Source organism: Pseudarthrobacter sp. LMD1-1-1.1 (assembly GCF_040676255.1).
Lineage (GTDB): Bacteria > Actinomycetota > Actinomycetes > Actinomycetales > Micrococcaceae > Arthrobacter.
On record NZ_JBEGHP010000023.1, the window covers coordinates 112,040 to 225,253 of the forward strand.

Below are 113,214 nucleotides of genomic sequence, written 5' to 3' on the forward strand. Positions count from 1 at the left end.
GTTCAGGCCGTACACCAGCAGGAGCCCCATGAACGAGGCCGCAGCAATGGCCAAGGCCACCAGTGGGTACGGCTTCTTCGCCAGGTCGCGGACACTGCCCTGCTCCTGCTTCTTGGCCTCCCGTTCTGCCGGCAGGGTCTCGGGGAGCTTGAACCAGAGGAGGGGCACCAAGGCCAGGCCCGCAATGCCGCCCACCACGAACATGGTGCGCCAGTCCGGGATGACCATCAGCGCCAGGAAGGCCGTGGCCACTGCGCCCGCGTGGTAGCCGGTCATGGTCCGGGTGGTCGACTTGCCCGCGGAGCCGGCGGGGGCGTAATCGTTCATGTAGGCCAGGGCAACCGGGAGGCAGGCGCCAAGCCCCAGGCCGGCCAGCAGCCGGAACGTGCTGAACCATGCCACGTTGGGCGCCCAAATCACCGCGATGGTGAAGATGGAGAACCACAGGACACAGGCAACCAGCAGCTTGCGGTGCCCGAATCTGTCCGACAACGGGGCAATGAACAGTGCGCCGAGCCCGACGCCGACGAGGGAGATGGTGGCGGCCAGCGTGGCGCCGACCGCGTCGAAGCCAAGCTCGCCGGTTTTGATGAGTGTGGGAATGACGGTGCCGAGCACCACCAGGTCGAAGCCGTCCAGGACCATGGCCAGCCAGCAAAGCCAGACCGGCCAGCGTGACGCGCGGGTGGAAGGAGACGTAGTCATGTAATCCTCTTTGATCAGGGAAGCGGGAGCGGCACGCCGCGATGCGAGCCCGGTCACCAGGGGGAGTGATCCACGGCATGCTTTCTCATGGGAGGCTACCGCGAAGTTCATTAAACGTACAAATGTTCGATCAGCGAACATGCCGGGCGAAACTCCTCTTGCCAGAGTTGCTTGTGGCCAGGCCTGTTCAGGTGTGGCCTGTGGGGCGCAAGATAAGCCATGAAAAAGATGCTTACCGCAGGCCTGGCTGCGATGGTCCTGGTCCTCGGCGCCGTCACGGCGGCTGCCCCGGGGAACGCCGCCCCGCCGTCCTCGCCCGTACCGGGACAAATCCTGGTCAAATTCCGGGACAACAGCGCCGCTGCCGGGGTCCTGGGCCAGCACGGGCTCACCGACGGGCCGGCGATAGGCAGCACCGGCGCCCACCTCATCACAGTGCCGGCGGGCAGGGGACTGCAGCTCGTGGCGGCGCTGGGCCGCAGCTCCGCTGTTGAGTACGCCGAACCGGACGAACTGGTTACTGCCGCCACGGCAGACCCGTACTTCGACCGGCAGTACGCCCTGCAGAACACGGGCCAATCCTTCACGAACACCGACGGAACGGTAACCGTCGCCGCGGGCACCACGGACGCCGATGTGGACGCCGTCGAGGCGTGGAACGTCACTATGGGAACCGGCGTCCGGGTGGCCATCATCGATTCCGGGGTTGCCGTCAACCACGAGGACATCTCATCCAAAGTGGTGGACCGGGCAAACTTCAGCGACACCCAGATCCTCGCCCCGGAGGATTACGACCAGTACGGCCACGGCACCCACGTGGCCGGCATCGTGGCGGCCACGGCGGACAACTCCCTGGGCGTGGCAGGTGTGTGCCCGGGCTGTTCCATCCTGGACGCCAAGGTCCTCAACAGCAGCGGGTCCGGCTCTTCCTCGGGCATTGCCAAGGGCATCGACTGGGCTGTCGGCAAGGGTGCCAAGGTCATCAACATGAGCCTGGGCCAGCGGGTGTCGTCACGGACCCTCGAAGCTGCCGTGAACAACGCCTGGAACCAGGGAGTGGTGATCGTAGCCGCGGCCGGCAACGCCGGTACCCAGGCCCAGGTCTACCCGGGCGCCTATCTGAACGTCATAGCGGTAGCAGCAACCGATAACAATGACGCCAAGGCGTCCTTCTCCACGTACGGCAAGTGGGTGGACGTCGCTGCCCCGGGGGTCCGGGTCTACTCGACCCTCCCGACCTACACGTCCGTCCTTGGTACGCAGAACAAGCTTTCGCCCGGCTACGACATCCTCAGCGGCACGTCAATGGCCTCACCCATCGTCGCCGCCACTGCCGCGCTTGTGTGGAGCACCCCATCGGGCACGTCAAACGCATCCGTCCGCGCCAAGGTGGAATCCTCAGCTGATCCCATCACCGGCACGGGTTCCTACTGGGCGCACGGCCGGGTGAACGCCTGCAAAGCAGTGGGCGCCGCGGGTTGTTGAGCGTGGCAGGCGGGGGTGCGGGCCCGCCGTCGTCCTCCCGCCGTCCGGTCCTGATTCCCGAAGGAGGCAACGGGATGCAGCCAGCGCTCCCTCGATCCAGGCGCTTTCGGCGTGCAGCAGCAACAGGCGCCGCCCTGCTGGCGCTCTTTGCCACGGGCTGCACCGGCACACCGTCTCCACCGGGCAGCGCGTCACCGGCGCCGGACATCCATATCGCCGCTGTGGGCGACATGAACCCCCCTGCGAACACTGACCCGGACAGCCCATCCGGACGGAACGGCGCCGCCATCACCAAACTGGTCAGGACCAACGATATTGACGCGTTCCTGGGGCTCGGGGACTTCCAGTACAGCACCGGACGCTGCGAGGACTACGTGAACTTCTGGAAACCACTGTGGGGCGGCACCCTGCCCAAGATGTACTGGGTGTCCGGCCCGAACCACGACTGGGAACCCGGCCGCAACGAAGACCTGGACAACTTCATGAACGGCCAATGCCCGGGGTCCCCGGACAAGGCGGCCATCAACGAGGAACGCGGGTTCATCGCGAACGGCCAGCCGTACTCCAGGGATTTCGGAAAATGGCACTTCGCGTTCCTGCCCTCCGCGCTGTGGCGGTACGACACCGCGGAGGCCAAGGCCGCGACCGGCTGGCTGGACAAGGATCTTGCTGCTGCGGAGGCGGCGGGCCAGCACCTGGCAGTCGTGTACCACGAGCCGTACTTCACGTCGGAGACGAGCGAGCACCGGCGGACTGCTGCCCAGAAGCCGTGGATCGATGTGATGTGGAAGCACCGCGTCCGGCTGACCCTGTCCGGTTCACAGCACAACTACGAGCGGTCCTGTCCCGTCAACAAGGCAGACAAGTGCGTCGATGAGGGCATGACCGCGTTCCAGGTTTCGACGGGAGGCATAGACCTGCGTCCTTTCACCAGCAGTCCGCCGTACATCGCAAAGCGGTTCAGCGACACCCACGGGTTCCTCCGGCTGACGCTCCATGCCGACGGTTCATTCGACTGGAACTTCGTGGCAACCACGGGGTCAGGCGAGGATTCGGGAACCCGCTCCGCGCCGTGACCACGCCTGGTGATCCTGCCCGCGGCGCGCGGCGGAGCCCATCTTTGGGGCTTTTACCCCTAGCCTGACTGCCCGGCTCAGGGCAAAGATAGCCCGCATGAGAAAACTCTTCGCCGCCGGTCTCACGGCAGCAGTCATGGTGCTTGGCCCTGTCCCGCTGGCCCTACCCGCGACCGCCGCGCACGGTGCGCCTGCCGTGCCGGGGCACATCATCGTCAAGTTCCGCGACGCCGGTGCTGCCGCCAACGTCCTCCAACGGCACGGCCTCGCTGGTGGGTCCAGCATCGGCGGCACGGGCGCCCAGCTGGTCAGCGTTGCCGCGGGAGGCGAAACGCAGCTCATCGACGCACTAAGCCGGGACCCCGCCGTCGAATACGCCGAACCGGACCAGCCGGTGGGTGCCGCCACCTCTGACCAATATTTCCCCCGCCAGTACGCCCTGCAGAATGACGGCCAGTCGTTCACCAACACCGCCGGCGACATCACGGTTCCTGCCGGCACCAAGGACTCTGATGTGGACGCCGTCGAGGCGTGGAACACCACCACCGGCAACGGCACCAAAGTCGCCGTCCTGGATTCCGGCGTCGCCAGCGACAACCCGGACATTGCCCCCAAGGTGGTGGCCCGCGCCAACTTCAGCAGCTCAGCCACCAAGGCCGGCGACCCCGTCGCGGAGGACTACTACGGCCACGGCACCCATGTGGCCGGCAACGTCGCCGCCACCGTGGACAACACCATCGGGGTGGCCGGCGTCTGCCCGGGCTGCACCATCCTGGCCGGCAAGGTCCTCAACGACAGTGGCGTGGGGTCCAGCTCCAGCCTGGCAAGCGGCATCGACTGGGCGGTCAGCAACGGTGCCAGGGTGATCAACATGAGCCTGGGAGTGCGGGCGTCGCGCACCCTGGAAGCCGCCGTCAACAACGCCTGGAACAAGGGGGTGGTGCTGGTGGCTGCGGCGGGCAACGGCGGCAACCAGACCAAGATCTATCCGGGCGCCTACCCCAACGTCATCGCCGTCGGCGCCACCGACAACAACGACGCCAAGGCCTCGTTCTCCACTTACGGCGCCAGCTGGGTGGACATCGCCGCGCCCGGCGTGAACGTCTACTCCACGTTCCCCAACCACCCGTTCGTCCTGGCAACACAGAACAACCGTTCGCAGGGCTACGACGTGGGCAATGGCAGTTCGATGTCCTCAGCCATCGTGGCCGCTGCCGCCGCCCTCGCCTGGAGCGCACACCCCGGCGCGACGAACGCGTCCATCCGGGCAGACGTGGAATCCACTGCCGACGATGTTCCCGGTACCGGCACCTACTGGGCATACGGCAGGGTCAACGCGGCCGCCGCCGTGAAGTAGCCCGGTGAAGCAGCCCGCGGCCGGAGCCTAGCCCGCGGGCTTCAGGGCGGCCTGCCAGGCGGCAACCGCACGCGCCCCGCCCAGGGTCCAGGTGGCCGTCCCGGCTGAACCTGCCGTGCCCTGGACCTTGTCCGCGAGCTCGGCGATCTGGCCACCGGCGGCCTGCCAGCGCTGGGTCCAGCCGCTGGGCGCGGACGACACTATCGGGGAGGCGCAGTCGCACCCCAAACCGCCGATCAGCATGGCGCCGTTGGTGGCGGTTGTGACGCCTGGGGTGGTGATGCTGGTGGCGGTGTACGTGGCGTCCACGGCCATCGCGACCGGGCTGTCAAGCGGCGCGGTGGTGTTCACGCCCCGGTAGCCGGTGATGCCGCCGCCCCACTTCACGGCGGTGCCGAGGGTCCACGAGTAGCTGGCAGGATCCGAGGCGCCCACCACGTGGTAGTAGACGAAGACCTTGGCGCCGGAGGTGGACGAGCTGTTGATGCCGAGGCCGTTGACCAGCGGAGTCCAGCCCGCCGGGACGGATGCCATGGCCGGGTTCAGGTCCGCCGTGATGGCGGCGACCAGGACGTCGCCGGCCGCAGTACCGGCGGGAGCGCTGATGGCGACGGCGGAGGCAGCTGTTCCGGCGTAGGTGGTCACTGAGCCGACGGCGGTGATGCCGGCGGACGCTGTGGCTGCACTGACAGTGACGGTGGTGCTAGCCGAGCTGGAACCGGCGCTGTTGGTGGCGGTGAGCTTCGCGGTGTAGGTACCGGCTGCCGCGTAGCTGTGGGCGGGATTCTGCGCCGTGGACGTGCCGCCGTCGCCGAACTCCCAGGCCCAGGACGTGGGCGTGCCGGTGGACGTGTCGGTGAAGGCGACGTTCAGCGGCGCGTTCCCGGAGGTGGGGGAGGCCGAGAAGGACGCCACCGGCGCTGTTACGGCCGGCCCCAGCGGACGGTCCGAGTACCAGTAGCGTTTGGCCACGTCGTCGCTGGCCATGACCACGATGCCCGTGGAGCTGTCCACCCCTTGCTTGGTGGTGGTCACATTGTTCATGCTGGACGACGAGGCGCTCTGGATGATGGGAGTCCCGCGGCCGGTGCCGAAGACCGGGTTGTCCATGGACGCCGTCTTCTCGTAGATGCTGCCGGCAACCCCGGAGTACGCGCAGCCGCTGACCGAGGTGGGCGGGGCGGTCTGGAACGCATGGACCAGGTTGTTCTGGGTGTCCAGGACAATCTGCGGCCTGCTGACGCAGTCACCGGTGGTGGAAATGGTCGATTGTGTGAAGGATCCCGTGCCCGGTTTGAAGACGAGCAGCAAAAGCTGCGGAAGGGTGGGATCACTGGAGATGTCGTTCAGGCTGGTTTTCACCGCGGCGAAGACCCGGCCGCTGGTATCCGACTGCAGGGACTTGATGTTCAGGTGGTCATCGGCCTGCCCCTGGCCGCGGATGGCCGGCTGGAAGTTCCAGGACGACGACGCGGTGGGGGAGGTCCCGTCCGTGCGCGAGGCCCACCATACCGAGCCGGTGAGCTGGTCGCTCCACATCACGCCGATCTTGTTCTTGTTGTAGGACACCACGGCGGAGATGTCGTCCGCTGCCGGGTGCGGGTTGGAGACCGGGAGGACGAACGGCGCAGCCCAGCTGGAACCGCCGGGCGCCGAGTTGTTGACGTAGACCGTGTTGGTGAATCCGCTGGTTTTGTTGCCGGCCACCTGCGTCCACGTGGCCCAGATGGCGCCGGTGCTGTCCTCATCGATGGTCATCGATTCGCTGCTGTTGTTGGTGATGACCGTGGGGAACCCGGCGTCCAGCGTGTACTTCCCGCCGGCGTAGCTGTACCGGTAAAGGTAGGCGGGCTGTCCGGCGGCAGAGGGCACCGGGTTGGCGTCGGTGGAGACCGTGACCACGTGCGAGGCGATATAGAGGTGGCTGCCGTCCCACATGGTGTCCGCCAGGGTGCTGCCGCGGGTGTCATTGACCACGCCCGTGTTCACCCAGGTGGCGCTGGGGCGGTCCAGCCGGTAGATGCTCCAGCCGCTGCCGCTGGTCCACATGTCGGCCCACCAGGAGCCGTCATTCCACCAGAGCTTGCTCTGCGGCTTGTCAGAGGTAGGCGGATTGGCGACGCCTGAATAGGTGATGCTGGGGGTGCCGTAGACGGAGTCGGCGGATGCCGGGGGAGACGCGACGAGGGCCATTCCGGCTACCAGTGCCAGGACCACCGCGTGCCGCAACCACCTGGGGGAAACTGCGATCTTCATGGCCGGCTCCTGGGCGCTGATGCTTTAGGCAGATTCTCTTTTCCGCTGAGGTCGTGTTCGCCGGCCCAGCCCGGCGCGGACCCCCTGGGGGAACACGAAGGTACCCCTAGGGGACCAAGAGTAGGCTCCATTAGGTACCCCTACAAGGACAAGTGGTACCTGTTTTTGTTGCCTAGGGCTACGGGTATTCACGTGCTGGACTCTGCCCGCTGCTTGACCCCGCGGAGCACGCCAACCTCCAGGTGACTGTTGGGCTACACCGCCGGCAGCCTCATCGACGCGTTTGCGTCACTCTTGGCTTCGAGAGGAGCAGGAAACCCCGCAAATGAAGGGTGCTGCACCAGCAAGAGGCCCATAAGTCACGCAAACGCGTCCCCGCGGAAGGTCAGGCGCGCGGCTGCAGCCCCGGGACGCCGTCGCGGATCTCGAAGGAGGCCTTCGTGGAAACCGGGGCGCCCGGCGTCGTCACGTGGTCCAGCACCCGGAAGTCCGCGGTCACGGCGTCCCTGGTGATGCGCGTGCTCACGAAGCCGCGGTTGTCGTTATAGAACTTCAGGTGCGGGTTCCAGGCCATGGTGGCGTCCGTGGTGGAGCCGGTGCCGTCGCCGGTGGACGTGATGGAGGTGCAGACGAGCTCCGAACCCACCACCGGGGAGGCAGGATCCTTGTAGTCCACCTTGACGTCGTTGGCCCAGTTGCGGTGCACATCGCCAGTGAGCACGACGGCGTTCCGGACGTTTGCGTCCACCCAGCCCTGGGTGATGCGGCGGCGGGAGGCTGCGTACCCGTCCCAGCCGTCCATGGACACGTCGTCGATCTCCTGTGCCTTGTTGCGGTCCCGCTCGGCGAAGAAGACCTGCTGGCCCAGGATGTCCCACCGCTGGGTGGAATTCCTGAATCCGTCCAGCAGCCACTTTTCCTGCTCGGCGCCGGTGATGGTCCGGTCCTCCGCCAGCCGCTCAGTCACGTTCTTCTTCCAGCCGTCACCGGCGAGCTGATCGTCGCGGTACTGCCGGGTATCCATCATGTGGAAGTTGGCCAGCTGGCCCCACTGGATCCTGCGGTAGATCTTCATGTCTGGGCCGGACGGGAGCGACGACGGGCGGAGCGGCATGTTCTCGTAGTAGGCCTGGAACGCGGCGGCGCGGCGCTGCATGAAGTGCTCGGTGCTGTCGTTGAGCTGGCCGGCGTCGTTGTTTTCCGGCACGTCGTCGGCCCAGTTGTTGTCCACCTCGTGGTCATCCCAGACCACTGCCCAGGGTGCGATGGCGTGCGCGGCCTGCAGATCGGCGTCGGCCTTGTACTGGGCGTGCCGCTGCCGGTAGGTCTCCAGCGTGACGGTCTCGGGGCCCTCGTGGTCCCGCGGGTTGCCACCGCCGATCACGTAGCTGCCCTTCTTGTACTCGTAGAGGTAGTCGCCAAGGTGCAGCACCAGGTCAGGGTGGTCCTCCGCGAGGCGGCGGTATGCGGTGAAGTAGCCGTGCTCGTACTGGGCGCAGCTGGCGAACGCCATGGCCAGGGAGGCGGGGGTCTCGTGCAGCGCGGGGCTGGTCAGGGTTCGGCCCACGGGGCTCACGTGCCGGCCGGCGCGGAACCGGTAGAAGTACTCGCGGCCTGCCTTCAGGCTCCGCAGTTCCACGTGCACTGAGTGCGCGGCCTCAGGACGGGCCTGCTCCACGCCGCGGGCCACCACGTTCCTCATGCCCTGATCCTCGGCCACCTCCCACTGCACCGCCACCGGCCGCGACGGCATGCCGCCCAGCCCGTCCTCCGCCACGGGGTTCAGCGCCAGGCGCGTCCAGAGCACGAAGCCATCCGGCCACGGCTCGCCGGAGGCGATGCCGAGCATAAAGGGATCGGTGCGGAGGCCGGCGTCGTCAGCGGTGGAAACAGCGACGGCGGCATTCGGCAGGGCGGCAACCAGGCCGGCTCCGAGGCCGGCGGAGATGAGGGTTCTGCGGGAGATGTTGTCCATGGCTCCCACGCTATTTCCAGCCGTTGTACAGGTTTTGAGGAGGATATGAATGCGCGGTTAACGGCGTGACAAGCCTTGTTAATCATTTCTTTGGATGCCGCGGTGGACGGGCCTTTGGACTCTGGATTCCGCAGGGCCTGCCGGGCAGAGTTGGGGCCGACCCATCCGGTTAGGGAAAGAAGGCACCACCATGCCCCGCACGTCCGTTATCACCGGTGCCGCGTCCGGCATCGGCAAGGCAACCAAGGACCTGCTCGAGCAGCGGGGCGAACGCGTGATCGGAGTGGATCTCCATGATGCGGAGGTGGTGGCTGACCTCTCCACCGCGGAGGGCCGCGCCGGCCTGGTGGACGCGGTACGAAAAGTCAGCGGCGGCAGGATCGATGCCATCTACGCAGTGGCCGGGCTCGCCATCCCGGCTCCCGCCACGGTGGCCGTGAACTTCTTCGGCACCGTCGCCTCGGTGGACGGGCTCCGGCCGCTGCTGGCTGGGTCGGAGGCACCCCGCGCCGTGGTGGTGTCCTCCATGGCGGCACTCATGGCCAGCGACGATGAGCTGGTAGCGCTGCTCACCGCGGGGGACGAGCCCGGTTCCGTGGCCCGGGCCGGGGTCCTGGCCAAGGAACCAGCCACCACCGGCGGCCTCATTTACTCCTCCACGAAGCTGGCGTTGTCGCGGTGGGTCCGCCGGCAGGCTTCCACTGCAGCCTGGGCGGGGGCCGGGATCCCGCTGAACGCCGTGGCGCCTGGTGTCATCGCCACCCCCATGACAGCCGAGCTGATCGATACCGAAGAGGAGCGGGAGGCGCTGCTGAAACAGGTCCCGATGCCACTGAACGGCATCGCGGACGCCATCGTCGTTGCCCGCCTGCTGGCCTGGCTCAACAGCGCCGAAAACACGCACCTGTGCGGTCAGATTGTCTACGTTGACGGCGGCAGCGACGCTGTCCTGCGAGGTGACTCCGTCTGGTGACGGATGGGACCGGCCCCTAGCTGATGGCAGTCATGACGTTCCAGCCCGGGCCCACGTTGATGCGCCAGCCGAAGAGGCCGTTGCCCTGGCCCGGGTAGGTCCAGAGGGTCCCGTTGGTGTCGCGGGCGACGAGGTCGGGTTTGCCGTCCCCGGTGAGGTCGCCTGCTGCGCTGATGGCGGTCATGACGTTCCAGCCGGGGCCTACGTTGATGCGCCAGCCGAAGAGGCCGTTGCCCTGGCCGGGGTAGGTCCAGAGGGTGCCGTCGGTGTCGCGGGCAATCAGGTCCGGTTTGCCGTCCCCGGTGAGGTCGCCTGCTGCGCTGATGGCGGTCATGACGTTCCAGCCGTCGCCGACCTTGATCCGCCAGCCGAAGAGGCCGTTGCCGAGGCCGGGGTAGGTCCAGAGGGTCCCGTTGGTGTCGCGGGCAATCAGGTCCGGTTTGCCGTCTCCGGTGAGGTCGCCTGCTGCGCTGATGGCGGTCATGACGTTCCAGCCGTCGCCGACCTTGATCCGCCAGCCGAAGAGGCCGTTGCCGAGCCCCGGGTAGGTCCAGAGAGTCCCGTTGGTGTCGCGGGCAATGAGGTCAGGCTGCCCGTCTCCCGTGAGGTCGCCTGCTGCGCTGACCGCCGTCATGACGTTCCAGCCGTCGCCCACCTTGATGCGCCAGCCGAAGAGGCCGTTGCCCTGGCCCGGGTAGGTCCACAGGCTCCCGTTGCCGTCCTGTGCGAGGAGGTCTGCCTTGCCGTCACTGGTGAAGTCCCTCGCCACCGGAGCCGCGGCCGGGCCGGTAAAGAGCAGGCGGTTGGGGGTGCCTGTTGACACGTTGGTGACAGTGCCCTGGGTGGCGGCGGACGTGAGTTCCGCTGCCACCGCAGCCGGCGTCTGCTGCGGGTTCCGCGACAGGGAAAGCGCCGCAGCACCGGCAACGTGCGGAGACGCCATGGACGTGCCGCTCAAGGTCGCTACCGAGGTGGTGGAGGTGTCCCAGTCGGACTGGATGCCCACGCCCGGCGCGTACAGGTCAACGCAGCTCCCGTAGTTCGAGAAGCCTGCCTGCCGGTCCGAGGAATCGGTGGCGGCGACGGTCAGGGCCTCGGCCACCCGTGCCGGGGAGGTGGTGCACGCGTCCACCGCGGCGTTTCCGGCAGCCACCACGGCTGTGACGCCGTCATTGATGATTCCCCTGATGGCGTCATCCAGCGTGGTGCTGGTGGGGCCGCCAATGCTGAGGTTGGCCACCGCGGGCGTGCCGGCGGCATGCTGGGACGCGATCCAGTCGAGCCCCGCGATGACGTCCGAGTCATACCCGGACCCGTCGCAGCCGAGTACCCGCACCGGAACCACGCTGGCTGATTTGGCCACCCCGAAGGTCTTTCCGGCGATGATGCCGGCGACATGCGTTCCGTGGCCGTTGCAGTCGCTGCTGCCCTTGCCGTCGGCGATGGCCGTCCATCCTGCGGCCACCCGGCCGCCAAAGTCCGTATTTTCCGCCAGGACGCCGGTGTCGATGACGTAGGCGCTGACGCCCGCGCCACTGGCAGTGGGCGTGAAGGTGTTCGAGAGCGGGAGCGCCCGCTGGTCGATCCTGTCCAGGCCCCAGGGCGGTGACTGCTGGGTGTCGGAAACCGAAACGGGCGAATCCGGCTCAATCAGGGAGATCCGGGGCGAATGTGCCAGGGCAGCCGCCTGCGCTTTGGTGGCGGTGATGGCCGCTCCCCGGACCGCTGCGGAGAACGTCCTGCCGACGCGCACCCCCTGGGACCGAAGGGACTGCGCCTCCGCTGCCACGTCCGAGCCCTTGGTAAAACTGACCAGGTAGCGGCCCTCGTCACCGGCCAAGGGGCCGGCAGCCTGCGCGCCACCGCTGACTGCGGGCGAGGGCAGGGGAGCGACGGTCGCCGCAGGGGTGAATGCCGTGGCCGGGGGAGCCGTCAGCGTGACGGCAGCCGCGGCTGCCAGCACCGCGCCGGCGGAGCCCCTGAATCGCTTGGAAAATGACATGGGTGGCCTCCTAGTGACCGATCCATCCTGCGGTGAATAAACCTCGAGCGGTTCCGCAGGCCGTTCCGGGCACTGCAAAGGAGGCAGGTGTTGCCCACCGGCAGCGGGTACAACCGCCGGCAGTAAATTCGGTAGCCCCAGACACCCCTTGTGCTCCCCAGCTTTCGGCGGAAACGGAAACCATTCCCTGGTCCACACTGCCCGTCCTGTCCAGGAGCCCCGGCTGAGCCCGGGGTCTGTTCTCCAGCGCAGGAGTAGCGCGTGACGATGTGACCCCGGCCATTTTACAACTCCCCGGTTACGGAAGCGTCGGCCCCACCTTGGCGCGCTCAACCAGCAGGGCAGGACGCCCGGAAGGCCAGGTACCGCGGATCACGGCGGCCCACCAACCGGCCCAGTGCCTCGACCGCCAGTTGGTCAACAGCTCCCATGTCCGTGGAAAGCCACTGAACCAGCAGCGAGGTGTCCCCGCCGGCCCGCACGGCCGATCCCACGGCCAGGTCCAGCTGGTCCCGCAGCAGCTGCACGGCAAGGGCAACCGACCGGCGCAGCAGGGGTGCCCGGTACGCTTCCAGCGCTTCGGCCACATGCCCGTCGCGCAGCAACCGCAGGACCATCCCGGAATCGGAATGTCCCGCAAGGCCAGGGGCCAGGCGGTAGGGGTTGGACTCCACGGCACCGCCCAGCATGGACCGCACCCGGAACATCTCGGTCCGGATGGCCTGCGGGGTTCCGGCCTCCCCATGCAGCTCGTAGGCCAGCTCCTCCGCGGACCAGCCCTGCGACCGCGAATCCAGCAGCGCCAGGATTTCCGCCCGGCGCAGGGTCAACGGCGTGCGGCTCCCGTCAGCGAACACCGCCGCGGGCTTGTCGCCGAGCAGTTCCAGCGACTCCACCGCCACGGACCGGGCTGCAGTAGGCGCAGGCCGCCGCGACGCACGCCCGGAAGACGCACGCCCGGAAGACGCACCCACGGAAGAGGAGGCACCCGGGGAGGTGCCGCCGTCGGACGTTCCCAGCACGGCCTCCGCCACCCGGACGGCGCACCGCACCATCCGCAGCGTGTCCGCGCTGATGGTGTCCAGCGGTCCCGAGACATCCAGCACGCCCAGCACCCGTCCCGTGGCCGGGTCTGTAATGGGTGCCGCCGTGCAGGCCCACTCGTGGTGCGTGCGCACCAGGTGCTCGGCGGAGAACAGCTGCACGGGGCCGCCGGTGACCAGGGCCTCGCTGATGGCGTTGGTGCCGATGCCCGCCTCGGACCAGTCCGCGCCTTCGGAGAACTCCAGCGTGTCGGCCCGCCGGAGCACGGCCGGGCTGCCCACGCGCCACAGGATCTCGCCGCTGGCATCGGTGAGGACCAGCAGGTGGCGGCCGGACCGGGAATCATCGGCCAGGAGGTCGTGGAGCGCCGGCATCACCTGCTGCAGCCGGTGTTCCCGCCGCAGTTCCAGGACCTCGGACACCTCGTGCAGGTGCCGCGGGCTGTGCTGGTCCGGGCTGATGCCCAGGGCCATGGAGCGCCGCCACGACTCCGCCAGCGGCGTGGGGATCTCGGGCCGCGGGACACCGGCGATGACCAGCTCGTGCGCGCGCCGCAGCGTCCGTGCGTACCGCGCCGGGTCCGAAAACCTCTGGCCGTAGTCCACCGTTTCCTCCTCGCAGCCGGCTCCCTTGCCGGATCCGTGTAACGCCGCTGTTACCCCCGCCGCGTTCAACTGGTGATGCAGCTCACGCCCGCCCCAGCATATCGGGCAGGCGGAGCCCATGAAACAGCACAAAGGAGTGGAGATGACCCAAACACCCACGGCTGCCGCCCAGGCCTGGCTTGCCGGGCTGGATGAGGCGCTGCAGCGGCGCGACGTGGACGCCGCGCTGGAGCTCTTCGAGGACGACTGCTACTGGCGGGACTTCGTGGCGTTCACCTGGAACCTCAAGACGCTGGAAGGAAAGGCGGATATCCGCCGGATGCTGGAGGCCACCCTGGACCGCGTGCAGCCGGCCAACTGGGCGCTTGCCGAGGACGCCACCGGGGACCGGGACGCCGTGGAAGCCTGGATCACGTTCGAGACCGGCGCGGCCCGCGGCTACGGCCACCTCCGGCTCCGGGACGGCAAATGCTGGACGCTGCTGACCACCATGCAGGAGCTGAAGGGCTTCGAGGAAAAGAAGGGTCCGCGGCGCGAGCAGGGCGTGGCCCACGAGATCGTCCGCGGCCGCCGGTCCTGGAAGGAACTCAAAGAGGAGCAGGAGGCGCGGCTCGGCTACGAGGAGCAGCCCTACTGCGTGATCATCGGCGGCGGCCAGGGCGGGATTGGCCTGGCCGCCCGGCTCAAGCGGTTGGGCGTGCCCACCATCATCGTCGAGAAGAACCAGAACCCCGGCGACTCCTGGCGCAACCGTTACAAGTCCCTGCACCTGCACGACCCCGTCTGGTACGACCACCTGCCCTACCTGAAGTTCCCGGACGACTGGCCCGTCTTCGCCGCCAAGGACAAGATCGGTGACTGGCTGGAGCACTACACCCGCATCATGGAGCTGAACTACTGGTCCGGCACCGAGTGCGTGGGGGCAGCGTACGACGACGGCACGCAGGAATGGGCGGTCAACGTCCTTCGCAACGGCGAACCGGTGACGCTCCGGCCGAAGCAGCTCATCTTCGCCCTGGGCGTCTCCGGCTACCCGAACATCCCGGTCTTCGACGGCGCCGAGTCCTTCCTGGGCGAGCAGCGCCACTCCTCCCAGCACCCGGGCGGCGGGGACTGGACGGGCAAGAAAGCCGTGGTGATCGGCTCCAACAACTCGGCGCACGATATCTGCGCCGACCTCTGGGAGCACGGCGCCGACGTCACCATGGTGCAGCGGTCCTCCACCCACATTGCCCGCAGCGAATCCCTGATGGACCTGGCGCTGGGGGACCTGTACTCGGAGCGGGCGCTCGCGGCCGGCGTGAGCACGGAAAAGGCCGATTTGCTCTTCGCCTCCCTGCCCATGCGCGTCCTGCCCGGGGCCCAGGTGCCGGTGTACCAGGAGATGGCATCCCGGGATGCCGGGTTCTACTCCCAGCTGGAGGCCGCCGGGTTCGACCTGGACTTTGGTGTGGACGGCTCCGGCCTGTTCGTGAAGTACCTGCGGCGCGGCTCCGGCTACTACATCGACGTAGGCGCCTCCCAGCTGATCATCGACGGCCGGGTGAAACTGAAGAACGGGCAGGTCACCAAGATCACCGGCAACGCCGTGGTGATGGACGACGGCACCGAGCTGGAAGCGGACCTGATCGTCTACGCCACCGGGTACGGGTCCATGAACGGGTGGCTGGCGGACTTGGTCTCGCCCGAAATCGCGGACCGGGTGGGCAAATGCTGGGGATATGGCTCAGACACGCCAAAAGACCCTGGTCCGTGGGAGGGGGAGCTGCGCAATATGTGGAAGCCCACCAACGTGCCCAACCTCTGGATCCATGGCGGCAACCTGCACCAGAGCCGGCACTACTCCGCCTACCTGGCGCTGCAGCTGAAGGCCCGGATGGAAGGACTCGACACACCGGTCTACGAACTGCAGCCCAGCCACCACACCCGCTAGCCGCGTTTACAGCATGGAGGAATCATGAAGGCAGCACGTTTCCACGCCCGCAAGGACATCAGGATCGAGGACATCCCGGAGCCGGAACTCCGCGCGGGGGCGGTGAAGATCGACGTCGCGTGGTGCGGCATCTGCGGCACCGACCTGCACGAGTTCCTGGAGGGGCCAATCTTCTGTCCCGCGCCGGGGCATCCGCACCCGCTGTCCCACGAGGAATCCCCGGTGACCCTGGGGCATGAATTCTCCGGGACCGTGGCTGAAGTCGGCGAAGGCGTGGAGGGGCTGGACGTGGGTGACAACGTCGTCGTCGAACCCTATTTTGTGGACGGGACCTGCGACATGTGCCAGGCGGGCAGCTACCACCTGTGCCGGCAGATGGGGTTCATCGGGCTGTCCGGCGGCGGGGGAGGGCTGAGCGAGAAGATCGTGGTGGACCAGCGCTGGGTGCATCCCATCGGGGACATCCCGCTGGACGAGGCGGCGCTGATCGAGCCGCTGTCCGTGGCGCATCACGCGGTGGCGCGCAGCGGCGTCAAGGCAGGCGACACCGCGCTGGTGGGCGGGTCCGGGCCGATCGGCCTGCTCACCGCGGCGGTCCTCAAAGGCATGGGCGTGACCACGATCATCAGTGAGCTCACCCAGGCCCGCAAGGAGAAGGCCACCTCCAGCGGCGTGGCGGACCACGTCCTTGACCCAAGCAAGGAGGACGTCCCGGCGCGGGTGCGCGAGCTCACCGAGGGCGCCGGGGCGGACGCCGCCTTCGAATGCGCAGGCGTGAACGCCGTGCTGGACACCATGCTCGACGCCGTCCGGCCCGGCGCCGTGGTGGTCAACGTGTCCATCTGGGGCGCGCCGGCCACCGTGGACATGCAGAAGATCGTGCTCAAGGAAATCGACCTGCGCGGCACCATCGCCTACGTCCGCGACCACCCCGCCGTGATCAGGATGGTGCAGGAGGGGAAGGTGGACCTCAAGCCGTTCATCACGGGCAGGATCGCGCTGGAGGACCTGGTGGAGCAAGGCTTCGATACCCTCATCAACCACAAGGACACGGCCGTAAAGGTGCTGGTGCATCCGTAAAGCCGGCGAGGCTGCGGGGTGGGGCGCATCGTTCACGGCCCGCAGCCTTCCTGCTGCCGCAGCCGGCCGGCCCCCGTGCTTCCGCGTCAGGGGTCGGGAAGTTCCGCCGGATCGCATGTCCTTGAATCCACGGGCGCCCCGATGTACAGGTAGGCCGGGCTTTTCGACTCGATACTGACGATTGCTCCGGCCGCATTCGCGCTGCGCGCCACCGTCCAGCCGCCCGGTGTTGGGTCTGTCCCTCCAAACGCAGGAAAGCCGTACTTTGCCAGGACGGGGTCGCCGGCGGAGAAAATATCCGAGAACCGGTGTGAGGGCTCCACTACGTCGGCGCTGCTGACCATCGTCCTCGTCTCGAAGAAGCACCTGCCGTCGGCCAGCTTGTTCACGCTGGCCGGCAGATGCACGGTCCAGCTGATGCCGGGGAGCTGTTGTTCCAGGGCGGCGATCAGCTCCGCACGCAGTCCGTCGTATCTGGCGAAACTTTGCGCCACAGGGGCTGGTGATTCCGTGACCGGCGGTTCACTGCTCTTTTCGGGCACAGGATGTTTGGGACCGGCGCACGCCGCCGAAACCAGCGACCCCAGTACGGCCACAAGTGCCAGCCGGTACTGCCGTGGTGTTGCCCTGCACGCCATCTTTCCCCCAAGTCACCTCCAGGCCCAAGCAGGCCTACTGCATGCTTCCACACGTGGGCGGGAGCCTGCGATGGGGAGACCTGCCCAAGACGCCAAAGGCCGGGCTCGGACTTTAGTCCCTGTTGTGGAGTAATCCCCCAGGCGTACCTTGAGGGTGGGTTCCACAGCCGCGGAACCCGCATTCAAGGGGGCATCATGACCAGGCCCAGGCTTTCGGCATTCAGCGTTCTCGGGCTCAGCGGCCTGATGGTCCTCACCGCCTGCTTCGGGCCGCCGGCGCCGGGCCCCACCACCAGTTCCGCGGCCCCCAGCCCCACGGCGAGCAGCGCCGGCCCCAGCACGACGGCGACCCCCACCATGACGACCGCCCCCACCATGACGACCGCCCCCACCATGACGGCGACCCCGACGACGCCGGGCAGCACCTCAGCCGCGCCCACCACCCCAGGTGCCGCGCCGCCGTCGTCCGCCCCGGCAAGCGCGCCGCCCACACAGGAACCAACGCAGGAACCCGCCCCGACCGGCCTTCCCGAGCAGGTGGGGCCGCTGACCGTCTACTACGTGGCGGTGGGCGACAACGGGGTCTCGGGGCCCAGGATCGGGTGCGGTGACAGCCTGGTGGCCACCACCACGGCACCCGTCCGCTTCACGGACCAGGTGGGCCCCAGCGTGGGGACCCTGCTGGCCAATAAGAGCCGGGATGTGGGCCTGTCCGGGCTGGTCAACGTCCTGTACCAGTCGAACCTGACCTACCTTGGCGGCGAGCTGAACGGCAGCACCATCACCATCTGGCTCTCCGGGCAGTTCATGCTGGGCGGCGTCTGCGACATCCCGCGGGCCAAGGCGCAGCTTGAATACACGGCCATGGCCGCCTCCGGCGCCACGGACGCGCAGGTGTTCGTCAACGGCCGCCCAATTGACGAGGTGCTCAGCCTTAAGTAGTTGTAAAGGGTGGCTTGCAGCGAGCATCCCCGAGGAGGCAACCGCATGGACCGCCTGCAACACCCGCTTTTCGCCCGGGCCTTCGCACGCGCCGTCGCCGGCATGGACCGCCGCGGGGCCGCAGAGCACCGCCGCCGCATCGTGGCCGGGCTACAGGGATCTGTGGTCGAAATCGGCGCAGGGGCGGGATCGTCTTTTCCGCTGTACCCGCCTGCCGTCACCCATGTCCTTGCCCTGGAGCCCGATGACTATCTCAGAAGCGTGGCGGAGAAAGCAGCAGCCTCGGCCAGTGTGCCGGTCACCGTTGCGGCCGGCGCCGCGGAGCACATTCCCGCCACTACCGGAAGCGTGGACGCCGTGGTGGCAAGTTTGGTCCTCTGCAGCGTCTGGGACCAGGCCACCGCCCTCGCGGAGATCCGCCGCGTGCTCAAGCCCGGCGGAACCCTGGCCTACTACGAGCACGTCCGGTCCGCCCATGCGGTCCTGGCCAGGGCCGAAGACGTGCTGACCCCGGTCTGGGGACGGTTCATGGGCGGCTGCCATCTCAACCGGGACACCCTTGCCGCCATCACCGCGGCGGGATTCACAGTCCAGGACAACCAACGCTTCGATTTTGCCGTTGCGCGGTTCAACCCGCCCATGGCCCACATCCTGGGAACCGCCATCAGCCCCGGGGCGCCTGATTGAACCGGCCCCGCCGTCGTACCCTTGCCTTAGGTTAAAACCACGAAGCCCACGCGTTCCGAACGGATCCGGCATGACAGACGTGAACGTCCAGGAGCGCAGCTCCCTCCAGCTGGCCATCACCGACGCCGCGAGCCTGACGGCGGAGCAGACGCTGGCGCGCCTGGGTTCCGGGCCTGGCGGCCTCACCGGGGAGGAAGCGGCCGCCCGCCTCCTGCAGCTCGGCCCCAACGCGGTCCGCACGCACCGCGCCAACGCCTGGGCTGTACTGGGCAGACAGTTTGCCAGCCCCATCCTCATTCTGCTGATCGTCACCGCCGGGTTGTCCCTCTTCCTTGGCGACGCCACCAACTCCATCGTCATCGGTGTGATCCTGCTGGCCAGCGTAGGCCTCGGCTTCACCAACGAGTACCGTGCGGAGCGGGCATCCGAAGCCCTGCACGACCGCGTAACGCACAGGGCCGTGGTGCTCCGCGACGGAACCACCGGTGAAATGGACGTGACCGCCCTGGTGCCGGGCGACGTCGTCCATCTCTCCCTGGGTGCCATCATCCCGGCGGACATCCGGCTCCTGACCACCAACAATCTTCTCTGCGATGAAAGCATCCTCACCGGGGAGTCCCAGCCTGCGGCCAAGGAAGTTGCTCCCGTTTCCGCCGGTTCAGCATTGGGCGACCTCGCCTCCTGCGTGTTCATGGGCACGGTGGTCCAGTCCGGCGGCTGCACCGGGGTGGTGGTGGCCACCGGCGGCCGGGCCGAATTCGGGCGCATCGCACTCGGGCTGGGCGAGAGGCAGCCGCAGACCGAGTTCCAGCTGGGACTCAAGCGGTTCTCCTTCCTGCTGCTGCAGGTAGCCATGGTGCTCACCTCGCTGATCTTCGTGGCCAACCTGCTGCTGCAACGTCCGCTCATTGAATCCCTGCTGTTCTCGCTGGCAATTGCCGTCGGCATCACCCCTCAGTTGCTCCCGGCCGTGGTCAGCACATCCTTGGCCACCGGCACCCGACAGCTGGCCAAGCGCAAGGTGCTGGTCAAACGCCTGGTATGCATCGAGGACCTGGGGGACATGGACATCCTGGTCACGGACAAGACCGGCACCCTGACGGAGGGCAGGATCAGCTTCACCGGTGCGCTGCCAGCCGCCCCGGAGACGTCCGACGACGGCCTGCTCACCTTGGGCCTGCTGGCCACCGAGACCGATTATGCGGAGGCCAAGAATTCCCCGGCCGGGCAGAACCCGCTGGACGCCGCCCTCTGGGACAGCCCCGGGGCGTCCGGTTTCGATCCGGGGCGCTTCGAGCGGGTGGACCTGATCGGCTTTGACCACCAGCGCCGCCGCACCACCGTGCTGGTCCGGGAGCACGCCGGCCCTGCGAAGCTGGTCACCAAGGGCGCCCCGGAGGACATCCTGGCCCTCTGCGGACCCACCCCGGCCGCCGTGCAGGCACTGCTGGACCAACAGTTCGACGCCGGCTCCCGGGTGGTTGCCGTGGCCACCCGCCCGGCCGCGGGGCTGGAAAGGCTGGCGCCGGCGGACGAGCGGAACCTGACCCTGGCCGGTTTCCTCGTCTTCCTGGACCGGCCCAAAGCCAATGCCCGGCAGTCCCTGGACCGCCTTGAGGCACTGGGGATCTCGGTGAAGATCGCCACCGGGGACAACGCTAAAGTGGCGGAGAAGGTCTGCGCGGACCTGGACGTGATTTCCGGCGGCACGCTCACCGGCTCCCAGGTCGAGGCGATGTCCGACGCCGACCTCGCCGCCGCCGTGCGGACGGCCACGATCTTCGCGCGCGTTTCGCCCGAACAAAAGGCGCGCATCATCGGCCTGCTGCGCCTCAGCGGCGGCTCCGTGGGCTTCATGGGCGACGGCGTCAACGACGCCCTGGCACTTCACAAGGCGGACATCGGCATTTCCGTGGACACCGCAACGGACGTGGCCAAAGACGCGGCCGACGTCGTGCTGCTGGACAAGGACCTGGGCGTGCTGGCGGACGGCGTGATGGAGGGCCGGCGGATCTTCGCCAACACCATCAAGTACGTGCTGATGGGCACGTCCAGCAATTTCGGCAACATGTTCAGCGCGGCGGTGGCCTCCGTGGTGCTGAGTTTCCTGCCCATGCTGCCGGGCCAGATCCTGCTGAACAACCTGCTGTACGACTCCGGGCAGCTGGCCATTCCGGGGGACCGGGTGGACAAGGAACAGCTGCGGGCGCCGTCGCACTGGGACATCGCGTTCATCCGGCGGTTCATGCTGCTGTTCGGGCCGATCAGTTCGCTGTTCGACTTCGCGACGTTCGGGCTGATGCTGTTCGTGTTCGCCGCAGCGCCGGGGGAGTTCCGGGCCGGCTGGTTCATCGAATCCATCGCAACCCAGACGCTGATCATCTTCGCCATCCGCACCCGGCGGGTCCCCTTTCTGCGGAGCCGGCCCTCAGCGGGCCTCATCGCCGCCTCGCTGGGAGTTGTGGCCCTCGGCATCTTCCTGCCGCTGTCACCTGCGGCCGCAGTTCTGGGCTTCGACCCCTTGCCGGTGCCGTTCTTCCTGGCCCTGCTGGGCATGGTGGTGGTGTATCTGGTGCTGGTGGAGGCTGCCAAACAATGGTTCTTCGCGCGCGACGCCCAGCAGCTGCCCGCCCTGCCGCCGCCCGTCCGGCGCCGGAAGGATACGCACCACATCTCCCGGCGGGCCTTCCGGTTCAGCATCCCCGTCAAGGTGCCCCCTGTCCCGGTCCCTGCGTCCCGCAGAAACCTGTTGAAGGGCCGAAGGGCACAGCGGGGGACGACTGTCCGTAACCTTTAGGGCGCGCAGTGCCGAGGGTTGTTAGCATGGTGAAAAGAGACGCTGGGGGCTTTCCAAAAACGGATCCGGGGTGATGCAGCCCGCCGTGGATGCGTTCGATTTCGGAGCGTTTTTACATGTGGCGTGAACCAATTAGGCGGCGGACCCGGGAACTCCTACGGGAGTTTGTAGAGCGGGCGGATGATCTTGTCCGGGCACAGGAACATGTCGAGGGGCTGCTCGGCGCAGTGGTCTCCATGACAGAGGACCTGAGCCTGGAAGCAGTACTGGACCGGCTGGTGCAGTCGGCGTGCGAACTGGTGGGGGCACGGTACGGGGCCCTGGGTGTCATCGGCGACGACCAGCAGCTCAGCCACTTCATCACCGTGGGCATCGATGAAGAGGGTGCCCGGGTCATCGGTGACCTGCCCACCGGCCATGGCGTGCTTGGCGAGCTGATCCGGGAACCCAAGCCGTTGCGGCTCCACGATTTGGGCGAGCATCCAATAGCGGTGGGGTTTCCTTCCAACCATCCGCCCATGAGTACCTTCCTGGGCGTCCCGGTCCGGGTCCGGAACGAGGTCTTCGGGAACCTGTACCTGACGGAGAAGATCGGTGACCAGGATTTCACCGGTGAGGACGAGGACCTCGCTGTCGCCCTGGCGGCGGCCGCCGGGGTGGCCATCCAGAACGCGAAGTTGTTTGATGACACCAGGCGGCGCCAGCGCTGGCTGGAAGCGGGCATGGAAGTCAGTGACCGACTCAAGGACCAGCCACGCTCCGACACGGAGAACCTGGACATGATTGCTGAACGCGCCCTAAACGCCTCGGCTTCCGTCCTGGCCCTGATCGCCTCAGTGGGGCCGGACGGAATCATCAGGTGCCGGACCTCGGTGGGTGCCCAGTCGATGCCAGGCGGCCAGGAAATGCCTGCTGCCGCCGTCCTGTCCGAAGTCCTGGAAACGGGGGAGTCCAAGGTCCTGGCCGACCCGCTCCTGTGGTTCGATCCGACGTCTGCCGAGAAGTTGGGGCCGGTCCTGGTGGCTGCCCTGGGCAGCAACAGCGACGGCCACCGCGACAGCGTCCTGGTCCTGGCCAGGGCTGTTGGCGGAGCACGGTATACGGAAGTGGACGTTGAGCAAAGCGCCGTATTTGCGTCCCGGATAGGCCTGACGCTGGACCTGCTCAAGGCGAACCAGTTGCGGGAAGAGCACGCCCTGTTCATTGACCGGGAACGGATTGCGGCGGACCTGCACGACCTGGTGATCCAGCGGCTCTTCGCTGCCGGACTGAGCATCCAGGGCCTGCGCCGCTACACCGCGGATCCGCCTGCCCACGAGCGGCGCATTGCCGGGATCACAGCAGAACTGGACGACTGCATCCATCAGCTCCGGGACACCATCTACTCCCTGCAGGCCCGGGAGCCCGATAAGGAACTACTGAGCGGACGCGTGTTGCGCGCTGTCCAGGAGGCCGCAAACGCTTCCGGTTTCCTCCCCCGGATCCAGTTTTCCGGGCCGGTGGACGATGCGGTAGACGACGACGTCGCCGCACAGTTGCTGCCGGTACTCCACGAAAGCGTCAGCAACGCCGTCAGGCATTCGGGATCAGAGGACATCGCCATCCTGCTCGCCGTCCAGGATGGCGACGTGGTCCTCACAGTCCGGGATACCGGGCGCGGATTCAACGATCCACAACGGGTCAGCGGGTTGACCAACATGAAGAACCGGGCCACCCGTCTGGGCGGGGAATGCATCATCGACAGCGTCCCGGGCAAGGGCACGAGTGTGACATGGAGGGCGCCCGCATCCGGCTGAGCGGGTTACTGGACCGTGACCGGCTCAAGATGGTGCCTGCTCACCATGGTTCCGGGGTGGCGGTCAGGGGGCGGTCAGTGCAGCAGCTCCCACGCTCGGGGGATGGGAGCGGGAATCAGGTGGCCCCGCCGCCGGAAGCCCAGTTTATGGAGCACGGAAGACACGTGGGCGGCCACGGCGGCGTCCGGCAGCACCATCTCCTGCCCGATCTGGAGGTTGGTCAGTCCGCGGGCCATCAGGGCCAGTACATTCCGTTCCGTCCGCGTCATGGCCTTCAGCCAAGGGGCCGAAGCGGTGGCGTACAGGCTCTCGGCCACCCGCTCCCTGACGCCGGCGCCGATGGGGGAAATGCCGGCGGCGGTGCTGCGGATGCAGTTGATCAATGCGTCACTGTCTCCGATCCGCTTGAGCACGTAGCCAGAAGCGCCCGCCAGGACCGCTGCCCGTACGGCGTGCTGTTCGTCCCAGCCGGTAAGGATCAGGCAACGCACCTCAGGAGCGGTGGAGCGCAGGTCGCGGCACACCTCGATGCCCGTGCCGTCCGGGAGCCTGTCATCCAGCACCACGATGTCCGGCTGCAGGACGTGGATCAGGCGCCGGGCTTCTGCAGCGGATCCGCTTTCGCCAACTACATCGAAGCCAAAGTGTTCGAGCAGGTCGCCAAGGCCTTTCCGGACCATTTCATGGTCAGTGAGGATGAAGACCCGGAGGGGCAGGATGGCGGACCAAGACTCGTCGGGGGGTGCTGCAGGTGTATTCATGAAGACGCTCTCATCAACTCGATGCCCTCCCCGGCTGCCCTTTCCCCTGCAGCCGCCCCTCCGGGAGGAACTTCATTAAATTATCGGGCACTTAGGGCCAGCCAATTCCCAGCGCCGTCCCGGACGAAGCCGGAACATCCCGGGGGACGCTGCAGACGGCGCAGATGGTGCTGTGCTCGGGCCCCGCTACCCATTCATGGGACTCCTCCAGCCGGTATTCATACCGCCCCCCGAGCTTCTGGAGCCGGTTCAGGGCCACGCTGGCAGTTTCCCACGAACCCCAGCGGCCCACCACCCCTCCGCTGTCCTTGGAAATGACATTGCATCCGCCGTGTCCGAGCTCGGCGGCGTGGTCCAGGCCGCCTGGCGGTTCGTTGCCGGCGTGTACGGCCTTGTACTCGTCCATGGTTGCCAATGTTCCATACCTCCCTGCCCAGGCTCAGGCGGCCTGCTGCTGCGGCCGGGTGAGGAAAACCTCCAGCGACTGGAGCGTGGCGACTGCGTCCTGGAAGGCGGGGTTGCGGTGCGGATGCAGCCGGTGCAGCAGGCCTCCGTTGTATTGGAGGCGGCGGCGTGCGGTGCTGACGGCGCGGACAGCGTGGTCGGGATCTTCAGGACGGCGCGGCAGGACGCTGTTCAGGCACTGGATCGAAGCAAGGGCGACGGCCAGGACGTTGGCATCCATTTGCTGGCCCGCTGCACGGTGCTGCCGCAGCTGGACGGCGAAACCGTCCCAGATCTCCCGTGCGGCCGCCCGGGCCACCTCGGTCCGGGCCCCGTTAGCGGAGAATCCCCGGTCCAGGAACTCCTTGTACAGGGCGTCGAACCGGCCGGCCTGCTCTTCGGCCTTCTCCGTAGCGTCACGGTCCGGAGCTGATGCCGGGACGAAATTGGACGGGTGGAGGAGCATCGCCCGCCGGCGCGCGGCGTCCGCCTGCGACAGGGGAGCGGGACGGAAGGTGAGGATGTCAGCGGACATGTCGCCCTTTCAAAATCCAGCCAGCTGGGTGCGGCTGCACGCCGGCGGGCATCCTTGACGGTGCCTCCGGCGGAAGGTCACGGGGGTTTCACGGTGGAAAGCCGCTCCGGCCTCGCAATGTGAGGACCCGGACGGTGCCTTTACAAGGATGCCAATCCTCCCGGGCCCGCTATAGGGCTGAAGGTCCCGTCCTGGACGCGGGCCACCGGCGTTCACCGGGGCCGGGGGCTTTGTGCCCTGTTTCAGGCTCCGGGGCCGCCCTAGCCTGAAACAAACAGGGCGGTGTAAGGCCGCCTGCCGGATCCGGGAGGCACACGGTGAAATCGGTAAACGCAAGCATCATCGCAGGCGTGATCCTCATTGCCCTGGGCGGCCTGTTGCTCCTGGACCGGCTGGGCGTCATGGATACTGCTGCGTTCGTGGCGCCGCTGATTTTCGCGGCCGTGGGGGTGTTGTTCCTGTCCCTGTTCATCCGGCGCCGGGAGAGCTGGTGGGCGGCCATCCCCGGGTCCGTGTTCCTGGGCCTGGCAGCTGTTGTCATCGCCACCGAGCTCACCGGAGGCGCCTGGGGCGCGGCCTTCCTGTTCCTCTTCATGGGTGCCGGGTTCGGGGCCGTGTTCGTGCGGGAACCGGGCAATTGGTGGGCGCTGATACCTTCCGGCGTCATGTTTACGCTGGCGGTCATCGTGGCCCTCCCGCAGGAACTGCAGGGTACGCCCACGGCAGCCGTCCTCTTCCTGGGCCTGGCGGCCACCTTCGGCGTGCTTTCCCTGGTCCCGGTCCGCGTTGATGAGGCCGGCAACCGCAGGGAACGGATGAAATGGCCGTTGATTCCGGCGGGCATCCTTGCCGTCATGGGCCTGATCTTCGTGCTGCAGGCCATGGCCGTGCTGATCCCGGTGGATTTCGCCTTCCCTGCAGTAATGATCGTGGCCGGCATCGCCCTCATGGTCTACGCCTACCTTGCCCACCGCGACGGCCGGCAGAGGGCCCACGGTCCCGGCCCGCGGGCAGGCTGACCCGGCACGCTGCGACCGCCAGCCACAGTTCGGCGCGGCCGATGGCTGCCACCAGGGGCAACTGGTCGGCGCGGCCCAGGTAGATCCCGGCTACGGCGTACATGCCGAGGGGGAAGATCACGCTCCACAGGCCCGGCTCGTAGTACAACGGCACGCGGTGGAGCACGTGGCGCCACCAGCCGGCGGCGGGGAGCACCGGGAAGAGCCACGGGGCGAAGGACCAGAACACCACGGAGACGCCCGCCACCAGCCCGCGCGTTGCATCCACCATGGGCGCGCCTGCCATCTCCACGGTCCGTGCGCCAATTCCAGTGTCCACGGTACGACGTAGCCGAGCACCACCCAGGCGAGCACCGCGACCGTAAGCAGCACCGCCGTCGCGCCCTGCCATCCCGCCATGCCAAGGCGCGTCCCCAGCACGTTTGTTCCGGCGATGAACGTGAAGAAGCCGAACGCCCGCCCGGGATCCATGAAGTCGCTGCGCATGGCGGCGGCGAACCTGGCCAGGCGGAACAGGCTGGGGACAAGAATCAGGAGGTAGGAGAGGGCGCACACCACCAGCAGCACCATGGACAGTGCGTGGAAGCCCTCAAGCACGAGCCCCACGGAGATGATGCCGCTGCCCATGGTGAGCGCGAAGTAGCCGGGAGTGAGCGTCCGTCCGCGGGGCTCCGCAGAAACAGAGGAAAAAGTCCCAGCCGCCCGCTACGACGCTGCCTGTGCCCGTGCCCAGTGCGCCCCCAGCAGCGCGGCAACCCGTTCCGGCTCCGCACGGTGCGGCGGGTCGAAATGGTGCCGGCCGGGAAACACCTCCAGCCGGAAATCAGGGAAGACTCGGGACAGGCGCCCAGCGTTGTCCCCCTGCTCATCCGGGCTGCTCATGCCGCCCAGCACAAAGAGCACCGGCTTTTCGAAGGCCGCCAGCCGGCCGCGGTCCAGGCCGTAGGTGTTGAACGCATGCAGGAAGGCGCTGATCCCGGCCGGGCGCTTGGCCATCCACGGCGGCGGGGGACCCGGCGGCGGAGGCGGCAGGACGGCGTCGGGCTTCACCTGCAGCCTCATGAAGGCGGCCATGAATTCCTCCTGCGGCAGGTCGCGCAGTTCTCCGTACCGGTGCCACAGCCGGGTGTGTTCCGGGCTCCAGTCCCAGGTGCCTGCCCAGGCCGGTTCAAGGAGAGCCAGGCTCAGCAGCCGTTCCGGGTGCCGGGCCGTGAGCGCCAGTGCCGCTGCGCCACCACCGGAATACCCCAGCAGGTGGAAGGTATCCCAGCCGCGGGCGTCCGCCTCGCGGAGCACGCCGTCCGCTTCGGTGTCCAGGCTCCAGCCGGGCGGGGGAGCGTCGCCCGCGTAGAGCTCAAGGTCCTTGGCCACGGCATCAACTGTGCCCTCCAGTGCCGCCAGCAACGCGCCATATGCGGGGCCGGCGGGGAGGACGCTGCCGGGCAGGAGGATGACCCGGAACGGTTCCATGGCTGGGGCTCCTTCCGACGGTACGCCAGGGGCGGACACGGTTACTTCGCCGCCGCTCCGCGTGCCCCGGCTTTGGTGGCCCGGGCCTTGGGCTCCTTGGCTTCCTTGGGCGGCAGGGTGGCGACGTAAGCCAGCGCCTTTTCGGCCCATGCCCGCGCCCGGGTGTCGTCGCCGTCGCCCTCTTCATTCCACACTTCCGGCAGTCCGGTGTAGCCACCCATGGGCCTGTCCGCCGGCCCGAACGGGACGGTCCGTTCGGATGACTCCAGCAGCTCCGCGTCCTCCCGGGAGAGCTTCACCCCGATGGTGGACCCGAACAGTCCCGCGAACATGTTGCCGTTGATGAACGCGCCGAGATTGCCGAACATCGGCTTCACCACAACTCCGGGATGGCTGGGGACCACACGGCGGAACCGCTCTTTTTCTTCCTCGGTTGCCTTGGGCATTTCCATGGCGTCACCTCCCGGTGGCAGGGTTTTTCCGCAGGTCTGGATGCAGGATATGCCCGTTGGGTGCCGCCGTCGAGGGCTGGCCGCCACCCCTGCGCAGCAGGCAAGAATTCCGCCCCTGAGCAGGTCAAACTTCCCGCGCCGGTGCTATACCTGACCATAGGCAACTACTTTGTGGCTGCCTTGGGAAGGGCGAATTCCGAGGATCCGGGGGCTTCCCCGGAGGGTTGGAGGCGATGGTGCTGACAACTCCAGGGCCGGGCCCCGCCGGACGCAGCACGCGGACGGGCCGGAAGCACCTGGGCGGACTGGTCCTCGCCGCGCTCGCCCTGCTCACCGGCTGCAGCGGAGGCACCAGCCAGTCGGTGTCCACGGCCCTCAAAGACAGTTCCTCCGCCGTCGCCACCGCCCGCATCGCGCTCCGCCAGGACATGGACGGCAAACTGACCCGTGCCGCAGCCTCCACCACCCTGGACGATGAGCTCAAGGAGATCCAGACCAGCCGGAGCACCGTCCTGAAGCTCTCCCCGGCCACGCAGGAGGAGCGCGACACCCAGAAGCAGGCGCTGGACGTGCTGGACCAGTGCGCCGCCGGCTTTGCCACGGCACGCGCCGCGTTGGCAGCGAACGACGGCGGCACCCCCTCCGTGTCCGACGGGGACAAGGCGCTCGCCGACGCGCAGGACGCCCTCAAACAGCTCGAAGGCAAGGTGGGGTCCCCATGAAGGCTGAACCGTGAAGCGGCTCCTCGGCGTCGCGCTCGGGATCCTCACTGCCATCGGCGGGTTTGTGGACATCGGGGACCTGGTGACCAACGCCGTCGTCGGATCCCGCTTTGGCCTGTCCCTGGTGTGGGTAGTGGCTGTGGGCGTGGTGGGGATCTGCCTGTTCGCCAACATGTCCGGCCGGGTGGCCGCTGCTTCCGGCCGGGCTACCTTTGAGGTGATCCGCGAACGGCTGGGCGCGCGGGCCGGGCTGGCCAACCTCGCGGCCTCCTTCCTCATCAACCTGATGACCGTGACGGCCGAGATCGGAGGCGTTGCCCTGGCCCTGCAGCTGGCCAGCAGCGTGTACTACCTGCTGTGGATTCCCGTGGCGGCACTGGCCGTGTGGCTGGTGGTCTGGCGCGTCAGGTTCACCATCATGGAGAACGTCACGGGCCTGCTGGGGCTGACCCTGATCATCTTTGCGGTGGCACTGTTCCTGCTGAAGCCGGACTGGGGCATGCTGGCCGGGCAGCTGGCGCCCGCCGTGCCGGAACAGGAAACGGTGTGGACGTACAGCTACTACGCCATCGCCCTGTTCGGCGCGGCCATGACCCCGTATGAGGTGTTCTTCTTCTCCTCCGGTGCCGTGGAGGAGGGGTGGACGGTAAAGGACCTGCTCCAGGAGCGGATCAACGTCCTGGTGGGATTCCCGCTGGGCGGCCTGCTGTCCGTCGCCATCGCCGCGTGCGCCGCCGTCGTCCTGCTCCCGGCCGGAATCTCGGTGACCTCGCTGTCCCAGGTGGTCCTGCCCGTCGCGGAGGGCGCCGGGAAGATCGGGTTGGCGCTGGTCCTGGTGGGGATCGTGGCGGCGACGTTCGGTGCGGCGCTGGAAACCACACTCTCCAGCGGCTACACGCTGGCCCAGTTCTTTGGCTGGTCCTGGGGCAAGTTCCGCCGGCCCGCGGAGGCCGCCCGCTTCCACCTGGCCATGATCGTCTGTCTGCTGGTGGGCATCGCGGTCCTGGCTACCGGCGTGGATCCGGTCCTGGTGACCGAATACTCGGTGGTGTTCTCGGCGATCGCCCTGCCCCTGACCTACCTGCCCATCCTCATCGTGGCCAACGACCCCCAGTACATGCGCGAGCATGTCAACGGGAGGGTGGTCAATGTCCTGGGCATGGTCTACCTGGTGATCATCCTGGTGGCCTCCATCGCCGCCATCCCCCTCATGATCGTGACAGGAGCCGGCTCATGACATCCTCGCCCGACCCGCTGCTTCCCGCCCCGCCGGTGGCCGGGCGCGTCCTGGACGCCCAGTTGCACCTGCTGGACCGGCAGGTTCTGGATCACGACGGCGTCCCGGTCACCACCGTCGACGACCTCGAGTTGAGCGGGCCCGCGGTGGACGTGGAGATTGAGCCGGGGACCGCGGCGCCGGTCGTCACTGCATTGCTGACGGGGCCGGTGCTGGGGACGCGCATCTTTGGCGGCAGGCCGCCGTCGTCCCGGCTGATCCGCATCCCATGGAATGGCGTGGCCGAGGTGGGCGTGGTGCTGCGGTTTGGCATCAGCGGGGAGTCGCTGGACGCGGGCTGGGTGGAGCGGTGGGTCCGGGACAAGATCATTGCGCGCATTCCGGGAGGCCGCCATGATCCTCGGTGACCTGCTGGGCACCCCCGTCCATGATGCCGACGGCGGGAGGCTGGGCCGGGTGGCAGACGTCAGGTTCGTCCTGGACGGCACCCCGCAGCAGCTGATGGCGGAGCCGCGCCTGCTGGGGCTGGTCATCGGCCCGCACAGCACGGCCTCCTTCATGGGCTACGACCGGAACGGCCTCACGCGGCCCCGGCTGGTGGCCAGGATCCTCCGCTGGCGGCACCGCGGGTCCTTCCTGGTGCTGTGGGAGGACATCGCCATGGTGGGCCCGCGCTCGGTCCGGCTCCGGCCCGGATTCACCCGCTACAGCGCGGCGCTGCAGAAGGCTGCGAACGGATAGGGCGGAGTTGAAGAGACCCGCAATTAGGCGTGCGGCGGATCTCCTGTAGTGTTGACCCTGTTGTTGTGTTTATGCAGTTGGTAGTTCAGGCAGTACGCACGGTCGAAAGTCCGTGTTCTTCTGAAGTAGCGGTTTTTGAACACCCCACGCCGGAGGGCCCGAAAGTCGGGACGTTCCCTCCACCTTCACGAAGGACAAAAATAATGGCTACTGGTACCGTCAAATGGTTTAACGCTGAAAAGGGCTTCGGCTTCATCTCCCCGGACGACTCCTCGCAGGACGTTTTCGCGCACTACTCCGCGATCAACTCCTCCGGCTTCCGCTCCCTCGAAGAGAACCAGAAGGTTTCCTTCGACACCGAACAGGGCCCCAAGGGTCCCCAGGCCACCAACATCCAGGCTCTCTAATTTCCTAGGGATCCGGGACCGTTAGGTTTCAAAAGCAGGGCTTGCCGTTTCACGGCAAGCCCTGCTTTTTTGTTAACCCGCGCCTTTCGTGGTCCGCTCCCAGGCCCTCGGTTTTTCCTCCTCGACAAAGTTCAGTTGAAGGAGCAATCTATTAGGTGCGTACGTACGCAGCGTGCCAACCCCACGCCCACGGCGGCGTTTGGAAAACTCCAACCAGCGCGGCACCAGTTGGGGTGGTGCATGTCCGGCACGATGCTCGGCCGGCCCGGCTGCCTGCGCTCCCCGGCATCGGCAGCCGGCACTTTCACTCCGATAATCAGTGGCCGGTTCGGCCCCATGAGCAGTGACTTGAATCGGCCATAGCTGTACACCGGCTGATGGCCGGTTGCCGTTCAAGGAAGCATTGCTATGAAGAGTAGTCGGGGAAGCAATTCCAGATTCAAGAAACTGGCGTTTATCGTTGCCTTCGCTGTTTCGCTGCTGGCCTCAATGGCTGCAGCGGGTCCCGCCTCGGCGGGCCAGCCGGGCCACCGGACGTGGGAGGTCCAGGTGGGCTCTGAGTCCCGCAACCAGGCAATCCAGGGCATGCAGTTCCTCCCCTCCGAGATTTTCATCAACGAGCAGGACACCATCACATGGGAGGCCAACTCCGCGGAGATCCACACAGTGACGTTCCTGGCATCGGGACAGCCGCTGCAGCCGTTCAATCCGTTCAACAACGATGAGCTGTTGAAGCGCGGAGGGGATAGCTACGACGGGCATTCGTATTACAACTCGGGCCTCCTGGCCAACGTTGACGTGCCCGGCTTCCCGGACGCCAGGAGTTACAGCCTGTCGTTCCCGCGCGAAGGCGATTTCACCTACTACTGCCTGGTTCACGGCGCCGTGATGAAGGGGACGGTGCACGTCCGCGAGCAGGGGACTGACTATCCGTACAGCCAGGCCGATTACGACAAGTCATCGCGGGCCGAGGAGCGGTCCATCCTGCGCGACGGACGCGAGCTCACCGCTGACCTGGCGGACCAGGCCACCAGCCACAGGGTGATCGCAGGCGGTGACGACGGCGTTGCGATGGTTATGCGCTTCGTCCGGCCCACCGTGACAGTGCATGTGGGCGATACCGTCGTGTTCGCCAATACCGGCATGGACGCTCCCCATACCGTCACGTTTGGTACCGAACCGGCGAACATTTTCGCCCCGTCCGGCGACCCGACGCATTTCACCGGGGGCAACCTCAACTCGGGAATCATGTGGCCCGGCGCTGAGTTCGCGGTGACCTTCCAGGCACAAGGTACGTTCGAGTACATCTGTGCACTCCATGACTACATGGGCATGGTGGGGAAGGTGAAGGTCGTCGACTGACGCCTGATTTTCACGCGGTCCGGTTGGGGCGGTTGCCCCGGCCGGACCGTTTGCGTGTCCCCGGTGTCAGTGCAGCCCCATCGCCTCTCGCACTTCATCGAGGATGTGGTGCATGGCCCGTTCCGCCACGGCAGTGTCTCCGCCGGCCACGGCAGCCGCCACATCCTCGTGTGCCTGCAGCGCCTCGGCCCGCGGCTTGAACGGCATAAGCCCCTGCCGGGTGCGGCTGGTCAGGACCTCCGCCACCATCCCCTCCAGCGCCCGGAACATTTCGTTGCCGCAGCTGCGCAGCAGCAGTTGGTGGAAGGCAATGTCGGCGGCCAGGAAAGCCTGCAGGTCCCCGGCTTCCCCCAGCCGGCGGAGGTCCCCGGCCAGGGACACCAGCTGTGCGCGTTCGGCGGCGCTGGCCCGGCGTGCGGCGCCGGCGGCGGCAATGGGCTCGACGGCGATGCGGAGCTCGGTCAGGCTGCTGTACTGCAATTCCCGCCGATCCGAGGCCAGCCGCCACCGCACCAGCTTCGGGTCAAAGACATTCCACAATGACGGGTCCTGCACCACGATGCCCACCCGGCGCCGGGAATAGACCAAATTCATGGACTCCAGGACTTTCATGGTGTCCCGCGCGACGGTGCGCGAGATCCCGTAGTCCTGCTGCAGCCCTTCAAGGGTCAGCCTGCTTCCCGGCGCGAGGCGCCCGGAGGCGACAGCGACTCCCACCGCCTCAAGCACCCGTTCGTGCATGGCCGGGGAGGACCCGCCGTCGTGCATCTCATCGCCATCCTGGACTGTCGCCGTCGACATTCTCTCCCCGTTCGCTCACGCGCCGCTGCGCCCTCCCAGAATAGCGGGAATTGGGCCAAAGGTATGACTTGTGACACGAATAGATAGCATCTTCCAGAAGGAAAGGTGATACCTTATCGCTTGGCCCGTTGCAGGCGGGTCCACATCGAGCTTCTTCGAAAGCCAAAGACGTCTTCTCCGGAGGTATGACATGCAGTATCCAGCCACGCACCTTGTGGTCATGGGCGTTGCCGGTTCCGGCAAATCAACCCTGGCCGCGGCACTTTCCCGCCAACTGGGCTGGGCATGCGCCGAAGCGGACGAATTCCACCCCGCCGCAAACATCGCCAAGATGAGCCAGGGCATCCCCCTCCAGGACGAAGACCGCTGGCCGTGGCTGGAGGAGATCCGTGACTGGATGACCGCCCAGGCTGCCGCAGGCAAGAGCACGGTCCTGACCTGCTCCGCGCTCAAGCGGGGATACCGGGACCTGCTGTCCGGCGCCCAGGGCCGCGTGGTCTTCCTCCACCTTGACGGCGGGGCGGACCTGATCAGCCAGCGCATGCAGGGCCGGGAAGGGCACTTCATGCCGCCCACGCTGCTGCCCAGCCAGCTGGCCACCCTGGAGCCTCTCACCCCGGAAGAGATCGCCGCCGGCAGCCTCCGCCTCGACATCTCGCGCTCACCCGAAGAGCTGGTCGCCGCCGTCGTACAGGCCCTCAACCTCCCCACCGGCCAGGCGCCCGGCGCGTCCTGACCCCCCAAATCCCCAACCCTGTTTCAAAGGAGAACCATGACCATCGAAGGATGGACCCAGACGATGGGCGCAGGTCCACTGCTGCTCATCGCCGCGGCGGCAATTCTCGTGCTGCTGTTCCTGATCATCCGGCTGCGGATGCACGCCCTGATCGCCCTGATCCTCATCAGCCTCGCCACGGCCTTCGCCACGGGGATCCCCGCCAACAAGGTGGTTCCCGTCCTGGTGGACGGCTTCGGCACCACCCTGGGAACCGTGGCCCTGCTCGTTGGCCTGGGCGCGATGCTCGGCCGGATCGTGGAAACCAGCGGCGGCGCCAAGGTCCTGGCCGATTACCTGATCGGCATCTTCGGTGAAAAACGCGCCCCGTTCGCACTCGGCCTGGCCTCACTGATCTTCGGCTTCCCCATCTTCTTCGACGCCGGCCTGGTGGTCATGCTGCCCGTGGTCTTCGCCGTCGCCCACCGCCTGGGCGGGGGAGTGCTCCGCTACGGCCTGCCCGCCGCCGGCGCCTTCTCGGTGATGCACATCTTCCTGCCGCCGCACCCGGGCCCGGTCTCCGCCGCCGCCTTCTTCGACGCGAACATCGGCCTGGTGCTCATCGCCGGCCTCATCACCGCCATCCCCACCTGGTACGTCACCGCCTACCTCTACGGCCTGTACACGGGCAAGAAGCTGGTCCTCCCCGTCCCCGAAATCCTGGGCCACGCCAGCGCCGAGGCCGAGGCGCACCCGCCCCGGTTCCGCACCATCATCGGGCTGCTGCTCCTGCCGCTGGTGCTGATCTTCCTCAACACCGGCCTGAACACCCTGGCGTCCTCCGGTGCGCTGGATGACTCCGTCAAGAAGGAACAGTGGTTCCAGGTCCTGCGCACCATCGGTGAAACCCCGGTGGCCCTGCTGATCGCAGTGCTCGCGGCGCTGTTCGTGCTGGGCACCCGCCGGGGCCGCGACGCCGGCGCCCTGGAGAAGCTGCTCGAGTCCTCCCTGGGACCGGTCTGCTCCGTCATCCTGATCACCGGTGCCGGCGGCATGTTCGGCGGCGTCCTGCGCACCTCCGGCATCGGCAAGGCGCTGGCGGACGTGCTGGGCAACGTGGGCATCCCGCTGATCCTGGCCGGGTTCCTGATCTCCGCCATCCTGCGCATTGCCCAGGGCTCAGCCACCGTCGCGCTCACCACCACCGCCGGCCTGATTGCTCCCGCCGTGGCGGGTGGCGGCCTGAACGGCATGCAGATCGCCGCCATGGTCATCGCCGTGGCTGCCGGATCCGTGGTGGTATCCCACGTCAACGACTCAGGGTTCTGGCTGGTGGGCCGCTTCTTCGGTATGGACGTCAAGACCACCCTGAAGACCTGGACCGTCATGGAAACCCTCATCGGCGTGATGGGCTTCGCCGTCGCCGCCGTCATCTTCCTGGTGGCCGGCGCGGTGGGCTGACACCCTCCTGTCCGGGAGCACGGCGGGGCGGCTGGTGGGAACACCGGCCGCCCCGCCGTCGTTATGCCCCTTGGTGTGCCATGCCGGTGCGCCACCCGCCGACCAAAGGACACCCCTTGACGACTCCCCGCACGATCGTGATCACCGGCGCCAGCGACGGCATTGGAGCGGCAGCCGCAAGGACGCTGGCCCAGGCAGGGGACCAGGTGGTCGTCGTCGGCCGTTCCGCCGGCAAGACCCGCGCCCTGGCCGGGGACATCGGCGCCGACCACTACCTGGCCGACTTCGCCGACCTCGCACAGGTCCGTGACCTCGCGGAGAAACTGAAGGCAAACTACCCGCGCATCGATGTCCTGGCCAACAACGCCGGCGGGATCATGGGCAAGCGGACGCTTACCGTGGACGGCAACGAGACGACGTTCCAGGTCAACCACCTGGCACCGTTCCTGCTCACCACCCTCCTGATGGACACGCTCACCGCCAGCGGCGCCAAGGTGATCAACACCTCCAGCGCCGCCAACAACTTCGGCAAGCTGGACCTCTTCGACCTCAACGCCGAGTACGGGTACAGCACCAACCGCGCCTACGGCACGGGCAAGCTCGCCAACATCCTGTTCACCTCCGAGCTGCACCGCCGCTTCCATGACCAGGGGATTACGACGGCGGCATTCCACCCGGGCGTGGTCCGCACCAACTTCGCGGCGGAGTCCGGAAGCCCGTGGCGGCATGCCTACACCACCCTGCTGAACCGCTTCATGCTCAGCCCGGACCAGGGCGCCGACACGATGCTTTGGCTCATCAACGGCACCGCGGGCATGGACTGGATTTCCGGGGCCTACTACGCCAAGCGCGCCCTGGCCAAGGCCAACGCCCAGGCCTACGACGCCGGACTGGCGCGCGGGCTGTGGGAGAAGAGCGAAGAGCTGGTCAAGGCCTTTGCCTGACCGCTGTGTCACTCACAGCCGACACCGTCGTGGTCAGCATCGAGTCCGTAGATGTCGCGGCCGATGACCTGGACGGGGCCACGGACGTAGGCCGGCCCGTTGCCGCTTCCACCTGCGCAGTCAACGTCGGAGGCGATGGGAACGCAGCCTGAGTAGTTCGGGTCGCAGCCGGGGTTCGTTCCCGGCACGGGCTGGGGCGCAGGCGCGGGCGCTGGAGGTGCGGCGGCCCTGGCCGCGGCGTCTGCAGCGGCTTTGGCTGCAGCCGCGTCCTGGGCCGCCTTCGCCTCAGCCGCTTGCCGGGCTGCAGCCTCTGCCGCGGCCTTATCGGCGGCGTCCTTGTCCGCCGCGGCTTTGTCTGCGGCCGCCTTTTCAGCAGCAGCCTTCTCAGCTGCAGCTGCCTGTTCGGCTGCGGCCTTGTCGGCGGCCGCTTTGGTGGCAGCGGCCGCAGCCAGTTTGTCGGAGACGCGCTTGGACACTGCGGCCTCCAGCCACACCAGCCTGCCTGACTCGTCCTTGGTGCACACATAGCTGCTTCCGCCAGAGACCTGCCGGGCGTCGATGGCCGTGCACGGGGTGTCCGCGATGGGCTTCGCGGCAGGCGTGGCCGTGGCGGATTCGGTGGCGGGGCGGGCAGCAACGGACAGCGAGGCCTGCGTGGAGCAGCCGGTCAGCAGGAGGAGCACGGCGGCCGCGGCCCCCGCGCGCAATATCGGTTGCCGGGACCCTCCCGCGGCAGGCGTCCCGTCCCCGCGGTACGCGCGGAAAGGCCAAGAAAAGTGTCGACTGGCAGGCATGGGTCCCCCAATGGCGTGCGCTGGATGCGGATGGCACGGCCAGCGTAGCTTCGCGTACTGGCGGAGAACGGATTAAGCGCAAATCTTGAGCCATTCACGGAAAAAGCGCTGCCCGGCTCGTGCCGGGCAGCGCTCCTGCCGTTCTTGCTGTGCGGAGGGTGGGGTTACTGCCCGGCGGGGTGCCCGTTGTGGGTGATCGAGGCGACGGCTCCGGTCTCTTCGTTGAGCAGGACCTTGTCGTTGCGTTCGTGGTGGAAGTTGAACATTGCCTCCATGGACCCGGCGGCCGCATCGGCGGAGGCGTCGCCGATCTGGCCGGTGTGCCAGTTGTCCTCGATGAACTTCAGGATCGAGGCCTGGTCGGTTTCGGTGTGGTCAACGAAGTTCTTCTTCGCGAAGGGGGAGATGACCACCAGCGGCTGGCGGGGGCCGGGTCCGCAGCGGTCGGCGTAGCCGCCGGCCACGGGGACGCCCTTCGCTGCGGCGTCCTGGCACCATGCGGCGTCGTCGCTGCCGGTGGAGGCGTTCTTGGGCTGCGCGGCGGCGTGGTCGTACCAGCCGTCGGAGTCGTCATAGGCGAGGACGACGGCGGTGTTGTCCCAGTTCTTGGACTGCTGGATCTGGTTGACGGTTTTGGCGATGAAGTTCTGCTCGTCAACCGGATCCGAGTAGGCGGCATGGCCGTCCTGGAACATGCCCGCTTTCAGGAAGGAGACGGCTGGCATGTTATCGCTGTCCACCACCTTGCTGAAGTCCGTCAGGTCGTACTGGTGGTTGGCCTGGCCGTCATGCCCGATTTCCGCGTCCGAGGCCGGGGCCAGGTGGTGCGGGTTGGCGGTGGAGGCGTAGTACTGGAAGGGCTGGTGGTGCGGGGAGTAGTCCACCACGGAGGCGCCGGCGGCGTTCGTGTGGCTGGCAAGGCAGGATGCGGGGGTGCCACCGGCAGCCGCGGTGGTGGGCGCGAAACCGCCCTGGAACCAGCCCCAGGACGTGCCCTGGGCGTTGAGCAGGTCGCCAATGTTCCTGCCGGTCATGCCGGCAAGGTTGTTGGTCTTGGCATGGCTGTTGTTGGAGCAGTCATCGTAGACCGGGTCGGGATCGTTGATCACCGTTCCGACGCCGTTTGCGTCGGGCTGCCGGACCGCGCTGCTTCCGGTGGCCGGCGTGGCGACGGGCTGGCCGGCGGCGGTGTATTCCTTGGCGCCGTGGGTCTGGCCCGAAATCAGGTTCAGCGCGCCGGGGGTGGACGGACCGAAGACGGTGCTGAAGTGGTTGTCGCTCATGGCGTAGTTCTGGGCGTAGTTCCAGATGCCGGTGACGGTGTTGCCGTCGTAGTAGTCCATGGTCAGGCCGGGGCGGCCGTACTGGTTGGTGCCGCAGGCGTCGCGGCTGGTGAACTGGACGAACTTGTCCATGAGGCCGCCGTTGTAGGCGTTCTGCTCGGCCTTGTAGCCGTGGTCCTGGTCGCAGGTGACGGCCTGCATCGGGGAGAGCCGCGCGGGCTGGACGGAGTTGGGGTTGTTCGGCGCCAGCAGGCCGGCGTTGGCCAGGGTATTGATGTCCTTGGGTGTGTCGTCCGCCGCCGTGAAGGAGCCGGCGGGGGAGCCTGAACCCTGAAGCGTCTCACCCGGGGTGTTTGCCGCCTTGGGGTAGGTGGCGAAGTAGTGGTCGAATGACACGTTTTCCTGGAAGAGGACCACGACGTGCTTGATGGGCGTCGCCGTGGCGTCCTGGGTGCCGGCGGCCGTGGCCGGGCCGGCGCTGACGCCGACCAGTCCGGCCGTCGCTGCCCAAGCAGCCAGGACGGCCGCGCCGGTGGCCGCAGCAACTCTGTTTCTGGTGAATCTCGGTGCCGTAAAAGGCATGGGGTATCCAATCGTTCCTGCTCAGGGGCGCACCTGCCGCCGGACGGGGCAGGTGCAGGGAGGGTTCTGCTGCTACTTGGCGGGGGTGACGTCGGCCTCGTAGGTGAGGATCTCGGTGCCGTTGCCTTCGTCGCCGTTGTCGGGGGCCACCGTCATGCTCAGGTGGTTGCCGTCGGCGGTCATTTTGAACGGGTTGCGGGTGGCCACGTGCCCGGCAGTGGACCACTGCTGGAACGGGACCTCGCGTGTCACCTGATGGGACTTCAGGTCGATCATTGCCATGCCGCCCAGTTCATAGGTGGCCGCTGTCCCGCCGGCGGACGGAGTCTGCGGGAGGTTGGTCACTCCGCCGCAGAGCATCTTCGCATTGGGCACGTACTGGCAGTCCTGGTAGTCAATGAAATAGTTCGGGTTCTCCCAGGCGGCGAGTTCCTTGCCCTGCAGGTCCCATTCGGCGAACCGCCGGGAACCCCAGGTGTTGCCCACGAGGTGGCCGGTCTGCTTGTCCAGGACGATGCCGCCAAAGTGGTCTTTGACTTCAAACTGCTTGTGCACGTCCAGGGTCTGTGCGTCCACCTTGTAGATGATGGCGCTGCTGTCCGGCCGGTACTGGGCTACCGGAACCCACACGTTGGTGCCGTCGAAGTCGATGCCGCCCGGGTGGTACATGTCGCCCTCGCCCAGGATGATGTCCTTTTGCAGGTTGCCGGCCTTGTCCATGACGAACAGGTGGCCGATGCCTTTGCCGGGTGTGCGGTCGTAGCCGCCCTGGGGAGTGGGGTACTTGACGGTGGGTTCGAGGATCTGCACGGCCGAGAGGAAGATGTGGTCCTGGCTGTAGGCGATTCCCTCGGTGTGGTACGTGGGGAAGTTCAGCTTCAGCTTGGACGTCTGCTGCCAGGCGGTGTTGCGGGTGACGGAGTCGAACGCGGTGGCCAGGTCGGTGTCCGTTTCATGGTGGGTTCCGGCTGCGGGACTGGTGCCCTGCGCCGGGACGGTGGCCTGTGCTGCGGCGGTTCCGCCGGCCGCGCAGGCGGCAACGATGAGGGAGGCGGCCAGTGTCAGGGCACGCCGGTTGGGTTTGGGGCTCATGGTGGGGGCCTCTTAAGGTTGGGGTCTCAACAGGAGCTCCCAAGTTACTAATGGGTAATGAACCGGGAATGGCGGCCCGGTTAACGACTGCTGGCGCCCCGCTGACCTGTTGGCGCACGGGGCGGGTCCCTAGCGGCTGTTGCGCGCGAGCGCCTCTCCGATGATGCGGGCACCTTCCGGGTAGGCACCGGGGTTCGGTCCTGAGTAGTTGAGGCGGATGAACGCGCCGGCGGGCTCGGCGGGAAACCACCCGGTGCCGGCGGCGATGATCACGCCGGCGTCCCCGCAGTCACGCACCAGCCGTGGAAGGTCTGTGGTGTCCGGCAGCCGCAGCCACAGGTTCAGTCCGCCCCTTGGCAGGTTGTCGAGGTGTGCCTGCGGAACGTGCTCCCGGATGCTGGTGGCCAGCAGGTCCCGGCGGGCCTGCAGTTGCTGGCGGAGGCTGCGCAGGTGGGTCTGCCATCCGGGTTGCGTCACCACGTCCAACGCCGCTGCCTGCAGGAGTCCGCTGACGTACATCGACTCAGCGGCGCGGTGGCCCAGGATGCGTTCCCGCGCCGGCCCGCGCACGATCACGGCGGCAATGCGGATGGCCGTGGACACGCTCTTGGTCAACGACCTGATGTAGACCACATGGCCGGAATCATCCTGCGTGGCCAACGGGACGGGGTTCGAGGTGATGCCGAAATCGTGGGCCCAGTCGTCCTCCACCAGGAAGGCACCACGCCGGCGGGCTATGTCGAGGATCTCGGCGCCCCGGCCCGCCGCCCACTGGGCCCCGGTGGGATTCGCATAGTTGGGCTGCACGTAGAACGCCCGGGCCCCGGTCTCGGCAAAGGCGCGGTCCACGTCGGCGGGGTCCGGGCCTTCGGGCCCTGTGGGCACCGGGACCACCCGCACCCCGGTCTGGGCGGCGGCCAGGATGGCACCCCAATACGACGGCGACTCCATGAGCAGAGGCTGTCCCGCGCCCACCAGCGCCCGGAAGATGGAGCTGAGTCCGCTTTGGCTGCCGGGCAGGACGATGACGTCGTTTGGCGTTGGGGGCGTGATCCCCACGGGGGTTGCCGCGCCCAGTTCCTGGGCGAACCATTGCTGCAGTTCGGGCATGCCGGCGGCGGGCGGCCGGGACAGGGCCGCGTCGCCGCGGGCGGCGCGGGACAGCGCGGAGCGGACCAGCCGTTCCGGCAGCAGCTCGCGGTCCGGGTAGCCGGAGTGGAACCAGATGGCGTCGCCGGGGACGTTGCGCATGGTGTCCGACGACGGCGGCAGCGGAGATGACGGCGAGCGCAGCGCTGCGGTCTGCCAGCCATAGTCCGACGGGCGTGCGGTGCGGACGGCACGGACAAACGTCCCGACGCCGGGCCGGCTTTCGATCAGGCCCTGCGAGGCCAGCGCCTGCAGAGCCTTCTGGACCGTCACGGGGCTCGCCTGGTACTCGGCCACCAGCGAGCGGGTGGACGGCAGTTTGGCTCCGGGCGCCGCTCCCGCAACCCATTGCCGGAGTGCCGCCACGATCCGTGAACTGCTATCGTTGTTCATGAAAGAACATAGTAGCGCTACTGTCCTGGATGGCCCAGTGATACTGTCCCGGCCGTCCACCGGGATCTGGTGGGGCCTGCTGGGCGTTGCGGCCTTCTCCTTCACCGTTCCCTTCACCCGTTTGGCTGTCGCCGGGTTCCCGCCGTTGTTCATCGGTTCCGGCCGGGCCGTGATGGCCGCTGTCCTTGCCGCCGCAGCGCTCGCCATCAACCGCCAGCGGCTGCCGCATCCAGACACCTGGCTGCGGCTGGCGCTAGTGGCCGGTGGCGTCGTCGCAGGCTTTCCGCTGCTGACGTCCTACGCCCTCACCGCCGTGCCGGCCGCCCACGGCGCCGTGGTTATCGCCCTCCTGCCCGCCGCCACGGCCACGGTGGCCGTGCTGCGCACAGGCGAGCGTCCACCGGCCCTCTTCTGGGCCGTGGCGGTGCTTGGCTCGCTGGCAGCCATAACCTTTGCCGTCCTGCAGTCCGGGGGAGCGGGACAGCTGCACTGGGCAGACCTCCTGCTGCTTGGCGCCGTTGCCTGTGCCGCGGTGGGGTATGCGGAGGGTGGCCTGCTGGCCCGCGAACTGGGCTCGTGGCAGACCATCGCCTGGGCGCTGGTCCTCGCCGCGCCGGCCATGCTGGTCCTGGCCGTTGTCTCCGTCCAGGGCCAGCCGCCGTCGGCCACCCCCACCCAGTGGGCCGCGTTCGGTTATCTGGCCGTGGTCAGCATGTTCCTTGGCTTCTTCGCCTGGTACCGCGGGCTGGCCACCGGCCCCATGGCGCAGGTGAGCCAGATCCAGCTGCTGCAGCCGGTGATGAGCATCTGCTGGGCCGCGCTCCTTTTGGGCGAGGCGCTCACCTGGCCCACGGTGGCCGGCGCCCTCGCCGTCATCCTTTGCGCCGCCGCGGCCGTCCGCATCCGGCTCAAACCAACCTCCCAGCCGCACGAAAGGACACTCCCATGTACATTCCCGCCCACTTCGCCGCCCAGCCCGGCGCCATCCGGAACCTCCTTGCACACGCCGGTGCCGCCAATCTCGTCACCATGACAGACGGCGGCCTGCTGGCAACGCTGCTGCCCGTCGCGTTCAATCCGGCGGTGGGGGAGCATGGCGCACTGCAGGCGCACATGGCGCGGAACAACCCGCAATGGTTCAGCACCCCCACCGCGGAGGCGCTCGCCATCATCCAGGGCCCCGATGACTACATCTCGCCGTCGTGGTATCCCGCCAAAGCAGAGCATGGCCGCGTGGTTCCCACCTGGAACTACAGCACCGCACACGTCTACGGCGAGCTGGTGGTCCATGACGACGCCGGCTGGCTGGCACGCCATGTCCGGCACCTGACCGGCCTGCACGAGGGCGGCCGGCCGGATCCGTGGGCCGTGGACGACGCCCCGGAAAAGTTCATCGCCGGGCAGCTGCGCGCGATTGTGGGCGTGGAACTGGTGATCACCAGGATCGAGGCGAAGGAGAAACTCAGCCAGAACCGCTCCGATGCCGACGCCGCAGGGGTGGCGGCGGGACTCCGGGCCATCGGGCGGGAAGCCGGAGCGGCCGCCGTCGAACGCGTCCGCCCCTGACTCCCGGGAAACCGGCGGGCGCTAGGCCGTCCGTTCCAGGAGCACCATCACCTCGTAGTGCGTGGTCTGCGGGAACATGTCCAAAACCCGTGCCCGCCGGGCTGTAAAGGACGGGAGCGCGGCCAGGTCGCGGGCCAGCGACTGGGCGTTGCAGCTGGAGTAGACCACATGCTGGACATCGGATGACTCCAGCCAGCCGCACAGCTCCTTGCCGATGCCGCGCCGCGGCGGGTTCACGATCATCAGCTCCGGCGACTGCTCCGCGGCGAGGGCAAACGCCGTGGCGTCGCCGGCGTGGAATTCCATGCCCGCCAGGCCTGCCTCGTCACTGCTGAGCCGCGCCGAGACGATGGCCTCGCTGCTGGCTTCAATGCCGGTGACCGTGCGGGACGGGGCAGCGCTGTGCAGGGCGAAGCCGCCCACGCCGCAGTACAGGTCCCACACCGAGGCCGGCGCCAGCTCGTTGACCCACTCGCGCCCCTGCCGGTACAGGGCCGCGGCCATGCCGGTGTTGGTCTGGAAGAAGCTCTGCGGCCTCAGGTGCAGGTTGATGTCATTGACCCGCATCTCCAGCGTGGACTGCTCCGTCAGCAGGATCTCGCGGTCGCCTTCGAGGACGGCCTTGTGCTCGGGGAGCAGGTTGACGGAGACCACCTTGACCTGCGGCAGGTCGGCCAGGAGATCGGGGAGGTGCTTCCGGATGCGCGGCAGGGTCTGCTCGGAGCGGAGGACCAGGCGGAGCATGACCTCACCTGCCGGGGATTCGGTGATGATGACGTGCTTGAGTTCGCCGGTCCGGCGCGGAACGTCGTAGGGCGTCAGGCGGAGGCGGCGGATATAGGTGGCCAGCACCGGGAAGACAGCCCGCAGGCCGGGGGAGCAGACGCCGCACTTGCGCAGGTCCACGCCGTGGCCGTCGGCGTCAAGGATTCCGATCGTGGGGTTCTGCGCCGTCCCGCCGATCACCATCTTGGCCTTGTTGCGGAAGCCGGACTCCTGGCTGGCCACGGGCTCCAGCCACTCCAGCGAGGCGTGGTCGGACAGGAGGCCCTGGCAGTGCAGCTGCTTGCCGGCCAGCTGTTCGCTGTACGGCCTGCCCATCTGGGTGCAGGAGCGGCAGGTGCCGGCATCAAAGTAGGAACAGCGCATGACTGGTCAAGTTTACCCGGTCGCCTTCCCGGCCGGGACGGGAAGGTACGACGGCGGCACCCGGCCACGTGCCATCGTCGCACCTTCCAGCACGGCCGCAAACGTAACCCCGTGCAATATGAGCATGCTTCCATGCTTTTGATGCCGCGAAATTCGGCAGCCATGCTACTTTCGGCACTGACACCGTGCATTTATTCGTTTGGAGACCCGTGGAACCCACACCCCCGCTCACCCTCGATCCACGGCCTGCGGCACCGCAGCCCGTGGAGTCCGCCCTCCGCCGTTCCATGGGGCCTCGCCATCTGGTCATGATCGCCATGGGTGGGGTGATCGGCTCCGGCCTCTTCGTCAGCTCGGGCTACACCATCTCCCAGGCCGGCCCGCTTGGCGCCGTCATCGCGTACCTGGTGGGCGCCTTCGTGGTGTACATGGTCATGGCATGCCTGGGCGAACTGGCCATCGCCTATCCCGTATCCGGCGCCTTCCACATCTACGCCGCCCGCTCCATCGGGCCGGCCACGGGGTTCGCCACCGCCTGGCTGTACTGGCTGTGCTGGGCCGTGGCCATCGGCTCCGAGTTCACCGCGTCCGGGCTCCTCATGCAGCGCTGGTTCCCGGACGTTGAGGTGTGGGTCTGGTGCCTGGTCTTTGCCGCCATCCTCTTTGGCTTCAACGCCGTCTCCTCCCGGTTCTTCGGCGAGGCCGAGTTCTGGTTCGCCATCGTGAAGGTGGCCGCCATCATCGGCCTGATCGTCCTGGGCGGGGCGGCGCTGTTCGGCTTCCACCCGCTCAGCAACGGCGGCAACCACCCGCTCCTGCTCCAGAACTTCGCCACGGAATCGGGCCTCTTCCCCAACGGATTCACCGGCATCCTGGTCACGGTGCTGGCCGTCTTCTATGCCTTCTCCGGGTCGGAACTGATCGGCGTCGCCGCCGGTGAGACCAAGGACCCCGCAACCGCCATTCCCAAGGCCATGCGCACCACCGTGATCCGGCTGCTGATCTTCTTCGTGGGCGCTATTACCGTTATCGCCGGCACCATCCCCTACACGGAAGTGGGGCTGGACGAGAGCCCGTTCGTCACTGTCTTCTCCGCCATCGGCGTGCCGTTCGCCGCGGACATCATGAACTTCGTCATCATCACGGCTCTGCTGTCCGCCGGAAACAGCGGCCTCTACTCCTGCGCCCGGATGCTGTATTCGCTCGCCGATGAAGGGCATGCACCCCGCGCCCTGAAGAAGCTGAACCGCCGCGGCATTCCCATGGTGGCCCTCTCCGTGAGCATGGTGGGCGGCCTCGCCTCCCTGCTCAGCAGCGTGGTGGCCCCAGAAACTGTCTACCTGGTCCTCGTCTCGGTGGCAGGCTTCGCCGTGGTGGGTGTGTGGATGTCCATCACCGCCTCGCACTACTTCCACCGCCGCGCCTTCGTCCGCGACGGCGGCGACGTCTCCACCCTTGCCTACCGGGCGCCCCTGTTCCCGCTGGTCCCCATCCTCGCGTTCTCCCTCTGTGTCATCTCCCTGGTCGGCATCGCGCTCGACCCGGCCCAGGCAGCGGCGCTCTACTTCGGCATCCCCTTTGTCGCCGCCTGCTACGCCTACTTCCACTTCCGGCACGGACGCAGCGCCGCGCGGGCCGGCCGGTAGGCAGGGCACGGACGACGACGGCAGCGCCCTGGGTGCAACAAGCAGCGCCCGTGGAACAATGGGGCCGTTGTCGGCAGCCGGGAGGGCAGGAAAGCGTGGAATCAACCGCCGAGGCGTCCTCGATGGCGCAGGGACTGCGGATCCTGCGGCACGTGGTCGAACGGGAAAAGCGGGGGCAGGCGCCGCTGGGTGTTTCGCAGCTCGCCGCGGAGCTTGGCATGGAACAAAGCCGGGTGTCGCGCCTGGCCCAGGAGTTGTGCGGCCTGGAACTGCTGGAGCGCTTTGACCGCGGGCCGTTCCGGACAGGCCCCCGCTTCTTCAGCCTTGCCGCCGCCTTGAACACGGGCTGGGTCCGGGAGGCGAAGCCGCTGCTCGAGGAGCTGGTCGCCGGGCCGGGAGTACGGGCACGGCTTTCGGTCCGCGACGGGTACCGGGTCATCCTGCTCCGCGCCTCGAGCAATGAAGCCGTGCCCGGCAGTTTCGTGGTGCCCGGCATGGTCACGCCCGTCTGGTGCACCGGCGCCGGGAGGGCCCTGCTGTGGGACTTCGACCGGTCCGCCCTGGCCGAACTGCTCGCGGACGTGAATTACATCGGCATCGGCGGACCCGGCGCTGCCCACACTACCGACGGTATCTGGGATCTCATGGAGCGGGACCGCACTGCCGGGTTCATCGCCGCCGAGGAGGAGTTTGAACACGGCGTGGTGGAGCTCGCCGTGCCCGTGCGGGACGCCGGCGGTTCCATCCTGGGGTCGCTCAGCGTGCTGGGCAGCCGCGGAGAGTTCGGAGCTGATTCCGCCGCCGCGGCAGCTGTGCTTTCGGCCGCCGCCACGCGCCTCGGTGCACCCCGGACCTGAGGCTCAGCTCCGGTAGCCGAGCCTTGACTCAAGCCAGGACCCCTGGGCCATCAGGGCGGCTGCGCACGGTTCCCGCCGTGGTTCCAGCCGGTCCTTGATACCCACGATCTGCAGGGCCGCCACCACGTCGCCCTTGAAGTCGCGGACCGGCACGGCCAGGGAGTACAGCCCGGGCTCGGCTTCTTCATCCACGATCGAGTATCCGCGGGCGCGCGCCGCCTCCCGCCGCGCCAGGAACTCATCTACGCTTGCGGGCGTATTGGGGCCGTGGCGCGTGAACACGACCTGTGAAAACACGCTCCGGACCTCCTCTTCCGGCGCCTCCCACAGGACCGCCTGGCCGGCGTCACTGCAGTAGGCGGGATAGGGGCGGCCCAGCCATGAACCCACCAGGTTGCTGCCCGCCGGGACACTCTCACCGATGGTCACCGTGCTGTCACCGCGCAGCACTCCAAGGAAGCACGCCTCGTTGGTCCCGGCGGCCAGGGCGTCCAGGGCGGTGGCGCCGTCGGCCTGGAGGCGGCGTTCGGTCAGCAGTTGCGCGTCGGTGAAGACCGACCAGTCCAGGACGTAGGTGCGCGCCGCAGTGCGGGCCAGGAAGCCTTCCTGTCCGCCGGTCCGCAGGCTGCGGGACACCTGGCTCCGGTCCCGGTCCAGATCGGCGGCGACCTCGGCGGCGCTGCCGCCGGGAAACCCCCGGGTGTGGCGTTCCCCCACGGCAAGCAAGGCCTGGATTCCGCGGCCCATGCTGGAGGTCTTCGACATAGAAGGGAGTCTAGCGATCCCCAAGGGGCCCTCCTGTGCGGCAGTGTTGTCGGCGCCGGTAACACTCAGTAAAAGCATGAGTCCATGCCTATAGTGAACTTATGCCTCCACTTTCTTCCCTCTCCGCCGCACTGGAATCCGGCCGCACCCTGATTGCCGACGGCGCCCTGGCCACCGAACTGGAGGCGCGCGGCTGCAACCTGGACGACCCCCTGTGGTCGGCCAAAGTCCTGCTGGAGCAGCCCGGGCTTATCCGGGACGTGCACCGAGACTACTTCGCGGCGGGTGCGAACATCGCCACAACAGCCAGCTACCAGGCAACGCCCCGGGGGTTTGCGGCACGGGGCATGGCTGAGGAGGAAGCCCTGGACCTGGTTGAACTGTCCGTCCGGCTGGCGGATGAAGCACGGCGGGAGCACCTGATGGAGCATCCGGACGCCGGGCCGCTGCTGGTGGGGGGCTCCGTGGGCCCATACGGCGCCTATCTCGCGGACGGCTCGGAATACCGGGGGGACTACAGCCTCGCCCCCGGGGAGTTCGAGGAGTTCCATGCTCCCCGCGTAGCGGCACTGGTCAAGGCCGGCGTGGACTTCCTCGCCTTCGAGACGCTGCCCTCCTTCGCCGAGGCGGAGGCCCTGCTGGCACTCAGCCGGGAACACGGCGTCGACACCTGGTTCTCCTTTTCCCTTCGCGACGGCGGCCACATCAGCGACGGCACGCCGCTGGCCGCTGTGGCACAGCTTGTGGACGGGCAGCCGCGCGTCGCGGCGGTCGGAGTGAACTGCGTGCCCCTTGACCGGGTACGCCTGGCGCTGGCCGCCCTGCGCCCGCACACGGACATACCCCTGGTGGCCTACCCGAATTCGGGGGAGACCTACGATTCCGCAACCAAGACGTGGAGCCAGGCAAGCGGAGACGAGGGCGGCGCGGCCGGGGGAGGGGCGCCTGCAAGCCTGGCCGCCGGTGCCGGTGAATGGCAGCAAGCGGGCGCGCGCATCCTGGGTGGCTGCTGCCGGACCACTCCCCGGGACATCGCCGCATTGGCCGCGCAGGCGTAGCCTTCCGGGAACACTGCCGCCTCCACGGGTGTTAAACCCAGTGGAGAAGCGAACAATGGACACCAGAACTTACACAGCACTTGTCATACCGGCCGGCAATGCCGAGCCCATCCGCCTGGAACAGGTTGACGCGGACCTGAAGGCCCTTGAAGCCCTGGTGGGCGGCCCGCTGGAATCCGTGATCCGCGGCGACTGGCATGTCTACCTCAACGCGGAAAGCGTCACGAGGCTCCTGCCGGTCAACTTCCGCGCGGGGCAGCTGATGCACGAATGCGGCCTGGACCTTGACGGGATCCGCGGCACCGCAGTTTTCCTGGGCCGCGGCGAACACGGCACCGAGGCAGACATCCCCGAGCACCTGGAGCGGCTCGTGGAGGAGCTTTTCGGGGCGTTGGCCGCCTAGTCGCTGGCGCGTACCCCGTAGGTGCTCAGCACGTTGCCCTTGCTGGTTGCCGACTGGTCCTGCAGCACCAGGCGGGTCAGCGGGTCGCCGTCCTCGAACAGCCGGCGGCCGCTGCCGGCGATCACGGGGTGGGTCATCAGCTGCAGCGAGTCCAGCAGCCCGGCGAACAGCAGCTGGCGCACCACGGAGATGCTTCCGCACACGGCGATTTCCCCGCCGTCGCGTTCCTTTAGCGCGCCCACGAATTCCGTCAGCGGCGCGTCCATCACCCGCGAGTTCTGCCATTCCAGCGGTCCCGTCAGCGTGCGCGACGCAACGAACTTTTCCACGGGGTTGATGAACGCGGCAAAGGCTTGGTCCTGCGGAGCTGTGGGCCAGTAATCCGCCCACTCCTGGTAGCTCACGCGGCCCAGGATGACGGTGTCCACGGTGTTGATCATCGTGGCCAGGCCCGCACCGAGTTCCTCGTCGAAGCTGTCGAACTGGAACTTGAAAGGTTCGGACACCACCCCGTCCACGGAGTGGAACAGGCCGGCAGTGACTTTGCGCATGGGAGCCTCCAGATAATGTGCGGACAGGCCCTACGGTATTCGGCCAGGTCCTTTGCGGGAAGGGTTTTGGGGCGGCCGTTTCGGCCCCCGGATACGGACGACGCCGGAAGCCGCGTTAGCTTCATCACTCGCCGTGTTGCCTTGCGCGGTTTCGAACCTGCCGGGCCCCATACTGGTGAGTGAACGGCTTTCGCCGTCCCCCGGACAGGCAGGAGGAAGTGCATGGAAACCCTGAAAAAAGTCGTGACCAACCAGTATTTTCCTGCCGGCGCCGTGCTGACGGCCGTCCTGCTGTTCTGGGTCGTCGCCATGCTCGGCGGCCTGTCGCTGCTCAACAACAACCAGCCGCCGTTGACCACCCTGACCTGGATGCTGTTCGTCTACGCCGCAGCCGTGCTGACGCCACTCGCGGGACTGCTGGCCGCCGTCGACCTGGTGCGCCGCTGGCGCCGCGACCGCGCTGCCGTCCCGGCCGCCTCCACGCCCGCCGGCACGGCCAGCGTTCTTGCCGGTGCCGGAGAACGGGCCCAGCCCGCGCAGCCGCAAAACTCCCAGCCGCAGGCTTCCCAGCCCCAGACCTCCCAGCCCGCGCCGGGCAAGCCGCAGCGCCCGGGCCGCCAGGAAGCAGCCTGATCCCGGAGCCCTACGGCTACCTGCCCTTCAGTGCGTTGAGGGCCTCTTCCGCGTGGTGCAAAGCCTGGTGCAGCCTGTCACCGGGTTCCGGCAGCGAGAAAAGGTACCCCTGGAGTGAATCGCACTCCAGTGCCGTCAGGTAGTCCGCCTGCGCTGCTGTCTCGATGCCCTCGGCCGTCACGGTCAGGCCCAGGCTGTGCGCCATGTTGATCATGGAGCTGAGGATGGGCAGGCGCTCATTGCCGGTCCGCACCATGGAGACGAAGGTCTTGTCGATCTTGACGGTATCCACAGGCAGGTCCTGCAGCCGGCCCAGCGAGGAATAGCCGGTGCCAAAGTCATCCAGCGCCACCCGGGCGCCCGTATCCCGCAGCGCGCTGAGCTGCTGGATCAGGCTGCAGTCGGCGTCGAAGAACACGCTCTCGGTAACTTCCACGACCAGCTGGTAGGGCGCCACCCCGCTGGCTTCCGCCAGCCGCAGGACGTTTTCGGCGAAGTCGGGTTCCTGCAGCTGCACGCCGGAGACGTTCACCGCCAGGGACCGTGACGGATCCTCGCTGAGCCACTGGGACAGCTGCACCATTCCGGTGGCCATCACCTCGGCCCCGATCTCGCCGATCAGCCCGGTGCGCTCGGCGAGTGGGATGAAGATCGAGGGCGGTATCCGCTCGCCGCCCCGGTCCCACCTGGCCAGCGCCTCCAGTTGGACCACCTGCCCCATGCGGTGCGAGACAATCGGCTGGAAGTCCACGGTGATTTCGCCGCGGGGCACGGCCAGCTGGAGCCCGCTTTCCATGTGCGTCCGCTGTACCAGGGCCTGCATCATGTCCGGGTGGAACCGCAGGAACCGGTTCTTGCCGGCGGCCTTGGCGGCGTACATCGCGATGTCCGCATGCCGCAGCAGTTCGGACGGGCCCACGCTGTCCTGGCCCAGGGAGGCGAGCCCCAGGCTCAGGCTGGGGCGCAGGACGGTGCCGCCGATGGTCACCGGGACGTGCAGGCAGCGCACGATGCACGCGGCGATTGCGTCGGCGTCGGGGCAGGCCGTCAGGAGCACCACAAACTCGTCGCCACCCAGCCGGGCCACGACGTCGGCCGTCGGAACGCAGCCGCGGAGCCGGCGTGCCACCTCGATGAGCATGTCATCGCCCGCCTGGTGGCCAAGGATATCGTTGACTTCCTTGAAGTCGTCGAGGTCCAGGAGCAGGACATCCACGGTCTTCAGCCGCGGTTCCTGCAGGGATTCGGCCAGGGCATCGTTGAAGACGGCCCGGTTGGCCAGCCCGGTCAGGGGGTCCTGGAAGGCCATGGCGCGCAGCTTCTCAGCCTGCACGGCGAGGTCCATCAGGGCCTGCTGTGCCTGCTCCTGCGCTTTCCGCCGCGGCGTCACGTCGCGGAAGCTCCATACGCGGCCCACGATTTTCTCGCCGACGCGTTGCGGGCGGGAATAGCGTTCCAGGGTACGGCCGTCGCGGAGTTCCACCACGTCGTGGCTTTCGGCTGCCGGGTCCTCCTGGACTTCGCCCAGCCGCGCGGCGAAGGGCACGGGATCTGCAATCTGCGCCATGACCAGCCTCAGCGCCGGCTCCTCGCTGTCGGCCTCCATCATCTCGGGAGGGATGCCCCACATGGTGAGGAACTGGTCGTTGAATCCGGCCACGCTGCCGTCGGTGGCGATGACCAGGATGCCGTCTGCAGTTGATTCAAGGGTGGCCGTCAACAGGGACATGGCCTCGCGGAGGTTGGCGTCGGCTGTCTTGCGGTGCGCAGTGCCGCGCGCAGAGAGCAGCAGCCGTGCGCCGGCGGGGCTTGTGCCGGCGCCGTTTGGTTGGGTGCCGTCCGGGTCCGGCCCGGGGAGGACGGCCACGGCCAGTTCGACGGCGGTCTCGGTGCCATCCCCGCGCAGGGCGCTGATTTCCAGCGGCGGGGGATGCTCTTCCGGGTGGGTGAGGAGCTGGTGCAGCAGATGGGCCACGTCGTCGCGGAAACCCTCGCCGATCAGCAGCCGGTGGTCCAGGCCGGTGAAGGCGTCCCGGTGCAGGGCAAACAGCCGTGCCGCTGCCGCGTTTACCGCCAGGACGGTGCCGTCCGCAGCCAGGGCCAAAAGGGCATCCGGACTTGCGTCCATGACCCCGCCAAAAGTTTGTAATGCCACATTGTTGTCACGGCCCGAAAAACCGGTCATCACACCACCCCTTCGCCATCATAAAGGCCGCAGGGGGAAATTGGGCCGGTACCCGTACTTTCATATTGGTCCAGCACGGACCTGGCCCCGGACGTAAAATGCGCCGGACCCCCCAATGGGGTCCGGCGCCTCTTACTGATGAATAGGGGAAAGCGGCTACACCCGGCGGCCGCTGCGGTTGGTGACGGCGCCGTAGATCAGCAGCACGATGATCGAGCCGAGGATGGCCAGCAGCCAGGTCCTGATGTCAAAGAATTCGGCCAGTCCGCCGCCGAAGATCAGTGATCCGATCCAGCCGCCCAGGATGGCCCCAACAACGCCGAGGACCATGGTGATCACCCAGCCGCCGCCTTGGCGTCCCGGGAGGATGGCCTTTGCAATGGCTCCAGCAATCAGGCCCAAAATGAGAAATCCGATAATGCCCATGTTGCCACTCCTTGTCAGTAAGTTGTGCCGGGCCCCCATTTCCGGTTCCCTCATTCAATCAGCAGGCTTACTACTCTGCAAGGCTTTCAATATCACAGGATGACTGTCAGTTTGACCTGAATTCCGCGAACTTTTCTCCGGCGGTAAAGCGGCTGCCGGTAGGATTGGGTGTCCCTGCATCTGATGAAGGAGCTCCGGCATGTCCAGCCACACCCAGCGGCCGCGTGCCATCTTCCTTGACATCGACGGCACCTACGCTGACCACGGGCTGGCTCCGGAGGCACATGTGGATGCCGTCCGGACCGCACGGAAGCTGGGCCACCTGGTGTTCGTCTGCACCGGACGTCCCCTGTCCATGGTGCCCGGGCACATCCTCGAAGCAGGATTCGACGGCACCATTACCGGCGCCGGCGCCAGGGTGGAGGTCAGCGGTGAAGTCCTCAAGGACACCCGCTTTGAGCCGGAGCTGGCGGCACGCATCGTCGAAACGCTCGACGCGCACGGTGCGGCCTACATCCTGGAAGCGCCGGAGGCCCTGCACGGCCGCACGGGCGTGGACCGGCGGCTGCGGGAGGTCCTCGGGCCCATCTTTGCCGGCCGGCCGCAGCATGACGGCGTCCTCAGCACGGACGTTGATCCGCTCGAGGACATCCTGGGGCCCATGCAGTACAGCGACGACCTCCGCGCCACGTCCTACGCCAAAATCTCCTGCTTCGACTCGCCGGTGCCGCTGGGCCGCCTGATGGAAACCTTCGGCCCCGGGGTGGGGCTGATTCCCAGCTCGCTGTCGGCGCTGGGCGAGCGTGCCGGGGAGATCTACATGGCGGGCACCCATAAGGCCGTGGGTATCCAGGTGGTGGAGGCCCGGCTCGGCCTGGACCGGGCAGACATCGTGGCCATCGGCGACAGCGCCAACGACGTGGAGATGCTCGAGTACGCGGGCGTGGGCATCGCCGTGGAAGGTGGCCATCCCTCCGTTCTTGCCGTAGCGGACAGGGTTACCGCCGCGCCGGCCGGTGGCGGCGTTGCGCTGGCCTTCGCCGAGCTGGGGCTCCTGGGCTGAACCTCAGTGTGCGGCCGCCGCCAAGGCCCCCGCGGCGGTCCCAAGTCCTCGCACCACCCAGCCCTGTTCCTGCCAGGCGGCAGCATCCAGCACATTGCGCGCATCCAGGACCACCCGGCGTCGTACCTGCTGCCCGGTCGAGGCGGGGCACAGCTGCCGGTACTCGTCCCATTCGGTGAGGAGCAACACCAGTTCGGCGTCCTGGAGCGCCCGCGCCGCGGAGGACTCGAACCGGAGGCGTGGGTAGCGGCGCCACGCAAGGTTCACCGCTTTGGGGTCCGTGACGGTCACATGGGCACCGGCGGCGGCCAGCCGGTCCGCGACATCCAGTGCCGGGGAGTCGCGGATGTCATCGGTATCCGGTTTGAAGGATGCACCCAGCACGGTGATGGAACGCCCGGCGAGCGCCCCGCCGCACAGTTCCGCCGCCAGGCGCACCGTGCGTTCCCGCTGGCCCAGGTTCACTGCATCCACCAGCCGCATCCAGTCCTCCACCGCGGGCACGCCCAGGGTGGCTGCCTGGGTTCGGAAGCTGCGGATGTCCTTGGGCAGGCAGCCGCCGCCGAAACCAAGACCCGCGTGCAGGTACCGGCCACCGATCCGCGGATCCAGCCCCATCGCCTCGCTGAGCTCGGTGACGTCAGCGCCCGCGGCATCGCACAGTCCACCGACGGCGTTGATGAAGCTGACCTTGGTTGCCAGGTAGGCGTTCGCGGCCGATTTGATGAGCTCTGCCGTGGCGAAATTGCAGACCAGCCGCGGGATCCCGGCAGCCAGCAGCGGCTCATAGACGCCGTCCAGGGCCGCCGTCACCCCCAGGGGTGCGCCGGTGGCGGGATGGAAGGCGGCGGCCCGGCCGCCGTCCACGCCGTAGACCAGCCGGTCCGGGACCAGGGAGTCCTTGACGGCGGTGCCCTGCCGGAGGAACTCGGGATTCCAGCCGAGCAGCACATCAGGCCGTGCGGCCAGGACATCCTGAAGCATGTCCACGGTGCCAACGGGCACCGTGGATTTACCGACGACGACGGCGCCCGCGGCCAGGTGCGGCAGCAAGGCCGCCGCGGCGGAGACCAGGAAGGAAAGGTCGGCGGCGTCGGACGTCTTGTCCTGCGGCGTCCCCACGCACAGAAAGTGCACCTGGGCGTCCCCTGCGTCGGCGGGATCGGTGGAGAAGTGCAGCCGTCCGGTGGCGCGGCCGTGCTCCAGGAGTTCATCCAGTCCAGGTTCGTGGAACGGTGCGGCTCCCCGCGCCAGTTGCGCCACCTTGCCGGGGTCGACGTCGATGCCCACCACGGTGTGGCCCATGGAGGCCAGGGTTGCTGCGTGGACCGCGCCCAGGTAGCCGCAGCCGATCACGGAAATCTTCATGATGATGCTCCTGCCTTTGAAACCTTTTGTGCTGGTGCGGGCGCCCCCGCGATGACGTCCGCGTAGTGCTGCACCAGTTCCGTGCAGAGCGCGGGCCACGTCCTGTCCTGGACCGAGGCGTGTGCTGCGGCCGCAAATGCCCGCCGTTTGGCGTCGTCGCCCACCAGGTCCTGCACCCGGGCCCGCATGGCGGACAGGTCGCCCGGTTCGTAGAGCCACCCGGTGCGCGAGTTCTCCACCAGGTCCAACGGGCCGCCCCGCCCTGTGGCCACCACCGGTACACCCGATGCCATGGCCTCCTGGATGGTCTGGCAGAAGGTTTCGAACTCGCCGGGATGGACGAACAGGTCGAACGATGCCACTGCCCGTGCCAGGTCATCACCGCCCAGGAATCCGGTGAACACCGCCCGGGGGAGTGCCGCCTCAAGGGCTGCCCGCTGCGGGCCGTCGCCCACAACCACCAGCCTGGTGTTGGGAATGCCGGCGAGGGCGGCAAGGTCTTCCACCTGCTTTTCGACCGCCAGCCTGCCCACGTAGCCGATGATCCGTTCCCCGCCCGGAGCCACCGAAGCCCGCCACCCGTCGTCGCGCTTTGCCGGCGAAAACCTCGCGGTGTCCACGCCGCGGCGCCACATGCGCACCCGCGGAATGCCCCGGCCGCGCACCTGGTTCAGCGCGAAGGTTGAGGGCACCAGGGTGCGTGAGGAGAGCAGGTGGATGTTCTCCACCCTGTTCCAGGCCCAGTTTTCCAGGAAGGGAACGCCGTACCGGGCGGCGTAGCTGGGAACTTCGGTCTGGTAGATGGCCACGGTGGGGATGCCCAGCTGGTGCGCAGCCTGTGCGGCACGCCAGCCCAGCACGAACGGCGAGGCAAGGTGGACAACGTCGGGCGCGTACTCGGCAAGGATTCGCTTGACCCGGTACACACCTCCCAGTGCCACCCGCACATTCGTGTAGCCGGCCAGCGGGACCGCGGGCAGCCTGTGCACCTCCGCCCCCTTGACCCGGCCCGCGGCCTCCCCGTCATGTCCGGAAGGCGCGATGACCAGCACCTCGTCGCCGCGCTCCTGGAGGTGGTCCAGGACCCGCAGAATGGAATGGGTGACGCCGTTCATCAGCGGCAAAAAAGATTCGGCAACGATTGCGATCCTCACCCCTCCACCGTGGGCGCCTTCCTTGAAATGACGGGGGAGGAAGCGTTACCCCGAGGAGAAGGCCGGGTGAACAACTGCCGCGGGCCGCCAAAAAAATTACTAAGTAGGCTTGGCATTTGATGCTAAGCATGCTTACGGTAGTGGGGCAGTCAGCGCAGAGCCTCAAGCAGCCGGGGCGGAAGCCGGATGACGGGAGAATGCCCCGGTCCGGAATATCCACTGCTGGCAGACCCAGTGCAAAGACCATCCAAAGGAGACGTCATGCTCAACAGGGAAAACCTTGAAAACCTGCTCACCAAGGGCGGCCACGTCGTCGGTTCCGACGGCACGAAAATCGGTTCGATCGGTCAGCTGTACGCAGACGATGACACGGGCGAGCCCACATGGGTCACCGTGAAGACGGGGCTCTTCGGTACCTCCGAGTCCTTCGTTCCGGTGGAGGGCGCGCACAACCAGGGCGAAGACCTGGTGGTTCCCTTCACCAAGGAGCACGTCAAGGACGCTCCCCGCGTGGATGCGGACGGCCACCTCACCCCAGAGGAAGAGGACCGGCTCTACACGTACTACGACCGCGGTGCCCGGACATACACCGAAGCCCGTTCCGGCACCGCCGGGGACGTTGACCTGCAGGGCGACGCCGACCTGAACGCAGGCACCCCCACCGCCGGGATCGGTGCAGGCCGCGACACCTATGACCGCGACGAAACCGCACGCGGAACCGTGGGCCACGACACCTCCGGGCCCACCACGGACGACGCCATGACGCGGTCCGAGGAGCAGCTGCACGTGGGCAAGGAACGTGAGGCCACCGGCCGGGCACGGCTGCGTAAGTACGTCACCACCGAAAACGTCACCAAGACCATCCCGGTGGAGCGTGAAGAAGTACGCATCGAGCGGGAGCCCATCACGGACGGCAACCGCGGTGCAGCCTTCGACGGACCGGCCATCAGCGAAGAAGAGCACGAGGTGGTCCTGCACGAGGAACGCCCCGTTGTTGAGAAGGAAGCCGTTCCCGTGGAGCGGGTCCGCCTGGACAAGGAAGTTGTCCGTGACGATGTCACGGTCAATGAGGAAGTCCGCAAGGAAAACATCGAAACAGACGGCGACACCCGTCGCTGATCGGGACCCGGGGCTCCGCCCCCCAGTTCCGCGGGCAGCCCGGATGAATCAGCTGCCCTGACACGGTGAACGGCGCCGGGAGCCTCCAGGAGGCTCCCGGCGCCGCACTGTTTAAAACGCTGGTGCAGCCGCGCCGGAAGCGGTGGCTGCACCAGCCAGTAGGACGAATATCTTCAGAACTTACGGTTCATCTCTCATTCGCGGCTCCTGTTTTCCCGGTTGACGGTATCCGGGTACACGGCTGGCAGTGTCCACGTCCGGCAGCCAGCAGAAATCACACCATGCCCTCAGCGGGGCGGCGGGTTGTGGTTTCTACCAATTTTACGGCGGGGCAGGGCAAAAAGCGCCGCACGCCGGGGCATTTGATTGGTGATCAGTGGCTCCCCGGAGCCTGTCGTTCGCGGGTCCGGCACGCCCGGCGTGACACCATGGAACACGATGAAACTGCGCGCTGATCAGACCGGAGACCGTGGCCTACCCATGCCGTTGTGGCTGCAGGGTGCCCTTGAAGCGGCGCAGGCGGCCATCATTTCGGCCCTGGTGGTCGTGGCGCCCATCGTTGCCGTCTGGGCCACTGCCGGATTCCAGAACGGGCAGTTCGAAGTCCTGGCCCGCCTGGCCGGGCAGTCCTGGCTCCTGGTCCATGGGGTGCCGCTGGAACTTGCCGGCACAGGACCCGGGACTGCCACCCACGGCGGGTCCGGCATCCTGAGCCTGATTCCGCTGGGCCTGACCCTCATCCCTTTCCTTCTGGCCTGGCGGGCCGGCCGGCGGTTGGCCCGCGCCTCCTATACGGACCAGCTGTGGCAGGCGCTGCTTGGCTCGTGGGCAGTGTATGCAGCGTTCGGCGCCGCTACCGGGTTCGTCTGCCGCAGCGCCGACGTCGGCGTCAACCTCTGGTTCGCCATGCTGGTTCCCCTTGTCCCGTTCGGGCTGGGAATGGTGGTTGGCGCCCGGAGGGAGGCCGGGTCCTGGAGCCGGCTCATCGGCGTTGACGCAGTGGACTGGATCTCGCGCACAAGCCAGCACTCACGCTGGGCCGGATCGTACTTCGCGTCCGCGGCGAAAGCGGGGTCCGTCGCCGTGCTGTCCGCCCTCACCCTCGCCGCAGTCCTGCTGGCGGCAGACCTGTTCATCCACTGGAACCTGGTGGTTTCCGTTTATGAAGCGCTCGACGCCGGCCCGGTGGGAGGTGCCGCCCTCACCATCGCGCAGCTGGGTTTCCTGCCCAACCTTGTGGTGTTCGCCCTCGCCTGGACGTCGGGCGCCGGGTTTGCGATGGGGGCGGGCTCCCAGGCCGGGGCGCTGGGGACCGCCGTCGGGCCGCTTCCGTCCATACCGGTCCTGGCTGCCATCCCGTCGGGGTCCCTGGACTACGCCTTCGTGGCCCTGGTTGTTCCGGTGCTGGCAGGTGTCATGGCGGGATGGTGGTTCCTGCGGGAGGGCGAAAACCACTTCGACGAGTGGCTCGCCATCAAGGTGCATGCCCGCTGGTTCACCGCCACCGTCTCCACGCTGGTGCTCGGCGTGCTCGTGGGCGTGGCGGCGGGCCTGCTGACGGCCTGCCTGGCCTGGATCGCCAGGGGGTCAGCCGGCCTTGGCCGCCTGACGGCCATTGGGCCCGACCCCCTGTGGACCGGCCTGTGGGTGGCTGCCGAGGTAGGCATCGGCGTCGTTGTCGGTTACGCTGCCGGACCGTGGCTGGAGCGGGAGAACACCGGGGCGGCGGAACACGATGCGGAGCTGGTCCACTAGGACCAGGCCGCCGCTAGCGGACCTTGGTGGGCAGGAGGTCCTGGAACTGGGCCATGCACGCATGGGTGGCCCGGTCCGTCAGCGCCCGGCCCAGGCACGCCTGGTACTCGCGCACCTGGTCAAACAGGACCATGGTGGTGACGATCAGCAGCACCATGACGGCGGCCACCACCAGTCCGGAAATGGTGCCGAGGAGAACCAGCCTGGATTCCTTGAGGCGGATTGACCGGACCAGCAGGACGATCCCCAGGACCAGGCCCGCGGCGGTCAGCACGGTCGCCAGCCACAGGTAGCCGACGTCCAGCTGGTACACGAAGAACGATCCGAGGACCGAGACCACGAACATCCGGAACAGGGTGCGGGTCTTGGCAAGGGAGGCTTTCGCCGCCTCGCTGAGCGGGGGCCTGACCTGCTGCTGCCCGCTCCGGCCCGGTTCGCTGTTCATGTTTTCCAGCGTACGCGAGCCTGCACCTAAGCTGGACCAATGCGTATCGTCGTCCTCGTTTCCGGAACCGGGTCCAATCTCCAGGCAGTTATCGACGCCGTCAAGGCGGGGGACCTCGACGTGGACATCGCAGCGGTGGGCGCGGACCGCGAGGGAACCTACGGCGTCGAGCGTTCCGCTGCCGCCGGGATCCCAACCTTCGTGGTGGACTTCAAGGCCTACCCGGACCGCGCGGACTGGAACGCAGCGCTGACCCGGGCTGTGGCCGCCTACAAGCCGGACGTCGTGGTTTCTTCCGGGTTCATGCGGATTGTCAGCCCGGAGTTCATCGACGCTTTCCACGGCAAATACCTCAACACACACCCGGCACTGCTTCCCGCTTTCCCCGGTGCGCACGGCGTCCGGGATGCCATGGCGTACGGCGTGAAGGTCACCGGCTGCACCGTGCACTGGGCAGACGCCGGTGTGGACACCGGCCCCATCATTGCCCAGGAAGCCGTGGCCATCGAGGACACGGACACCGAGGAAACCCTGCACGAGCGCATCAAGGTGGTGGAGCGCCGGCTGCTGGTCTCCACCCTGGCCGCCCTGGCGGCAGACCCTTCATTCGCCGCGCCCCAGCCCAACTAGGTCGCGCCAAGTGTCGTTTTACCCCCTCAAAACGACAGCTGGCGCTACCTACATTGTTTGAGTGGGCCGAGCCTGTGGATAACGTCCAGCAAGGACAGTTGCGGCTGCCACCATGGGCTGATGAAGGTTCCTCGTCCCATGCCCGGACAATTTGAGTCGCTGCCGTTCACCTTCCGGGAGGCAGTCGCCGCCGGCATCACCCGCCGCCGGCTGCGTCATCGGGGCTTGCAGCGGCCCAGCAGGGGCGTCCGGGTGCCGGACTCCTGCGGCCGAACGGATTTGGCCGCTTGCCTCCGGCCCTACACCCTGGTGACGGAATTTGCCGCGGCTTCCCACGCATCCGCTTTTCTGTTGTGGCAGTTTCCAGGGTTCCTGCCAGGCTGCAACGAACCGCTGTTGCATGTCTCCCGTCCCGACACGGTGGCCATCATGCGCCGGCCCGGTGTGAGGGGCCACCGGGGACAGTTTTTCGACGACGAGATTGTCAGCCACCAGGGCCTGCTGGTCACGTCGCGGACCCGGACGTGGCTGGATTGCTCCCGCAAGATGGGCATTGAGGAATTGACCGTTGTTGCAGACCATCTGATCCGATACCCGCGCCCGGAATTCGAAGGCAGATTCGAACCCTATGCAACGCTTGAAGATCTGGCGGAGATGCTGGACAGGCACAAGGGAACACCCGGAATACGCAAGGCCCGTCTTGCCCTTGATTTGGCCAGGGTGGGTTCCGACTCCGCACAGGAAACCAGGCTGCGGCTGGCTCTGGAGCATGCTGGCTTGCCCGAACCTCTACTGAACGTGCCCACGCCGCTGGCCCCCGGCGTCGTACGTCAACCCGACCTGAGCTATCCCGAACAGAAGGTGGCGGTGGAATACGACGGTGAGGGACATTCGGCAGCGGGACAGATTGAGCGGGACATTGCCCGCGAAGAGGATTTCGGACGCGGTGGATGGATTCTTGTGCGAATCTCAAAGCGGCACATGGAACAAGACGCGAAGCTGGCGGTGGCAAAAGTGCGGCGGACAATGCTGGCCCGCGGCTGGTTGCCCGGAGGCTAGAACCAGGTAGCGCCAAGTGTCGTATTGAGGCTCCAGAACGACACTTGGCGCTACCTGGTTGGGAAAGGTTACTCCAGGCGGGCCTGGCGGGTTTCGGGGGAGAAGAACGCCATCCACAGCACGGAGGCCAGCACCAGGGCACCGGCCAGGGCGAAGGATGTGGCCAGCCCGAGTTCCGGCCAGAAGTAGTTGGCGAAGATCAGCGGCCCAAAGCCCGCACCGAGCCGGGAGAATGTGGACGCCCAGCCGAATCCGGTGCCGCGCAGTTCGGTGGGATAGAGCTCGGAGACATACGCGTAGAGCACCGGAATGGCCACTTGCACCACGAACCCGAACACCAGCAGCCAGAACACCGCGGCCGTGGGGATGTCCACCACGAATGCCACGATCACCAGGGTCAGCGCGGACAGCGGACCGGTGATGGCAAGGATCCATTTGCGCCCCACGCGTTCCACCAGGAGCGCCGCCACCACCACGCCCAGGAAGCCGACGGCGGCCATGGACGCCGTGGTGACGAACGCCTTGTACTCGGCGAAACCTGCGCCGATAAGGATCCTCGGCATCCATGTCAGGGACAGGTAGTACACCAGCAGGATGCTGAAGAACAGGGCCCAGGCGGCAGCCGTGATCTTCCAGTTGAACTGCCAGACCGAGCGCAGCTGGGTCCAGGCGCTGCCGGCGGAAAGCCGTGGAACGTCCCGGGCGTCGGGAAGGCTGTAGGCGCGTGGTTCCGCCCCGGTGGCTTCCACCAGCCCGTCGATGATTTTGGCGGCTTCTTCCCGCCGCCCCTTCCTGATCAGGAACAGCGGGGATTCCGGCACGCTCCGCCGGATCCAGAAGACAAGCAGGGCGGGGAGCACCATCACCAGCATGGTCAGGCGCCAGTCGCCGTAGAGGGCCACCAGTCCGGCGGAGACGAACCCCGCCAGGGCTGCGCCGATGGGCCACCAGCCGTCCATGGCTGTCAGCACCTTGCCGCGCTGCTTCCGGGGGGTGAACTCACCCACCAGGGCGTAATCCACGGGAATGCAGCCGCCCAGGCCAAACCCGGCCATGAACCGGAAGACGCAGAACCAGATGAAGTCGGGGGCGAACGCGCCCAGGACGGTGAAGACCGAGAACAGCAGCAAGGTGGCGGTGAAGGCCTTCTTGCGGCCCACGGTGTCCGCGATCGTTCCCCAGATGAAGGCACCCAGGGCCATGCCGATCAGGTTTGCGGTACCCACCCAGGCGGCCTCTCCCGCGGAGAGCGACCAGTGCTTGGACAGCAACGGAATCAGGATGCCGTTCAGGGTCACATCCCAGGCGTCGAACATGAAGCCGAGGCCCCCGATCAGGAAGATCCTGCCCTGGACTTTCCATCGCCAGGGCAGTTCCTGGACCACCTGTTCGCCGCTGGGCACAGTGGTGTAAGTGTTCATCGCCGCCTCCTGTTCAAAACTCTAGCCCGCCCCCACGGCGTTCACACTCCGGCTGACACACCGGCCAACCGCGCCTTCGCGATAAACTGGCCCTATCCCCACCAACCGCGGCCCTGTTCCGCGAGATAAGACGGAGACATTTGTGAGCTTCACGCAGCATGAGCGCGTATCCATTGACCGTGTACCCATCCGCCGGGCCCTGATCTCGGTTTACGACAAAACAGGTCTGGAGGAGCTCGCAACGGGCCTGCACGCCGCGGGCGTTAAGCTCGTCTCCACCGGTTCCACGGCCAAGAAGATCGCCGCCGCGGGTATTCCCGTGCAGGAGGTTGAGGAAGTCACCGGTTCGCCCGAGATGCTGGACGGCCGCGTCAAGACGCTGCACCCGCGCGTCCACGGCGGAATCCTGGCGGACCGCCGCGTCCCGGCCCACATGGAAACCCTTGCCAACATGGACATCGAAGCCTTCGACCTGGTGGTGGTGAACCTCTACCCGTTCGTGGAAACGGTCAAGTCCGGTGCCGCGCAGGATGACGTCGTGGAGCAGATCGACATTGGCGGCCCCGCCATGGTGCGGTCGGCCGCGAAGAACCACGCCGCCGTCGCCATCGTGGTGGATCCGTCCTTCTACGGCCAGGTGGTGGAGGCTGCCGCCGCCGGTGGCTTCGACCTGAAGACGCGCCGCCGCCTCGCCGCCAAGGCGTTCGCCCACACCGCTGCCTATGACAACGCGGTGGCCACCTGGACCGCCAGCCAGTTCCTGGACGAGGATGGCGACGGCGTCATCGACTGGCCCGCCTACGCCGGCCTGTCCCTGGAGCGTTCCGAGGTCCTGCGCTACGGCGAGAACCCGCACCAGCAGGCTGCCCTGTACGTGGACAAGGCTGCGCCGATGGGCATCGCCCAGGCGGACCAGCTGCACGGCAAGGCCATGAGCTACAACAACTTCGTTGACGCCGACGCCGCCCTGCGTGCCGCCTTCGACTTCGCTGAGCCCGCCGTCGCCGTCGTCAAGCATGCCAACCCGTGCGGCGTGGCCGTCGGCTCCGCCGATGCCGCGGACCCCATCGCCGATGCCCACGCCAAGGCGCACGCCTGCGATCCGGTCTCCGCGTTCGGTGGCGTCATCGCCGCGAACCGCACCGTTACTGCCGGCATGGCCAACACCGTCAAGGACATCTTCACCGAGGTGGTCATCGCCCCCGGCTTCGAGCCCGAGGCAGTGGAGATCCTCTCCAAGAAGAAGAACATCCGCCTGCTCGCCCTGCCCGAGGGCTACGGCCGCTACCCCACGGAGTTCCGCCAGGTTTCCGGCGGCATGCTGGTCCAGGTCACGGACAAGGTGGACGCTGAAGGCGACAACCCCGCCAACTGGACCCTCGCCGCCGGTGAAGCCGCGGACGACAAGACCCTCGCGGACCTCGCCTTCGCCTGGACCGCCTGCCGGGCCGCGAAGTCCAACGCCATCCTCCTGGCAGAGAACGGTGCTGCAGTGGGCATCGGCATGGGCCAGGTCAACCGTCTGGATTCCTGCCGCCTGGCCGTGGAGCGGGCCAACACCCTGGGTGTCACGGTGGAGTCCGACGTCGACGGTGCCGGCGGCGCTTCCAACGCGGACGCGAGCGGCGCACCAGAGCGTGCCCGCGGTGCCGTGGCCGCCTCCGACGCGTTCTTCCCGTTCGCCGACGGACTGCAGATCCTGATCGACGCCGGCGTCCGCGCCGTGGTGCAGCCGGGCGGTTCCGTCCGGGATGAGGAAGTGATTGCGGCGGCGAACGCCGCCGGCATCACGATGTACTTCACCGGAGCCCGCCACTTCTTCCACTGATCCCCACGCTTCATCGCGGGCCCGGATTAACGACGACGGCGCCCGTCCCCTGCGCAGGGGACGGGCGCCGTCGTCGTTGTGCTGGTTCAGTCCTGGTCGTCTTGGCCGGAGCCGGGCTCCGGGAGCTGAATCTCCCGGGGCTTCGCCGCCGCCATCCGTTCCTCTGTCCAGTACTCGAGGACTTCCTCGGGGGACTGGGTCAGGTCCGCGTGGCTGACGGGATCCTCCTTCGGATCAGGTGCCTTAGGACTTTGCTGCACTGTTGAAGGTTGCCTGGATGACTTTGCCCCAGTACGGGCCGTACATCACGGCTGAGCCGTTGTAGCCATAGCTGTTGATGGAGTTCTGTACGCCGTCTGAGCCGATGCCGATGAACCACGGGCCGCCCGAGGAGCCGCCCGTCATGTCGCACGGGATGCCCTGGGTACCGAACTGGGGGTTGTTCGGGTCATCCGTGGCCGTACCGGTGCAGCTGAACAGTGACGTGCCGTTGAACGGCGAGGCCTGCGGGTAGCCGTACGAGGTGTAGGTCAGGCCCCGTGCCTGGTTGAAGGCAGTGCCAGAGCCGCCGACAACATCGGTGAGCCGGTCACCGTTGCTGTCCGTATTCACGACGGCGAAGCCGGTGTCGTAGGTCATGTCGCCGTTGGAGGCCCACTGGGTGGGGGCGTACAGGGCCCTGGCGGTCCACTTGCCGTAGGGTGCCGCGCCGTTGTCGTAGGCGGGCACGAAGACGAAGTTGGTGGCGTACGCGCCCGGGCCCTCGTTTACGCAGTGACCGGCGGTAGCCACGGTGCTGCCGTTGGTCGAGGCGACGGCGTTGCCCGAGCACACATAGTTGGTGCCGCCCATGGTGAAGAAGACTTTGCCGATGTGGGAGACGGGATTCTCGCTCTGGGCAATGGTGGGCTTGCCCTTGGTCCCCTTGGTGGAGGAAGGCTTGCCCTTCTCGACCAGGGCGGCGCTGGAGCGGTTGCCGGGGCCCAGCGCCTTGCCGGCCAGGGTGTCACCTGAGACGGCGCTCTGCATGCGCTCCGGAGTCCAGTAATCCGCTGCGCCGTCGGCATTGAGCGTGACGCCGGCCACGGACGGGGCTTCATGTCCATCCGATGGTGCGGGCGCGGCTGAGGCCCCGCCGGCCGAGGTGAGTGCCAGCACAGCGGCAGCCGAGAAAGTCAGGAGGCCGGAAGCCAGAGACCTGGTGCGTGTCATTGTTGTCCTGTCTGAACGGGGTTTGGGCCCTGGATCGGGAGTGACTTAGCGAATTTATCGCCACCGGACAAGTTTGTACACAGTAGTGAGATATCAAATACCGGCTTAGGACCCTTTCACTGCCCCGGCCGCCCCTTGGTGGCGACGGCGGCCCTGGCACCCGGGCGTGTCCCGCCGTCGGCCGTTCTCCATCGCTGTAATCCTGCCCACCGCCGGGGTAACGCTGGGACTCCGGTACGGTTCAACGCCATGTCCTCGGGTAAGTTGTACATGGTGAAATAGACCGAATTTTTCACAATCAAGCCGACCCACAGGGAGACGCCCGCGCATGTCCAAGATTATCTACACCCACACCGACGAAGCGCCGATGCTGGCTACCTATTCGTTCCTGCCCATCATCGAGGCGTTCGCTTCGACTGCAGGTGTGGAGGTGGAGACCCGCGACATTTCGCTCGCCGGCCGCATCATTGCTGTGTTCGGTGACTACCTCACCCCGGAGCAGCAGATCGGTGACGCCCTTGCTGAACTCGGTGAGCTGGCGAAGACGCCGGAAGCCAACATCATCAAGCTGCCCAACATCAGCGCCTCCATCCCGCAGCTGAAGGCGGCCATCGCCGAGCTGCAGGGCCAGGGCTACGCCCTGCCGGATTACCCGGACAACCCCTCCTCCGACGAGGAAACCGCCATCCGCTCGCGCTACGACAAGATCAAGGGCTCCGCCGTGAACCCGGTCCTGCGTGAAGGCAACTCGGACCGCCGCGCGCCGCTGTCCGTCAAGAACTACGCACGCCAGAACCCCCACTCCATGGGCGCCTGGACCTCCGACTCCAAGACCAACGTGGCCACCATGGGCCAGGACGACTTCCGTTCCAACGAGAAGTCCGTGGTCATCGAGTCAGACGGCACTATCGCCATCCAGCTGGTCCGTGAAGACGGGTCCGTGAAGGTCCTGAAGAAGGCTTTCCCGGTCCTGGCCGGTGAGGTCATCGACGGCACCGTGATGCGCGCCGCCGCCCTGGACGAGTTTTTGAAGGCCCAGGTTGCCCGCGCCAAGGAAGAAGGCGTGCTGTTCTCCGCGCACCTGAAGGCCACCATGATGAAGGTCTCGGACCCCATCATCTTCGGCCACGTGGTCAAGGCCTACTTCTCGGAACTGTTCCAGACTTACGGCAAGCAGCTCTCCGCCGCCGGCATCAGCCCCAACAACGGCCTTGCCGCCATCCTCAGCAGCCTCGAGGACCTGCCGGAAGACGTCCGCGACGGCGTGCAGAACCTGATCAAGAAGGGCCTGGAAGACGGTCCCGCCCTGGCCGTGGTGGACTCTGACAAGGGCATCACCACCCTGAACGTCCCCAGCGACGTCATCGTGGACGCCTCCATGCCCGCCATGATCCGCAGCTCGGGCCACATGTGGGGCCCGGACGGCAAGGAAGCGGACACCCTGGCCGTGCTGCCGGACAGCTCCTACGCCGGCATCTACCAGGTGGTCATCGATGACTGCCGCGCCAACGGCGCCTACGACCCCACCACCATGGGCACCGTGCCCAACGTCGGCCTCATGGCACAGGCGGCCGAGGAATACGGCAGCCACGACAAGACGTTCGAGATCCAGGAAGCCGGCAAGGTACAGGTCGTTGACGGCTCCGGCAACGTCCTGATCGAGCACGAAGTCTCCGAGGGCGACATCTGGCGCGCCTGCCAGACCAAGGACGCCCCCATCCGCGACTGGGTCAAGCTGGCCGTCACCCGCGCCCGCGCCTCCCAGACCCCCGCCGTGTTCTGGCTGGACGAGGAACGTGCCCACGACGCCAACCTGATCGCCAAGGTCAACGAATACCTGAAGGACCACGACACCGAGGGCCTGGACATCCAGATCATGGCCCCGGTCAAGGCCACTGCCTTCACCCTGGAGCGCATCCGCAAGGGCCAGGACACCATCTCCGTCACGGGCAACGTGCTCCGCGACTACCTGACGGACCTGTTCCCCATCCTGGAACTGGGCACCAGCGCCAAGATGCTCTCCGTCGTCCCGCTGATGAACGGCGGCGGACTCTTCGAGACCGGCGCCGGCGGCTCGGCCCCGAAGCACGTCCAGCAGCTGCTCAAGGAAAACCACCTCCGCTGGGACAGCCTGGGTGAGTTCCTGGCCCTGGCCGTGAGCTTCGAACACCTGGCCACCACCACGGGCAACGCCCGCGCCCAGGTCCTGGCCGACACCCTGGACCGCGCCACCGGCACCTTCCTGCTGGAGAACAAGTCCCCGAGCCGCCGTGCCGGCGAACTGGACAACCGCGGCAGCCACTACTTCCTGGCCCGCTACTGGGCCGAGGAACTGGCCAAGCAGACGGACGACGCCGACCTGGCCGCCGCGTTCAGCTCGGTCGCCAACGAGCTTTCCTCCAAGGAGGAAACGATCGTGGGCGAGCTGGCCGAGGTCCAGGGCTCACCTGTGGACATCGGGGGCTACTACCGCCCGGATGACGCCAAGGCTTCGTCCGTGATGCGTCCTTCCGCCACCCTGAACAAGGTCATCGCCAGCCTGGCCTAGTACCGGCTGGTAAGGCAGAGAGAAGCGGTGCCCCGGTTTCCACCGGAGCACCGCTTCTTTTGCTTTGTCACTTAGCCTGGGCGCGGTTCAGTTCTTGCCTTTGCCCTTGTCGCCGTTGTTCTTGCCGCCGTCCGCTCCGTTGCCGGCGGCACTGCCCTGTGCCGGGGCCGGTGCGGGAGCTGCCTGCGACGCAGGTGCGGGGGAGGGATCCTGGGCTGCCTGGGCGGCGGCAACGCGGGCGTCTTCGGCAGCCTTCGCGGCCGCCGCCTGAGCGGCAACCGCTTCAGTGAGGTCTGCCCGGACGGCGGTGGCCACGGTGGTGATGCTGCGGCGCCGCTCTTCGGAGACCTGGCCCTTCGCCTGGGCAGCCGAAAGGTCCGCTTCGAGGCCCTCCAGCGCCTTGAGCGCGGCTGCGGGATCGTTTTGGGAGGAAGCCTGGGTCACCTCAAGGACCCGCGCCTGGAGCTGTGTTGCCGCTTCGCGCTGCAGCCCGCTCCCGGGGGCGGCACAGGCGTTGAGGAAGGTGGCCGCCAGCAGGGCCGCCGCGCAGGCCAGCAGCAGCCGGCCCGGCACGGCCTGCCGAAGGGTCACGGCGCCACACTCTTTTGAAGTTCCTGCAGGTGGTCGCCCAGGACACCGGTCACCGTGGGGTAGGGGACGACGTCGGCGGGCCGGGCGGAGATGCTCATCATCACCGCGGCAGCGGCTGCGGCAATCACCAGGGCAGCGAGCACCACGGCAAGCCAGATCCGCTGGTTCCGTGAGAGGCGGGGCTTGCCGGAAGCCTTGGCAGGGGAGGGGGTGGCCGCCGTCCCGGAACCGGATTGCCGGACAGAATCAGATGCGGGCGCAGGATCAGATGCGGTCGCAGGAGCCTGGGCCGACGGATCGTCAGAGGACCCCGTCGCTCCGGTGGCCCCGGCTGCCTCCCGGACGTCATCCACCGACTCTTCGGCAGTGATGGTCGGAGGGTGGAAGGGCATGGCCGGCAGTACCCGCGTGGTCTCCGGCGCCAGTTCTCCGGGCGTTGAGGCCGGGGAAACCAACGCCTGGCGGAGGGCGGTCTCGATGTCGGCGGCCGATGGCCGCTCCAGCGGCTCGATGGTGGTCATGGAACGGATGAGGTCGGCCCACTCGGCGGGGACGTCGTCGGGAATTTCCGGGGCGCGGTGAAGCCGGGCAACCGCGGATTCCACCGCGCTGCCGGGGTATTCCACGGTGCCCTTGATGCATTCCAGCAGAACCAGCCCGAAGGAGTAGATGTCCGTGGCTGACGACAGCGGCTTGCCCAGGGCCTGTTCCGGGCTGAGGTAGGCGGCGGTGCCCACCATGGTGCCCGTGGCAGTGAGCCGGGTGGAATCCACGATCCTGGCGATGCCAAAGTCCGTGAGCTTGGGCCGCAGCGGCTCGCCGGGACGGATCTGGACCAGGAGGATGTTGCCCGGTTTGATGTCGCGGTGGATGATGCCCAGGCCGTGCACATAGGCCAGCGCGTCCGCGATGCCTGCGCCGATGACGCTCAGCTCTTCAAGGGGTACCCTGCTGTGCCGGATACGGGCGCGCAGGTCCTGGCCCTCCACGAGCTCCATGGTCAGGAACGGCCGGGGCTCATCCGGAATGCGGTCATCGATACCGGCGTCGAAGAGGGTCACCAGGCCGGGGTGGTTGAGTGTGGCGAGGAGCTGGATCTCCGCTTCCTGGCGTTTGAGTTCATCCGCGTCCGGGGCCTGCGGGGCGAAGAGCTTCAACGCCACATCGCGGCCCAGGTTTTCGTCCCGCGCACAGTACACCGATGACATTCCGCCGCGGCCGATGACATCACCCAACCGGTAGCGACCGCCGACAACTTCATTCTTGATGGAGCTAGGCGATTCCGCCACCATGACCGTTCCTCCCGGTGCGCTGCGGCACTGTCGTACCTCAAATTATACGGGCGGTGAGGTGGAAGCAGCGATTGACCAGGGCTTCCCGTTCCGGCACGCCGACGGCCCGGCGGCGATTTTACGAACCTTCGCCGCCGGACCACCGGCTTCAAGGACATGTGTGCTGACGACATGTTTCTTGTGCTGTTGTTGTGTTTCGGGGCTGCTGTCCTCCTTCCGTCAGCCCGCCGGGTGCTGCCGCTTCAGGCGCACAGGCGCGGGCGGTTACTGTTCTGCCGTGGGGCCGCTAGGACACCTTGCGCTTGCGGAGCGCCAGGAGTCCGGCGGCCAGGAGCAGCAGGGCCAGGGGGACCAGCGATCCGTCCCAGCCGGTCTTGGCGAGGCCGGTGTGGGCAGCGCCTCCGTTGGCAAGGGCAGCATTACCGGCGGCCGTGTTGCCGCGGGGGACCGTTACGGTGCCGATTGCCCCGCCCACCGCGGTTGAGCCGGCCGGTGCTGCCGTGAAGCCCTCTGTTCCTGTATCACCGGCGCCACCGCTGGAGTCGCCGCCCGGGGTGCTGGTGCCGGGATCCATCGTTCCGGGATCAGCTGTTCCCGGGTCAAGGGTTCCGGTGTCGCCCGTGGTTCCGTCACCCGGGGTGGTGCCGGGATCGGAAGTTCCCGGCGTGCCTGTGGTGTTGTCGCCGCCGAGCCCGAGGTCAATGCCAAGATCGACCACAGCATCCAGGCCGCTGCCGCCTGCTGTCCCGGAGCCCACAGCAGCACCAAGGTCCGCGGCTGCATCGATGACACCTGCCGTGTCACCGTCCGTGACAGACCCTAGGGTGATGCCGAGGGCTGCGTCCACCGTGCTGCCAGCCCCGGTGGCGTCACCATCGGTGAGGCCGCCCAGGCCCAGGCCTGCGGCTGCATCGACCGCGAGGTCTGCCACGGTGCCGTCCGTAGTCCCGGTGCCGGTGGTGCCGAGGCCGAGGTTGACGTCTGCCGCGGCTGCCGTGCCGGTGGTGCCGGTGGTGCCGAGGCCGAGGTTGACGTCTGCCGCGGCTGCCAGGTCGGTGGTGCCGGTGGTGGCGGGGTCGGTGGTGGTCACCGTGCCGAGGCCGAGGTTGACGTCTGCCGCGGCTGCCAGGTCGGTGGTGCCGGTGGCTGCGGGGTCGGTGGTGGTCACTGTGCCGAGGCCGAGGTTGACGTCTGCTGCCGCTGCCAGGTCGGTGGTGCCGGTGGTTGCGGGGTCGGTGGTGGCCACAGTCCCGAGTCCGAGGTCCACGGCGGCACCGACGGCGAGGTTCGTCGTGGTGCTGTCCGTCGTTCCGGTGCCGATGGCGGCGGGATCAGTGGTCGCCACAGTCCCCAGTCCGAGGTTGACGTCCACTGCGGCGGCGACACCTGTTGATCCGGCCGGCGTTGGGTCACCCAGCAGGCCCAACGACGTCGAGTCAGCGGGTGCCGCCGCCGAGATGAGGGCGGAGGCGGAAAGGTCCGTCCCGCTGGTGGTGTCCGCCGCGTTGGCGGTGGCGCAGCCGAAGGCCAGGAGGCCGCCGGCAAAGAGGGTGCTCAGCAACCCCCTGCGAAGGGTGCAGTTCATGGTGTTTACTCCTGAAATAGTTGAGTGTCCGGGCGCTGGACAGCTGCCCGTAAAGCCGCGTGCTGCCCTCGGGAGGGCAGAGGGCCTCAACTAGTCAGGGGAAGAGCCGGGGTCGAACGACACCGGCGCAGGGGCATGCTCGGAGGACCGGTCGGCGCGAACACTTCCGGCCCGGTCAAAATCAAAGTCGAAAGGGTCGAGCCACGCAGCGGCAGGGGACGCTCCGCCCGCTGATCCTCCGCTGCCCGTGCCGGACGCCGGGGCTGCCGGAGCCTGGGCAGGCAGGGGCAACGGGTCCGGCAGGGGCTGCTCCTGGACGGCGCCAGCCATCACGGATTCCCCGGACTGCGGCGCCGCCGTATGGGCCAGGATGCCCGCGCCCGCGGCTTCCATGCCCGCGCCGGGGTGGGCTGCTGGTGCCGTGGATGAGACTTCAACAGCCTGGTCAGATTCCGGGGCCGTGTTCATGGCACCCGGCGCATCGTCCACGGCTGCCGGTTGATCCTGCGCGGGAGCAGGGACCACCTCGGCGGGAACGTCCACTTGCACGGCATCCAAGGGCGGGACGGGCAACGGAACAGTTCCGGTCAAAAGATCTGAAACCGGTTGGAGCACAGGCTCCAGGACCGGAACCGCCTCGGCTGCAGGGGCTGCGACTTCCTGGGCTACACCGGCAGCCACAGTATCGGCCAGCTCAGCAAGGGGAGCCGAGACCTCTGAAACCGTTCCGGCCGGAACCACCTGGTCCACCACGGGAACGGCGGCAATAAGGTTGTCCGCGAGGCCGGCAACCGGCGTTACGACAGGCTGCAGCAGCCCGGGGGACGCGGCTGGTCCAGCCGCGGACCCCGCAGGGACCGGTGAAACCGCAGCTGCAAGATCCTGGCTCAGGGAAGACACCGAACTGGTGGCGCCGCCGAGCAGTGAAGTGGAATCGGTCCCGGCATCGGCAGTTGCAGCCGTTGATGAAAGAGTCAACCAGGTGGCCGCGGCTGCTCCTGCCAGGAGCAGCGGGCGCAGGGCATGCCATGGCGAACTACTACGAGCCATGCGTACCACCCCCCAGTGACCGGCGCAATCGATGCTTTCTAAATGCTAAGACTGCTTATCGCCTGAAGTCCAGCATTCACTAAAGGGAATTTACAAATGCCCGAAACGGGTGCAGAAACTGTCAAGGCAGAATCGGGCAGTCACAGTGGCGTGACCAGCGGGCAAAAGCTGCCCGCCGCCGTCGAACGCAGCCTTTGATGATCCTGCTAGTGGCTGTCGTTGGGGTAGGTCACGCCGAGCTGTGCGCGCACACCGTCGAAGAGGCGCATGGTGTTCAGGGTGTCCTCAAGCGGCATGACCGGACTCTCGGTCAGCCCCTGCTGGACGCACCTCATCACCTCGCGCAGCTCGTAGGCGTAGCCCTTTCCCACGACGTCGAAGGTCTCCGTCCGGCGGTCCTCCCACCCCTTGGTGATGACCAGCTCGCGGGGGTTGTTGATGGAGCCCACGCTTTGCAGGAAGCCCAGGCTGCCGGCCACCGTGGCAGTGCGGGGTCCGTGGGCCAGCAGGGAGGAGGTGAGCTGGACCTGGGCGGCGTGGCCGTAGCCAAGGCTCAGGGCGTTCTGCGCATCGACGCCGTCGTCGTTGACGAAGCCCGTGGCGCTGACGGTCTGCGGGAAGCCAAGCGTGCCGAGCGCCCACAGGAGCGGGTACACGGACAGATCCAGCAGTGCGCCCCCGCCGTCCTTCCGGGCCCACAGCCTGGCGGTGGGGGAGTACGGAGCCGGGAAGCCAAGGTCAGCGGTCACCCAATGGATGTCGCCCAGCTCTCCGGAAGCAGCGATGTCGAAGGCACGCTGCATCGAGGGCAGGAACCGGCTCCAGACCGCCTCCATGAGGAAGAGCTTGCGGCTGCGCGCCACCTCGATGAGTTCCGCCGCTTCCCGGGCGTTGATGGTGAAAGCCTTCTCGCACAGCACGTGCTTGCCGGCGTTGAGGGCAGCGAGAACCATCTCGTGGTGCTGCGCGTGCGGCGTCGCGACGTACACAACATCCACGGCGTCATCGGCCAGCAGCCGCTGGTAGCCGGGCACCCCGCCGTCGTCCCCGTACGCCTTGGAAAAGTCATACGCCACGGCAAACGCGTCCGCGGTGTCCTGCGCCCTGGAACTGACCGCATACAGCTCGGCATCTTCAAGCAGCGCGAGATCCTGCGAGACGGCGCGGGCAATGCTGCCCGTGGCGATGATTCCCCAGCGCAGGGGAGCCCCGGTGGCGGACCGGGGATCCTGGTTGGGCTGGCTGGAAAGCCACGGCTTTGCGATCGGAGCAGTCATAGCTGCAATCCTGTCACAGGGCCGCCGGACGGCCCCGGAATTCCGCGCCCCGTGCCGTGGCTAACAGCGGAAAGAGGCCGACGGCGGGAGGACGCTTTGGGCGCTTCCCCCGCCGACGGCCCTGCCGGGCCCGTCTTCTCCGGGTCAGGCCGTGGCGGCGACGGCGCTCCGTCCCCGGACCGGCTCTTCCGTCAGCTGGCCCTGCTGCAGGCGGAACCGGCGGTCGGTCTTGTTCGCCAGGATCCTGTCGTGGGTGACCACCAGGATGGTGGTGTTGTGGTCGCGGCTCAGCGAGCTGAGGAGCTCGATGATGTGGTCGCCGGTCTGCTCATCCAGGTTGCCGGTGGGCTCGTGGCCAGGATCAGTTTCGGCTCATTGGCCAGGGCGCGGGCAATGGCCACGCGCTGCTGCTCGCCGCCGGAGAGCCTGTTGATCCGCCGGTCGTGCTTGGACGGATCAAGCTGGACCTGTTCCAGCAGGTCCTTGGCGCGCTGCAGCCGCGCGGCCTTGCGGACCCCGGCGAACTCCATGGGCAGCATGACGTTGTCCACGGCGGACAGGTTGGGGATCAGGTTGAACTGCTGGAACACGAAGCCGATGTCCCTGCGCCGGTATTCCGTCAGCTTGGTGTCCGGCAGGCTTGCCAGGCTCACGCCGTCCACCACGACGTCCCCGCTGGTGGGTTTGTCCAGCGCGCCCAGCAGGGACAGCAGGGTGCTCTTGCCGCTGCCGCTCTTGCCCACGATGGAGGCCAGGGTGCCCTGCTCCAGGACAAAGCTGACATCGTTGACCGGCTTGATGGTGCGGTCACCGGAGTTGAAGGTGCGGACCAGGTTCTTGACTTCAATCATGGCTATTCTCCTCGCAGGACTTCGATGGGACGGATGCGCGCGGTAAGCAGCGCGGGCACCAGGGCGCCGATAATGGCCACGCAGAACACGGCGGCGATGCCACCGGCGATCACGCCCGGCGATGCGCTCGCGGTGACCGAGTTCAGGAGCTGGGAGGCGCCGCCGAAGGGGCCGCCCTGGCCGCCCGGGAAGCCGCCCGCCCCGCCGGGGCCGCGGCCCGTGCTGGCAGTGGTTGTGGTGGTGTTGCTGCTGATCAGGGCCGAAGCGATCCCCCCGCTGGCGAAGGATGCGATTGCTGCCCCCACTGCGCTGCCCAGGGCCGCGAGGACCAGGGCTTCGAGGACGAACTGCAGGCCGATGGTGCGGTTGGGGGCGCCGATGGCTTTCAGGACCCCGATTTCGCGGCGGCGCTCGCGGACCAGCATCACCATGATGAGCAGGATGATCAGGCCAGCGGTTCCGAGGGCGGCAATGAAGGCGATGAAGGAGATGTTCTTGACGCTGTCCAGGGAGCTGACGGCGGTCTGCAGGTTCTGCCCCTGGGTGACGTCGGCCTTGCCACTGCCCAGGGCGGCCTGCAGGGCCGTCTTGGTGGTGGCGACGTTGTCCATGGAATTGACCGTGACGATCATGCTGGACAGTTCGCCCGGTGTCCCGGCGAGCGACTGGGCGGTGGGGAGCGTGAGGTAGGCGGCGTTGTTCCCGAACGCCGTACCGGCGTCGAACAATCCGGTCACCGTGTAGGTCTGGTCGTTGATGGTGAAGGTGGACCCAACGGTGAGGCTGTTTTTCTCCGCCAGCGTGGTGCCCAGCAGTGCTCCCGTGGACGCTGCCGAGTAGTCGCCCAGTCCGGTGCCCTGCGTAATGTTCAGTGCCTTGCCCGTGGTGTCCACTTCAGCGCCGATACCCGTGGCGGTGATCGGCAGGGACCGGACCGGCTGCTGCGTGCTTCCGGTGGATCCGGTGGTTCCGTTGGCCTGCTGGTTGCGGTTGCCCAGGGTGCCTGCATCCACCGCGGCGGTGAGGCTTGTGGTCAGGGGCGCTGCGGCCTGGCCGCCGGGGCCTCCCTGCCCGGTTTGGCCGCCCGGTGCGGTTTGTCCAGCCTGCGCCGTTTGTGCCGCGGCAGCCGCCGCGTTCCGCAACCGCAGGGATGAGGTCCCGACGACGGCGCTGACGTTGGGGACGCCGGCGGCGGTGGCTGCCTGGTCGGCTGTGAGCGGCTCTCCGCCGCCTTCGAAGCCTTGGCCGCCGGCGGGGTTGACGGTCAGGACGGTGCCGACGGAGGCGTTGAGCTCCTGCACTTTCGCCCCGACTGCCTGGTTCGCCACCAGCATGGCCAGTGCCAGGCCAATGGCGACGGCCAGCACCGCAACAACAGCTGCGGTGCGGACCTTGTTTCTGAAGGCATTGCCTACGCTTCGGGCAAGGACGCTCACGTTACTCCTATGGCTCAGGTGCCGGCGCGGGAGGCCGGCTTCCCATCAACCCTCGCCGGGCATCCTGTGCCGCAATCCGGCCGGACCTGTGTTTGGCCTGTGAAGGATGTTGCTGTTGAGGCAGGACACAGGAAAGCCCGGTCCTGTTGAAGGACCGGGCTTTCCGCTTGCCGGGGTTTACCCGGCGTTACCGACTGTGTTACTTGGTGATCGGGCCGAGTACGGGATCGTCCGTGTAGGCCGTCTTGACGTTGGCCGAGGTCACGATGACCGGCTCCAGCAGGTAGGCGGGAACAACCTTGTTGCCATTGTTGTAGGACTTGTCGTCGTTGACCTCAGGCTTCTTGCCGGCCTGCAGGTCCTTGACCATGGTGATGGCGTGCTCAACGAGCTTGCGGGTGTCCTTGTTGATGGTGGAGTACTGCTCGCCTGCGATGATCGACTTGACCGACTCAACCTCGGAGTCCTGGCCGGTGACAACCGGGATCGGCTTGCCGGCAGCCTTGACCGAGGTCAGGATTGCGCGGGCCAGGGTGTCGTTGGGGGAGAGGACGCCGTCCACGTTGGCGCTGGTGTAGCTGCCGCTGAGCAGGGTGTCCATGCGGCGCTGGGCGTTTTCAGCCTTCCAGCCCTGGGTCACGGCCTGCTCGAAGCTGTTCTGCCCGGAGACGACCTTCAGGGTGCCGTCGTCGATCTTGGGCTTCAGGACGCTCATGGCACCGTTGAAGAACACCTTGGCGTTGGCATCGTCCGGGGAACCGGCGAACAGTTCGATGTTGTAAGGACCAGTGGGCTTCTTCGCCTTCATGCCGTCCAGCAGGGCCTGGCCCTGGAGCACGCCGACCTTGAAGTTGTCATAGGCCACGTAGTAGTCCACGTTGTCCGTGTTCAGCAGGAGCCGGTCGTACGCGATGATCGTGGCGCCGGCGTCCTTGGCCTGCTTGAGCTGGGTACCCAGCTGGGAGCCGTCGATGGCGCCCACGATAATGACCTTGGCACCCTTGGTGACCATGGCGCTGATCTGGTTCTGCTGCTCCGACACGCCGCCGTTGGCGAACTGGACGTCAGCCTTGAACCCGGCACCGTTGAGGCCGTCGTTGAACAGCTTTTCGGCCAGGACCCAGTTTTCACTGGTCTTCTGGGGGAGGGCAACGCCGATGGAGGACTTCTGGTCGAATCCCGCGGCACCGGTGCTGGACCCGCCGGACGGCTCCGAGCGGCCGCAGCCCGTCAGCGCCAGTGCTGCGATGGCAGCTACCGCTGCGGCCTTTCCTGCTTTACCAAACATTCGCATTGTTGGTTCTCTTTCTTTGAGTGATGGAACGGTATTCAGGCTGCAAACTTCAGGCTTCCCTGGCGATCGCTTCCTTGGTGGAGGTGGTTTCGTCGGGCTGGACGGGGCTGCTGGGTCCGCCGGAGGGACGGTTCATGTTCCGGGTCAGCATGCCGATGATGGAGCGTTTGCCCTGGGACTTGTTGTAGACGTCGAAGGCGACGGCGATCAGGAGCACCAGGCCCTTGATGATCTGGGTGAGGTCGGCGCCGACGCCGAGGAGCTGCAGGCCGTTGTTGAGCACTGCCATGACCAGGCCACCAATGATGGAGCCGACCACGGTACCCACACCGCCGGTCACTGCCGCGCCGCCAATGAAGACGGCGGCGATGGCGTCCAGCTCCCAGCCCACGCCGTCGAAGGGTCCTGATGCGGTGGAGCGGCCCACGAAGATCATGCCGGCCAGGCCGGCCAGGATGGACATGTTCATCATGACCAGGAAGTTGACCTTCTTGGACTGGACGCCGGAGAGTTCGGCCGCATGCCGGTTGCCGCCGACGGCGTAGACGTGGCGGCCCAGGATGGTGCGGGAGGAGATGAAGCCGTAGATCAGTACCAGCACGGCGAGGATCAGGCCGGGGATGGGGAACGAGGTGCCGGGACGGCCGGTGGCGAAGAGGTACGTGGCGTAGAGGATGGCGGCGCAGATGAGCACCAGCTTCAGCACGGTGACCCACATTTCGGGGACCTCGGCGCCGAGCGCCTTGGCCCGGGCCCGGGAGCGCAGTTCGCCCACCACGACGAAGACCGCGACTGCGACACCCATCAGGATCGTGAGGTTGTTGTAGCCGGTGTCCGGACCCACCTCGGGCAGGTAGCCGGAGCCGATGTACTGGAAGTCGTTGGGTACGGGAATGGTGTTGGACTTGCCCACGAACTGGTTGAAGCCGCGGAAGAGGAGCATGCCGGCCAGCGTCACGATGAAGGCGGGGATGCCCACATACGCGGTCCACCAGCCTTGCCAGGCGCCGATGACCGCGCCCAGCACCAGGCCCAGCAGGACGCCTGCCCACCACGGGATGCCCCAGTCGCGGATGGCGAGGGCGACGGTGACGCCGACGAACGCGGCGACGGAGCCGACCGAGAGGTCGATGTGGCCTGCGATGATCACCAGCACCATGCCGATGGCCAGGATCAGGATGTAGGAGTTGCCGTTGAAGAGGTTGATGACGTTGCCGGGGGTCAGCGTCCGGCCTTCGGTGGCGAACTGGAAGAAAATGATCAGGGCCACGAGGGCAAAGATCATGCCGAATTGGCGGGTGTTGCCGCCAAACAGCTTTTTGAGGGCGTTCATGGTGTCAGTCCTTGTGTCCGGAAGGTTCTGGATGGGCCAGAGGGTCAGGCGGCTTTTCGGGTGGCGGAGGTCATCAGCTTCATCAGGCTTTCCTGGCTGGCCTCGTCTTTGTTCAGGACACCTGTGATGGCGCCTTCGAAGATGGTGTAGATGCGGTCGGACAAGCCCAGGAGCTCGGGCAGTTCGGAGGAGATCACGATGACTCCCTTGCCCTGGTTGGCCAGCTGCTGGATGATCCCGTAGATCTCGTATTTGGCTCCGACATCGATGCCGCGGGTGGGTTCATCCAGGATCAGCAGGTCCGGGTCGGTGAACATCCACTTGGCCAGGACCACCTTCTGCTGGTTGCCGCCGGACAGCTTGGCCACGCCTTCCTCCACGGAGGGCGTCTTGGTGCGCAGTGACTTGCGGTACTGCTCGGCCACCGTGAACTCCTGGTTGGGGTCAACCACCGAGTTGTGGCTGATCTTCTTCAGGGCGGCTGCCACGGTGGTGGTCTTGATGTCATCGAGGAGGTTCAGGCCCAGGGTCTTGCGGTCCTCGGTGACGTATCCCAGCCCGGCGTCGATCGCCTGGCGGACGTTCTTGAGGACCACTTCCTTGCCGTCCTTGTAGATGTGGCCGTCAATGAAACGGCCGTAGGAGCGGCCGAAGACGGAGCGGGCCAGTTCGGTGCGTCCGGCGCCCATGAGGCCGGCGAACCCTACGATTTCTCCGCGGCGGACGTAGAAGCTGGAGTTCTTGCAGATCAGGCGGTCCTGGACGTTGGGGTGGCCCACGGTCCAGTTCTTGACCTCGAAGAACACCTCTCCGATCTTGGGGGTGTGGTCCGGGAACCGGGATTCGAGGGTGCGGCCCACCATGCCCTTGATGATGCGGTCCTCATCCACGCCGTCCTTCTTGACGTCGAGCGTCTCGATGGATTTGCCGTCGCGGATGATGGTGATGGAATCGGCGATCTGCTCGATCTCGTTGAGCTTGTGGGAGATGATGATCGACGTGATGCCCTTGGCCTTCAGGCCCAGCATCAGGTCCAGCAGGTGCTGTGAATCCGATTCGTTCAGGGCTGCGGTGGGCTCGTCCAGGATGAGGATCTTCACGGACTTGTTCAGGGCCTTGGCAATTTCCACCAGCTGCTGCTTGCCGACGCCGATTTCCTTGATGGGGGTATCGGGGTCGTCCCGCAGGCCGACCCTGGCCAGGAGGTCCAGGGACCGCAGGCGGGCCTCGCCCCAGTCGATGATGCCGCGCTTGGTGGGCTCGTTGCCCAGGAAGATGTTCTCCATGATGGACAGTTCGGGGATCAGCGCCAGTTCCTGGTGGATGATCACGATGCCGGCGTGCTCGCTGGCCCTGATGTCCCGGAACTGCTGGACCTGCCCCTGGTAGACGATGTCGCCGTCGTAGCTTCCGTACGGGTACACGCCGGACAGGACCTTCATGAGGGTGGATTTGCCGGCGCCGTTTTCGCCGCAGATGGCGTGGATTTCGCCTGCCTTCACCCGGAGGCTCACGTTCGACAAGGCTTTAACGCCGGGAAATTCCTTGGTGATGGACCGCATCTCGAGAATGACCGGGTCCGCGTGCGTGGTCTGGGACGTCATGAGCCCTAACCCTCCAATGCAATGACTTCTTTGTCCGGCCGGCAAAGCGCAGGGCCGTCTGAACCAAAAGTAAACTGGATCACAGCTATTGTCGTCAAGTCTTTAACGCAATTGCTGGATAACGAAATGGTCTACGCCTTGCGGATCCCGGCGTGCTGGAACACCAGGGCGGCGGCGCCAAGCGCCTCCGCGCGGTCCCCGAGCGAGGACATGGTGAGGGTTGTCGTCTCGCCGATCACGGGCACTGCATGGCGGATCAATCCTCTGCGGATGGGGTCCAGCAGGATGTCGCCCAGGCCCGCCAGGGGCCCTCCCACCACGATGACCTCAGGGTTGATCAGGTTGGCCACATTGCCCAGTGCGCGGCCCACGGCCAGTCCGGCATCGTCCACGACCCTAAGGGTGGCGGAGTCGCGGTTCAGGGCCTTGCGGACAATGTCGGCCGGAGTCATCGGCGGGTCTTCGCCGCGGCTGAGGAGCTCGATCATGGTGGTGGTGGAGGCGATGGTTTCCAGGCAGCCTCGGTTGCCGCAACGGCACACCAGGCCCTGCTCATGGATGGTCGCGTGCCCTATTTCGCCGGTGATTCCCACGTTGCCGTAGTAGGGGGCGCCGTTGAGGATCAGGCCGGCGCCGATGCCCGATCCGATCTTCATGAACATCAGGTTGCTGACCCCCGAATGCTGCCCCCAGGTCACCTCCGACCAGGCGCCCAGGTTGGCGTCGTTGTCAACAAACACGGGGATTCTCAAGGTTTCCTCAAGGTGCTGAAGGATGTTGATGCCTACCCACTCCGGGAGGATGGCGCCTTGGGCGACCGTTCCCGTCCGCCGGTCGATGGGCCCCGGAATGCCGACGCCGGCCCCGACGACGGAGGAGCGTTCCACCCCGCTTTCCCGCAGCAGCTTTTCCAGCAGGGCCACGGCGGCCTGGATGCCGTCGTCCGCCTGGTGGCCCAGGGGGAGCATTACCGACTCCTCCGCAATGACGTGGTAGCTCAACGAGGCGAGGACCACCCGCAGGTGCCGCCGGCCGAAGTCGATCCCGACTGCCACGGCCCCGTTGCTGTTCAGCCGGACGTTCAGGGCCCGCCGCCCCGAACTGGTGATGGGCTCTGTTGACGCCAGACCGGAATCGAGCATGATCTTGACGATGTTCGAGACGGTGGCGGTGGACAGTCCCGTCTGCCGGGCCAGTTCCGCCTGGGTGGACGGGCCGCCCATCAGGGTCTCGATAATCCGCTGCTGGTTCAGCTGCCGCAGGGCGGACTGCGATCCGGGATTTTTAGGTTTGCTCCTCGTTGAGCGCGTAGTTGCGGACATGCTAAGAAGATTGCCCTACCGCTGCGCTTGTAGTCAAGAAGTTAACGCATGGCTGCGTCGAATGCAGTTGGGGACGGTACGCAGGGCCCAGGCCGGATCCCCGTGCATTCCGTCCCGGCATGCCTGCGGGTGGGTCCAAACGACCCGTCATCCGCCGCCTGCGGCTGGCTAGGCTGGTAGGCGGAAACAATCCAGCCCAGCCCTGTTCCCGTGGCCGGGCATGAAGAAGGTGGTAATGATGCTGCTCTCCGTCCTGCAGGCGAATGCGGTGGTCCTGGATATTGGGGTCAACCTGCGCACCGTGGACGATGCCGCCCGCCGGGCCGCGCAGGTCGGTGCCGACGTGCTGCTCACGCCGGAACTGTTTCCTGTGGGCTATGCCCCGCTGCGGCTGCGCAGCGAACTGGATCCGGCGGCCCTCCCCGCCATCCGCGCCCGCCTGGCGGACACCGCGCGCCGGCACAGGATCGCGCTCGTCTACAGCCTGCCCGTCCCGGTGCGCACTGAACCACCATCCGCCGGTGCGGCCGGATGGCACATTTCAGCCACCCTGGTGGACGCCCACGGCATGGAAATCCTCAACTACGCCAAGGTGCACCTCTTTGGCAACGAGGAACGCGAGGCATTTGTCGCAGCCGCGGAACCTCCCGCCGTCGTGGATTTCCACGGCATCCCTACCTCGCTGCTGATCTGCTACGACATCGAGTTCCCCGAGGCCGCACGGGCGGCTGCTGCCCGGGGTGCCGAGCTGCTCCTGGTGCCCACCGCATTGTCGGCCGGCTTCGAGGCAGTACCGCAGGTGCTTGTCCGCGCCCGTGCGCTGGAAAGCCAGCTCACTGTGGCGTACGCCAACCACTGCGGAAGCGAGGACGCCTACGCTTTTGGGGGCGGAAGCGTGGTGGCGGGGCCCGACGGGACGCTCCTCGCCGAGGCCGGCGATGCCCCGGCGCTGCTGTTTGCCGAGGTGGGCACGGAGGCCGTCCGGGCAGCACGCAATGCAGTCCCGTACCTGCGGGAACGCCGGCCCGGGCTGTACCGGGAGTGGGAGGCAGCCCTGCTGCGGGAACCGGGCCACCCTGGGGGCATCGGCGCCTAGCCGCTGCCCGTCAGCCAGTCCCGTCCCTCAGTCAGCCCTGCCCGCCAAGCTGTCTGCGTACTGCAGCGCAATCCACAGCTCTGCCCGCACCTGTGCCTGGTTCAGGTCCATCTGGAGCAGCTCGCCAAGGACGCCGATCTGCCGCCGGACGCTGTTCCGGTGCAGGCCCAGCAGTTTGGCGGACGCGTCCCAGCTGCCGTTCTCGCTGAGCCAGCCGCGGAGGACGGCCAGCAGCGGATGGCGCCGGTCCGGCTCCAGCGCCAGGACCGGCTGCAGGAGGCGTTCGGCCAGCAAAGTCCCGGCCTCACGGCCCAGCAGGCCGGTGACGGACCAGGACACCTCCTCGGCCCGGATGCTCTGCCCGCTTCTCTGGACCTGGCCGCGCAGGGAGGTGGCCCGCTGGTAGGCGGCGGACAAGCCGGCGAGCTCGGTCGGTTCACCGACCACCAGGCGCCACCCGAGCTTCTCCACATCGGCAAGCAGGGCATCATCCACCCTGAGCCGGGTCACGGCGGCGAAGCCGTAGTCAGTGATCTCCACCAGTTTTGTGTCGAGCATCCGGCGCCACTGCAGCAGTTCCCGGACCGGGCCGTCACCTGCCGGCCACTGGGGCGCTTCCACGTTGATGCCCTGCACAACCCGCATGGGCGCGGACCGGGTGGAGGAAAGGCTCTGCGCCAGCAGGTCCTTGAGCCCGTTCACATGCCTGGTCCCGCCCGCGGTGAGGCTTTCGGGGTGCAGCAGGACAGCGGTGGCCAGCTGGCTTGGAGCCAGCGACCCGCTGGTGCGTTGCCGCACCAGCAGTTCGAGCAATCCGACCGCGGACTGGACCACGTTGTTCTGTGCGGGGGTCAGCGGAACGTCGGAGCCCAGAACCAGGGCGCCAAGATTGGCATCCTTGGTGCTGCGCAGCGGATGGCCCACCACCAGCGCCGAGCCCGGCAGGTCAAAGCCGTCCATCTCCACCCGGGGGCCGCGGCCGGACAGCAGCCGTTCCAGCATCGGTTCCAGCAGGGAAAGTTCGACGGCGGTGCTGCCGCCGGCACTGGTGCCGCGTGCCCGGACCCGGCCGTCCGCCCCCACCATGACCGCCCATACAGGCACGCGCTGGACCAGGGCGGCCAGCAGTTCATGCTCCGGCCTGGGGGAGAGGACGGCCCGCATGAGTTGCCGGTTGGTCTCCGCCAGCTGCCGGAAAACCCGGGCATTGTCGGTCTCCAGGAGTTGTGAGAACTGGAGGCCGATCGCCGCGAACGGAAGCGACTCAGGCACCTCGAACAGGGTGAGGTTGTGCCGCCGGCACGCGTCCAGCACCACGTCCGGGACGGCATCGAAGTAGGGCCTGATCCCGAACCCGAGGGCCGCCACCTTGGCCTCCACCAGCCGCCGGACATACGCATCCACCCTGGGCGGCGTGCCGCCGTCCCCCAGGAAGGGAAGTCCGGCGGTGAGCAGGAACTCACCCTCCGGCAAATAGGGTGTGGGGTCCTCCAGTTCGCTGGGTTCAACCCACCGCAAAAGACGGCCGCCGCTGCCGCCGTCGTGGAGCGTTTTCAGCAGCGGCGGCAGCTGGTCAAGGAACTGCTGGAGGGTGACGAAGCTCAGCCGTCCGGACTCCGCGGGTCCCACGGTCATGGCTCGCACCGGCGTCGACCGGCACCCGGCAGCCGGCGCACCCGGCGGCCGCAGGCGCCGGATTGCAGGATCCGCTGCGTTTGTGCATAAAGTCTCACGGTGGATCACTATAAGTCATTTTGCACCAGGTTGAGAGTTGGCTCACATGCCAATGTTGGTCAGGGGAAACCGACAACTACTCTGAAGGGACGTCAACGGTGACTGTGCCTGTAACCACCGAAAAACCCATTGCGCCAAGCATTGGACGGCCCGGCCTCCGGGCCCAGCTGCTCCGGCGTAAACCGATAGGCCACATGGTCAGCGAAGCCGAAGGCGCCGGTGGGGGAACCGGCCTGGTGCGCAGCTTCGGCGTCCTGCACCTGACGATGATCAGCGTGGGTGCCACCCTGGGGACGGGCATCCTGGTGATCCTCGGCGAATCGGTTCCGCTGGCCGGACCGGCCATCTGGATTTCATTCATCATCGCCGGCCTGGCCGCGCTGCTCTCCGCGGTGTCGTACGCCGAGATGGCCGGCCTGGTCCCGGCCGCAGGGTCGAGCTACTCCTACTCATACGCCACCATGGGGGAGGGCATGGCCTGGATCTGCGGATGGTGCCTCGTCCTTGAATACGCCGTTTCCGTGGCCGCCGTGGCGGTGGGTGCGGGCCAGTACGTCAACGAAACGCTGGCTGTGTTCGGGCAGGTGCTGCCCGACGCGATGTCCCAGCCCCCCGGCGACGGCGGCCTGGTGAACGTTCCGGCGGTGGCCATCGTGGTGCTCGCCACCGTCCTGCTGGTCCGCGGTGCCCGGGAAAGCGCCTGGATCAACACCGCCATCGTCATCGTCAAAGTAGGCATCCTGCTGTTCTTCTGCGCCGTGGCTTTTACCGCCTTCAACGCAGGAAACTTCGAGCCGCTCATGCCCATGGGGGCCGCAGGCGTCTCCGCCGCCGCCTCCAGGGTGTTCTTTTCCTACATTGGGTTCGACGCCGCCTCCACGGCCGGCGAGGAAGCCCGGAACCCCAAGCGCGACCTGCCCCGCGCCATCCTGCTGTCCATGGTGATCGTCACCGGCATCTACGTCCTGGTGGCCGTTGCCGCCATCGGCGCCCGCCCCTGGGGCTGGTTCGACGGAACCGAAGCCGCCCTGGTCCAGATCCTCGAGGAGACCACGCACCAGCCGTGGATTGCGTTGGTCTTCTCCGTCGGCGCTGTCCTTGCGATCGCCAGCATCGTCCTCACCGTCCTCTACGGGCAGACCCGCATCCTCATGTCGATGTCCCGGGACGGACTGGTGCCCGCGGTCTTCAGCCGCGTCTCACCCCGCACCGGCACCCCGGCCGCCGGTACCCTGATCGTCGGCACCGCCGTCGCCCTCACCGCAGGGCTGGTGCCGCTTGGCGCCCTGGCCGACGCCACCAGCATCGGAACCCTGTTCGCGTTCGCGCTGGTCAACGTGGCCGTTATCTACCTGCGCCGCAACCGCCCGGACCTGAAGCGCAGCTTCCGGGTGCCGCTGTACCCCATCACCCCCGTCCTGGGCACGCTCATGTGCGCCTACCTGATGGCAAACCTTGGCGCCGAAACCTGGGTGGTGTTCGGCGCGTGGATGCTCGTGGGCATCGCCATCTACTTCGGCTATGGACGCCGGAACTCCAAGGTAGCGGCCCTGAGCGAGCTCGACTACCGTGAACTGACCGCCAAGGCCCCCGGCCAGGAACCTGTGAAAGCAGAACAATCATGACCATCGCCACCGAACTGCCTGCCTCCGACCCCTCCAGCACCTCCACGCCGCCGGCGGACGCGGCAGGGCGGGGCACCGGTGAACAGGCAGCTCCCATCACCATGCTGAACCCCGATTTCCCGTTCAGCTACGACCACTACCTGGCCCACCCGGACGGACTGGGAACCGTCCCGCCGGAGCTGCACGGCACGGAGGTGGCCGTCATCGGCGCCGGGCTGTCCGGGCTGGTGACCGCCTATGAACTGATGAAACTCGGACTGCGGCCCGTGGTCTATGAAGCGGACCAGATCGGCGGCCGGCTCCGCACCGCAGCCTTCCCGGCGGCGCCCGGCGTGGTGGCGGACCTGGGCGGCATGCGGTTCCCGGTCTCCGGCAAGGCCTTCTACCACTACGTGGACCTGCTGGGCCTGGAGACCCAGGACTTCCCCAACCCCTTGGCCGAGGCCACCTCCAGCACGGTGATCGAACTGGCAGGCAAGAAGTACTACGCGGAAAAGCCGGGCGACCTTCCGCCGTTCTTCCGTGAAGTGGCCGACGCCTGGAAGGCGGCAGTCAACGACGGCGCCAAGTTCGTGCAGATGCAGGACGCCATCAAGGCGCGGGACATGCCCAGGATCAAGGAACTCTGGAATGAGCTGCTCCCGCTCATGGATGAACAGACCTTCTACGGATTCATCGCCGCCAGCGACTCCTTTAAGAAGGCAGGATTCGCCCACCGTGAAGCCTTTGGCCAGGTGGGGTTCGGCACCGGAGGCTGGGACACGGACTTCCCCAACTCCATCCTGGAAATCCTCCGCGTGGTCTACACCGACGCAGACGACCAGCACCGGCTGATCCGCGGGGGAGCGCAGCGGCTGCCCGAGGCACTGTGGCAGCACGCGCCGTCGGACCTGGTGCACTGGCCGGCCGGCACCTCCCTGGCCTCGCTGCACTCCGGCTCGCCCCGCGGCGCTGTGGGGAAGATCAGCCGGGACCCGGACGGAAACCTGCGGGTCCGGGAGCGTTGGGGCCGCGAGGCCAGCTACCCGGCCGTGGTTACCACATGCCAGTCGTGGCTGCTGTCCACCCGCATCCACACCGAGGAGGCCCTGTTCCCGGCCGAACTGTGGACCGCCATGGAGAAATCGCATTACATGCAGTCCTCCAAGACCTTTGTGATGGTGGACCGGCCCTTCTGGAAGGACATCGACCCCGAAACGGGCAACGAGGTCCTGTCCATGACCCTGACGGACAGGCTGAACCGCGCCACCTACCTGCTGGACAACGGCCCGGACCAGCCCGCCGTCATCCTGTTGTCCTACACCTGGAATGACGACGCCCTGAAGTGGCTGGCCCTGGACGCGGACGAGCGCGTGGAACTGATGCTGCACTCGCTGGAGCAGATCTACCCCGGCGTGGACATCGCCGGGCACATCGTGGGCCAGCCCATCACCGTGTCCTGGGAAGCGGACCCCAACTTCATGGGGGCCTTCAAGGCCAACCTCCCCGGACACTACCGCTACCAGCAGCGGCTGTTCACGCACTTCAAGCAGGACAGGCTGCCGGAATCCCAGCGCGGCATCTTCCTGGCAGGCGACGACGTCTCCTTCACCGCCGGCTGGGCAGAAGGCGCCGTGACCACCGGGCTGAACGCGGTGTGGGGCGTGGTGAAGCACCTGGGCGGGTCATCGGCGCCGGGGAACCCGGGCCCAGGCGACCTGCTGGACGAGTTCGGGCCGATCAGCCTGGATTAGCCTTCAGAAGCGTGGAGCTCGCGGTGTTTCGCCGCGAGTTCCACGTAGCGCGCCGCATTGGCGCGGACGCCGTCGAACTCTTCATCGGTGAGTTCGCGGCGCACCTTGGCGGGTACGCCCGCCACCAGCGAGCGGGGCGGAACCACCGTACCTTCGAGCACCACGGCGCCGGCGGCCACCAGCGAACCGGCGCCGATTACTGCACCGTTGAGGACGGTGGCGCCCATGCCGATCAGGCAGTCGTCCTCCACCGTGCAGCCATGCACGACGGCGGCGTGCCCCACGCTGACGCGCTGGCCCACCGTGCAGGGGAAGCCGGGGTCGGCGTGCAGCACCACATTGTCCTGCAGGTTGCTGCCGGCGCCCACGGTGATGGCCGCGGTGTCGGCCCGGACGGAGACGCCGTAGAAGGCGCTGGCGTCCGGGCCCAGGGCGGCCTTGCCGATGATCGAGGCCGATGGGGCCACGAACGCTGATTCATGGACAGCCGGGGAATTGCCGGCGAAAGGGTAGAGAGGAGCCATGGCTTCACCCTAAGCCACCGCTCCACCCCGCCGCTGGGACCTAGTTGAAGACCACCGTACGGTTGCCGTCCAGCAGCACCCGGTGCTCGGCATGCCACTGCACGGCCTGCACCAGCGTGCGGCCCTCCACGTCGCGGCCCATCTGCACGAACTGCTCAGGCGTGCGCGCATGGTCCACGCGGATGACTTCCTGTTCGATGATCGGGCCCTCGTCCAGGGCGGCGGTCACATAGTGTGCCGTGGCGCCGATCAGCTTCACGCCGCGGGCATGCGCCTGGTGGTACGGCTTGGCACCCTTGAAGGACGGCAGGAACGAATGGTGGATGTTGATGGCCTTGCCGGTCAGGTCGGTGCAGAGCTCGTCGGAGAGGATCTGCATGTAGCGGGCCAGGACGGTCAGCTGGATGTCGTGCTCGGCGATGAGGGCACGGAGCTTGTCCTCGGCCTGGACCTTGGTGTCCCTGGTCACGGGGATGTAGTGGAAGGGGATGCCGTAGAACTCGGCGAGCCCTGCCAGGTCCTGGTGGTTGGAGACGATGGCTGGGATTTCAATGGGGAGCGTGCCGGAACGCTGCTGGAAGAGCAGGTCGTTGAGGCAATGCGCCGAGGTGCTGGCCATCACCAGGGTGCGCACCTTGTCACCAACGGTATCGAGGTTCCACTGCATGGAGAACGCTTCCGCCACCGGTTCCAGCGCCGCCCGCAGCTCGGACTTGGGGGCTGCCGTGGTCACCTCCACGCGCATGAAGAAGTTGCCGGTGGAAGGGCTGCCGTACTGCTGCGAGTCCATGATGTTGCACCCTGCAACCAGCAGGGCTCCGGCCACGGCGTGGACGATTCCGGGGCGGTCCGGGCAGGACAGGGTGACGACGTACGCTTGGTTCAGCTGCTCTTGATTCACGCGTAATAGCCTACCCGCGCCGCGGGTGCCGGTTTTGGTAGGCTGGAAGGGTCGCAACTGGCGTTGGGTGGCTAACCACCAGGGAGCGGCAATCACGAAGACCACGGATCGTACGCCTGGGCCGAGGGTCATGTCTTGCCGGAATTGGGGTTGCCCCTGCGTCAGCACAGCAGCACCATGCCGGGCTTTCACGCCCTGTCATCAACGCGGTGCGGAAGCGCGCCAGCCGGTAGCCTGACCTAAGCAGTGCCCGTATCCCTAGCCAGGAGTTCTTCGTGACTACTACAGCCACCTCAACCACAGCCGTCAGCAACCAGCCGCTGGCTGAGCTTGACCCCGAAATTGCCGCAGTCCTTGAGCAGGAGCTCGGCCGCCAGCGCGGCACCCTGGAAATGATTGCTTCCGAGAACTTCGCGCCCCGCGCCGTGATGGAAGCCCAGGGCTCCGTCCTCACCAACAAGTACGCCGAGGGCTACCCGGGCCGCCGCTACTACGGCGGCTGCGAATACGTCGACGTTGCAGAACAGCTGGCCATCGACCGGGTCAAGGCCCTGTTCGGCGCCGAGTTCGCCAACGTCCAGCCGCACTCCGGTGCGCAGGCCAACGCCGCCGCGCTCTCCGCCATGATCACCCCCGGCGACAAGATCCTGGGCCTGTCCCTGGCCCACGGCGGCCACCTGACCCACGGCATGAAGCTGAACTTCTCCGGCAAGCTGTACAACGTGGCTGCCTACCAGGTGGAGGAAGACAACTTCCGCATCGATATGGACAAGCTCCGCGAGCAGGCCATCGCCGAAAAGCCCCAGGTCATCATTGCCGGCTGGTCCGCTTACCCGCGCCACCTGGACTTCGCAGCCTTCCGCTCCATCGCCGATGAAGTGGGCGCGCTCCTCTGGACCGACATGGCACACTTCGCAGGCCTGGTGGCAGCCGGCCTGCACCCCAGCCCGGTGCCGCACTCCGACGTCGTCACCTCCACCGTGCACAAGACCCTCGCCGGTCCCCGCTCGGGCGTGATCCTTGCCAAGGAGCAGTGGGCCAAGAAGCTCAACTCCAGCGTCTTCCCGGGCCAGCAGGGCGGCCCGCTGATGCACGTCATCGCTGCCAAGGCCGTGGCCTTCAAGATCGCCGGCACCCAGGAATTCAAGGAGCGCCAGGAGCGCGTCCTGGAAGGCGCCAGGATCATCGCCGACCGCCTGAACCAGGCCGACGTCGCCGAAGCCGGCGTCTCCGTCCTCACCGGCGGTACGGACGTGCACCTGGTGCTGGTTGACCTTCGCAACTCGCAGCTGGACGGCCAGCAGGCCGAGGACCTCCTGCACTCCGTGGGCATCACCGTCAACCGGAACGCCGTGCCGTTCGACCCCCGCCCGCCGATGGTCACCTCCGGCCTGCGCATCGGCACCCCGGCCCTGGCCACCCGCGGCTTCGGCGCCAACGAGTTCACCGAGGTTGCCGAGATCATCGCCACCGCCCTCAAGGCAGGCAGCAGCGCCGACGTCGAGGCCCTCCAGGCCCGCGTGGACAAGCTGGCGGCCGACTTCCCGCTCTACCCGCAGCACGAGCAGTGGTAAGCAATGACTGAAACCACAACCGCACAGATCCTTGACGGCAAGGCCACCGCCGCTGCCATCAAGGCCGAGCTGACCGAACGCGTGGCCGCACTCAAGGCCAAGGGCGTCACTCCCGGCATCGCCACTGTGCTGGTGGGCGCCGACCCTGCCTCGCAGCTGTATGTCTCCATGAAGCACAAGCAGTCGGTGCAGATCGGGATGAACTCCATCCAGCGCGAGCTCCCGGCGGACGCCACCCAGGAACAGGTAGAGGCCCTCATTGACGAACTCAATGCGGACCCCGCCTGCCACGGGTACATCGTGCAGTTGCCGCTGCCCAAGCACCTGGACACGGACGCCATCCTGGAGCGCATAGACCCCGCCAAGGACGCGGACGGGCTGCACCCCACCAACCTTGGCCGGCTGGTGCTGAACGTCAACAACAAGATCACCACCCCGCTGCCGTGCACGCCACGGGGAGTCATCGAGCTGCTGGAGCGCAACGGGTACAGCCTGGCCGGCAAGCACGTGGTGGTGGTGGGCCGCGGCGTCACCATCGGCCGCTCGATCGGCCTGCTGCTCACGCGGCGGGACGTCAACGCCACCGTGACCCTGACCCACACCGGCACCACCAACCTCTCGGAGCTGCTGAAGCAGGCGGACGTCATTGTGGGCGCGGCGGGCGTGAAGCACATCGTCAAGGCCGCGGACGTGAAGCCGGGCGCTGCCCTGCTGGACGTCGGCGTCACCCGCGAGACCGATCCGGAGACCGGCAAGAGCCGCGTCTACGGGGACATCGATCCTGCCGCTGCCGAGGTGGCCGGCTGGATCTCACCGAACCCCGGTGGAGTAGGCCCCATGACCGTGGCGCTGCTGATGACCAACGTTGTGGAGGCTGCCGAACGCGCAGCAGGCGTCGGGGAGTAGTCCCGGCCCAAACCGCTCGACGGCGGCACGGTAACTTTCGCAGGGAAGGTGCCGCGCCGCCGTCGGCCGTTTAAGCGCAGCGCAGGCTGAGCCAGGCGCGGCCGTGCACCTACTCCCGGGGGAGTACGGGCGCTACGCCGCCTATCTGATTACTTTCGCGGCCCGCGGGAATAGGCTCGGACCATGCAGCGCCGATTCAGGGGACCACCCACCGCCGTCATCGTGGTGGTGGTCGCCGTGATCCAGGTGGCGGGGTCGGCGTTCGCGTCGGTGCGCCAGCCTGGACACGCGCCGCTGGACCCCCTGGCGCTGGCATTGCTGCTGCTGGGGCCCGCCGCGCTGGCTTTCCGCCGGCGCGCGCCGCTGGTGATGCTGCCCGTTGCCGCCGGGGCCACCGCAGCCTACCTTGCCCTGGGCTACGCGTGGGGCCCGGTGGTCCTCTCCTTTGCGCTGGCACTGATCCTGACGGCGGCGGCCGGAAAGCGCGCTGTGGCATGGTCCGGGGCCGCGGCGGGAATCCTGGCATTGTTTTTGGCCGCCGCGCGCAGCGGCGATGAAGCGGCGTTCGTCCGCGCCTTCGCCGGGTCCTCATGGCTGGCCATCCTGGTCCTGATCGGGGAAGGGGTGCGGTTCCGCGGCGAACGGGTGGCCGAACGGCGCCGCCAGGAGGCCGCGGCGGAGCAGGCTGCCCGCGATGAATACCGGCTTGCCCTGGCGCGGGACATCCATGACGTGGTGGCCCATTCGCTCTCCCTGATCAATGTCCGGGCCTCGGTGGCGCTGCACCTGGGCGAGAAGGATCCGGCGCAGTTCCGCCCTGCCCTGGAGACCATCAAGGCAGCGAGCAGGGAATCACTGGCTGAAGTCCGCCAGCTGCTGGGCGTGCTCCGGGAAGATGCGCCGTTGAGCCCCACCAGCCGGCCCAGCCTGGCCCGGGTCCCGGAAGTCGTTGACAACGCGCGGCGGGCCGGGCTCGATGTCCGGTTCCAGGGCGGCCCGGACCTGGACCACGTTCCCGCTGCAGCCCAGGAAGCGGCATACCGGATTGTGCAGGAGGCCCTGACCAATGTGGTCCGGCATTCCGGGGCGCGGACGGCCCGGGTCTCCATCCACGGGGCGAAAGGGGAACTGCTGGTGACCATTGACGACGACGGCGCCGGGGCCGGCACAGCGCCTGACGGCAACGGCATCACCGGCATGCGGGAGCGGGTGGCGGCTTTGGGCGGCAGGCTTGAGCTGGGGCCGGCGCAGTCCGGTACGGGCTGGCGGGTCCGCGCGGTCCTCCCGCTGGCCGCTGATGCAGGGCAGGGACCAGGATGATCAGCATCCTGCTGGCCGATGACCAGAACCTGATCCGTGCGGGCTTCCGGGCTCTGCTGGACGCCGAAGCCGACATGAAGGTCGTGGCCGAATGCGGTACCGGGCGCGACGCGGTGCGGCTGGCGCGCCAGTTGCATCCCGACGTGGTCCTGATGGATATCCGCATGCCGGACGGTGACGGCCTGGAGGCTACGCGGCAGATCCTCTCCGATGCGGCGCTGCCAGGTACCCGGGTGGTCATTCTCACCACCTTCGAACTGGACGACTACATCGCCGAGGCGGTGCGGGCCGGGGCCGCCGGTTTCCTGGTCAAGGACACTGAACCGGCCGAGCTGCTGCGCGCAGTCCGCATTGTGCACGACGGAGACGCGCTGCTGTCGCCCTCGGTGACCCGGCGGATCATGGCCCAGCTGGCGCGGCACTCCCGCGCCGCCGAACCGCCTGTGGCACTGGACCGCATCACCGACCGGGAACGGGAAGTCCTCCAGCTTGTGGGGGAGGGTTTGAACAACGCGGAGATCGCCGGGCGCCTGTTCATCACTCCGCTCACGGCAAAGACGCATGTCTCGCGGATCATGGCGAAGCTGATGGTCAGGGACAGGGCGCAGCTGGTGGTGCTGGCCTACGAATCCGGCCTGGTCCGGCCCGGCTGGGCCGGCTGAGTCCGGCACGGGATGCAGCAGACGGACTCCCCGGGGAGTACGCGGCCCCGTACAGGTGACTCCCGCCGCCGGACGCGCCGGCCGCGGTGCGGCAACGAGACTCGATACAAGGCCGGATCCCCGGCCGGTTAAGAGAGTCTGGAGAACAAAAAATGTTGGCTTCACTGAGCACCGCCCTGTCCACCACCGCACTGTCCACCACCGCCCTGTCCGCGGCTGCGCAGGTGCCGGCCGATACGGTCGTCTACGGACCGTGGCACGGTGCCTTTTCCCCCTGGTTCCTGTTGTTCCCGCTCTTCTGGATCCTGGTCATCGCGCTGTTCATCTTCGTGGCCCGCAGGACCTGGCGCCGCAACCAGCACTGGGCAGCGGCCCAGGGGGCCGAAGGAGTGCTGCGTGAGCGCTACGCCCGGGGCGAGGTTGACGAGACCGAGTACCGCCAGCGGCTGGAGGTCCTGCGAAGTGGGGACCGGCGGCAGAAGTGACCCGGGCCGCCCGGAGCTGTTCGCCGGGGGTGGAAGGCGGCCGAAGCACAGGCCGGGGTTTGAGACAATAGCTCCATGCGAACTTTGGGCAGCTCCTCGTCATCCGCCAAACCCACAAGGGCCGGTTTTTCGATGTTCCGGATCAGCGGGCCGGGCCTGATGGTCCTGGTGACGGCGTTCATTGTGGCCGTCATCTTCGCCGCCAACCAGAACGACGTCGTGGGCTGGGTTGTTGCCGTCATCGCCGCGTTCTGGCTGGCACTGGCCGCGTTCGTGGTCTTCAGCATCCAACGGGCCGCCAAAAAGGCCGGTGCCAAGCTGTCCGAGGCACAAAGCGCCTTCCACACCGCAACCGGCCGCGCCCCGGCGCAGGCATCGGCCGACCATGGGGGCACCCGGGTAGTGTACGAGCGCACCGAGGCCGACGAAGTACGCGACCTGAAACTGGACCACTCCTTCAAAATCGTCCAGGTACAGATCCGCGTCGTGGAAGAGGAACGGGCCAAGGGCGCCGCCGCCAACCAGGACACCATCAACCGCGCCCTCGAGACCATCGAGATCACGGCCACCAATGCCCGGGACATGATCAAGTCCTCCGGCGGCAGCGGAGAGCCGGTGACCGGAACCATCATCGACTAGAGTGGAGCGGGTGAGCTCGGCATTGAACAAGGACCACCTTCGCATCGCATCAGTCAACGTCAACGGCCTCCGGGCTGCCTACAAAAACGGCATGGCGGCCTGGCTGGAACCGCGCGAAGTGGACATCCTCTGCCTGCAGGAAGTGCGCGCCCCTGACGCGATCGTCCGGCAGCTGCTCGGCGAAGGCTGGCATATCCTGCACGCCGAGGCGGAAGCAAAAGGCCGTGCCGGCGTCGCCATCGCCTCCCGCCAGGAGCCTCTCGAAACCAGGAACGGCATTGGGGACGACTACTTCGCCACCGCCGGGCGCTGGGTGGAGGCCGATTTCCGCGTCCCTGACGCTGCGGGAAACCCCGTCCAGCTCACCGTTGCCAGCGCCTACGTGCACTCCGGCGAGGTAGGGACTCCCAAGCAGGACGACAAGTACCGCTTCCTTGACGTCATGAGCACCCGGCTTCCGGAGCTGACCAAGCACAGCGACCATGCGCTGGTGGTGGGGGACCTGAACGTCGCCCACACGCCCCGGGACATCAGGAACTCCAAGGGCAACCTCAAGAAGGCCGGCCACCTGCCGGAGGAACGCGCGTACTTCGACCGGTTCTTTGGTGAGGAAATCGGCTGGCATGACGTCCACCGGAACCTTGCCGGCGACGTCGACGGGCCATACACATGGTGGTCCTGGCGCGGCAAGGCGTTCGACAACGACACCGGGTGGCGCATCGACTACCACGTGGCCACCCCCGGACTGGCAGCATCCGCCATTTCCGCCGTTGTTGACCGTGCAGCCACCTGGGATACCCGCTTCTCCGATCACGCCCCGCTGGTAGTGGACTACCAGCTCTAAGCCCGAAAGTTTTCCATGACCACCCAGACTCCCTCCACTGCCAAGAAGCGCATCCTTTCCGGCGCCAAGCCCACCGCCGATTCCCTGCACCTGGGCAACTACATCGGCGCCGTGCGCAACTGGGTGGACATGCAGTCGGAATACGACGCCGTCTTCTTCATCCCGGACCTGCATGCCATCACGGTGGATTTCGATCCCGCAGAACTGGCCAAGCGCACCCGCATTGTGGCGGCGCAGTACATCGCCGCCGGCATCGACCCGGACAAGAGCATCTTCTTTGTCCAGTCCCATGTCCCGGAGCACGCACAGCTTGCCTGGGCGCTGAACTGCATCACCGGCTTCGGCGAGGCGTCCCGGATGACCCAGTTCAAGGACAAGACCCAGAAGTCGGGCGCTGACGCCGCAACGCTGGGCCTTTTCGCCTACCCCACGCTGATGGCCGCGGATATCCTCCTGTACCAGAGCGATCTGGTGCCGGTCGGCGAGGACCAGCGGCAGCACCTGGAACTGACCCGGAACCTCGCGCAGCGTTTCAACACCCGGTTTGGCCACACCTTCACGGTTCCCGAGGCGACGATCGTCAAGGAAAGCGCCAAGATCTACGACCTCCAGAACCCCAGCGCCAAGATGTCCAAGACGGGGGAGTCCCCCAACGGTGCCATCCAGCTGCTGGAGGATCCCAAGATCGCCGCCAAGCGCATCAAATCGGCAGTGACGGACGCGGGCACGGACATCCGCTTCGACGCCGAGGAGAAGCCCGGGGTCTCCAACCTGCTGACCATCTACTCTTCCCTGACCGGGAAGTCGGTGGCGGAGCTCGAAGCCGAGTACCAGGGGAAGATGTACGGCCACCTCAAGGTGGACCTCGCGGAGGTTGTGGTGGACTTCATCACTCCGCTCCGCAACCGGACCAACGAGCTGATGGCTGATCCCGCCGAGCTTGACCGGCTGCTGGCCCTCGGTGCGGAACGGGCCCGGGAAATTGCCTCTGTCACGCTGGGCCAGGTGTACCAGCGCATGGGCTTCCTGCCGTCCCTCAGCCTCGCAGGAGTCCGCTAGCGCCATGTCTTCGAGAAACGTCACCGCCAGGGGAGGTGCCTTCTCCGCCGGCCAGGCGGAGCGGAACCTGGCTGACCGCTTCGAAGACCAGTCCGGCCACAACGCGGCAACGGACCGTGAGGTGGCCCGCAGCGACGAAATCAGTGTGGGCGTCATCCTGGGCTTTCCCGCCGAGATAGCTGAAGAACTGCAGCGCTGGCGCGCGTCCTTTGGCGATCCCCTGGCCGGGGTGGTGCCCGCGCACATCACGCTGGTCACCACCACTCCCACCCAGGACTGGGAGGCCACCCGTCGGCACGTCCGCGAGGTGGCCCGCTGCCAGAGCCCCTTCATGGTGACCATCGCCGGAACCGGAACTTTCCGGCCGGTTTCGCCGGTGGTGTTCATCAACGTGGAGGACGGCTTCGAGGAGTGCGTGGACCTGCACCGCAAGCTGCAGCAGGGTCCCCTTCACCGGGAACTGCCCTTTGCCTACCATCCCCACGTCACCATCGCCCATGATGTCGCCCCTGAAAGCCTGGATGAAGCCGAAACGGTGCTGAAGAACTACAGGGCCACCTTCCCCGTGGTTAGCATGGGACTCTATGAGCATGATGCCGACGGCATCTGGCAGCTACGGGAAGAGCTGGACTTTGGGACCGAAACTGACAACCACGCCGGCACCAGCTTCACGGACGCTGCCGCGGACACCACAACCGAAGGCGGCTGACCGGTCGCCGCTGCCCACGCAGCATGCCCAGCTGAAGCTGGCCGTCATCCAAAAGCGGATGGAATGGGGAAAAGCCAGGAGAGCGGGCGGCGGCGTGGTGCCGGGCCTGATGGCACTGATCCAGTGGCTGCTGGCCAAACTCAACACCTTGCGCCCCATGCGGGCCTTCCAGCACTACAACCTCCAGCACGGGCCCCTGCTGAGCGCCGGCATTGGCTTCCGGATGTTCTTCTCCATCACCGGCCTCCTCACCACCGGGTTTTCGATAGCCGGGCTTGTCCTCAGCGGACAGCCGGCCCTCCTCGATACCATTGTTGCCACGGTGGCGCACAGCGCCCCCGGCCTCCTGAAAGTCGGCAACGGGGACGGACTGGTGGACCCGAAGGACCTCCTGAACCCGGGCGGCCTCGGCTGGACGGCGGTTATTGCCGCTGTGGTCACCATCATCACCTCGCTGGGCTGGATCAACGGGATGAGGGACGGGCTGCGCGGCGTGCTGCAACTTCCTCCGCTTGTGGTCAACCCCATCCTGGTGCGGCTGCGCGACGCCGGTACCCTGCTGCTGCTGGGGCTGGCCCTGGTGATCAGCGCGGGCGCCTCCCTTGTCTTCGGCACGGCGGCGGGTTGGGTGGTGGGTTTCCTGCATCTTAGCGACGCCGTGGCCGGTCCCCTCACCACGTCCGTCAAGATCGTGGTGCCGCTGGTCCTGAACTGGGTCACCGCGCTGATCATGTTCCGGCTCGCCGCCGGACTGAAACTGTCCCGGCAGGCGCTGCTCGAAGGCACCATCCTCGCCGCCGTAGGCACCACCGTTCTGCAGATCTTCAGCACTGAGCTGCTGGCAGGTGCCAGCCGGAACCCAATCCTGGCCTCATTCGCCATCATCATCGGCCTGCTGATCTGGTTCAACCTGGTCAGCCAGGTCTACCTTGTCTCAGCCGGGTGGTCGGCGATCCGTGAGGCTGACCTGGAGTCCGGCGGCGCTCCGCGGAAAACCATCCTCGGCGCGCGGCGGGCCACGCCCCAGACCTGACCTGCCGTCACTGGTGACGCCGGCAGGGATATCTGGCCGTGGCCGGCTGTTTTACGGCGCCGGCACCAGCCCCTCCCACGCCACCGTCCAGCCTGCTGGAAAGCCGGGGGCGTGCCGGTCCGGGCCGTTGTCCCAGCCGGCTGCCATCAGGGCGACGGCGGCAAGCAGGCCGCCATTGCCCGGCAGGTACAGGGGCAGCGAGTCCGTCTGGCGGTTGTGCCCGTTGGACAGCACCGTATTCTTTCCGGCCTCCTGCAGGAGCGCGTTGACTGCGGCCTCGGGGCGGCCCACGCGCGCAGCGGTCATGGCCATGACCGGATAGTCCCAGCCCCACGTGCTGTCCCAGTCCCAGTCCGCCAGGACGTCCTCAAGCGTGGCGCTCATGATGTCTTCGTCGATCAGGTCCGTCAGCGGAAGGACGCCGAGCGCGCAAAGCATTGAGGGGTGGTCTGTCCTGATGGTAAAGGGTTCCACGTCCATGGCCGCGTAGACGCCGTTGAGCACGCGCGGGGGCACCAGGCCGTCCGCCACCGTGAGCCAGGACTGCACGGTTTCCAGCCCCAGCCGCTCCCGCCAGGCGGCGGCCGTGCGGAGGCCCCACTGCCAGTACGCGAGTTCAAAGGTGGGGTTGGTGACGGTCCCGCGGAGGGGACCGTAGCTTTCCTGCGCGGGAATGAGGGGGGGCCCAGCTCAAAACCGCGCGGTGTGGGGTGGGCGAAGCCGGCCATGAAGTGGGCGGATTCGAAGACGATGTCCGCAAATTCCTCCAGCACCTCCCGGCACGGACGGCTCCGGTACACCAGTTCCGCCATGTGGATGGGATGCGGCTGCTGCCAGATAAGGAAGGTGCCGATCGGGCTGGGGCTCTCCCTTCCGTCCGGACCTGTCTGCTTTGGCCAGCGGGCGCCGTCGAACCCTTGTCCCCGGGCCGTTTCCCGTGCGCCCTCCAGCACCGTGGCGTACCAGCGCAGGGACGGCAGGAGGAGCTCCACCCGGTTCCAGTGCGCAAAGTGGGCGGCGTGCCACCAGTGCATCTCCAGGTGGAAACGTCCGCGCCAGGAATTGCAGACCAGCCCGGTTTCCTGCGGCGGCAGCGACCCTGAACAGTTGACGGCCGTGAGGTATTGGGACAGCACGATGCGCCGTTCCAGCTCAGCGGCCCGGGGATCCGCCGTGGCAGCCAGTTCCACGGCACCGCCGGATCCCCAGAAGCGTGGCCAGTGCGACGCCGACGCGGCGGCGACAGTGCTGCCAGGCAACGGAGGAGCCACCATCGGATGCCCGGCGCCGGGAGGCAGCGGAGTGCTTGCGCCCGCCTTTCCGGCCACCCGGGAAAGGCCCGCGCCGCCGCGCGGAATACAGTCACCATCTCCTGCGGTAAGGAAGGCGATGGACAGGTCCAGGACGGCCGGATCGGCATCCACGCACGAATGTATCCTCACGTGGTGCGTCCCTGTTTGGTCCACGGTCAGGCCCTGCCCCGAAACCACCACCTGGTACCGCGCGTTATCCAGTTCGCGGTGCACGATCCAGCTGGTGGATCCGGGGTGGAGCTCTGAGGGGTGTGGTTGGCCAAGGCGGGTTGTGTGCGCCTCGGGCTGCTCCCAGCCGGCCGCGTTGTGCCACGCCTCTGAGCCGTACGGAAAGTCAATGCCGATCACCAGCCCGTCCCGGACCGCAGTCGACTCCACCCGGATGCCCAGTTCGTCGCGGTCCGGATGGCAGGCTGTGGTGACCTTGGCCGGATGGCCCGCAACCGTGAACGTACTGGTGACGGTGCCGGTCCACAGATCCAGGGTCTGGCTGGTGCCGGAGAGTTCGCCGCTGCTGAGCGGCCGGCCGGTGCCGCCCTGCAGCAGGTGGAAGCCGATGCGTCCGAGGTCCAGGCGGTGCGGGTTGGCGCGAAGCCATGTTTCTGCTGCTGAGGTGCCCGTTTCACGGTCATTGACGATGTCTCCCACCATGTCCACGTACGGCACCGGGCCGCGCGGTGAATCGTAGAGGACAGTGGACCCTGCCAGGGTGCAGTGTTCCCCGCCCGGCGTGGAGTGCCAGCCCCACGCGGACTGTGTCCCCAGCAGGGTTCCCGGCGGGAGTGCGTCCTCGCGCGGCCCCACAGGGTAATCGCGCGGAAGCGTCTGCAGCCCGGTGAGGTCCATGGTGAAAGCGAACTCGCCGTTGCCCACGGAGAGGGGACTGCGCGGATCAAGCGTCCGCTGCCGGACATTGTGGCGCCGCACCAGTGCTTCCCGGTCGATGGGGGCTGGACCGTCTGAAGGGACTCCTCCGGCTCTGTCCGGTCCTGCAGTGCTGCCGTGGCTGCGCAAAGTGCACGTCCTCCTGGGGGATGGCTGGTGACCGGGATGTCCGGCGCACGACGCGCCGTCCCGTCCACTGCGGACCAAGGTTCCCGGACGGTGAGAAAGCGGTTTCCGCGATCCATCATTGGCTGGTTCCAGGGCGGTGTCAAGGCCTTCCCGGGCGCGGAACGGCCCGAAAGTTTTCGGCGGCAACGCCGTGCGGACCAGGATACCCGCCACCTATTGACGGCCTGCAAAACGTGTTGATACGTTTCACGAAACCGTTTTCCAGCCCCCTGATCCAGGAAGAAGCCTGCCCAATGACGCGCCACGGTATGCCCCGCATTCGTCAGTCCATTGCCATCCTGTCAGCAGCAGCCATGCTGGCCGTGACCGCGGGTTGTTCCAGCCCATCGTCCAACAAGGCCGGGGATGGGCCGGTGGAAATCCGGTTCTCCTGGTGGGGCAACGCCGGCCGCGCCGACCTGACCAACAAAGCCATCGCGGAATTCGAGGCAGCCAACCCCACCATCAAGGTCAAGCCGGAGTACGGGGACATCGGCGGTTACTTCGACAAGCTTGCCACCCAGATGGCCGCCAACGACGCCCCGGACGTGATCACCATGGGCGGCGCGTATCCCGCGGAATATGCCAACCGCGGGGCGTTGCTGGACCTGTCGAAGGTAGAGGGGTCACTCGACTTGTCCAAGCTGGACCAGGGTGCGCGGGAAAACGGCCAGGTCAAAGGAAAGCAGTACGGGGTCTCCACGGGAGCCAACGCACTGGCGATCGTGGTGAACCCCGCAGTCTTCACGGCTGCGGGCGTCCCCATGCCGGATGACAGCACCTGGAGCTGGGATGACTTTGCCAGGATTGCCGGCGACATCACGGCCAAGAGCCCGAAGGGGACCTACGGAACGGCGACCGTCCTCACCCATGACTCTCTGGATGCCTTCGCCCGCCAGCGTGGAGAATCGCTCTACACCCAGGACGGCCAACTGGGACTGGGCAAGGAGACGGTGCGGGACTACTTCGATTACTCACTGAAGCTCAGCGAATCCGGCGCCGCCCCCAGTGCTTCCGAAACGGTGGAAAAGCTCAACGTCAGCACCGAGCAGACGCTCATGGGCATGGGCAAGGCCGGGATGATGCTGACCTGGAGCAACTCGCTGACTGCCCTCAGCAAGGCTTCAGGCGCAGACCTAAAGCTGCTCAAGCTTCCCGGCGAAAAACCCACTCCGGGAATCTGGCTCCAGTCCTCGCAGTTCTACACCATCTCCGCCCGCAGCAAGCACACCGACGCTGCGGCTAAGCTGGTGGACTTCCTGGTGAACAACCAGGCCGCCGCCAGGATCATCCAAAGCGACAGGGGCATCCCCGGCAACGCCGATATGCGGGCCGCTATCCAGGACGGCCTCACGCCGCAGGGGAAGGTCGAAGCCGGGTACATCGACCAGATCGGCAAAATGGACTTCGCTCCCACCTACATCGGCCCTACCGGTTCCACCGCGGTTTCCGAGATCACCGCCCGGATCAACACCAACGTCCTGTTCAAGCGGCTCACACCGGAGAAGGCGGCCGAACAGTGGATCAGCGAGAGCAAGGCAGCCATCGGCAAGTAGGCTTCCCGCCACAGTCGGCGCGGCCGGATCAGGCGGGGGTTGCGTCCAGGTACTGGTCAGCCCAGGCAGCGATAATCCGCGCGGCCCGTGCGGCCTGCCCCTTGCCGGTCAGGAGGTGGTCGCTTCCCTCGAGCGAGACAAAGTTCCGCGGGTGCCGTGCGGTCTGGAAGATGGTGCTGGCATTCTCAATCCCCACGGTGTTGTCGGTAGGGGAGTGGAGCACCATCAGCGGCTTGTGCAGCTGCCTGATGCAGTCCGTGAGGTCCGCGTTCTCCAGGTCCTCCACGAAATGCCGGCGGATTTCCACGCGTTTGCCGCCCAGGTCCACCTCGGCGCTGCCCTCACTCAGGATCCGGTCCAGTGCGGCATCGAACACATGGGCCACGTGTTTGGGGGAGAAGGGCGCTCCCACGGTGGCAACGGCGTCCAGTTCGGGAATTTCCCGGGCAGCGGCGAGGACCGCAGCGCCGCCGAACGAATGGCCCACCAGCAGCGAGATTTCCTTCCCCTCGCTGCGCATGAATTCCGCCGCCTTCACCGTGTCCGCAACCTTGTGGCTGAAGGATCCGGCAGACCATTCCCCGGCGGAGCCGCCCAGGCCCACGTTGTCGAAACGCAGCATGCCGATGCCGCTGTCAGCCAGGGCCTTGCACATCCGTGCCGCGGAGGGGCTGTCCTTGCCCAGCGTGAAGCCGTGCGAAAAGACGCCCCAGCCTTTGACGGGGCCCTCGGGAACATCGATGATGCCGGAGAGCATCTCTCCGGTGGAGCCGGCGAAGGACACTTTTTCGGAGCGGGACATGCTGTCCCCTTTCTGTGCGGAAAGGCTGTGCGGAAACGAACGACGGCGCCCTCCACCACGTGTGGTGGGTGACGCCGTCGGCCGTTGTGTCTGTTCTTGAACGCGCCTAGATCCTGCGGGCCAGGATGGCCTGCTTGACCTCCGCGATGGCCTGCGTGACCTGGATGCCGCGGGGGCATGCCTCCGAGCAGTTGAAGGTGGTGCGGCAGCGCCACACGCCTTCCTTGTCGTTGAGGATCTCCAGGCGCATGTCGCCGGCATCATCGCGGGAGTCGAAGATGAAGCGGTGCGCGTTCACGATGGCGGCGGGGCCGAAGTACTGCCCGTCGGTCCAGAACACGGGGCAGGAAGACGTGCACGCAGCACACAGGATGCACTTGGTGGTGTCATCAAAGCGCTCACGGTCCTCTGCGGACTGCAGGCGCTCCCGGGTGGGCTCGTGGCCCTTGTTGATCAGGAAGGGCATGACTTCGCGGTACGACTGGAAGAACGGCTCCATGTCCACGATCAGGTCCTTTTCCACCGGCAGGCCCTTGATGGGCTCCACCGTGATGGGCTTGGACGTGTCCAGGTCCTTCAACAGGGTCTTGCAGGCGAGGCGGTTGCGGCCGTTGATGCGCATGGCGTCCGAGCCGCACACGCCGTGGGCGCAGGAGCGGCGGAACGACAGGGTGCCGTCCATCTCCCACTTCACCTTGTGCAGGGCGTCCAGGACACGGTCCGTGCCGTACATGGTCAGGTGGAAATCGTCCCAGGTCGATTCACCGGAGACCTCCGGGTTGTACCGGCGGACCCGCAGGTGGACGTCGAACGTGGGGATTTCCCCGCCCCCGCCAACGCCGGCAGGAAGTTCAACCTTTGAGGCTGGCTCAGCGATTTCAGCGGTCATCTTAGTACTTCCTCACCATCGGCTCGTAGCGGGTAAAGACAACCGGCTTGGTGGCCAGGCGGATGCCGGCGATTGATTCCGCCGATCCGTCAGCCGGCGCATGGTCATCCTTGTACGCCATGGAGTGCTTCATGAATTTCTCGTCGTCACGCTCGGGGAAGTCCTCGCGGAAGTGTCCGCCGCGGGATTCCTCACGGTGCAGGGCGGCCACGGTCATGACCTTGGCCAGTTCCAGCAGGAAGCCGAGTTCAACGGCCTCGAGCAGGTCCAGGTTGAAGCGCTTGCCCTTGTCCTGGACGTTGATGCGCTTGTAGCGCTCCTCGAAGGTTTCGATGTCGCGCAGCACCTGGTTCAGGGTGTCTGCCGTACGGAACACCTGCATGTTCGCGTCCATCGTGTCCTGCAGTTCCTTGCGGATCTGCGCCACCTTCTCGTCGCCGGTGCCGTTGCGGGCAATGTCCAGCAGCTCGGTGGTGTAGGCCAGCGGGTTCTCCGGCAGTTCCACGTAAGGCGCGGTCTTTGCGTACTCTGCGGCGGCGATGCCGGCGCGCTTACCGAAGACGTTGATGTCCAGCAGCGAGTTGGTGCCCAGGCGGTTGGAGCCGTGGACGGAGACGCAGGCAACTTCACCAGCGGCGTAGAGGCCGGGGATTACGGTGTCGTTGTCCTGCAGCACCTCGGTCTGGATGTTCGTGGGAATGCCACCCATGGCGTAGTGCGCGGTGGGGAACACCGGCACCGGCTCGGTGTACGGCTCCACGCCCAGGTAGGTGCGGGCGAACTCGGTGATGTCCGGGAGCTTGGCGTCGATGTGCGCCGGCTCCAGGTGGGTCAGGTCCAGGAGGACGTAATCCTTGTTCGGGCCGCAGCCGCGGCCTTCGCGCACCTCGTTGGCCATGGAGCGGGCCACGATGTCACGCGGCGCCAGGTCCTTGATGGTGGGGGCGTAGCGCTCCATGAAGCGCTCACCCTCGGAGTTGCGGAGGATTGCACCTTCACCGCGGGCGGCCTCGGACAGCAGGATGCCCAGGCCGGCCAGGCCGGTGGGGTGGAACTGGAAGAATTCCATGTCTTCCAGCGGGATGCCGCGGCGGAAGGCGATGCCCATGCCGTCACCGGTCAGGGTGTGGGCGTTGGAGGTGGTCTTGAAGACCTTGCCGGCGCCGCCGGAGGCGAACACCACGGACTTGGCCTGGAACACGTGCAGTTCACCCGAGGCGAGGTCGTAGGAGACGACGCCGGCCACGCGCTTCTGCTTGTAGGCAGTGCCGTCTTCGCGGACTGCGTCCTCTTCAACCGTCAGCAGGTCCAGGACGTAGTACTCGTTGTAGAACTCAACGTTGTGCTTGACGCAGTTTTGGTACAGGGTCTGCAGGATCATGTGGCCGGTACGGTCCGCGGCGTAGCATGCACGGCGGACGGGAGCCTTGCCGTGGTCACGGGTGTGGCCACCGAAGCGGCGCTGGTCGATGCGGCCCTCGGGCGTGCGGTTGAAGGGCAGGCCCATCTTTTCCAGGTCCAGCACGGCGTCGATGGCTTCCTTGGCCATGACTTCGGCGGCGTCCTGGTCAACCAGGTAGTCGCCGCCCTTGACGGTGTCGAAGGTGTGCCATTCCCAGTTGTCTTCCTCGACATTGGCAAGGGCTGCACACATGCCACCCTGTGCCGCACCCGTGTGCGAGCGGGTGGGGTAGAGCTTGGTCAGTACTGCTGTGCGCGCGCGCTGACCGGACTCGATCGCGGCGCGCATGCCAGCGCCACCGGCACCGACGATGACGACGTCGTACTTATGGACCTGCATACCAGACGCTCTTTCTCTCAAAATTCGCTATAAAACAACGGGGCGGCTTTGCCTGCTCCGCAAAACAGGGCCCGCGGACAAGCCCGCGGGCCCAGGGTCGTGCCAGTGCTAGGCAGGGCAGAAGCCGCCCGGAAGGGCAACGCCGTTCACTACGGGGCACGGGTTGAAGGTGAAGATGACCAGGGTGCCCAGGAGGATGATGACCACAGCGGCCGCGTAGAGAACGGTCTTCAGCCAGCGGCGGGTGGACGTCTTCTCGGCGTAGTCGTTGATGATGGTCCGCACGCCGTTGCTGCCGTGCAGCATGGCCAGCCACAGCATGGCCAGGTCCCAGAACTGCCAGAACGGGTCGGCCCACTTGCCGGCCACGAAGCCGAAGTCAATGGCGTGGATGCCTTCGCCGACCATCAGGTTCACGAACAGGTGGCCGAAGATCAGGACCACCAGCACCACGCCGGAAAGGCGCATGAACAGCCAGGCGATCATCTCGAAGTTGCCCTTGGACCCGCCGCTGCGGCGGTACTGGGGAGCGATCCGGCCGCTGCGGGGGCTCTCGATGGTTGCAGTCATGGCTTAGTGACCTCCGAGGGCGAGGGACAGGTGGCGGATGGAGAAGGCGACCATGGTCACGACCCAGAGGGCCAGGACTGCCCACAGCATCTGCCGCTGGTACTTGGCGCCCTTCTTCCAGAAGTCGACCGCGATGATCCGCAGGCCATTGAAGGCGTGGAAAACGATGGCAGCCACAAGGCCGGTCTCACCCAGCGCCATCAGCGGATTCTTGTAGGCGCCGATCACGGCGGTGTAGGCCTCCGGTGACACACGCACCAAGGAGGTGTCCAGGACGTGGACCAACAAGAAGAAAAAGATCACTACACCGGTAATACGGTGTCCTACCCAGGACCACATGCCTTCACGGCCGCGGTACAAGGTGCCAGCTGGTTTTGTCGGCACTGATAAACCTCCCTGCAACACAGCGGCGCTGGCATGAGATCCATGCGGGGGGAACGCCTGCTGCGAGAGCACTCGTAGCTCAGGCCTAAATCTAGGCTTCGCTAACAGCTTATTCAATTTAGGCGTTTGTTGGTGCCCAGTGCTGGAGCGGATTTTCCGGGGAAATGAGACAAACACCACATCCGTGCGGGCCCAAAGGCCGGGGCGGAGGCCAAAACGCGGGACCATGCGCCGCCACAGGAGCCGCCCGCGGCCCTTCAGCTAAAGTAGCCGTGATGAGTACAGACAAAGTGACAAGCCCGGCTTCACCCCTTGACCGCTTCATTGCGGTGATTCCGGCAGGCGGAGTGGGGACCCGCCTCTGGCCTCTGTCACGAGCAGCAGCTCCCAAGTTCCTTCACGATCTCACCGGATCGGGCAGCACGTTGCTGCGCGCCACCTACGACCGGCTGCACCCCCTCGCGGGCAACCGGATGCTGGTGGTGACCGGCCAGGCGCACCGTGAAGCCGTGTGCCGCCAGCTTCCTGAGGTGCGCGACTCCGACCTTGTTCTGGAGTCCGAGCCCAAGGACTCCGGTGCAGCAATCGGCCTTGCAGCGGCAATCCTGCACGAACGCGATCCCGACACCATCATGGGTTCCTTTGCCGCCGACCAGGTGATCAGCCCGGACAACCTCTTCCAGGAGGCCGTCCGGGAAGCCATCCATACCGCTGCTGCCGGCAAGATCGTGACCATCGGCATCAAGCCCACCCACCCGTCCACCGGTTTCGGTTACATCCGTTCCGGCAAGGCCCTCCACATCGAAGGCGCCCCCAGCGCCCACGACGTCGTGGAATTCGTCGAAAAGCCGGACGAGACGGTGGCCCAGCAGTACGTGGACAGCGGCGACTACGTGTGGAACGCCGGCATGTTCGTGGCGCCCGTGTCGCTGATGCTCAAGCACCTCGAGGCCAACCAGCCCGAACTGTTCCGGGGCCTGCAGGAAATCGCCCGTGCCTGGGACACCCCCCAGCGTGACGAGGTCACTGCCCGCATCTGGCCCACCCTGCCCAAGATCGCCATTGATTACGCGGTGGCCGAACCCGCCGCCGAAGCCGGGGACGTCGCCGTCGTGCCCGGTTCCTTCCGCTGGGACGACGTCGGCGACTTCGCCTCGGTCGGCCGCCTCAACAGCGCCAAGGAAGTGGATGACGTCACCGTCCTCGGTGAGGGCGCCCGCGTGTTCACCGAGAACTCCAGTGGCGTCGTTGTCACCGACACCAAGCGTGTCATCGCCCTGATCGGAATCCAGGACGTTGTCATCGTGGACACGCCGGACGCCCTGTTGGTGACCACCATGGCCAATTCCCAGCGCGTGAAGGCTGCCGTGGACGCCCTCAAGGCAAGCGGGGACACGGACGTCCTCTGACCGGGAACCTGCCGGCACTCCGCGTGCCGGCAGGGCCGGGATGTAACGCGGCTCAGTGAATGGGCGCTAATGCCGCCACCCTCGCTAGAGTGAAACAGTGCGCAACTACACTACTGAAGCCGAGCCCACCGCCCTGGTGGCTCCCTGGCTCGAACCGCTCCTGCCGGAACTGATCGAATTCCGCCGGGACCTGCATGCGCACCCGGAACTGTCCTTCAAGGAGTTCCGCACCACGGACAAGCTCGCCGAACGGCTCGAAGCCGCAGGCCTGAGCCCCCGCCGCCTGGAAGGCACCGGCCTGACGGTGGACGTGGGCGAAGGCCCCATTGCCACGGCCCTGCGCGGTGACATCGACGCCCTGCCCATCATCGAGGAGACGGGCCTGCCGTTCGCGTCGAAAAACCACGGCGTGACCCACGCCTGCGGCCATGATGTGCACACCACCACCATGCTGGGCATTGCCCTGGTCCTGCACCGGATGCACCAGGAAGCACCCCTCGGCGCCACCGTCCGCATCATCTTCCAGCCTGCCGAGGAAACCATGCCCGGCGGCGCACATGCCTGCATCGAGCAGGGTGTCCTGGACGGCGTGCCCCGGATCCTTGCCCTGCACTGCGACCCGCGGATCGAAGTGGGCAAGGTGGGCACCAGGATCGGTGCCATCACATCGGCCTCGGACACCATCCGGATCGAACTGTCCGGGCGTGGCGGCCACACCTCCCGCCCGCACCTCACTGAGGACCTCGTGTTCGCGCTGGCGCAGATTGCTGTCAACGTGCCGGCCGTGCTGTCTCGCAGGGTGGACGTCCGCAGCGGCGTTTCCGTGGTGTGGGGCCAGATCACCGCAGGCTCGGCGCCCAACGCGATCCCCGGCAGCGGCTACATGGCGGGAACCATGCGCTGCCTGGACCGGGATGCCTGGCATGCCGCCGGTGAACTGCTCGACGAGGTGGTGCACCAGGTGGCCGCGCCCTACGGCGTGGACGTCCACCTTGAACACACCAGGGGAGTGCCGCCGGTGGTGAACTCCGAGCATGAGACGGCGATCATCGAGGCTGCTGCCCGCGCTGAGATCGGGGAAAGCGCCGTGGTGCTGACACCCCAGTCCATGGGCGGCGAGGACTTCGCCTGGTTCCTGGCCGAACTTCCAGGCGCGATGATGCGGCTGGGCACCAAAACGCCCGGCGGCGAGGACTACGACCTGCACCGCGGCGACTACATCCTGGACGAACGGTCCCTGGGCCTGGGCATCAGGGTGCTCACCGCGGCCGCCCTGCGCACCATCCGGGACCTGGAGCAGGCGCCCCTTTCCTAGCCCCGTCCCGCCGCAGGGCCGGCCGGGAGGTGCGGATCCGGCGGTGGGAACGCACGACGGCGTTTCAACCGGGGGCGGTCCGCGCTGCGGTAAGTTGTGCACAATTTAGTTGTGCGCTACGGTAGTTCCATGACCGAAGCACCCCGCCTGGACCGGCAAGTATGTTTTGCGCTCTATTCGGCGTCCCGGGCCGCCACCGCCGTCTACCGGCCGGTCCTGGATGAGCTGGGACTCACTTACCCGCAGTACCTGGTGATGCTGGTCCTGTGGGAAAGCGAACCCCGGGGCGTGAAGGAGCTTGGCGGGGAACTTGGCCTCGATTCCGGCACCCTGTCGCCCCTGCTCAAACGGCTGGAAACGCTGGGGCTGGTGGAACGGCGGCGGTCCGGCGAGGACGAGCGCCGCGTTGCGATCCACCTGACGCCCGCCGGACGGAACCTCAGCGGCCCGGCGAGTGCCATTCCGCAGCGGCTGGCCGATGCCGCCGGACTCTCCCTGGAAGAACTTGAACAACTGCGGACCACGCTCGGCAAGCTCACGGCGGCACTGCACGAATCACTGTGACCCCGAATACTGCACCATGCCAACAACAGGACGGATATCTTTCGTGAAGACTCTCTACACCGCAGAGGCCCTGGCCTCGGGCGAAGGCCGTGACGGCGCTGCCCGCAGCAACGACGGCAAGCTCGCAGTGGCCCTCGCCAGCCCGGTCGAACTCGGTGGCAGCGGCCAGGGCACCAACCCCGAACAGCTCTTTGCCGCAGGGTACGCCGCCTGCTTCCACTCGGCCCTGCGCCTTGTCGGCCGCAAGGCAGGCGCCGACCTGACGGATTCGGCAGTGGCAGCGAAGATCCATCTCGGGCAGCTGGACGGCGGCGCCGGCTTCGGCCTGGCCGCCGAACTGGAAATCGCCCTGCCGGCACTGGACCTGGCCACGGCTAAAGACCTCGTCGCCAAAGCGCACGAAGTCTGCCCCTATTCGAACGCCACGCGCGGCAACATCGCCGTCGACCTCAAGATCCTGGAGTACGCAGCATGAGCACAGCCCTCGCAACCAACACCCGTGAAATCCGGCTCGCCTCCCGCCCCGTGGGGCGCCCGTCCGGTGAGAACTTCGAACTCGCAGAGTCACCGCTGCCCGCACTTGAAGACGGCCAGATCCTGGTGCGCAACCTCTTCATGTCCGTGGACCCGTACATGCGGGGCCGCATGAACGACGTCAAGTCCTACTCCGCCCCCTTCGCCGTGGGCAAAGCGCTCGACGGCGGTGCGGTGGGTGAGGTGATCGCGTCCCGTTCGTCGGCACACAAGGAGGGCGACGTCGTCGTCCATTCCCTGGGTTGGCGGGAGTATGCGGTGGTGGACGGCAATGCTGCCACCCCTGCCCGCACTGACCTGGCACCGGCGTCGGCTTTCCTCGGCGCCCTGGGAATGACCGGGCTGACGGCCTACACCGGCCTGTTGAAGGTAGCCGAATTCAAGCCCGGGGACGCAGTCTTCGTTTCCGGTGCCGCCGGCGCCGTTGGCTCCCTGGTGGGCCAGATCGCCAAGGCCATGGGCGCCTCCCGCGTCATCGGTTCGGCCGGCTCGCCCGCCAAGGTGGCCCGGCTCCTGGAACTCGGCTTTGACGCTGCCTTCGACTACCACGACGGCCCCGTCCTCAAGCAGTTGGAGAAGGCAGCCGGCCCGGCCGGCATCGACGTCTACTTCGACAACGTAGGGGGCGAGCACCTCGAGGCCGCCCTGGCGGTCCTGAACGTCGGCGGCCGCGTGGCGATGTGCGGCGCCATCGCCCAGTACAACTCCACGGAACCCACCCCCGCCCCCCACAACCTCATGCAGGCCATCGGCAAGCAGCTGACCCTGCGCGGCTTCCTGGTGGGCGGTCAGCGGCAGCACGCGGCTGAGTTCGCGGAGAATATGGCTGGCTGGCTGGCGGATGGGACGGTGCGTTACGACGAGACGATCGTGGACGGGCTGGAGAACGCTCCGCAGGCCTTCATGGACCTCCTGGACGGGGCAAACACCGGCAAGATGCTGGTCCGGCTGTAGCCCAAGCACTGATCCAACCGAAGAACCATAAGCAGTAGGGGCGCCTCCATTGGAAGCGCCCCTACTGCTTGGTAACAACTTGTAAACAATATTCGGGGTCAGCTCCCACCGTGCTATGGGGACGTGGCGCAGGCCACTAAAGTGATTGCCATCAGTGCGCTCCGGCGCAGTGCTGCGTGCCTTCAGTGAAAACAGAATTTCAGCGCCGAAACGGACACTCATTGAATTCCGCCCGTAGTGCCACTCGCATCATCCCTGGAGGAAAATTGAAGAAATCACTGCGTGCCGGCTTCAAGCGCGGTTCAATGGCCGGTGTGGCCACCCTCGGTGCGTCCGCTTTGCTGCTCACCGGTTGCGGAGCCGCCCCGTCTGCGTCCGGCCCCTCCGGTTCAGCGACCGCCTCGGACTACACCGCATGCATGGTGTCCGACTCCGGAGGATTCGACGACAAGTCGTTCAACCAGTCCGGCTACGAGGGCCTGCAGAGCGCCGTGAAGGACCTCGGCATCAAGGAAAAGCACGTCCAGTCCAAGGCTGACACGGACTACGATCCCAACCTCCGCTCCATGGTCCAGCAGGGCTGCAAGCTGACCGTTACTGTCGGCTTCCTGCTCGGCGACGCCACCAAGTCCATCGCGACGGCCAACCCGAACAGCCACTTCGCCATCATTGACTACAACGACCCCACGTTCCCCAAGAACGTCAAGCCGATCGTCTATGACACTGCCCAGGCCGCGTTCCTGGCCGGCTACCTGGCAGCAGGCACCTCAAAGACGGGGAAGGTCGCAACCTTCGGCGGCATCAACATTCCCACCGTCACCATCTTCATGGACGGCTTTGCCGATGGCGTGAAGTACTACAACGAGAAGAAGGGCAAGAGCGTCCAGCTCATCGGCTGGGACAAGGACAAGCAGGACGGCACCTTCGTTGGTGACTTCAAGCAGGTGGACAAGGGCAAGGTCCTGACCCAGGGGTTCCTTGACCAGGGCGCAGACATTGTTCTTCCGGTGGCCGGACCCGTTGGCGGCGGCGCGG

Annotated in this window: 100 protein-coding genes, 3 pseudogenes and 1 riboswitch (2 of these 104 only partly in view); of the genes and pseudogenes, 54 read left to right on the top strand and 49 right to left on the bottom strand. The window is 67.0% G+C overall.

What is annotated here, in order from left to right:
- A protein-coding gene (locus MRBLMD1_RS14150) for an MFS transporter (RefSeq protein ID WP_364400697.1) crosses the window boundary here: on the bottom strand, positions 1–705 show its 5' portion. Its footprint begins 516 nt before the window's first position; the window shows 705 of its 1,221 coding nt (coding positions 1–705); it begins with the start codon at positions 703–705; its stop codon lies off the left edge, out of view.
- Positions 706–924: 219 nt separating this feature from the next.
- On the opposite strand from MRBLMD1_RS14150, the gene MRBLMD1_RS14155 reads away from it, so the two are divergent.
- From MRBLMD1_RS14155 to MRBLMD1_RS14165, 3 genes are all read left to right on the top strand, one after another.
- The gene (locus MRBLMD1_RS14155) at positions 925–2,190 is read left to right on the top strand and encodes a S8 family serine peptidase (protein WP_364400700.1); all 1,266 of its coding nucleotides are present in this window, start codon (positions 925–927) and stop codon (positions 2,188–2,190) included.
- Positions 2,191–2,264: 74 nt separating this feature from the next.
- A complete protein-coding gene (locus MRBLMD1_RS14160; RefSeq protein ID WP_159632646.1) occupies positions 2,265–3,266 on the top strand; it encodes a hypothetical protein in 1,002 nt (333 codons plus the stop codon).
- A gap of 97 nt (positions 3,267–3,363) precedes the next feature.
- On the top strand, positions 3,364–4,623 hold the full coding sequence (locus MRBLMD1_RS14165; protein WP_364400702.1) for a S8 family serine peptidase: 1,260 nt from the start codon (positions 3,364–3,366) through the stop codon (positions 4,621–4,623).
- A gap of 27 nt (positions 4,624–4,650) precedes the next feature.
- Here MRBLMD1_RS14165 and MRBLMD1_RS14170 read toward each other — a convergent pair whose 3' ends face one another.
- Together MRBLMD1_RS14170 and MRBLMD1_RS14175 are read right to left on the bottom strand one after the other, a co-directional pair.
- Complete coding sequence (locus MRBLMD1_RS14170) at positions 4,651–6,879, bottom strand: PKD domain-containing protein (protein WP_364400705.1); 2,229 nt, start codon at positions 6,877–6,879, stop codon at positions 4,651–4,653.
- Positions 6,880–7,264: 385 nt separating this feature from the next.
- Positions 7,265–8,854 carry an alkaline phosphatase D family protein gene (locus MRBLMD1_RS14175; protein ID WP_364400707.1) on the bottom strand — a complete coding sequence of 530 codons (1,590 nt, stop codon included), beginning with the start codon at positions 8,852–8,854 and terminating at the stop codon, positions 7,265–7,267.
- A 190-nt stretch (positions 8,855–9,044) separates the two neighbouring features.
- Here MRBLMD1_RS14175 and MRBLMD1_RS14180 point away from each other — a divergent pair, with 190 nt between their 5' ends.
- Positions 9,045–9,827: an SDR family oxidoreductase gene (locus tag MRBLMD1_RS14180; RefSeq protein ID WP_364400710.1), complete on the top strand. Its 783-nt coding sequence runs from the start codon at positions 9,045–9,047 to the stop codon at positions 9,825–9,827.
- A gap of 16 nt (positions 9,828–9,843) precedes the next feature.
- Here MRBLMD1_RS14180 and MRBLMD1_RS14185 read toward each other — a convergent pair whose 3' ends face one another.
- Together MRBLMD1_RS14185 and MRBLMD1_RS14190 are read right to left on the bottom strand one after the other, a co-directional pair.
- A complete protein-coding gene (locus MRBLMD1_RS14185; protein ID WP_364400713.1) occupies positions 9,844–11,829 on the bottom strand; it encodes a S8 family serine peptidase in 1,986 nt (661 codons plus the stop codon).
- 329 nt (positions 11,830–12,158) lie between these two features.
- Complete coding sequence (locus tag MRBLMD1_RS14190; RefSeq protein ID WP_364400716.1) at positions 12,159–13,478, bottom strand: GAF domain-containing protein; 1,320 nt, start codon at positions 13,476–13,478, stop codon at positions 12,159–12,161.
- 142 nt (positions 13,479–13,620) lie between these two features.
- On the opposite strand from MRBLMD1_RS14190, the gene MRBLMD1_RS14195 reads away from it, so the two are divergent.
- Positions 13,621–15,411: an NAD(P)/FAD-dependent oxidoreductase gene (locus tag MRBLMD1_RS14195; RefSeq protein ID WP_364400719.1), complete on the top strand. Its 1,791-nt coding sequence runs from the start codon at positions 13,621–13,623 to the stop codon at positions 15,409–15,411.
- Positions 15,412–15,435: 24 nt separating this feature from the next.
- Positions 15,436–16,491: a 2,3-butanediol dehydrogenase gene (locus tag MRBLMD1_RS14200; RefSeq protein ID WP_364400722.1), complete on the top strand. Its 1,056-nt coding sequence runs from the start codon at positions 15,436–15,438 to the stop codon at positions 16,489–16,491.
- A gap of 86 nt (positions 16,492–16,577) precedes the next feature.
- On the opposite strand, the gene MRBLMD1_RS14205 is transcribed toward MRBLMD1_RS14200, so the two are convergent.
- Positions 16,578–16,985 carry a hypothetical protein gene (locus tag MRBLMD1_RS14205; protein ID WP_364400725.1) on the bottom strand — a complete coding sequence of 136 codons (408 nt, stop codon included), beginning with the start codon at positions 16,983–16,985 and terminating at the stop codon, positions 16,578–16,580.
- Positions 16,986–17,324: 339 nt separating this feature from the next.
- On the opposite strand from MRBLMD1_RS14205, the gene MRBLMD1_RS14210 reads away from it, so the two are divergent.
- From MRBLMD1_RS14210 to MRBLMD1_RS14225, 4 genes are all read left to right on the top strand, one after another.
- The gene (locus MRBLMD1_RS14210) at positions 17,325–18,071 is read left to right on the top strand and encodes a hypothetical protein (RefSeq protein WP_364400728.1); all 747 of its coding nucleotides are present in this window, start codon (positions 17,325–17,327) and stop codon (positions 18,069–18,071) included.
- Positions 18,072–18,116: 45 nt separating this feature from the next.
- Positions 18,117–18,758: a class I SAM-dependent methyltransferase gene (locus MRBLMD1_RS14215; protein ID WP_364400731.1), complete on the top strand. Its 642-nt coding sequence runs from the start codon at positions 18,117–18,119 to the stop codon at positions 18,756–18,758.
- A 70-nt stretch (positions 18,759–18,828) separates the two neighbouring features.
- Complete coding sequence (mgtA, locus tag MRBLMD1_RS14220; RefSeq protein ID WP_364400734.1) at positions 18,829–21,555, top strand: magnesium-translocating P-type ATPase; 2,727 nt, start codon at positions 18,829–18,831, stop codon at positions 21,553–21,555.
- A gap of 116 nt (positions 21,556–21,671) precedes the next feature.
- Complete coding sequence (locus MRBLMD1_RS14225; protein ID WP_364400737.1) at positions 21,672–23,351, top strand: GAF domain-containing sensor histidine kinase; 1,680 nt, start codon at positions 21,672–21,674, stop codon at positions 23,349–23,351.
- Positions 23,352–23,425: 74 nt separating this feature from the next.
- On the opposite strand, the gene MRBLMD1_RS14230 is transcribed toward MRBLMD1_RS14225, so the two are convergent.
- The 3 genes from MRBLMD1_RS14230 to MRBLMD1_RS14240 all read right to left on the bottom strand — a co-directional run bounded on the left by MRBLMD1_RS14230 (position 23,426) and on the right by MRBLMD1_RS14240 (position 25,091).
- Entirely contained in the window at positions 23,426–24,112 is a 687-nt protein-coding gene (locus MRBLMD1_RS14230; RefSeq protein ID WP_364400740.1) for a response regulator transcription factor, read from the bottom strand.
- Between the two features lie 91 nt (positions 24,113–24,203).
- Positions 24,204–24,518, bottom strand: coding sequence for a hypothetical protein (locus MRBLMD1_RS14235; RefSeq protein WP_364400743.1), 315 nt, complete (start codon positions 24,516–24,518; stop codon positions 24,204–24,206).
- 33 nt (positions 24,519–24,551) lie between these two features.
- A complete protein-coding gene (locus MRBLMD1_RS14240) occupies positions 24,552–25,091 on the bottom strand; it encodes a hypothetical protein (protein ID WP_364400746.1) in 540 nt (179 codons plus the stop codon).
- 317 nt (positions 25,092–25,408) lie between these two features.
- Between MRBLMD1_RS14240 and MRBLMD1_RS14245 the strand changes: the two genes are divergently transcribed.
- Positions 25,409–26,110: a hypothetical protein gene (locus MRBLMD1_RS14245; protein ID WP_364400749.1), complete on the top strand. Its 702-nt coding sequence runs from the start codon at positions 25,409–25,411 to the stop codon at positions 26,108–26,110.
- On the opposite strand, the gene MRBLMD1_RS14250 is transcribed toward MRBLMD1_RS14245, so the two are convergent.
- From MRBLMD1_RS14250 to MRBLMD1_RS14265, 4 genes and pseudogenes are all read right to left on the bottom strand, one after another.
- Entirely contained in the window at positions 26,037–26,429 is a 393-nt protein-coding gene (locus MRBLMD1_RS14250; RefSeq protein WP_364400752.1) for a hypothetical protein, read from the bottom strand. The two genes, MRBLMD1_RS14245 and MRBLMD1_RS14250, sit on opposite strands and share 74 nt — an antisense overlap.
- A gap of 50 nt (positions 26,430–26,479) precedes the next feature.
- Positions 26,480–26,737: pseudogene (locus MRBLMD1_RS14255) on the bottom strand (tellurite resistance protein permease); the annotation flags it as partial.
- 78 nt (positions 26,738–26,815) lie between these two features.
- Complete coding sequence (locus tag MRBLMD1_RS14260; protein ID WP_364400755.1) at positions 26,816–27,580, bottom strand: alpha/beta fold hydrolase; 765 nt, start codon at positions 27,578–27,580, stop codon at positions 26,816–26,818.
- A 41-nt stretch (positions 27,581–27,621) separates the two neighbouring features.
- Entirely contained in the window at positions 27,622–28,032 is a 411-nt protein-coding gene (locus MRBLMD1_RS14265; RefSeq protein ID WP_307488620.1) for a TfoX/Sxy family protein, read from the bottom strand.
- Positions 28,033–28,268: 236 nt separating this feature from the next.
- On the opposite strand from MRBLMD1_RS14265, the gene MRBLMD1_RS14270 reads away from it, so the two are divergent.
- The 6 genes from MRBLMD1_RS14270 (at position 28,269) to MRBLMD1_RS14295 (ending at position 32,501) form a co-directional block, all read left to right on the top strand.
- A complete protein-coding gene (locus MRBLMD1_RS14270; protein ID WP_159632629.1) occupies positions 28,269–28,754 on the top strand; it encodes a hypothetical protein in 486 nt (161 codons plus the stop codon).
- A 10-nt stretch (positions 28,755–28,764) separates the two neighbouring features.
- Positions 28,765–29,991, top strand: coding sequence for an NRAMP family divalent metal transporter (locus MRBLMD1_RS14275; RefSeq protein WP_275180471.1), 1,227 nt, complete (start codon positions 28,765–28,767; stop codon positions 29,989–29,991).
- Positions 29,988–30,398: a hypothetical protein gene (locus MRBLMD1_RS14280; protein WP_364400761.1), complete on the top strand. Its 411-nt coding sequence runs from the start codon at positions 29,988–29,990 to the stop codon at positions 30,396–30,398. The genes MRBLMD1_RS14275 and MRBLMD1_RS14280 overlap by 4 nt, the downstream gene beginning before the upstream one ends.
- Positions 30,385–30,732 (top strand): PRC-barrel domain-containing protein, encoded by a 348-nt coding sequence (locus tag MRBLMD1_RS14285; protein ID WP_275180469.1) that lies wholly within the window; start codon positions 30,385–30,387, stop codon positions 30,730–30,732. The genes MRBLMD1_RS14280 and MRBLMD1_RS14285 overlap by 14 nt, the downstream gene beginning before the upstream one ends.
- Before the next feature lie 203 nt (positions 30,733–30,935).
- A complete protein-coding gene (locus tag MRBLMD1_RS14290; RefSeq protein ID WP_015936345.1) occupies positions 30,936–31,139 on the top strand; it encodes a cold-shock protein in 204 nt (67 codons plus the stop codon).
- A gap of 408 nt (positions 31,140–31,547) precedes the next feature.
- Complete coding sequence (locus tag MRBLMD1_RS14295; protein ID WP_364400766.1) at positions 31,548–32,501, top strand: plastocyanin/azurin family copper-binding protein; 954 nt, start codon at positions 31,548–31,550, stop codon at positions 32,499–32,501.
- 66 nt (positions 32,502–32,567) lie between these two features.
- Here the strand turns inward: MRBLMD1_RS14295 and MRBLMD1_RS14300 are convergent, their stop codons facing one another.
- Complete coding sequence (locus MRBLMD1_RS14300) at positions 32,568–33,302, bottom strand: FadR/GntR family transcriptional regulator (protein WP_159632624.1); 735 nt, start codon at positions 33,300–33,302, stop codon at positions 32,568–32,570.
- A gap of 190 nt (positions 33,303–33,492) precedes the next feature.
- On the opposite strand from MRBLMD1_RS14300, the gene MRBLMD1_RS14305 reads away from it, so the two are divergent.
- The 3 genes from MRBLMD1_RS14305 to MRBLMD1_RS14315 all read left to right on the top strand — a co-directional run bounded on the left by MRBLMD1_RS14305 (position 33,493) and on the right by MRBLMD1_RS14315 (position 36,422).
- Positions 33,493–34,038 (top strand): gluconokinase, encoded by a 546-nt coding sequence (locus tag MRBLMD1_RS14305; RefSeq protein WP_364400769.1) that lies wholly within the window; start codon positions 33,493–33,495, stop codon positions 34,036–34,038.
- A 36-nt stretch (positions 34,039–34,074) separates the two neighbouring features.
- Complete coding sequence (locus MRBLMD1_RS14310) at positions 34,075–35,478, top strand: GntP family permease (RefSeq protein ID WP_224025379.1); 1,404 nt, start codon at positions 34,075–34,077, stop codon at positions 35,476–35,478.
- Positions 35,479–35,594: 116 nt separating this feature from the next.
- Positions 35,595–36,422, top strand: a complete 828-nt coding sequence (locus tag MRBLMD1_RS14315; RefSeq protein ID WP_275180465.1) for an SDR family NAD(P)-dependent oxidoreductase — start codon at positions 35,595–35,597, stop codon at positions 36,420–36,422.
- 8 nt (positions 36,423–36,430) lie between these two features.
- Here the strand turns inward: MRBLMD1_RS14315 and MRBLMD1_RS14320 are convergent, their stop codons facing one another.
- The 4 genes from MRBLMD1_RS14320 to MRBLMD1_RS14335 all read right to left on the bottom strand — a co-directional run bounded on the left by MRBLMD1_RS14320 (position 36,431) and on the right by MRBLMD1_RS14335 (position 41,715).
- On the bottom strand, positions 36,431–37,132 hold the full coding sequence (locus MRBLMD1_RS14320) for a hypothetical protein (protein WP_364401444.1): 702 nt from the start codon (positions 37,130–37,132) through the stop codon (positions 36,431–36,433).
- Between the two features lie 248 nt (positions 37,133–37,380).
- A complete protein-coding gene (locus MRBLMD1_RS14325) occupies positions 37,381–39,081 on the bottom strand; it encodes a phospholipase C (protein ID WP_364400773.1) in 1,701 nt (566 codons plus the stop codon).
- A 72-nt stretch (positions 39,082–39,153) separates the two neighbouring features.
- Positions 39,154–40,173: a DUF6454 family protein gene (locus MRBLMD1_RS14330; RefSeq protein ID WP_159632619.1), complete on the bottom strand. Its 1,020-nt coding sequence runs from the start codon at positions 40,171–40,173 to the stop codon at positions 39,154–39,156.
- A gap of 129 nt (positions 40,174–40,302) precedes the next feature.
- A complete protein-coding gene (locus tag MRBLMD1_RS14335; protein ID WP_159632618.1) occupies positions 40,303–41,715 on the bottom strand; it encodes a PLP-dependent aminotransferase family protein in 1,413 nt (470 codons plus the stop codon).
- Here MRBLMD1_RS14335 and MRBLMD1_RS14340 point away from each other — a divergent pair.
- The gene (locus MRBLMD1_RS14340; protein WP_364400777.1) at positions 41,714–42,748 is read left to right on the top strand and encodes a DMT family transporter; all 1,035 of its coding nucleotides are present in this window, start codon (positions 41,714–41,716) and stop codon (positions 42,746–42,748) included. The two genes, MRBLMD1_RS14335 and MRBLMD1_RS14340, sit on opposite strands and share 2 nt — an antisense overlap.
- Positions 42,661–43,281: an FMN-binding negative transcriptional regulator gene (locus MRBLMD1_RS14345; RefSeq protein ID WP_364400780.1), complete on the top strand. Its 621-nt coding sequence runs from the start codon at positions 42,661–42,663 to the stop codon at positions 43,279–43,281. The genes MRBLMD1_RS14340 and MRBLMD1_RS14345 overlap by 88 nt, the downstream gene beginning before the upstream one ends.
- Before the next feature lie 21 nt (positions 43,282–43,302).
- On the opposite strand, the gene rlmC is transcribed toward MRBLMD1_RS14345, so the two are convergent.
- Positions 43,303–44,430, bottom strand: a complete 1,128-nt coding sequence (gene rlmC, locus MRBLMD1_RS14350; RefSeq protein ID WP_364400783.1) for a 23S rRNA (uracil(747)-C(5))-methyltransferase RlmC — start codon at positions 44,428–44,430, stop codon at positions 43,303–43,305.
- Positions 44,431–44,639: 209 nt separating this feature from the next.
- On the opposite strand from rlmC, the gene MRBLMD1_RS14355 reads away from it, so the two are divergent.
- Together MRBLMD1_RS14355 and MRBLMD1_RS14360 are read left to right on the top strand one after the other, a co-directional pair.
- Positions 44,640–46,076 (top strand): amino acid permease, encoded by a 1,437-nt coding sequence (locus MRBLMD1_RS14355; protein WP_364400786.1) that lies wholly within the window; start codon positions 44,640–44,642, stop codon positions 46,074–46,076.
- A 95-nt stretch (positions 46,077–46,171) separates the two neighbouring features.
- Positions 46,172–46,933 carry an IclR family transcriptional regulator gene (locus MRBLMD1_RS14360; RefSeq protein WP_364400789.1) on the top strand — a complete coding sequence of 254 codons (762 nt, stop codon included), beginning with the start codon at positions 46,172–46,174 and terminating at the stop codon, positions 46,931–46,933.
- 3 nt (positions 46,934–46,936) lie between these two features.
- On the opposite strand, the gene MRBLMD1_RS14365 is transcribed toward MRBLMD1_RS14360, so the two are convergent.
- Positions 46,937–47,698, bottom strand: a complete 762-nt coding sequence (locus tag MRBLMD1_RS14365; protein WP_364400792.1) for an IclR family transcriptional regulator — start codon at positions 47,696–47,698, stop codon at positions 46,937–46,939.
- Between the two features lie 101 nt (positions 47,699–47,799).
- On the opposite strand from MRBLMD1_RS14365, the gene mmuM reads away from it, so the two are divergent.
- Both mmuM and MRBLMD1_RS14375 read left to right on the top strand, forming a co-directional pair.
- Entirely contained in the window at positions 47,800–48,756 is a 957-nt protein-coding gene (gene mmuM / locus MRBLMD1_RS14370; protein WP_364400795.1) for a homocysteine S-methyltransferase, read from the top strand.
- A 55-nt stretch (positions 48,757–48,811) separates the two neighbouring features.
- Positions 48,812–49,159, top strand: coding sequence for a DUF3846 domain-containing protein (locus MRBLMD1_RS14375; RefSeq protein WP_159632610.1), 348 nt, complete (start codon positions 48,812–48,814; stop codon positions 49,157–49,159).
- Here MRBLMD1_RS14375 and MRBLMD1_RS14380 read toward each other — a convergent pair.
- Positions 49,156–49,710 carry a dihydrofolate reductase family protein gene (locus tag MRBLMD1_RS14380; protein WP_364400798.1) on the bottom strand — a complete coding sequence of 185 codons (555 nt, stop codon included), beginning with the start codon at positions 49,708–49,710 and terminating at the stop codon, positions 49,156–49,158. The genes MRBLMD1_RS14375 and MRBLMD1_RS14380 overlap by 4 nt on opposite strands.
- Positions 49,711–49,932: 222 nt before the next feature.
- On the opposite strand from MRBLMD1_RS14380, the gene MRBLMD1_RS14385 reads away from it, so the two are divergent.
- On the top strand, positions 49,933–50,343 hold the full coding sequence (locus MRBLMD1_RS14385) for a hypothetical protein (protein ID WP_364400801.1): 411 nt from the start codon (positions 49,933–49,935) through the stop codon (positions 50,341–50,343).
- 16 nt (positions 50,344–50,359) lie between these two features.
- On the opposite strand, the gene MRBLMD1_RS14390 is transcribed toward MRBLMD1_RS14385, so the two are convergent.
- Together MRBLMD1_RS14390 and MRBLMD1_RS14395 are read right to left on the bottom strand one after the other, a co-directional pair.
- Entirely contained in the window at positions 50,360–52,471 is a 2,112-nt protein-coding gene (locus MRBLMD1_RS14390; RefSeq protein WP_364400804.1) for a putative bifunctional diguanylate cyclase/phosphodiesterase, read from the bottom strand.
- A 213-nt stretch (positions 52,472–52,684) separates the two neighbouring features.
- Positions 52,685–52,954: a GlsB/YeaQ/YmgE family stress response membrane protein gene (locus MRBLMD1_RS14395; RefSeq protein WP_043452229.1), complete on the bottom strand. Its 270-nt coding sequence runs from the start codon at positions 52,952–52,954 to the stop codon at positions 52,685–52,687.
- A gap of 199 nt (positions 52,955–53,153) precedes the next feature.
- Between MRBLMD1_RS14395 and MRBLMD1_RS14400 the strand changes: the two genes are divergently transcribed.
- The gene (locus tag MRBLMD1_RS14400; protein WP_159632606.1) at positions 53,154–54,017 is read left to right on the top strand and encodes an HAD family hydrolase; all 864 of its coding nucleotides are present in this window, start codon (positions 53,154–53,156) and stop codon (positions 54,015–54,017) included.
- A 3-nt stretch (positions 54,018–54,020) separates the two neighbouring features.
- On the opposite strand, the gene MRBLMD1_RS14405 is transcribed toward MRBLMD1_RS14400, so the two are convergent.
- Positions 54,021–55,385, bottom strand: coding sequence for a UDP-glucose dehydrogenase family protein (locus MRBLMD1_RS14405; protein ID WP_364400809.1), 1,365 nt, complete (start codon positions 55,383–55,385; stop codon positions 54,021–54,023).
- Positions 55,382–56,539 (bottom strand): glycosyltransferase family 4 protein, encoded by a 1,158-nt coding sequence (locus MRBLMD1_RS14410; RefSeq protein WP_364400812.1) that lies wholly within the window; start codon positions 56,537–56,539, stop codon positions 55,382–55,384. Before MRBLMD1_RS14410 ends, MRBLMD1_RS14405 begins: the two co-directional genes overlap by 4 nt.
- A gap of 261 nt (positions 56,540–56,800) precedes the next feature.
- On the opposite strand from MRBLMD1_RS14410, the gene MRBLMD1_RS14415 reads away from it, so the two are divergent.
- A complete protein-coding gene (locus MRBLMD1_RS14415; protein WP_364400815.1) occupies positions 56,801–57,658 on the top strand; it encodes a PRC and DUF2382 domain-containing protein in 858 nt (285 codons plus the stop codon).
- A gap of 438 nt (positions 57,659–58,096) precedes the next feature.
- Positions 58,097–59,413: a DUF6350 family protein gene (locus tag MRBLMD1_RS14420; protein ID WP_364400818.1), complete on the top strand. Its 1,317-nt coding sequence runs from the start codon at positions 58,097–58,099 to the stop codon at positions 59,411–59,413.
- Positions 59,414–59,426: 13 nt separating this feature from the next.
- Here MRBLMD1_RS14420 and MRBLMD1_RS14425 read toward each other — a convergent pair whose 3' ends face one another.
- The gene (locus tag MRBLMD1_RS14425; RefSeq protein WP_159632602.1) at positions 59,427–59,858 is read right to left on the bottom strand and encodes a hypothetical protein; all 432 of its coding nucleotides are present in this window, start codon (positions 59,856–59,858) and stop codon (positions 59,427–59,429) included.
- A gap of 39 nt (positions 59,859–59,897) precedes the next feature.
- Between MRBLMD1_RS14425 and purN the strand changes: the two genes are divergently transcribed.
- A complete protein-coding gene (gene purN / locus MRBLMD1_RS14430; RefSeq protein WP_159632601.1) occupies positions 59,898–60,488 on the top strand; it encodes a phosphoribosylglycinamide formyltransferase in 591 nt (196 codons plus the stop codon).
- Between the two features lie 57 nt (positions 60,489–60,545).
- A complete protein-coding gene (locus MRBLMD1_RS14435; RefSeq protein ID WP_364400823.1) occupies positions 60,546–61,547 on the top strand; it encodes a hypothetical protein in 1,002 nt (333 codons plus the stop codon).
- A 68-nt stretch (positions 61,548–61,615) separates the two neighbouring features.
- On the opposite strand, the gene MRBLMD1_RS14440 is transcribed toward MRBLMD1_RS14435, so the two are convergent.
- Positions 61,616–62,968: an MFS transporter gene (locus tag MRBLMD1_RS14440; protein ID WP_159632600.1), complete on the bottom strand. Its 1,353-nt coding sequence runs from the start codon at positions 62,966–62,968 to the stop codon at positions 61,616–61,618.
- Between the two features lie 142 nt (positions 62,969–63,110).
- On the opposite strand from MRBLMD1_RS14440, the gene purH reads away from it, so the two are divergent.
- Positions 63,111–64,796 (top strand): bifunctional phosphoribosylaminoimidazolecarboxamide formyltransferase/IMP cyclohydrolase, encoded by a 1,686-nt coding sequence (gene purH / locus MRBLMD1_RS14445; RefSeq protein WP_364400826.1) that lies wholly within the window; start codon positions 63,111–63,113, stop codon positions 64,794–64,796.
- An 86-nt stretch (positions 64,797–64,882) separates the two neighbouring features.
- On the opposite strand, the gene MRBLMD1_RS14450 is transcribed toward purH, so the two are convergent.
- Positions 64,883–65,056: a hypothetical protein gene (locus tag MRBLMD1_RS14450; RefSeq protein WP_364400829.1), complete on the bottom strand. Its 174-nt coding sequence runs from the start codon at positions 65,054–65,056 to the stop codon at positions 64,883–64,885.
- Positions 65,040–66,008, bottom strand: a complete 969-nt coding sequence (locus MRBLMD1_RS14455; RefSeq protein WP_364400832.1) for a trypsin-like serine peptidase — start codon at positions 66,006–66,008, stop codon at positions 65,040–65,042. Before MRBLMD1_RS14455 ends, MRBLMD1_RS14450 begins: the two co-directional genes overlap by 17 nt.
- 328 nt (positions 66,009–66,336) lie before the next feature.
- Here MRBLMD1_RS14455 and MRBLMD1_RS14460 point away from each other — a divergent pair, with 328 nt between their 5' ends.
- Complete coding sequence (locus MRBLMD1_RS14460) at positions 66,337–68,556, top strand: NADP-dependent isocitrate dehydrogenase (RefSeq protein ID WP_364400835.1); 2,220 nt, start codon at positions 66,337–66,339, stop codon at positions 68,554–68,556.
- Positions 68,557–68,643: 87 nt separating this feature from the next.
- Here the strand turns inward: MRBLMD1_RS14460 and MRBLMD1_RS14465 are convergent, their stop codons facing one another.
- From MRBLMD1_RS14465 to MRBLMD1_RS14515, 11 genes and pseudogenes are all read right to left on the bottom strand, one after another.
- A complete protein-coding gene (locus MRBLMD1_RS14465) occupies positions 68,644–69,147 on the bottom strand; it encodes a hypothetical protein (RefSeq protein ID WP_224025406.1) in 504 nt (167 codons plus the stop codon).
- The gene (locus MRBLMD1_RS14470; protein ID WP_224025407.1) at positions 69,144–70,439 is read right to left on the bottom strand and encodes a serine/threonine-protein kinase; all 1,296 of its coding nucleotides are present in this window, start codon (positions 70,437–70,439) and stop codon (positions 69,144–69,146) included. The genes MRBLMD1_RS14465 and MRBLMD1_RS14470 overlap by 4 nt, the downstream gene beginning before the upstream one ends.
- Before the next feature lie 286 nt (positions 70,440–70,725).
- Positions 70,726–72,024 (bottom strand): hypothetical protein, encoded by a 1,299-nt coding sequence (locus tag MRBLMD1_RS14475; RefSeq protein ID WP_364400839.1) that lies wholly within the window; start codon positions 72,022–72,024, stop codon positions 70,726–70,728.
- Between the two features lie 90 nt (positions 72,025–72,114).
- Positions 72,115–73,074 (bottom strand): hypothetical protein, encoded by a 960-nt coding sequence (locus MRBLMD1_RS14480; protein ID WP_364400841.1) that lies wholly within the window; start codon positions 73,072–73,074, stop codon positions 72,115–72,117.
- A gap of 206 nt (positions 73,075–73,280) precedes the next feature.
- The gene (locus MRBLMD1_RS14485) at positions 73,281–74,351 is read right to left on the bottom strand and encodes a Gfo/Idh/MocA family protein (protein WP_364400844.1); all 1,071 of its coding nucleotides are present in this window, start codon (positions 74,349–74,351) and stop codon (positions 73,281–73,283) included.
- A 144-nt stretch (positions 74,352–74,495) separates the two neighbouring features.
- Positions 74,496–75,202: pseudogene (locus tag MRBLMD1_RS14490) on the bottom strand (ABC transporter ATP-binding protein).
- Positions 75,203–75,204: 2 nt separating this feature from the next.
- Complete coding sequence (locus MRBLMD1_RS14495) at positions 75,205–76,638, bottom strand: ABC transporter permease (RefSeq protein ID WP_364400847.1); 1,434 nt, start codon at positions 76,636–76,638, stop codon at positions 75,205–75,207.
- Between the two features lie 199 nt (positions 76,639–76,837).
- Positions 76,838–77,932, bottom strand: coding sequence for a sugar-binding protein (locus tag MRBLMD1_RS14500; protein WP_224025413.1), 1,095 nt, complete (start codon positions 77,930–77,932; stop codon positions 76,838–76,840).
- A gap of 49 nt (positions 77,933–77,981) precedes the next feature.
- On the bottom strand, positions 77,982–79,265 hold the full coding sequence (mmsB, locus tag MRBLMD1_RS14505; protein ID WP_364400852.1) for a multiple monosaccharide ABC transporter permease: 1,284 nt from the start codon (positions 79,263–79,265) through the stop codon (positions 77,982–77,984).
- Positions 79,266–79,309: 44 nt separating this feature from the next.
- Positions 79,310–80,869, bottom strand: coding sequence for a multiple monosaccharide ABC transporter ATP-binding protein (gene mmsA / locus MRBLMD1_RS14510; RefSeq protein ID WP_224025415.1), 1,560 nt, complete (start codon positions 80,867–80,869; stop codon positions 79,310–79,312).
- Between the two features lie 131 nt (positions 80,870–81,000).
- Entirely contained in the window at positions 81,001–82,191 is a 1,191-nt protein-coding gene (locus MRBLMD1_RS14515; RefSeq protein WP_364400856.1) for an ROK family transcriptional regulator, read from the bottom strand.
- A 235-nt stretch (positions 82,192–82,426) separates the two neighbouring features.
- Between MRBLMD1_RS14515 and MRBLMD1_RS14520 the strand changes: the two genes are divergently transcribed.
- Positions 82,427–83,287, top strand: coding sequence for a carbon-nitrogen hydrolase family protein (locus tag MRBLMD1_RS14520; RefSeq protein WP_414703704.1), 861 nt, complete (start codon positions 82,427–82,429; stop codon positions 83,285–83,287).
- A 27-nt stretch (positions 83,288–83,314) separates the two neighbouring features.
- Here MRBLMD1_RS14520 and MRBLMD1_RS14525 read toward each other — a convergent pair whose 3' ends face one another.
- Positions 83,315–84,922 carry a PucR family transcriptional regulator gene (locus MRBLMD1_RS14525; protein WP_364400862.1) on the bottom strand — a complete coding sequence of 536 codons (1,608 nt, stop codon included), beginning with the start codon at positions 84,920–84,922 and terminating at the stop codon, positions 83,315–83,317.
- A gap of 197 nt (positions 84,923–85,119) precedes the next feature.
- On the opposite strand from MRBLMD1_RS14525, the gene MRBLMD1_RS14530 reads away from it, so the two are divergent.
- Positions 85,120–86,646 carry an amino acid permease gene (locus tag MRBLMD1_RS14530; RefSeq protein WP_414703693.1) on the top strand — a complete coding sequence of 509 codons (1,527 nt, stop codon included), beginning with the start codon at positions 85,120–85,122 and terminating at the stop codon, positions 86,644–86,646.
- Entirely contained in the window at positions 86,643–88,379 is a 1,737-nt protein-coding gene (locus MRBLMD1_RS14535; RefSeq protein ID WP_364400868.1) for a flavin monoamine oxidase family protein, read from the top strand. The genes MRBLMD1_RS14530 and MRBLMD1_RS14535 overlap by 4 nt, the downstream gene beginning before the upstream one ends.
- On the opposite strand, the gene MRBLMD1_RS14540 is transcribed toward MRBLMD1_RS14535, so the two are convergent.
- Together MRBLMD1_RS14540 and purU are read right to left on the bottom strand one after the other, a co-directional pair.
- Entirely contained in the window at positions 88,376–88,903 is a 528-nt protein-coding gene (locus tag MRBLMD1_RS14540) for a gamma carbonic anhydrase family protein (protein WP_364400871.1), read from the bottom strand. The two genes, MRBLMD1_RS14535 and MRBLMD1_RS14540, sit on opposite strands and share 4 nt — an antisense overlap.
- Positions 88,904–88,943: 40 nt before the next feature.
- Positions 88,944–89,804, bottom strand: a complete 861-nt coding sequence (purU, locus tag MRBLMD1_RS14545; RefSeq protein ID WP_159632582.1) for a formyltetrahydrofolate deformylase — start codon at positions 89,802–89,804, stop codon at positions 88,944–88,946.
- A gap of 43 nt (positions 89,805–89,847) precedes the next feature.
- Positions 89,848–89,933, top strand: a riboswitch (ZMP/ZTP riboswitch).
- 146 nt (positions 89,934–90,079) lie between these two features.
- On the opposite strand from purU, the gene glyA reads away from it, so the two are divergent.
- The 10 genes from glyA (at position 90,080) to MRBLMD1_RS14595 (ending at position 99,035) form a co-directional block, all read left to right on the top strand.
- Entirely contained in the window at positions 90,080–91,378 is a 1,299-nt protein-coding gene (gene glyA, locus MRBLMD1_RS14550; RefSeq protein ID WP_224025422.1) for a serine hydroxymethyltransferase, read from the top strand.
- A gap of 3 nt (positions 91,379–91,381) precedes the next feature.
- Complete coding sequence (locus MRBLMD1_RS14555) at positions 91,382–92,284, top strand: bifunctional methylenetetrahydrofolate dehydrogenase/methenyltetrahydrofolate cyclohydrolase (RefSeq protein WP_159632580.1); 903 nt, start codon at positions 91,382–91,384, stop codon at positions 92,282–92,284.
- A 183-nt stretch (positions 92,285–92,467) separates the two neighbouring features.
- Positions 92,468–93,604, top strand: coding sequence for a sensor histidine kinase (locus tag MRBLMD1_RS14560; RefSeq protein WP_364400877.1), 1,137 nt, complete (start codon positions 92,468–92,470; stop codon positions 93,602–93,604).
- Entirely contained in the window at positions 93,601–94,266 is a 666-nt protein-coding gene (locus MRBLMD1_RS14565) for a response regulator transcription factor (RefSeq protein WP_364400880.1), read from the top strand. Before MRBLMD1_RS14560 ends, MRBLMD1_RS14565 begins: the two co-directional genes overlap by 4 nt.
- Positions 94,267–94,418: 152 nt before the next feature.
- Positions 94,419–94,751, top strand: a complete 333-nt coding sequence (locus MRBLMD1_RS14570) for an SHOCT domain-containing protein (protein WP_364400883.1) — start codon at positions 94,419–94,421, stop codon at positions 94,749–94,751.
- A gap of 75 nt (positions 94,752–94,826) precedes the next feature.
- A complete protein-coding gene (locus MRBLMD1_RS14575; protein WP_364400886.1) occupies positions 94,827–95,390 on the top strand; it encodes a hypothetical protein in 564 nt (187 codons plus the stop codon).
- A gap of 10 nt (positions 95,391–95,400) precedes the next feature.
- Positions 95,401–96,234 (top strand): exodeoxyribonuclease III, encoded by an 834-nt coding sequence (locus tag MRBLMD1_RS14580; protein WP_364400889.1) that lies wholly within the window; start codon positions 95,401–95,403, stop codon positions 96,232–96,234.
- 15 nt (positions 96,235–96,249) lie between these two features.
- Positions 96,250–97,293, top strand: coding sequence for a tryptophan--tRNA ligase (trpS, locus tag MRBLMD1_RS14585; RefSeq protein ID WP_364400892.1), 1,044 nt, complete (start codon positions 96,250–96,252; stop codon positions 97,291–97,293).
- 4 nt (positions 97,294–97,297) lie between these two features.
- The gene (locus MRBLMD1_RS14590; protein WP_364400895.1) at positions 97,298–98,002 is read left to right on the top strand and encodes a 2'-5' RNA ligase family protein; all 705 of its coding nucleotides are present in this window, start codon (positions 97,298–97,300) and stop codon (positions 98,000–98,002) included.
- A 58-nt stretch (positions 98,003–98,060) separates the two neighbouring features.
- Positions 98,061–99,035 (top strand): YihY/virulence factor BrkB family protein, encoded by a 975-nt coding sequence (locus MRBLMD1_RS14595; RefSeq protein WP_159632573.1) that lies wholly within the window; start codon positions 98,061–98,063, stop codon positions 99,033–99,035.
- A 51-nt stretch (positions 99,036–99,086) separates the two neighbouring features.
- Here the strand turns inward: MRBLMD1_RS14595 and MRBLMD1_RS14600 are convergent.
- Positions 99,087–101,362: pseudogene (locus tag MRBLMD1_RS14600) on the bottom strand (hypothetical protein).
- Positions 101,363–101,655: 293 nt separating this feature from the next.
- Between MRBLMD1_RS14600 and MRBLMD1_RS14605 the strand changes: the two are divergent.
- Positions 101,656–102,957, top strand: coding sequence for an ABC transporter substrate-binding protein (locus MRBLMD1_RS14605; RefSeq protein ID WP_364400899.1), 1,302 nt, complete (start codon positions 101,656–101,658; stop codon positions 102,955–102,957).
- Positions 102,958–102,985: 28 nt separating this feature from the next.
- On the opposite strand, the gene MRBLMD1_RS14610 is transcribed toward MRBLMD1_RS14605, so the two are convergent.
- The 5 genes from MRBLMD1_RS14610 to sdhC form a co-directional block, all read right to left on the bottom strand.
- On the bottom strand, positions 102,986–103,759 hold the full coding sequence (locus MRBLMD1_RS14610; protein ID WP_159632571.1) for an alpha/beta hydrolase family protein: 774 nt from the start codon (positions 103,757–103,759) through the stop codon (positions 102,986–102,988).
- 106 nt (positions 103,760–103,865) lie between these two features.
- On the bottom strand, positions 103,866–104,648 hold the full coding sequence (locus MRBLMD1_RS14615) for a succinate dehydrogenase iron-sulfur subunit (protein ID WP_159632570.1): 783 nt from the start codon (positions 104,646–104,648) through the stop codon (positions 103,866–103,868).
- Between the two features lies 1 nt (position 104,649).
- Positions 104,650–106,449: a succinate dehydrogenase flavoprotein subunit gene (sdhA, locus tag MRBLMD1_RS14620; RefSeq protein WP_364400903.1), complete on the bottom strand. Its 1,800-nt coding sequence runs from the start codon at positions 106,447–106,449 to the stop codon at positions 104,650–104,652.
- Between the two features lie 108 nt (positions 106,450–106,557).
- On the bottom strand, positions 106,558–107,019 hold the full coding sequence (locus MRBLMD1_RS14625) for a succinate dehydrogenase hydrophobic membrane anchor subunit (RefSeq protein ID WP_224025431.1): 462 nt from the start codon (positions 107,017–107,019) through the stop codon (positions 106,558–106,560).
- A gap of 3 nt (positions 107,020–107,022) precedes the next feature.
- On the bottom strand, positions 107,023–107,403 hold the full coding sequence (sdhC, locus tag MRBLMD1_RS14630; RefSeq protein ID WP_081620212.1) for a succinate dehydrogenase, cytochrome b556 subunit: 381 nt from the start codon (positions 107,401–107,403) through the stop codon (positions 107,023–107,025).
- Positions 107,404–107,678: 275 nt separating this feature from the next.
- Here sdhC and MRBLMD1_RS14635 point away from each other — a divergent pair, with 275 nt between their 5' ends.
- The 6 genes from MRBLMD1_RS14635 to MRBLMD1_RS14660 form a co-directional block, all read left to right on the top strand.
- Complete coding sequence (locus MRBLMD1_RS14635) at positions 107,679–108,812, top strand: mannose-1-phosphate guanylyltransferase (RefSeq protein ID WP_364400908.1); 1,134 nt, start codon at positions 107,679–107,681, stop codon at positions 108,810–108,812.
- Between the two features lie 97 nt (positions 108,813–108,909).
- Positions 108,910–110,127 carry an amidohydrolase gene (locus tag MRBLMD1_RS14640; RefSeq protein WP_159632566.1) on the top strand — a complete coding sequence of 406 codons (1,218 nt, stop codon included), beginning with the start codon at positions 108,910–108,912 and terminating at the stop codon, positions 110,125–110,127.
- A 129-nt stretch (positions 110,128–110,256) separates the two neighbouring features.
- Positions 110,257–110,691 (top strand): MarR family winged helix-turn-helix transcriptional regulator, encoded by a 435-nt coding sequence (locus MRBLMD1_RS14645; RefSeq protein WP_043450533.1) that lies wholly within the window; start codon positions 110,257–110,259, stop codon positions 110,689–110,691.
- Positions 110,692–110,734: 43 nt separating this feature from the next.
- Entirely contained in the window at positions 110,735–111,166 is a 432-nt protein-coding gene (locus tag MRBLMD1_RS14650) for an organic hydroperoxide resistance protein (protein ID WP_364400912.1), read from the top strand.
- The gene (locus MRBLMD1_RS14655; protein WP_364400915.1) at positions 111,163–112,179 is read left to right on the top strand and encodes an NADP-dependent oxidoreductase; all 1,017 of its coding nucleotides are present in this window, start codon (positions 111,163–111,165) and stop codon (positions 112,177–112,179) included. The genes MRBLMD1_RS14650 and MRBLMD1_RS14655 overlap by 4 nt, the downstream gene beginning before the upstream one ends.
- 266 nt (positions 112,180–112,445) lie before the next feature.
- Positions 112,446–113,214 carry the 5' portion of a BMP family lipoprotein gene (locus MRBLMD1_RS14660; RefSeq protein ID WP_159632562.1) on the top strand. Its footprint extends 344 nt past the window's final position, so only the first 769 of its 1,113 coding nucleotides appear in the window; it begins with the start codon at positions 112,446–112,448; its stop codon lies beyond the right edge, outside the window.

What these genes read in the sequence shown, in the direction of transcription:
- mmsA (WP_224025415.1), bottom strand. Translation starts at nt 80,869, where the DNA reads ATGACGTCCCAGACCACGCACGCGGACCCGGTCATTCTCGAGATGCGG.
- MRBLMD1_RS14260 (WP_364400755.1), bottom strand. Translation starts at nt 27,580, where the DNA reads ATGGAACCGTTCCGGGTCATCCTCCTGCCCGGCAGCGTCCTCCCCGCC.
- rlmC (WP_364400783.1), bottom strand. Translation starts at nt 44,430, where the DNA reads ATGCGCTGTTCCTACTTTGATGCCGGCACCTGCCGCTCCTGCACCCAG.
- MRBLMD1_RS14385 (WP_364400801.1), top strand. Translation starts at nt 49,933, where the DNA reads ATGGAAACCCTGAAAAAAGTCGTGACCAACCAGTATTTTCCTGCCGGC.
- MRBLMD1_RS14520 (WP_414703704.1), top strand. Translation starts at nt 82,427, where the DNA reads ATGATGCTGCTCTCCGTCCTGCAGGCGAATGCGGTGGTCCTGGATATT.
- MRBLMD1_RS14595 (WP_159632573.1), top strand. Translation starts at nt 98,061, where the DNA reads ATGGAATGGGGAAAAGCCAGGAGAGCGGGCGGCGGCGTGGTGCCGGGC.
- MRBLMD1_RS14455 (WP_364400832.1), bottom strand. Translation starts at nt 66,008, where the DNA reads ATGACACGCACCAGGTCTCTGGCTTCCGGCCTCCTGACTTTCTCGGCT.
- MRBLMD1_RS14180 (WP_364400710.1), top strand. Translation starts at nt 9,045, where the DNA reads ATGCCCCGCACGTCCGTTATCACCGGTGCCGCGTCCGGCATCGGCAAG.
- MRBLMD1_RS14535 (WP_364400868.1), top strand. Translation starts at nt 86,643, where the DNA reads ATGACCATCGCCACCGAACTGCCTGCCTCCGACCCCTCCAGCACCTCC.
- MRBLMD1_RS14625 (WP_224025431.1), bottom strand. Translation starts at nt 107,019, where the DNA reads ATGACTGCAACCATCGAGAGCCCCCGCAGCGGCCGGATCGCTCCCCAG.
- MRBLMD1_RS14175 (WP_364400707.1), bottom strand. Translation starts at nt 8,854, where the DNA reads ATGGACAACATCTCCCGCAGAACCCTCATCTCCGCCGGCCTCGGAGCC.
- mmuM (WP_364400795.1), top strand. Translation starts at nt 47,800, where the DNA reads ATGCCTCCACTTTCTTCCCTCTCCGCCGCACTGGAATCCGGCCGCACC.
- MRBLMD1_RS14560 (WP_364400877.1), top strand. Translation starts at nt 92,468, where the DNA reads ATGCAGCGCCGATTCAGGGGACCACCCACCGCCGTCATCGTGGTGGTG.
- sdhA (WP_364400903.1), bottom strand. Translation starts at nt 106,449, where the DNA reads ATGCAGGTCCATAAGTACGACGTCGTCATCGTCGGTGCCGGTGGCGCT.
- MRBLMD1_RS14540 (WP_364400871.1), bottom strand. Translation starts at nt 88,903, where the DNA reads ATGGCTCCTCTCTACCCTTTCGCCGGCAATTCCCCGGCTGTCCATGAA.
- MRBLMD1_RS14160 (WP_159632646.1), top strand. Translation starts at nt 2,265, where the DNA reads ATGCAGCCAGCGCTCCCTCGATCCAGGCGCTTTCGGCGTGCAGCAGCA.
- MRBLMD1_RS14415 (WP_364400815.1), top strand. Translation starts at nt 56,801, where the DNA reads ATGCTCAACAGGGAAAACCTTGAAAACCTGCTCACCAAGGGCGGCCAC.
- MRBLMD1_RS14395 (WP_043452229.1), bottom strand. Translation starts at nt 52,954, where the DNA reads ATGGGCATTATCGGATTTCTCATTTTGGGCCTGATTGCTGGAGCCATT.
- MRBLMD1_RS14635 (WP_364400908.1), top strand. Translation starts at nt 107,679, where the DNA reads ATGAGTACAGACAAAGTGACAAGCCCGGCTTCACCCCTTGACCGCTTC.
- MRBLMD1_RS14575 (WP_364400886.1), top strand. Translation starts at nt 94,827, where the DNA reads ATGCGAACTTTGGGCAGCTCCTCGTCATCCGCCAAACCCACAAGGGCC.
- MRBLMD1_RS14615 (WP_159632570.1), bottom strand. Translation starts at nt 104,648, where the DNA reads ATGACCGCTGAAATCGCTGAGCCAGCCTCAAAGGTTGAACTTCCTGCC.
- MRBLMD1_RS14565 (WP_364400880.1), top strand. Translation starts at nt 93,601, where the DNA reads ATGATCAGCATCCTGCTGGCCGATGACCAGAACCTGATCCGTGCGGGC.
- MRBLMD1_RS14605 (WP_364400899.1), top strand. Translation starts at nt 101,656, where the DNA reads ATGACGCGCCACGGTATGCCCCGCATTCGTCAGTCCATTGCCATCCTG.
- MRBLMD1_RS14230 (WP_364400740.1), bottom strand. Translation starts at nt 24,112, where the DNA reads ATGAATACACCTGCAGCACCCCCCGACGAGTCTTGGTCCGCCATCCTG.
- MRBLMD1_RS14365 (WP_364400792.1), bottom strand. Translation starts at nt 47,698, where the DNA reads ATGTCGAAGACCTCCAGCATGGGCCGCGGAATCCAGGCCTTGCTTGCC.
- MRBLMD1_RS14420 (WP_364400818.1), top strand. Translation starts at nt 58,097, where the DNA reads ATGAAACTGCGCGCTGATCAGACCGGAGACCGTGGCCTACCCATGCCG.
- MRBLMD1_RS14330 (WP_159632619.1), bottom strand. Translation starts at nt 40,173, where the DNA reads ATGAGCCCCAAACCCAACCGGCGTGCCCTGACACTGGCCGCCTCCCTC.
- MRBLMD1_RS14655 (WP_364400915.1), top strand. Translation starts at nt 111,163, where the DNA reads ATGAGCACAGCCCTCGCAACCAACACCCGTGAAATCCGGCTCGCCTCC.
- MRBLMD1_RS14485 (WP_364400844.1), bottom strand. Translation starts at nt 74,351, where the DNA reads ATGACTGCTCCGATCGCAAAGCCGTGGCTTTCCAGCCAGCCCAACCAG.
- MRBLMD1_RS14470 (WP_224025407.1), bottom strand. Translation starts at nt 70,439, where the DNA reads ATGGTGGCGGAATCGCCTAGCTCCATCAAGAATGAAGTTGTCGGCGGT.
- MRBLMD1_RS14590 (WP_364400895.1), top strand. Translation starts at nt 97,298, where the DNA reads ATGTCTTCGAGAAACGTCACCGCCAGGGGAGGTGCCTTCTCCGCCGGC.
- purN (WP_159632601.1), top strand. Translation starts at nt 59,898, where the DNA reads ATGCGTATCGTCGTCCTCGTTTCCGGAACCGGGTCCAATCTCCAGGCA.
- MRBLMD1_RS14405 (WP_364400809.1), bottom strand. Translation starts at nt 55,385, where the DNA reads ATGAAGATTTCCGTGATCGGCTGCGGCTACCTGGGCGCGGTCCACGCA.
- MRBLMD1_RS14610 (WP_159632571.1), bottom strand. Translation starts at nt 103,759, where the DNA reads ATGTCCCGCTCCGAAAAAGTGTCCTTCGCCGGCTCCACCGGAGAGATG.
- MRBLMD1_RS14335 (WP_159632618.1), bottom strand. Translation starts at nt 41,715, where the DNA reads ATGAACAACGATAGCAGTTCACGGATCGTGGCGGCACTCCGGCAATGG.
- MRBLMD1_RS14345 (WP_364400780.1), top strand. Translation starts at nt 42,661, where the DNA reads ATGTACATTCCCGCCCACTTCGCCGCCCAGCCCGGCGCCATCCGGAAC.
- MRBLMD1_RS14375 (WP_159632610.1), top strand. Translation starts at nt 48,812, where the DNA reads ATGGACACCAGAACTTACACAGCACTTGTCATACCGGCCGGCAATGCC.
- MRBLMD1_RS14285 (WP_275180469.1), top strand. Translation starts at nt 30,385, where the DNA reads ATGATCCTCGGTGACCTGCTGGGCACCCCCGTCCATGATGCCGACGGC.
- MRBLMD1_RS14290 (WP_015936345.1), top strand. Translation starts at nt 30,936, where the DNA reads ATGGCTACTGGTACCGTCAAATGGTTTAACGCTGAAAAGGGCTTCGGC.
- MRBLMD1_RS14155 (WP_364400700.1), top strand. Translation starts at nt 925, where the DNA reads ATGAAAAAGATGCTTACCGCAGGCCTGGCTGCGATGGTCCTGGTCCTC.
- MRBLMD1_RS14325 (WP_364400773.1), bottom strand. Translation starts at nt 39,081, where the DNA reads ATGCCTTTTACGGCACCGAGATTCACCAGAAACAGAGTTGCTGCGGCC.
- MRBLMD1_RS14165 (WP_364400702.1), top strand. Translation starts at nt 3,364, where the DNA reads ATGAGAAAACTCTTCGCCGCCGGTCTCACGGCAGCAGTCATGGTGCTT.
- MRBLMD1_RS14440 (WP_159632600.1), bottom strand. Translation starts at nt 62,968, where the DNA reads ATGAACACTTACACCACTGTGCCCAGCGGCGAACAGGTGGTCCAGGAA.
- MRBLMD1_RS14555 (WP_159632580.1), top strand. Translation starts at nt 91,382, where the DNA reads ATGACTGAAACCACAACCGCACAGATCCTTGACGGCAAGGCCACCGCC.
- MRBLMD1_RS14195 (WP_364400719.1), top strand. Translation starts at nt 13,621, where the DNA reads ATGACCCAAACACCCACGGCTGCCGCCCAGGCCTGGCTTGCCGGGCTG.
- MRBLMD1_RS14525 (WP_364400862.1), bottom strand. Translation starts at nt 84,922, where the DNA reads ATGACCGTGGGACCCGCGGAGTCCGGACGGCTGAGCTTCGTCACCCTC.
- MRBLMD1_RS14310 (WP_224025379.1), top strand. Translation starts at nt 34,075, where the DNA reads ATGACCATCGAAGGATGGACCCAGACGATGGGCGCAGGTCCACTGCTG.
- MRBLMD1_RS14200 (WP_364400722.1), top strand. Translation starts at nt 15,436, where the DNA reads ATGAAGGCAGCACGTTTCCACGCCCGCAAGGACATCAGGATCGAGGAC.
- MRBLMD1_RS14240 (WP_364400746.1), bottom strand. Translation starts at nt 25,091, where the DNA reads ATGTCCGCTGACATCCTCACCTTCCGTCCCGCTCCCCTGTCGCAGGCG.
- MRBLMD1_RS14235 (WP_364400743.1), bottom strand. Translation starts at nt 24,518, where the DNA reads ATGGACGAGTACAAGGCCGTACACGCCGGCAACGAACCGCCAGGCGGC.
- MRBLMD1_RS14170 (WP_364400705.1), bottom strand. Translation starts at nt 6,879, where the DNA reads ATGAAGATCGCAGTTTCCCCCAGGTGGTTGCGGCACGCGGTGGTCCTG.
- MRBLMD1_RS14390 (WP_364400804.1), bottom strand. Translation starts at nt 52,471, where the DNA reads ATGGACGCAAGTCCGGATGCCCTTTTGGCCCTGGCTGCGGACGGCACC.
- MRBLMD1_RS14210 (WP_364400728.1), top strand. Translation starts at nt 17,325, where the DNA reads ATGACCAGGCCCAGGCTTTCGGCATTCAGCGTTCTCGGGCTCAGCGGC.
- MRBLMD1_RS14305 (WP_364400769.1), top strand. Translation starts at nt 33,493, where the DNA reads ATGCAGTATCCAGCCACGCACCTTGTGGTCATGGGCGTTGCCGGTTCC.
- MRBLMD1_RS14425 (WP_159632602.1), bottom strand. Translation starts at nt 59,858, where the DNA reads ATGAACAGCGAACCGGGCCGGAGCGGGCAGCAGCAGGTCAGGCCCCCG.
- MRBLMD1_RS14380 (WP_364400798.1), bottom strand. Translation starts at nt 49,710, where the DNA reads ATGCGCAAAGTCACTGCCGGCCTGTTCCACTCCGTGGACGGGGTGGTG.
- mmsB (WP_364400852.1), bottom strand. Translation starts at nt 79,265, where the DNA reads ATGAACGCCCTCAAAAAGCTGTTTGGCGGCAACACCCGCCAATTCGGC.
- MRBLMD1_RS14515 (WP_364400856.1), bottom strand. Translation starts at nt 82,191, where the DNA reads ATGTCCGCAACTACGCGCTCAACGAGGAGCAAACCTAAAAATCCCGGA.
- MRBLMD1_RS14570 (WP_364400883.1), top strand. Translation starts at nt 94,419, where the DNA reads ATGTTGGCTTCACTGAGCACCGCCCTGTCCACCACCGCACTGTCCACC.
- MRBLMD1_RS14480 (WP_364400841.1), bottom strand. Translation starts at nt 73,074, where the DNA reads ATGGCTCGTAGTAGTTCGCCATGGCATGCCCTGCGCCCGCTGCTCCTG.
- MRBLMD1_RS14265 (WP_307488620.1), bottom strand. Translation starts at nt 28,032, where the DNA reads ATGGAAATGCCCAAGGCAACCGAGGAAGAAAAAGAGCGGTTCCGCCGT.
- mgtA (WP_364400734.1), top strand. Translation starts at nt 18,829, where the DNA reads ATGACAGACGTGAACGTCCAGGAGCGCAGCTCCCTCCAGCTGGCCATC.
- MRBLMD1_RS14295 (WP_364400766.1), top strand. Translation starts at nt 31,548, where the DNA reads ATGAAGAGTAGTCGGGGAAGCAATTCCAGATTCAAGAAACTGGCGTTT.
- MRBLMD1_RS14400 (WP_159632606.1), top strand. Translation starts at nt 53,154, where the DNA reads ATGTCCAGCCACACCCAGCGGCCGCGTGCCATCTTCCTTGACATCGAC.
- MRBLMD1_RS14300 (WP_159632624.1), bottom strand. Translation starts at nt 33,302, where the DNA reads ATGTCGACGGCGACAGTCCAGGATGGCGATGAGATGCACGACGGCGGG.
- MRBLMD1_RS14460 (WP_364400835.1), top strand. Translation starts at nt 66,337, where the DNA reads ATGTCCAAGATTATCTACACCCACACCGACGAAGCGCCGATGCTGGCT.
- MRBLMD1_RS14215 (WP_364400731.1), top strand. Translation starts at nt 18,117, where the DNA reads ATGGACCGCCTGCAACACCCGCTTTTCGCCCGGGCCTTCGCACGCGCC.
- MRBLMD1_RS14185 (WP_364400713.1), bottom strand. Translation starts at nt 11,829, where the DNA reads ATGTCATTTTCCAAGCGATTCAGGGGCTCCGCCGGCGCGGTGCTGGCA.
- trpS (WP_364400892.1), top strand. Translation starts at nt 96,250, where the DNA reads ATGACCACCCAGACTCCCTCCACTGCCAAGAAGCGCATCCTTTCCGGC.
- MRBLMD1_RS14475 (WP_364400839.1), bottom strand. Translation starts at nt 72,024, where the DNA reads ATGAACTGCACCCTTCGCAGGGGGTTGCTGAGCACCCTCTTTGCCGGC.
- MRBLMD1_RS14225 (WP_364400737.1), top strand. Translation starts at nt 21,672, where the DNA reads ATGTGGCGTGAACCAATTAGGCGGCGGACCCGGGAACTCCTACGGGAG.
- MRBLMD1_RS14340 (WP_364400777.1), top strand. Translation starts at nt 41,714, where the DNA reads ATGAAAGAACATAGTAGCGCTACTGTCCTGGATGGCCCAGTGATACTG.
- MRBLMD1_RS14500 (WP_224025413.1), bottom strand. Translation starts at nt 77,932, where the DNA reads ATGCGAATGTTTGGTAAAGCAGGAAAGGCCGCAGCGGTAGCTGCCATC.
- MRBLMD1_RS14280 (WP_364400761.1), top strand. Translation starts at nt 29,988, where the DNA reads ATGACATCCTCGCCCGACCCGCTGCTTCCCGCCCCGCCGGTGGCCGGG.
- MRBLMD1_RS14645 (WP_043450533.1), top strand. Translation starts at nt 110,257, where the DNA reads ATGACCGAAGCACCCCGCCTGGACCGGCAAGTATGTTTTGCGCTCTAT.